The sequence below is a fragment of the Mycobacterium sp. smrl_JER01 genome (assembly GCF_048513595.2).
Classification (GTDB): domain Bacteria; phylum Actinomycetota; class Actinomycetes; order Mycobacteriales; family Mycobacteriaceae; genus Mycobacterium.
This window is the reverse complement of record NZ_JBLXXK020000001.1, coordinates 5,026,242-5,139,545: the sequence shown is the minus strand read 5'-3', so window position 1 is coordinate 5,139,545 and position 113,304 is coordinate 5,026,242. Positions and strand designations below refer to the sequence as shown.

Genomic DNA, 113,304 nt, shown 5'->3' with positions numbered 1-113,304 from the left:
CTGCTGTTCTACCAGGGGCAGTACACCGGCATCGAACCCGACAAGAACACACCCGCCGATTGGCGCAACGATCTTGAGGCGTTCCTGACCGCGACCACCGACGACACCTGGCTCTAGGTAGTTCGGTCGGCCGCGCCCTGCATCAGTGTCCGCACGATGTTCAGGTGGGCAGGCAACACACTCGCCCATACCCGTCGGGCGACGGGGTTGGCCAGTTGGACCAGCGTGGCGAACGTGACGTCGTGGTCACCGACCCGGGTGAGGAGTTCACCCGTCAGGCCGATCCGTGAGTCACTCTGCAGCCGAACGTAATCGACGCCGCTGTCGCTGACCGGCCAGCCGGCGATGGTGTCCACTGCGCCGCGGTGCGGCGCAATGGACACTGCGCCGCGGTGCGGCGCAATGGACACTGCGCCGCGGTGCAGCGTGATGCCCAACGCGGTCCATCCGAGGTGAAGTCGGACGCGCATCGCGGTCGACGGTCCCTCGAGGATCTCCCGCGCCCACTCCTGCGGGGTGTGCTGGAGTGCGTGCTCGGTACGGAGGCGATGGACGTCGACATGATCGATACGGGACAGGGTGCTGCCGGCCAACAGGGAGTCGTCTGCGTCGATGCGCTCGACGGTGTCAGGGGTCATGGCGTTCCTCACGATAGATGCAGAACAGTACTGTATCTATCGTAGGATGGTCCGCCAAGGCCCTTCGAGCGATCGGATTCAGATGCCACCACCGGTACGGACTCCGCGGCAGGCATGGATTGATGCCGGCCTGGAGCTGTTGGCCGCCCACGGACCGGATGCCGTCCGCGTGGAGGTGCTTGCGCAGCGGCTGGGCGTGACCCGAGGCGGGTTTTACCGCCAGTTCGCCGGTCGGCCCGAACTCGTCGCGGCGATGCTCGACAGCTGGGAACGGCGCAGCATCGACGACGTGCTTGAACGTGTCGATTCGGACGGTGGTGACGCGCGCAGCAAGGTACGCAGGGCGGGCATCCTGACGTTCTCGGCGGAGTTGCTCCCGATCGACCTCGCGGTCCGGGACTGGGCCAGGCGTGACCCGCAGGTGGCGGAGCGGCTGCGCCGCGTCGACAACCGACGCATGACCTATCTGCGGGAACTGATCGCCACCATTGCCGAGGGTCCGGCGGATGTCGAAGCCAGGGCACTGCTGGCTTTTTCCCTGGTGATCGGGTCGCACGTCATCGCCGCGGACCACCACGGCAGCACGCGCGCCCAGGTGGTGGGCGATGCGACCCGTCTGCTGTTGGGTTGAATCACACCGGTTGAATCACACCGATGTCATTCATCCCCACTGTGGACAACTCCTGTGGATATTCGCCTCCGTGATCGCCTGACGTGGCCTTATCCCCGACCCAGCAACGCGTCATCCTGGACCCGGCAACGCGTCATCCCCGACCCAGCAACGCGTCACCGTGCTGCACGACCCGGTCGGCGATCGCGTCGACGACCGCGGCCACCTCGGGGCGGCGCAGGGTCTCGGAGCGGGTGACCAGCCAATAGGTGAGCTTGATCGACACCTCGTCGGCGAGTATCCGGATCAGGTCGCGATGACGGTCCGCCATGAAACACGGCAGCAGACCGATGCCGGCCGACGCTCTCGTCGCCTCGACGTGGACGAACACATTGGTCGAGGTCACCGACTCCCGCATCGACGGCGCGAAGCTGGTGGCCAGGTCGAGATCGTCGACCTGCAGCATCGAGTCGATGAAATAGACGAGGGGGAACCGGCGCAGGTCGGCCACGTCAGCAGGACAGCCGTGTTCGGTCAGATAGTCGCGCGAACCGTAGAGGCCGAGGCAGTAGTCACCGAGCCTGAGCGCCTCGGCCCGGTGTACTTTCGGCTCACCGACCACCACTTCGATGTCGAGCCCGGACCGTTGCTGGCTGGCGCGCCGGGTGGCCGCGACGATCTCCACCGCGACCTGGGGGTGCTTGCGCTGGACCTCCGCAGCGGCCGGCGCGGCGATGTAGGCGGAGAATCCGTCGGTGGCAGAGATGCGCACGACGCCTTCCAGGGTGCGTTTCCCGTCCGCGTCGCTGGCAAGCGATCGGACCGCGGTCTCGACCGCTTCCGCGGCCGCCAGCGCCTCCCGTCCGAGGTCGGTGAGCTCCCAGCTCCCGGTACTCCGGGCCAGCACCCGGCCGCCCATGGCCCGTTCCAATGCGGCGATCCGCCGGCTGACCGTCGTGTGGTTGAGCCCTAGTTCGTCGGCGGCCATGGTGTATCTGCCGGTCCGTCCCACGGCGAGCAGAACCAGGAGGTCATCAGCGCTCGGGCGACGCGCAGAACCGGTCATTTGTGCAGTTTCGCAGATCGCTGGTGCGTTTTTGGCCATTGCCGCCCGGTTGGAGCTGCATGAATACTCACACCCATGTGGTGGGCATCACAAGGGAGGGGTAGGAGATGAGCACGCAACACGATGCGCGGCCGGACGGGCCGGGGTCGATCACGACCGGTCTCAAACGGGTGGTGGTCGCCTCAATGGCGGGGACCGTCGTCGAGTGGTACGAGTTCTTCCTGTACGCGACCGCGGCGACGCTGGTGTTCAACAAGGTGTTCTTCGCGGAGGGCACCAGTGAGGCGGCCGGCCTCATCGCGGCGTTGCTGACCTACGCGGTCGGTTTCGTCGCCCGGCCCCTCGGCGGCGTGGTGTTCGGCCATTTCGGCGACAAGTACGGACGTAAGAAGCTGCTGCAGTTCGCCATCCTGCTGGTCGGCGCGGTCACCTTCCTGATGGGCTGTCTGCCCACCTACGCCCAGATCGGCGTGTGGGCGCCTATCCTGCTCGTCTGCCTGCGCTTCCTCCAAGGTTTCGCGGTCGGCGGGGAGTGGGGTGGCGCCGTCCTACTCGTCGCCGAACACAGCCCGGACAAGCAGCGGGCCTTCTGGTCGAGTTGGCCGCAGGCGGCCGTCCCCGTCGGCAACATGCTCGCCACCGTCGTCCTTCTGATTCTGACCGGAGTCCTGCCCGAAGACGCCTTCATGTCCTGGGGTTGGCGCGTGGCCTTCTGGCTGTCGGCGGTCGTGGTGCTGATCGGGTACTACATCCGTACCAAGGTCACCGATGCGCCGATCTTCATCGCCGCACAGGAGGAGGTCGACCGGGTCAAGTCCGTCTCCTACGGTGTGGTCGAAGTGCTGAAGCGTTACCCGCGCGGCGTTTTCACCGCCATGGGACTGCGTTTCGCCGAGAACATCATGTACTACCTGGTCGTCACCTTCTCCATCGTCTACCTCAAGACCCACGTCGGCGCTGACACCAGCGACATCCTGTGGTGGCTGCTGGTCGCGCACGCCGTGCACTTCCTGGTCGTTCCGCAGGTCGGCCGCCTGGCTGACCGGTACGGACGCCGGCCGGTGTACATCGTCGGTGCGGTCCTGGCTGCCACGTGGGGCTTCTTCGCGTTCCCGATGATGAATTCCGGCGACTACCTGTTGATCCTCGGCGCGGTCATCCTGGGCCTGGTGATCCACGCCTTCATGTACGCACCGCAGCCGGCGATCATGGCCGAGATGTTCCCGACCCGTATGCGGTACTCCGGTGTCTCCCTTGGCTATCAGGTCACCTCCATCGTCGCCGGCTCGTTGGCCCCGGCGATAGCCACCTGGCTGCTCGACAGGTACGGCACCTGGATTCCGATCGCGGTCTACCTGGCCGGTGCCGCCGTGATCACCTTGGTCGCCGCCTGGTTCACCCGAGAGACCAACGGACTCGACCTGCACTCCCTCGATGAGGCCGACCGCGAACAGCTGGTCAAGGCGGGGCTGTTGTGAGCGGTCTGGCAGGTCGGACCGCCGTGGTGACCGGCGGCGCCGGTGGTATCGGAGCGGCGTGCGCTCGGGCTCTGGCCGAACAGGGCGCGACGGTCACCGTCGCCGACATCGACGAGCTCGCGGCGAAGACGGTGGCCCAGGAGATCGGCGGCACCGCGTGGACGCTGGACCTCCTCGACGTCGAGGCACTGGAGGGCCTGCAGCTGGAGGCCGACATCCTGGTCAACAACGCCGGTGTGCAGAACATCGCCGCGATCGCCGAGTTCCCGCCCGAGAAGTTCCGGACCATGCTGGCGCTGATGGTCGAGGCACCGTTTCTGTTGATCCGCGCCGCCCTGCCGCACATGTACCGCAACGAATTCGGCAGGATCATCAACATCTCGTCGATCCACGGACTGCGCGCGTCCCCGTACAAGGTCGCCTACGTCACCGCCAAGCACGCGCTGGAAGGTCTGTCCAAGGTGACGGCGCTGGAGGGCGGGCCGCACGGTGTGACGAGCAACTGCATCAACCCGGGCTACGTGCGGACCCCGCTGGTGACCAAGCAGATCGCCGACCAGGCCAGAACCCACAACGTGGACGAGGCGCAGGTGGTGTCTGACATCCTGCTCAAGGAGAGCGCGGTGAAGCGCCTCGTGGAGCCGGAGGAGGTGGGCGCGTTGGTGACGTGGTTGGCATCGCCGTTGGCGGGCATGGTGACCGGAGCCTCGTACACCATGGACGGCGGATGGAGCGCGCGGTGACGGTGACCTCAGAAGCGCAGTGGACGCCGACGCCCCAGGACATCGCCGACGCTCAGGTCACCGCCTTCGCCCGGTTCGTCGCAGAACGCACCGGGCGAACCTTCGACGACTATCACGCGCTGTGGCAGTGGTCGGTCGAGGACACCGAGGGCTTCTGGGGCGCGTTGTGGGACTACTTCGAGCTCGGTGAGCGCGCCGAGGTCCTGGCGGACGCGGAAATGCCCGGGGCCCGGTGGTTTCCGGGCGCCACGTTGAACTATGTCGATCAGGTCTTCCGCAACGCCCGTACCGACCGGCCGGCGATCATCGGCGTCGGTGAGGACGGTGCCGATCGTGAGGTCTCCTGGGCCGGGCTGCGGGAGCGCACCACGGCGTTCGTCGAACGGTTACGCGCTGCGGGGGTCGGACCCGGCGACCGGGTGGTCGGCTACCTGCCCAACATTCCCGAGGCGGTCATCGCGTTTCTCGCCACGGCCGCCATCGGTGCGGTATGGAGCGCGTGCGGGCAGGACTACTCGGCCAAAGCGGCGCTGGACCGTCTCGGTCAGTTGGAGCCCAAGGCGCTGGTCGCCGCCGAGGGTTACCTGTACGGCGGGACGTACCGTGACAAACGTGCCGACGTGCAGGCACTGGCCGACGGTCTGCCGACGCTCACGGCCACCTTCACCGTCGATGACCTCGCAGCACGCAGTCACGCTGCGCTCGAACCCGTGCAGGTTCCGTTCGAGCACCCGCTGTGGATACTGTTCTCCTCCGGAACCACCGGTCTGCCCAAGGGCATCGTGCACGGCCATGGTGGCGTGGTACTCGAGCACCTCAAAGCCGCGGCCCTACAGTCCGACATCGGGCGTGCCGACACCTTCTTCTGGTACACCAGTCCCAGTTGGATGATGTGGAACTTCCAGGTGGCCGGACTACTGGTTGGCGCGACCATCGCGTGTTACGACGGCAGCCCCAGTTCGCCGCGACCGGATGCGTTGTGGGAAATCGCCGCGCGGGTCGGTGCCACGGTGCTGGGGACCAGCCCGGGCTATGTCCTGGGATGCATCAAGGCCGATGCCGAACCCGGTCGTACACACGATCTTTCGGCGCTGAGAACGGTGGGGATCACCGGATCGTCACTGCCGCCGTCATCCTCATTGTGGCTGCGCGACCATGTCGGCGTCCAGGTGGCCTCGATCAGCGGCGGCACCGACGTGGTGTCGGCCTTCATCGGCGGGGTACGCACTGTTCCGGTGTGGCCCGGTGAGCTGTCGGCACCGTTCCTGGGCGTCGCGCTCGATGCGTGGGATGAATCGGGCGAACCGGTGCGCGGCAAGGTCGGTGAGCTCGTGGTCACCAAGCCGATGCCGTCGATGCCGGTGGCGTTTTGGAACGACGCCGATGGTGGCCGTTATCGGGCTGCCTATTTCGACATGTTCCCGGGGGTGTGGCGGCACGGTGACTGGATCACCATCACCGACCACGGCAGTGTCGTCGTGCACGGCCGCTCCGATTCGACCCTGAACCGGCACGGAATCCGGATGGGAAGTGCCGACATCTACCAGGCGGTGGAGAGCTTGCCTGAGGTGGCCGAGGCCTTGGTCATCGGCGCCGAGCAGCCCGACGGCGGCTACTGGATGCCGCTGTTCGTGGTACTCGCCGACGGTGGCGAACTGTCAGACGAGCTGCGCGACCGCATCAACGACACCATCCGCCGCGAAGTGTCGCCTCGCCATGTGCCCGACGAGATCATCGTCGCCCCGGCGATTCCGCACACCCGCACCGGAAAGAAGCTCGAGGTGCCGATCAAAAAGCTCTTCCAGGGCGGCGATCCGGCCAAGGTCGTCGAGCGCAGCGCTGTCGACGACCCCGCACTGCTCGACTGGTATGCCACGCAGCGTCGAAGCTGATCTCCGGCGGCACTGGTTCGAGCGGTACCGATGCGCTGCGTTCAGCGCAGGGTCAGATCCTGTGCCTCACGGTAACGATCGAGCACCTGCGGGGTGGGCTCGGACTGGTACACCGCCGCCTCGCCGGCCGACCATTGCGGTGCACTGTCTTGCGCGGACAGCACCCATGCCGCCTGCCGGGCCGCGCCCAACGCGACGTACTCGGCCGGCGTCGGCACCTGCACCGCCGTGCCGAGCACGGCGGGCGAGATCCTGCGGACCGCTTCGGACCGGGCGGCGCCGCCGACCAGGATGACTCGTTCGGTCTCGACGCCCTGCGTGCGAATCTTGTCCATGCAGTACGCCATCGAGCTGAGCAACCCCTCAACGGCGGCACGGGCGATGTTGGCAGGGTTGAGGTTTCGGGTGGTGACACCGTGCAGTGCACCGGCCGCCCGGGGCAGGTTCGGTGAGCGCTCACCGTCGAAGTACGGCACCACCACCAGGCCGTCGGCGCCGGTGGGGGCCGACAACGCGAGCCGGTCGAACTCGGCGAAGTCCACCCCCAGCATTTCGGCGACCGCCGCCAGCACCGGCGCGCCGTTGAGAGTGCACACCAGCGGTAGCTGACGTCCCGTCGCATCGGCGAACCCTGCGACGATACCCTCCGGGTCGTGCGGTGCGGCCTGTCCCACCGCACTCACCACCCCTGAGGTCCCCAACGACATCACGCAGTCCCCGGCCGCCGCGCCCAGCCCCAGCGCGGCGGCGGCGTTGTCGCCCGCGCCGGGGCCCAGCACGAAGCCCTGCGGCGTGGAACCGGCGCTCTCGCTCGGTCCGAGCACTCGCGGAACGGTGGGCCGCCGCCCTCGCATCGCCAGCTCAAGAAGATCATGCTGATAGTCCCCGGTCTCGGCTGAGAAGTAGCCGGTGCCGCTCGCGTCGCTCCGGTCGGTGTACAGGTCTGCGATGTCGGATGAACCCGTCAGCCGCCAGGTCAGCCAGTCGTGCGGAAGGCACACCGCCGCAGTCTTGTCCGCGTGGTGCGGCTCGTGATCAGCCAGCCATCGCAGCTTGGCTGCGGTGATCGAAGCCACCGGGACGACTCCGATACGATGTGCCCACGCGTCTGGCCCCCCCAGCTCCTCGACGAGTTGCAATGCCGCTTCGGCAGATCGAGTATCGTTCCACAGCAACGCATCTCGGACCACCTGTCCGGAAGAGTCGAGACAGATCATGCCATGCTGCTGTCCTCCGACCGCCACGGCGGAGACATCATCGAACCCTCCCGCCGCGGTGATGGTGTGCTGCAGCGCATCCCACCACAGCGCCGGGTCGACCTCGGTGCCGCCCGGGTGTGGGGAGGATGCCGAGCGCACCACGGTGCCGGTGTCAGCTTCGCAGATCACCACCTTGCATGACTGGGTCGACGAGTCCACTCCGGCTACCAGGGTCATTTCAGTATCTTCCGGGATCTGCGAGAACGGGTGCGAAGGCCAACTCGGCGGCGCCGATGACCAGGGTGTCGGAACCGAGGGTAGCGGGCACGACCCGCACCATGGCGCGGGGAGCCGCCATGGTGCGGCGGGCCAGTTCGCCGCGCAGCGTCGATGCGGCGAAAGCGGGGAAGACGCGCAGGAAACCCCCGAGGACGATCAATCCGGGGTTCAGCATGTTGACCGCGTTACCGAGCGCGATGGCCAGTGCGCGCGCCTGCCGGTTCAGCACATCGCGTTCGGCGCTGTTCTGCGAGGAATCTCCGTCGATTCGTCCATGGTCCAGTTCGTTCAGCAGCCCGGCCAGTGGCGCCTGGGTCACCTCGGTCTCAAGGCAGCCGACACTGCCGCAGTGGCACGGTTCGCTGCCACCGACGAAAGTGTGTCCGAGCTCGCCGGCGTAGCCCGCGACGCCTTCGAGCAGCCCGCCTGCCACCACGAAGCCGGCCCCGATACCGCTGGGGCCGCCGTTGACGTAGATGAGGTGCTCGGCGGCGTGGTGATTGCCGAAAAGGTGCTCGGCGATGGCTCCGACGTTGGCATCGTTGGCTGCATGCACCGGCAGATCCACTGCAGCGCTGAGCATCTGGCCGATCTCGACATCATGCCAGTCGAGGTTGGGTGCCAGCTGGACCGCCGACTCCCGGCCGTGGACGAGTCCGGGTACCGCTACGCCGACCGCGGTCACCTCCTGCTCGTCGCGAAGGTTTCGTCGGATCCGGCCGATGGCGTCGCCCGCGATGGCGACGGTGTCCGCCGGCGTCGGAACGCGGTCGGTGGCGCAACGCACGGTGTCACGGACCTCACCGCCCATCGACACCAGTCCGACCGTCACGGCATCGACTTCGGGGGTGACCGACACCGCCAGGATGCGGTCACCCGGCCGCACGATCGGGCTCGGTCGCCCGACCTGCGACACCGACGGCGCCGGTGATTCGGCCACCAGACCACGGGCTGCGAGCTCCTCGACGAGGTCCTTGGTCGTGGACCGGGACAGCCCGGTGTGGCGGGTCAACTCCGCGCGGCTGATGGCGCGGTGCCGGTGGACGAGGGTGAGAACGCTGGACAGATTGCGCCGGCGGACATCGTCGGTGCTGGTTCCGACGCGGCTTCCGCGATGGCTCTCCGTCGCCCTCACCGCACGCACCGCCCCTCACGCTTGGGCCTTGACAGTGTCACAGGCCACATTTTATGTTCGACACCAGAACAAAACCATATCTCATCGCCTCTTGGAGTATCCCGATGACTGTGCTGGCGTCCACCGCCCCTGCATCCGACGCGCTGACCCCCAGCCGTGAGGACAAATTCTCGTTCGGACTGTGGACGGTCGGATGGCCGGGCGCCGACCCGTTCGGTGTCGCCACCCGGCCCGCGCTCGATGTGGTGGAAGCCGTGGACCGGCTGGCCGAGCTGGGCGCCTACGGCCTCACGCTGCACGACGACGACCTGTTTGCCTTCGGGAGTACCGACGCCGAGCGGCGTCGGGCGATCGACCGCCTGGTCGCTGCGATGAATGCCTCGGGTCTGGTGGTGCCGATGGTGACCACCAACCTGTTCACCCAGCCGGTGTTCAAAGACGGCGGCTTCACCAGCAATGACCGCCAGGTGCGCCGATATGCGCTGCGCAAGGTCCTGCGCAATGTCGATCTGGCCGCTGAACTCGGCGCCGAGACCTTCGTGATGTGGGGCGGCCGTGAGGGCAGTGAGTACGACTCCGCCAAAGACGTCCGTGCTGCCCTGGAGCGGTACCGTGAAGCGCTGAACCTGTTGTGCCGGTACGTGATCGACCAGGGCACTGCACTCAGGTTCGCGATCGAGCCGAAACCCAACGAGCCGCGTGGGGACATCCTGCTGCCCACCGTCGGCCACGCGCTGGCATTCATCGAGACCCTGGACCACCCCGAGATGGTCGGGGTCAACCCGGAGACGGGCCACGAACAGATGGCCGGTCTGAACTTCATGCACGGTATCGCCCAGGCGCTCTACAGCGGCAAGTTGTTCCACATCGACCTCAACGGTCAGCGGGGCATCAAGTTCGACCAGGACCTGGTGTTCGGCCACGGCGACCTGGTCAACGCCTTCGCTCTGGTGGATCTCCTCGAGCACGGTGGACCCGACGGTGCGCCGGCCTACGACGGTCCCCGCCATTTCGACTACAAACCCAGCCGCACCGAAGACATCGACGGGGTCTGGGCCTCGGCGGCGGCGAACATGCGGATGTATCTGCTGCTGCGCCAGCGGGTGGCGGCGTTCCGGTCCGACCCGGACGTCCACGAGGCGATGGCGAGAGCCAGGGTTTCCGAGCTGCGCCGCCCGACGCTGGGCGATGGCGAGACCTACGCGGACCTGCTGGCCGACACCGCGGCGTTCGAGGAGTTCGACACCGACTCCTATTTCGGGGCGAAGGGCTGCGGCTTCGTGGCACTGCACCAGTTGGCCATCGAGCACCTGATGGGCGCCCGATGAGCACTGCATCGAAATGGACGTTCAGGCCGCGCCGGTGACCTGGATCACGTTATATGTATAAGCAGACAACAAATACTGAACCTGACCGTCCGGAGGGATCTTCGTGAAGCGAACCAGCACTTTGCTCGTCACCGCAGCCGTCGGTGTCGGCCTGACCATGACCGCGTGCGGATCCAACTCGGACTCGGGGTCTCCCGACGCCCAGGGCGCCGGCAAGGTCGGCGTCATCCTGCCGGACACCAAATCCTCGGTCCGGTGGGAGACCAAGGACCGTCCGGCGCTGGAGGCTGCATTCCAGAACGCCGGTGTCGACTACACCATCCAGAACGCCGAAGGGTCCGCCGACACGATGGCGACCATCGCCGACGGCATGATCGCCGACGGTGTCACCGTGCTCGCCATCGTCAATCTCGACTCCGACAGTGGGGCGTCGATCCAGGAGAAGGCCGCGACACAAGGCGTGAAGACCATCGATTACGACCGTCTGACGCTCGGCGGTTCGGCAGATGTCTACGTGTCGTTCGACAACACCAAGGTCGGCGAACTCCAGGGACAGGGCCTGGTCGACTGCCTCGGTGGCGAAGCCGCAAACGTGGTGTTCCTCAACGGTTCTCCGACCGACAACAATGCGACGCTGTTCAGCGACGGCGCGCACTCGGTGGTCGACGCCACTCCGTCGATCACGATCGTCGGCGAGCAGGCGGTGCCGGACTGGGACAACGACACTGCCGTGACGATCTTCGAACAGCTCTACACCGCGGCAAACGGGCGCGTGGATGGTGTGTACGCCGCCAACGACGGCCTCGCCGGATCCGTCATCTCCATTCTGGAGAAGAACGGTCGCGCCGGTCAGGTCCCGGTCACCGGACAGGATGCGACGGTGGAGGGGCTGCAGAACATTCTGGCCGGAACACAGTGCATGACGGTGTACAAATCGGCCACCGAGGAAGCCAACGCTCTCGCCGACGTCGCCATCGCGCTCGCCAAGGGTGAGCAGCCCGAGACGACCAGCAAGTCGCGGGACGATACCGGTGGCCGCGACGTACCCTCGGTGCTGCTGACGCCGAAATCGGTCACCAAGGACAACGTCGATGTCGTGTTCGGCGACGGTGGTCAGTCCAAGGACGAAGTCTGCGCCGGCCGATTCGCGCCGATGTGCTCCGCCGCGGGAGTGTGATGAGCGCCGAAACTCCCATCCTCGAATTGCGGGGTGTCAACAAGAGTTTCGGCGTGGTCCATGTTCTCCACGACGTCGACTTCTGTGTGTACCCCGGTCAGGTGACCGCGCTGGTCGGTGACAACGGCGCCGGTAAGTCGACGCTGGTCAAGGCGATCGCCGGCATCCACCCCATCGACAGCGGAGCCTATCTGTTCGAGGGCAAACCGGTCAGCGTGCGGAGCCCCAACGACGTCGCCGAGCTCGGCGTCGAGGTCGTGTATCAGGATCTGGCGCTGTGCGACAACCTCGACATCGTCGAGAACATGTTCCTGGGTAGGGAATTGAAGAGCAGAGGGATGCTCGATGAGGCCCGGATGGAGACCATGGCCCGGCAGGCTCTGACCTCGCTGTCGGTTCGTACGGTCAAATCGGTGCGGCAACCGGTGTCGAGTCTGTCCGGTGGTCAACGCCAGACTGTGGCGATCGCGAAGTCGGTGCTGTGGAACTCCAAGGTCGTGCTGCTCGACGAGCCCACCGCCGCGCTCGGAGTCGCTCAGACCCGGCAGGTGATCGAGTTGGTGCGCAGGCTCGCCCACCAAGGTCTGGGTGTCGTGCTGATCTCGCACAACATGGCCGACGTGTTCGAGGTCGCCGACCGGATCTGTGCGCTCTACCTGGGCAGGGTGGCGGCGGAGGTCAAGGCTTCGGAGGTTACCCACGGCCAGGTGGTGGAACTCATCACCGCCGGCCGCTCGGGCAGTCTCGGCCTGGCGCCCACGCAGGCCGCCGAGTCGATGTAGGTCCCGGTGTATCCCCGAGACACAGATGAGGACGTCGAAATGAGAACTGTCAGCTCTGATCCGGATGTCACGCTGGCTGACGCGGACTTCTCTGCCGACTCCCGCACCGTGGCGACTTTCGGCGACGCGGTCCGCGGCTACCTGCAACGCGTCCGGGGCGGCGACATGGGTTCGCTGCCGGCGGTGCTGGGCCTTGTGGTGTTGTTCGTGGTTTTCGGTCTTGCCAACGATCGGTTCCTGTCGGCATTGAATCTGGCCAACCTGATCACCCAGGCCGGGTCGATCTGCGTGCTGGCGATGGGGTTGGTCTTCGTGTTGCTGCTCGGCGACATCGACCTTTCGGCCGGAGTCGCCGGTGGTGTGTCGGCGTGTGCGATGGCGCTGATCGTGGTGAACCTGAGCTGGCCCTGGTGGGCTGCCCTGCTGGTCGGAGTCTCGTGCGGCGCACTGATCGGACTGTGCATAGGATTGTTGCGCGCCAAGCTCGGAATCCCGTCGTTCGTCGTGACATTGGCGTTCTTCCTCGGACTGCAGGGAGTGACGCTCAAGCTCATCGGCGAGGGTGGTTCGGTGCGGGTGGACGACCCGGTGGTCCGCGGTTTGACCATCAGCAACCTACCGGTGACCGTCGGCTGGACGATCGCGGCTGTGGTCGTGCTCGGATTCGCCGCGCTGGAGTTCCATCAACATCGCCGCAAGACCGTCCTGAATCTGTCGCACTCGCCACTCGGTGTGGTTGTCGCACGGGTGTTCACGGTGGCCGCGGTGGTGCTGGGCGTCACCTACGTCATGAGCGTCAACCGCAGCGTCAACGCCAATGTGGAGATCCGCGGGATCCCTTATGTGCTGCCGTTGATCCTGGTGTTGCTGATCGCGATGACCGTGGTGCTGCGGCGGACCTCCTACGGCAGGCACATCTACGCAGTGGGCGGCAACGCCGAGGCGGCACGCCGCGCCGGGATCTCGGTGGACCGCATCCGGGTGTCGGTGTTCATCGTCTGTTCGTCGCTTGCCGCGGTGAGTGGGATCATTGCGGCGTCCTACGCCGGTAAGGTGTCGGCGGCATCCGGCGCAGGGAACACACTGCTCTACGCGGTGGGCGCCGCCGTCATCGGTGGCACCAGCCTCTTCGGTGGGAAGGGGCGCGCCATCGACGCGGTGATCGGCGGCGTCGTCGTCGCCACGATCGCCAACGGCCTCGGCCTGTTGAATCAGTCCTCGTACATCAACTTCCTGGTGACCGGCGGCGTGCTGCTGCTGGCCGCCAGTGTGGACGCGATCTCCCGTCGCAGGCGCTCCACCACCGGGCTGAGTTAAAACCCAGCGGCATATCGCTTTTCAGCCATTCTTGCCTTTCATGCGTGCGCCGACGGTTGTCCCTGCCCACGCGATAACGTGCCCGCAGACCGGCGCATCAGGTCAGCCACGAACCGATGCGGTGCAATGCCTCGTCGAGGTCGCGGGACGGACCCGCGAAGGACAATCGGACGAACGCGCCGCCACGGACGGTGTCGAAGTCGACGCCGGGGGCGATCGCCACCCCGGTGTCATTGAGCAGCTTTGCGCAGAACGACAGCGAGTCGGTCGTGAGGTGAGACACGTCGGCGTAGACGTAGAACGCGCCGTCGGCCGGTGCCAGCCGGTCGATGCCGTGCGCGCGCAGCCCGTCGAGCAGCAGCGCCCGGTTCGTGGCGTATCCGTCGAGCAGTGATTCGGCCTCGGCGATGGACTCGGGGGTGAACGCCGCGATGGCGGCGGCCTGTGGCAACGCGGGCGGACAGATGGTGAAGTTCCCGGTCAAGCGATCCACCGCGCGTTTCAGCTCGTCAGGCACCAGCAACCAGCCCAGCCGCCATCCGGTCATCGCGAAGTACTTCGAAAAGCTGTTCACCACAACGGCTTCCCGCGATGTCTCCCATGCGCAACTGGTCGCCGGAGCACCCGGGTAGACCAGCCCGTGATAGACCTCGTCACTGATCAGCCGGACTCCGGATGATGCGCACCACGCCGCGATCGCGGCGAGCTCCTGCGGGTCGATCACCGTCCCGGTCGGGTTTGCGGGGCTGGCGACGATCACACCCGACACCGGCGGGTCCAAGTCGGTGAGCATCTGCAGCGTCGGTTGAAATCGGGTTTCGGGACCGCAGGGCAACTCGACTACTTCACAACCCAACGCTGACAGGATGTTGCGGTAACACGGATAGCCCGGGCTGGCGATCGCCACACGGTCGCCGACGTCGAAACAGGCCAGGAAAGCCAGCAGAAACCCGCCCGAGGAACCGGTGGTGACCACGACGTTGTCGGGATCGACCGCGATCTGGTGCCGCGCGGTGTAGGCGTTCGCGATCGCTTCGCGCAGCTGCGGGATCCCCAATGCGACGGTGTATCCGAGGTCGTTGCCGTGCAACGCTGCGATGGCCGCATCGCGCACGGCCGCCGGGGCGCCGGCACTGGGCTGCCCTGCGGAAAGGTTGACCAGGTCACCGTGGGTGCGTTGACGTTCCGCGGCGGCCAGCCACACGTCCATTACATAGAACGGCGGAACACCCGAGCGTTGTGAAACCGACACAGTCCTAGGCTAGAACACCTCGGCGTCGAGGCGGCGCAGCTGCTGCCGCGGTGGCCCGAACAGTTGGGCGCTGCCGTGCGCGCGCTTGAAATACAGCTGAATGTCGCTCTCCCAGGTGATCGCGATGCCGCCGTGCATCTGCACGGCTTCCGCGGCGACCTGCGAGAAGGCTTCAGTGGCAGCCAGCCGGGCCAGCGCGGCCCCTGCGGGCGACGGGGCGGCCGCCGCCTCGTCGACAACTGCCTTGGCCGACTGCACGGCAACGTACAGGTCGGCCATCCGGTGCTTGAGCGCCTGAAAGCTGCCGATCGGACGGCCGAACTGCACGCGGTCCTTGGTGTACTGGACGGTGAGATCGAGGCAGCGCGATGCGGCGCCGATCTGTTCGGCCGCCAGCAGGATCGCCGCGGTGTCGGCCAACCCGGGGTCGGGTCCGAGCTGCGCGGTCTCCGTCGCCGCCACCGCGGCCAGCGGCCGGGTGATGTCCATTGCCACCGCCGGGGTCGCGGTGAACGCCGTCCAGTGCGTCAGGGTGGCTCCGTCGGCGGCGATGACCACGTCGGCGATGGTGCCGTTCAGCACGTACGCGGGGTCGAACACGACCGTCCCGATGGCGGTGCCCTCGGCCAGACCGGCGAGCAGCTCGGCGTCGGGTGCATCGGTGGACAGCAGCGCCAGCTCGGCGAGTGTGGTGCCGAGCAGCGGCGTGGGCACCAGGCCCTTGCCCAGTTCCTGGAGAACTACTGCGGCGTCGGCGAGTTCACCGTCGGCACCGCCAAGATCCTCGGGGACGATCAGCGCGGCGGCACCCACCTGCTCGCACAGCATCTTCCACAACGATTCGTCATAACCACGCTCCGAGGCCGCCGCCTTGCGGACGGCTTCGGGCGAGGCGTGCTTGTCGACCAGAGCCGCGACGGTGGCGCGCAGCAGGTCCCGTTCTTCGCTCATTGTGTCAGTGCCTCCAACACTCGACGCCGGTGCCAGGTCGGGTCCCCCCACGCCGGCCGCAGCGCCTGCACGCGCAGCAGCAACAGGGACAGATCGTGCTCCTGGGTGAAGCCGATGGCGCCGTGCGTCTGCAGTGAGGATCGGGCCGACAGCAGTGCGGCATCGGCAGCGGCCACCTTGGCGGCGCTGACGTCGCGAGCGGTATCGCGCGAGTCCTCCGCCAGGGCCAGCGCCGCACCGTAGACCAGCGGACGGGCCAACTCGACCGCGATCATCACGTCGGCCAGCTTGTGCTTGATCGCCTGGTAGCTGCCGATGACGGTGCCGAACTGACTGCGCTGTTTGGCATACGAGACCGACGCGTCCAGCATCGCCTGCCCCGCCCCGATCAGCAGCGCGGCGGTGGCCAGCGCGCCGAATTCGAATGCGCGATCGGTGTCGGCGGGCTTGGGATCGGCGACGGGGCGGACCTCGAACAACCTCCGGCTGGGGTCCACCGACTCGTGCTCGGTTCCGCTGACCGCGTCGGCGACGGAGCCGTCGGCCGCGAGCAGGATGACACCCGCGGTGTCCGCGCTGACGGCACGCGGGACCATGGGAGGCGCGGCGACAGTGGCGACCAACTCGCCGGAAGCCAGCGCGGCGCTGCGCTCGCCCCAGTCCTGGTGACCGGCGAGCAGTGCGGGCGCCACGGCGATGGACTCGGCGACCGGACCCGGTACGTTCCATCGCCCCAGACGTTCCAGCGCCACGACCAGATCTACCGGATGGGCCTCGATACCGTCGAATTTCTCCGGCACCATCAGTGCGGTCACACCCAGGTCTGCCAGCTGTGCCCAGACTTTGCGGCCGGGTGCGGTGTCGCCTGCGCCCCACGCGCGCACGGCGGCGGGCACATCGGCGGCGCTGAGCGCGGCATCTATGCTGGCCGCGAAGTCGCGCTGCTGTTCGTCGATCTCAAAGTTCACGTTCGTCTACTTTCGGGGCAGGCCCAGCAGCCGCTCGGCGATGATGTTGCGCTGGATCTCGTTGGTGCCGGCGTAGATCGGCCCGCCCAGCGCGAACAGCAGACCTTCGGTGACCGCATCGACCAGCTCGCCGTCGGCGCCGCGCAGATCCAGCGAGGTCTGGTGCAGGGCGACGTCGAGATCGGACCAGAACACCTTGGTGATCGACGATTCCGCGCCCAGCTCACCGCCGCCGGCCACCCGGGTCACCGTCTCGAAAGTATGTAACCGGTAGGCCTGCGCCTTGATCCAGGCATCGGCCACCCGGTCGGTGAAGGCCGGGTCCGGATTCTGCTTCCACTGGGCGACGAGTCGTTCCGCCGGGGCCAGGAACCGGGCCGGGCTGCGCAGCGACATGCCGCGCTCGTTGCTCGAGGTGCTCATCGCGGCCCGCCAGCCGTCATGGACGCCGCCGATCACGTCGTGGTCGGGGACGAAGACGTCGTCGAGGAAGATTTCGCCGAATCCGGTGTCGCCACCGAGCTGGGCGATGGGGCGAACCGTCACACCGTCGGCTTTGAGGTCGAACATGAAGTAGGTCAAACCCTTGTGGCGCTGCGCCTGCGGGTCCGATCGGAACAATCCGAATGCCCGCTCGCCGAACACCGCGCGTGAGCTCCAGATCTTCTGACCGTTGAGCAGCCAGCCACCGTCGGTCCTGGTCGCCGTCGACCGCAGTGATGCGAGATCACTGCCGGACTCCGGCTCCGACCACGCCTGCGCCCAGATTTCCGCACCGCTGGCCATCTTCGGAAGGATCCGGTCCCGTTGCTCTTCGGTACCGTGCGCGAACAGCGTGGGTGCCAGCATCGACGTGCCGTTGGCGCTGGCTCGGCCCGGGGCGCCGGCGCGGAAATACTCCTCCTCGTAGACGATCCACTGCAGCAACGAGGCGTCGCGGCCGCCGTACTTCTCCGGCCAGGTGATCACCGACAGGCCGGCGTCGAAAAGCACCTTGTCCCAACGACGGTGCTGCTCGAAGCCTTCCTCGGTGTCGTAGGACCTCGTCGGGAACGCGTCCTTGTGGGCGGCGAGGAACTCGCGCACCTCGGCCTGGAACTCGGTGGTGGCGTCGTCGAAAATCAGGTCCAACTCAGGCCCTCTCACTGTGCCGGCGGAGAACTGGTTTGACCACCTTGCCGCCGGGATTGCGCGGAAGCGCGTCGAGGAACTCGACGGTCCGCGGGGTTTTGAAGTTCGCGAGATGCTCCCGCGTGTAGTCGATCACGGTCTTCTCGTCGAGATCGGCGCCCGGCAACCGGACCACGAATGCCTTACCCACCTCACCGAGCCGTTCGTCGGGCACGCCGATCACCGCGGCCTCGGCGACCCCGTCCAGCCGGGCCAGCACCTGCTCGATCTCGGCGGGATACACATTGAAGCCGCCACAGATGTACATGTCCTTGAGGCGATCGGTGATCTTGAGGTTGCCGGCCTCGTCGAGTTCGCCGACATCGCCGGTGTGCAACCAGCCCTCGGTGTCGATCGCCGCGGCGGTGGCCTCAGGGTCGTCGAGGTAACCGAGCATGACGTTGGGTCCACGCAGCAGGACTTCACCATGGTCCCCGATGCGCAGCTCGAAGTCCGCGATCGTTCGACCGGACGTGGTGGCAACGGTCACTGCGTCGTCCTCGGCGCGGCACATCGTGCCGAAGCCCGCGGCCTCGGTCAGACCATAGGCGGTCAGCACGATGTCGATGTCGAGCTCATTCTGCATCCGTTCGATCAGCACGACCGGGATGGTGGCCGCGCCGGTGACCGCGAAACGCAGTGAGCTCAAGTTGTATTCGGCACGCTTGGGGTGGTCCAGCAGAGTCTGATAGATGGTGGGCGGGCCGGGGAGCACTGTGATGCCGTGCTCCTGCACGGCCTGCATGGTCTGCTCCGGATCGAACGTCAGCTCGGGAAACAGGGTGGCCCCGGTTTGCAGGCAGGCCAGGATCCCGGCCTTGTAGCCGAAGTTGTGGAAGAACGGGTTGATGCACAGGTATCGGTCCGCGCTGGTGATCTGGCCGCACGCCGCCCAGGCGGCCGATGCGTCGAGAGACTGTCGGTGGGCGCAGCGCACGCCTTTGCTGCGGCCGGTGGTGCCCGAGGTGAACAGGATGTCGGAGACGTCCTCGGCGGTGACCGCCGCGGCACGTTCGTCGACGGCATCCAGGTCGGTCCCCTGGAGCATCAACTCGTCCCAGGTTCCGTCGTCCTTCTCGATCGGGATGCGGACGATGTGGCGCAGTGCGGGCAGGCGGTCGCGGTTGATGCCGGCGGCTTTGTCCGTGCCGAGGAATTCGCCTGAGGCGAACAGCAGCGGGGCCGCGGTGCGCGTCAGGATGTCCTCGGCCTCGCCGGCGGTGTAACGGGTGTTGAGCGGTACCACAACCCCGCCGGCGTGGTGGATGGCCAGGCTCGCCACCACCCAGTGCCAGGTGTTCGGTGACCAGATCGCCACCCGGTCGCCCGGTGCGATGCCGAGTTCGATCAACGCCGCGGCGAGCCTGCGGACTTCGGTACGCAGCTCGGCGAAGGTCAGCGTCCTGGCCTGCGGTCCGCCGGTCACCACGGCCTGGTGGTCGGGGAGTTCGCGCGCGATCCGGTCGAGAACCGCGGGGGTGGTCCGCATCGATGCTCCTCCAGGGATCGGCTACCCAAGCAAGTGCTTGGTAGGCTACCCTACAGGGGTGATAGAGGTCCAGGAGTTCAGGGCTGAGGTCCGCGACTGGCTCGCCGAGAACCTGGTCGGCGACTATGCCGCACTGAAGGGTCTGGGTGGACCCGGCCGCGAGCATGAGGCGTTCGAAGAGCGGCTGGCGTGGAATCGTCATCTGGCGGCTGCCGGGCTCACCTGTCTGGGGTGGCCGGAAGAACACGGCGGCCGCGGTCTGTCGGTCGCCCACCGGGTGGCGTTCTACGAGGAATACGCCAAGGCCGACGCTCCCGACAAGGTCAACCACCTCGGCGAGGAGTTGCTCGGCCCCACGCTGATCGCCTACGGCACACCCGAACAACAGCAACGCTTCCTGCCCAAGATCCTCGATGTCACCGAACTGTGGTCGCAGGGCTACTCCGAACCGGGAGCCGGCAGCGACCTGGCCAACGTGTCCACGACCGCGACCCTGGACGACGAGGGGCGGCAGTGGATCATCAATGGGCAGAAGGTCTGGACGTCGCTGGCGCACTGGGCGCAGTGGTGCTTCGTGGTGGCCCGCACCGAAAAGGGCTCCAAACGCCACGCCGGACTGTCCTACCTTCTGGTGCCTCTGGACCAGCCGGGAGTCGAGATCCGCCCGATCATCCAGCTGACCGGCGACTCGGAGTTCAACGAGGTGTTCTTCACCGATGCCCGCACTGACGCCGATCTGGTGGTCGGGGAGCCCGGTGACGGGTGGCGGGTGGCGATGGGAACGCTGACCTTCGAACGTGGGGTGTCCACGCTGGGGCAACAGATCCGTTACGCACGTGAGCATTCCAACCTCGTCGAGCTGGCCAAGCGCACCGGCGCCGCCGACGATCCGCTGATCCGGGAGCGGCTCACGCGGTCCTGGGCAGGTCTCAAGGCGATGCGGTCATACGCGTTGGCCACCATGGATGTCGAACAACCGGGCCAGGATTCGGTCTCCAAGCTGCTCTGGGCCAACTGGCATCGTGAGCTCGGTGAGATCGCGATGGATGTCCAGGGTGTCGCTGCCCTCACCCTTGCCGATGGCGAGTTCGACGAGTGGCAGCGGCTGTACCTGTTCTCCCGGTCGGACACCATCTATGGCGGCTCCAACGAGATTCAGCGCAATATCATCGCCGAGCGGGTGCTCGGCCTACCCAGAGAGGCTCGCCCCTGATGAGTACTTGCGCGAACAGGAGACCATGATGACCGATCTTTCGGTTGCACCTCCGGAGATCGACGGCCACGGACTGCTCAAGGGCAAGGTGGTGCTGGTGACCGCTGCGGCCGGCACCGGTATCGGTTCCACCACCGCGCGCCGCGCGCTGCTGGAGGGCGCCGACGTCGTGGTCTCCGACTATCACGAGCGCCGGCTGGGGGAGACCCGGGACGAGCTCGCCGCGCTCGGGCTCGGCAAGGTGGACTCGGTGGTGTGCGATGTCACCTCCACCGAGGCCGTCGACTCGCTGATCACCCAGACGGTCGAAAAGGCAGGCAGGATCGACGTTCTGGTCAACAATGCCGGCCTCGGCGGGCAGACGCCGGTGATCGACATGACCGACGAGGAATGGGACCGCGTGCTCAACGTCACGCTGACGTCGGTGATGCGCGCGACCCGTGCCGCGCTACGGTATTTCCGCGACGCTCCGCACGGCGGGGTCATCGTCAACAACGCCAGCGTGCTGGGCTGGCGTGCCCAGCACTCCCAGTCGCACTACGCCGCGGCCAAGGCCGGGGTCATGGCCCTTACCCGTTGCAGCGCAATCGAAGCCGTCGATTACGGGGTGCGGATCAACGCGGTGTCGCCGAGCATCGCCCGGCACAAGTTCCTGGAGAAGACCAGCAGCTCGGAGTTGCTGGACCGGCTCGCCGAAGGTGAGGCGTTCGGCCGCGCGGCCGAGCCGTGGGAGGTGGCGGCCACCATCGCGTTCCTGGCCAGCGACTACTCCAGTTACCTCACCGGTGAGGTGATCTCGGTGTCGAGCCAGCGCGCATGACCGAATCCCGCCCGGCCCAGGCGGGCAACACCAGACGTGATGAGCTGCTGGCGCTCGCGGCCACCATGTTCGCCGAACGCGGGTTGCGTGCCACCACCGTGCGCGACATCGCCGACTCGGCGGGGATCCTGTCGGGCAGTCTGTACCACCACTTCTCATCCAAAGAGGAGATGGTCGACGAGGTGCTGCGTGGGTTCCTCGACTGGCTGTTCACCCGCTACCAGGAGATCGTCGCGACCGAGCCGAACCCGTTGGAGCGGCTCAAGGGCCTGTTCATGGCGTCGTTCGAGGCGATCGAGACCCGGCACGCCGAAGTGGTGATCTACCAGGACGAGGCGAAGCGGTTGTCCGCACAGGAACGCTTCGGCTATGTCGAGGAGCGCAACAAAGAGCAGCGCAAAATGTGGGTGGACGTCCTCACGCAGGGCATCGAGGAGGGCTACTTCAGACCCGATGCCGACGTCGACCTGGTGTACCGCTTCATCCGTGACACCACCTGGGTTTCGGTCCGCTGGTATCAGCCCGGTGGTCCACTGACCGCCCGCCAGGTCGGTCAGCAGTATCTTTCGATCGTCCTCGGCGGGATAACCGCCGAGCCAACAGGCAAGGAGAGCAGCAATGGCTGAGGCATATGTCATCGACGCTGTACGCACCGCCATCGGCAAGCGCAACGGATCACTGGCCGGGGTACACCCGGTCGATCTGGGAGCGGCAGGGTGGCGCGGGTTGCTGGAGCGCAACGACGTCGACCCCGGCGCCGTCGACGATGTCATCGCCGGCTGCGTCGACGCCATCGGCCCGCAGGCGGGCAACATCGCCAGATTGTCGTGGCTGGCCGCAGGCTACCCGGAAGAGGTTCCCGGGGTCACCGTCGACCGGCAGTGCGGCTCCAGCCAGCAGGCTGTCTCGTTCGGGGCGCAGGCGATCCTGTCCGGCACCGCGGATCTGATCGTCGCCGGCGGCATGCAGAACATGAGTCAGATCCCGATCAGCTCGGCGATGATCGTCGGTGAACAGTTCGGTTTCACCTCGCCGACAAACGAATCCAAGAGCTGGCTGCATCGTTATGGTGACCAGGAGATCTCGCAGTTCCGTGGCGCCGAGCTGATCGCCGAGAAGTGGGACATCTCACGCGAGGAGATGGAGCAGTTCGCGCTCACCAGCCACCAGCGTGCGCAGGCCGCGATCCGGGCCGGTCACTTCGAGAACGAGATCATCCCGGTCGATGTGGACGGTGGCGCGTTCGCCATCGACGAGGGCCCACGCGACACCTCGCTGGAGAAGATGGCCGGGCTCAAGACCTTGGTGGAAGGCGGCAGGTTGACAGCTGCGATGGCCAGCCAGATCTCCGACGGTGCCAGCGCCGTGCTGCTGGCCTCTGAGAAAGCGGTGCAGACGCACAATCTCAAGCCCCGCGCCCGCATCCATCACATCAGTGCCCGCGGTGCAGACCCGGTGTTCATGCTCACCGGTCCCATCCCGGCCACCCGCTACGCGCTGGACAAGACCGGGCTGTCGATCGAGGACATCGACACCGTCGAGATCAATGAGGCGTTCGCACCGGTGGTGCAGGCCTGGCTCAAGGAGACCAAGGCCGATCCGGAGAAGGTCAATCCCAACGGCGGCGCGATCGCGCTCGGACACCCGCTGGGCGCCTCCGGCGCAAAACTGTTCGCCACGATGCTCAACACGCTGGAGCGCACGGGCGGTCGCTATGGGCTGCAGACGATGTGTGAGGGCGGCGGTACCGCCAACGTCACCATCATCGAGCGCCTCGGGTAACCGCACGCCAGACCCGGGCCGGGGTCATCGGTAGCTGATACAGGCGGGCGCCGCAGGCCCGCGCGATCGCATTGGCCAGTGCCGGGGCCACCGGGTTGTAGGGAGACTCGCTCATCGACTTGGCGCCCAGCGGCCCGAGCTCGTCGTAGGTATCGGCGAAGTAGATCTCGGTGACCGGAACATCGGCAAGTTGGGGTATGTGATAGTCACGCAGCGTCCGAGTGGTGACGACGCCGCCTGCGTCGATCTGGATCTCCTCGTAGAGCGCCGATCCGATCGCCTGGGCGACACCGCCTTCCACCTGTCCGCGGCATTGTTGGGGATTCAGTACGACACCGGCGTCCGCGGCATGCACGGACTGCAGCACCCGTACCTCCCCGGTCTCAGGGTTCACCGCGACCCGGAAGGCATGCACATTGAATGCCACCGAACGCGGTGTACCGTCACCCTGTGCGCGCGCCGTCATCGGTGTCGGCAGTGAGCTGAAGTCGACGAGTTGTTGGCCGCACTGCACTCCGTTGCGGTTCAGAGAGCATTTCGACACCGGCGTCCCGGTCATCTCCGCCGCCGATGCGAGCAGCGCTCGGCGTAGCTGCCTGCTGGCCAGCTGGGTCGCTCGGCCGGCGACGACCGTACCGGCCGACCCGAATGCTCCGGTGTCGTAACCGGATGTCGCGGTGTCGGATTGGCGAATGACGATGCGGTCGGTGCCGGTGCCCAGTTCGTGAGCTGCCAGTTGTACGTGAACGGTGGTGGTGCCGTTTCCGAACTCGGCGGTGCCGACATCCAGGGTGTAGCTGCCGTCTGCGTCGACCGAGACCGACGCATCGGCGAAGTGCCCACGCGGTGGGATCGTCGCGATCATCGCCACCGCCATCCCCTCGCCGACCTGCCAACCGTGCGGCGCAACAAGGCCGTTGTCCTGGTGCAGCGCGGACTCGGCGAGGTCGATACATTGGTCCAAGCCGTAGCTGCCGAACGTCAGATCGTCATCGAGGACATGAGAGTCGACGAACGGATCACCCGGCACGACGACATTACGGCGCCGGAACTCGAACGGGTCGATCCCGAGTCTGGCCGCGAGATCGTCCATCGCCGACTCCACGGCAAATGCGATCTGGCCGAGGCCGTAACCGCGAAATGCGCCGGAGGGCAGGTTGTTCGTGTACACCGCCTCAGCGTCGACCCGCTTGTTGGGGACGCGGTACACCGCGATCGACTCTCCGCAACCGTGGAACATCACCCCCGGGCTGTGGTTGCCGTAGGCGCCTGCGTCGACGAGGACATCGACGGCGAGCGCGGTGAGAATGCCGTCTGAGTCGGCAGCGGCTGCGACATCGATCCGAAAGGGGTGCCTACACGGCGCGGTGGTGAATTCGTCGCTGCGACTGAATTCGTACCGCACCGGGGCCCCCAACCGAAGAACGGCCAGTGCCACCAGGTCCTCGGCAAGCATCTCCTGTTTACCGCCGAAGCCGCCGCCGACCCGTTTGGTGAAGACCCGCACATCCTCGGTGCTCAGCCCGAAGATGTGGCACAGCTCCTTGTGGACCAGGAACGGCACTTGAGAACTCGTCCGAATGACCAACCGACCGGTGTCGTCCCGCCACCCTGTGGCGCCGTGTGTCTCGAGATGAACATGCGCCACCCGATGGGTGTGCCAGCGTCCCCGCACCACGGCTCCACCCATGGCCTCTGCGGCCTCGAGTGCGACGGCGACATCGCCGACCTCGCCGTGCAGTTCGGCGACCAGATTACGGGTCGGGTCGGCGATGCGCGATTGCCGATCCTTGTCGGCGTGCAGCAGCGGCGCTCCGGGACGTCGTGCCGCCTCCGGGTCGAAGACGGCGGGTAGTTCCTCGAACTCGACGACAATTGCCCGGCAGGCCATTTCGGCCACCGCCAGGGTTTCGGCAACGACCGCGGCCACTCGCTGCCCGACGAAACGGACAGTGGTGTCGAGTATCAGCGTGTCATCGGGGTCGTCGTCACGGGATTCGTGGCGGGCGGTGGAGAACCGTACCGGAGGGCTGTCGCGATGGGTGAGTATCAATCGGACGCCGGGGATCGACTCGGCGCGCGAGGTGTCGATGAACACGACCCTAGCGTGCGGAACCGGGCTGGTAAGGACAGCCATGTGCAGCAATCCGGCCGGCGCATCGTCCATGGTGTACTGCTCGGTGCCGGTCACGATTCGGGGGCCTGCGGGTGCGCCGATCGATCGGCCCGCATCGCTGCCGGTGGACTTGTCGGTGTTCACGGTGCCCGCGATCGCATCGGTGATCGCGCGGTAACCGGTGCACCGGCACAGGTTCCCCTTCAACTGTACGGGCAGATCCTGCACCTGCGGGTCGGTCAGCGTCGCTGCGGTGGTGACCATTCCGGCGGTGCAGAATCCGCACTGGAATCCCGCCGCGTCGACGAAGCGGCGCTGCACGGGATGCAGGTCCTCCGGCGTTCCCAGTCCGCAGACCGTCGTCACCGATCGGTTCTGTGCCCGAAACGCCGGGAAGATGCACGAGTGCACTGCTTCGCCGTCGACGAGCACCGTGCAGGCACCGCAATCGCCTGCGTCGCAGCCCTTCTTGACCTCGAAGTGCCCGTGGTCACGCAGGTAGGTACGCAGACACTGACCCGGACGTGGATCGTCGTGGTATGCGGTTCCGTTGATCGAGAACGTCACCGCAGTTCTTGCCTCACCTGTTCGGCCAACACCAGTGCCACCGCGCGGCGCCAATCCGGATCGCCATGGGCGTCGGAGGTCCACACCGACATGGGCAACTCGGCGATCTGTTCCAGCAGTTCTTCTTTCGGCGGTATCCGGGAGAATCGGAATACGAAGGGCCGTACCGTCGCGGCGGTGACCGAGACGGCGAACTCGCTGTCGCTGCGACGTCCGATCACGACTACCGAGGAACGGCCGAGTACCGACGGTGCGAGCTTGCGGTAGGCGGTTCGCGACCGCAGGGCGGCGGCGGGAAAGTGCACCGCGCGCAGCAGGTCCCCGGGAGCGAGGCGGTTGGTGGCCGGGCCGGTCACGAATTCGGGTACCGGCACACGGTATTCGGAGCCGTCGGCGCGCCAGATGGTGAGGGCGGCGTCAAGTGCCGAACCCAGCGAGATCATCGCTCCAGCGGGAAATGACAGGCAGATATTGCCGCCCACGGTGGCGGAGCGCCGAATCTTGAACGAGGCCAGCAGTGCGTCGCAGCACTGACCGAACAGCGGTGCGGCCGACCAGTTCGGCTGGTTGGCCGGTAACGCCTCGGACAGCGCCGCAATCTCATCGAGTGTGCAGGTGGCCGCCACCTCGACACCCTCTTCGGTGAAAGTGACGGACGGCCAGCCCAGTCCGGTGATGTCGATGAGCCGGGAGACGGTCGGTTGTGGCTCGGAGAACAACCAGGTACCCCCGGCCAGGATGGCGTCGCCAGGTCTCAGCGGCCACACTTCGTCGCGGCACGTGGGAAAGTGCACCGCTTCGACGGTGTTGAGATCCATCTGCCAAATCTAGTCGGCGCGGATGCTGCGCGCAGGCCGAGCTGCCGGACTGCGCACGAAGGGGAACACTGTGACAATCGGCAGATGCGCGTGTACCGCGGACACCTCATCCACATCGGTGGTACGCCGGCCCTCGACGGTGCTCGTCACCATCTGGTGAATATCCCCGACGGCGCTCTGGTCGTCGGGGAGGGCGGGACCATCGTTTTCAGTGGTGCCTATGCGGCGCTGCCTTTCGAGGCGGCCGACGCCGACGTGCAGGATTTCCGTCCGAGCTACCTGCTGCCCGGATTCATCGACACCCACCTCCACTTCCCGCAAACCTATTGCCTCGACTCCTTCGGCGGCGGTCAGTTGTTGGACTGGTTGCAACGCTGCATCTTTCCTGCCGAAGTTCGGCTTTCCGACCCCGAACACGCCCTTGCAGCGGCACGTGACTTCTGTGATCGACGCATCGCGGTAGGAACGACCACGGCACTGGTGTTCGGATCGGCGTTTCCGCCGGCGCAGGATGCCCTGTACGAGTCGTCGCAACAGTCCGGGCTGCGGACGATCTCCGGCCGCGGTATCCAGACTGTCGGACCTGCAGCTGCCCAACCGCTGCTGACCGACGATGCTACAGCGATTGAGTTGACCCGCAGGGAAATCGAACGCTGGCACGGCACACAGGATGGTCTCATCCAGGTCGCCGTGATCCCGCGTTTCGCGTTGTCGGTCACCGAGCGTTCGCTGCTCGCGATCGGCGAGTTCTACGAATCCGTCAGGGCCGACGGTGTTTACTTCCATACCCACCTATCGGAGAATGTCAGCGAAATCCAAGCAGTTAAAGCCTCGTTCAATGTCGATCACTATCTGGATACCTACGATGGGCGGTGCGCCGGCGGCGGACGGTCCCTGTTGGGGCGGCGTAGTGTGCTCGCGCACGCGGTGCACTGTAGTGATCGAGAACTGTCCCGGTTGGCCGAAACCGGCAGCTCGATTGCGCACTGTCCGACATCGCAACTGTTTCTCGGTTCGGGCACCATGCCGTGGCGGCGGACCACCTCGAGCGGGGTGAATGTGGCCTTGGGCACCGATGTGGCCGCGGGCGACGAATGGTTGATTCCTCGGGTGCTCAACGACTGCTTCAAGGTGCACATCAGCGAGCCGGGATCACAGGGGTTGTCCATACCGCCCGCCCAACTACTGTTCACTGCCACACTGGCGGGTGCCCGCGCCCTGGACATCGAAGACCGCGTGGGCAATCTCGACACCGGCAAAGAGGCCGACTTCGTCGTCATCACCTCTCAGCGGCAGCCGCTGCTGTCCGAATTGCTGGCCGAAATCGATCCGCAGGACGGTGAGCGGGTGTTGTTCACGCTGTTGATGGGAATGCGGGAAGTCGCCGTGGAGCAGACCTACGTCCGGGGTCGTCGACTGGTCACTCGAACGCGGGAGGGGTGAGCGGACCGCCCATGATGTTGCTGACGATTCCTCGGATGACGTTGGTCCCGTCTTCGTTTCGTAGTTCCTCATACCACTGCGCGGTGACCTGCGGGTCTTTGGCGTGGGTGACATCGCAGCGCCTACGGGCGCGCAGCACCAGCTCGGCGGCGCGCTGGCTACGAGCAGCCTGGTAGGCGTTCAGCGCCGCCGGCACGTCACCAGGATGGTCTCGGATCGCCCACTGCAAGGCGATCGCGTCTTCCATGGCTGAGCATCCTCCTTGCCCGATGTCGGGGGTGGTGTTGTGCGCGGCGTCGCCCAGCAGTGCAACGCGTCCCCGCACCCAGGTGTGGAACGGGTCGAGGTCGAGGATCTCCACCCGATTGGTGGTGTGTGGATCCAGTATGTCGATCAGTGTCTGTACCCCGGCTGCCCAACCAGTGAAGTGCTTGCGGAGCACCTCACGGGCGCTGCCCTTCTGGAACGGAGTACCCTCGGGCTCGACCACGTCGAAGAAGAAGTAGAACCGGTCGTCGGCAACTGGCATTACCGAAACTCGTTTCCCTTCACCGACATAGGTGGTCCACTCGGTTGCGGGTCCGATCGCGTCGTTGGTCGGTACCAGGCCGTTGAAGTTGACGTAGCCGGCGTACCGCCGGGTCACCGACCTGCCCAGGACATACTCGCGGGTGATCGAACCTGCCCCGTCGGCGCCGATGATCACGTCGGCGGTCACCGCGGTCCCATCGGCGAAGGTGGCGGTGGCGGCATCGGCACCGCCGGACACCGACACCATCTTCATGCCGAAGTTGATGTGGTCGACCCCGTAGGCCTGCATCAGCATCAGCTGTAGGTCGGCCCGGGCGATCGGATACGGACGCTGCCCCACCTGATCGATCAACGGCTGCAACGAGAAGCGGCACATCGTCTCCCCGCTGCGGGCATCCCGGTAGCTCATGGTGTCGACGATTCCGCCCAGGCGTGCGGTCTGGTCCTGCAAGCCGAGGTAGTTCAGGCATTTGACGCCGTTGGACCACACCGAGATCGCGGCACCCACCGGCCTGTTCTCGGTGACCCGTTCGTACACGGCTGTCTCGACGCCGATCTGCCGCAGCGCGATCGCGGCACTCAACCCACCCATTCCCGCGCCGATGATGGCTACCCGCATGTGTCAGCTCCCCTTGTAGGTGGAATACGCATACGGCGACAGCAGCAGCGGGACGTGGTGGTGAGCCGACGCGTCGGTGATCTCGAAGGTGATCGTCACCTCGGGATAGAACCCTCGGATGCCCCGGTCCGCGAAGTAGCCACCGGTGTCGAAGTGCAGCCGGTAGATGCCGGCGGTCAGCTCACCGCCCAGTGTTCCGACACGGCCGTCGGCGTCGGTGGTGTCAGCGGCCAGTTCGTTGCTGTCTAGGGTCAACCGGACAGTCACACCCGATGCCGGCCGGCCGGTGGTCGCGTCGAGAACGTGGGTGGAAAGACTCATGAGGCCACTGTCTCATCGGTGAGCAGACGCTCGAGCCGGAGCCGGTTGATCTTGGCCAACTCGTTTCGCATGACCCGACGTTCGGTCTCGGGATCGTTATCCAGCCGGTCGGTGAGGATGGCCAGCAGCTCCTCTGCTGTCCTGCCGCTCGCGCAGACCAGATAGACATAGCCGAACCTGTTCTCGTACTCCAGGTTGCGGGCCGCCAATTGCGACCTGATGGACTCGTCGGCATCGGCGACCCGGGCCTGCTCGCGGGCCGACGACGGATTGTCGGCCCGCGCGCCGATGCGTGGGTGACCATCGAGGGCCGCGTCGATTTCAGCGTCGGGCAACTCGGCGAGCACCCGGTCGGCACGGTCGTAGAGCGCTTCGGCATCCCGGAACGGAGCGCCGGCGAGCACCCTCCGCGCCCAGATCGGCGATGAGCACACCTCGTAGAGCAGGTGCATCCGCTGGCGATCGGAGAGAGCGTTGAATTCTGTGAGTCCGATGGCTTTCACGAAAGTTCGTTGAGCCTGCCGAACCGGGCCGCCGCAATGGGATTGGCGTCGGCGACCAGGTCACTGAACCGGTAGTTGGCGATCTTCGCCGCTTCGATGAGGGCGTATGCCCGCTCGGTGGCCGGGGGGTTGTCCATTCGTGACCAGCCGTTGCGTAGCACCCGGTCGAAGCGCTCGGTCTCCCGCGCGCAGATGATCAGCGGGAAACCGAAGTGCTCGCGATAGGCTGCCGCCAGATTGACCACGTCCTCGTGGTCCTGTTGGTCGAGGTTGCTCAACGCGATGTGGTCGACCGCCAGCGCCTGACCCGTCTCGTCCTCGGAACCCAGATCAGGGAAGGCGGCCAACAGTTGGTCCTGTTGCTCTGAGGTGCCGGTCAGCAATGCGTCCTGAAAGGCCGCCCGCAGAGCTGCGGTATCGGCGAACGGGCGCTGTTCGAAGGCGCGGTCGGCGGCCCAGGTGACGCCTTGCACGACGTGCCCGAACACCTCCGTGAACCTTTCCTGCGTCATCGCGTTCACCTCGTCGAGGGTGATCGACCCGCCGCCGGCAACACGGGGACCCCTCCGGCCGACATGGAAGAACAGCAGGTTCAGGCCGATCGCGGTGATCGCTCCGGTACTGATTCCGCTACCGAACAGGATGTCCAGACCGGCGGGCAGCGTCGTGGAAATCTGTGGGTAGCCGGTCACCAGCAGAGCGAGTGCCAGGCTGGACGTGACGATGATGACGTTGCGGTGGTCGGTGAAGTCGACCTTCCCCAGGGTCTGAATACCGACCACGGCCACCGTCGCGAACAGGGTCAGTGCCGCACCTCCGAGCACCGGGCTCGGAATAGACGCGACCACAGCGGCCACCTTCGGCAGGAAACCCAGCAGAATCATGATGACTCCGGCTGCGGCGACCACCCACCGACTCTTCACCCCGGTGAGGCGGACCAGGCCGACATTCTCCGAGAAGGCGGTGTAGGGGAACGAATTGAAGACGCCACCGGTCACGGTGGCGACTCCGTCGGCCCGCAGCACATTCCCGATATCGGACGGGCGGACCCGTTTCCCGACGATCTCACCGGTGGCGATGGTGCTGCCGGTGGACTCGACCGCGATGATCATCATCACGATGATCATGGAGATGATCGCGATGATGTCGAATTTGGGCATGCCGAACACGAACGGCGGGGTGAAGCCGAACATCGACGCCTGACCGACCTGCTCGAAATCCATGTCACCCAGGGCGTAGGCGACCGCACATCCGATTATCAGGCCCAGCAGCACCGCAACGGTCGACATGAAGCCGCGGAAGAATCGTTGGATCGCGACGATCACCGCGATGGTGCCCAGTGCGTAGAGCACCCAGCGCAGGTTCGTCGGATCGGGTTCGTGAGTCTCGGGATTCGTCACCGCGTCCAGTGCGCCGATCGGGATGAGACACAGACCGATGATGGTGATCAATGTTCCGGTGACCACCGGAGGAAAGAACTTGAGAAGCCGGACGAATATGGGCGCGATCAGGAAGGTGAAGATACCGGCGACGATCACCGCGCCGTAGACGTACAACAGACTTGCCGACCCGCCGCCATGGGCCAGACCGATCGCGATGATCGGTGCGACCCCGGCGAAAGTGACGCCCTGCAGCAGTGGAAGGCGGACTCCGACGTTCTTGAATCCGACCGCCTGGATGATCGACGCGATGCCGCAGGTGAACAGGTCTGCGGTGATCAGCAGGACGAGTTCTTCACCGCTGAGACCGAGCGCGCCGGCGATCAAGATCGGCACCAGCACCGCGCCCGCGTAGAACGCGACGACGTGCTGGAAGCCGTAGGTGGCAAGCTTGGGCAGGGGAAGCACCTCGTCAACCGGGTGCACGCGTTTGCGCTGGTTCTTGGTGGGTGCCGACATGCGCTCAGGATCGGTCAGGCTGTGTGTCAGTTCATGTCGTGCGCGTTGCGGTCGTGTTGCCAGTGAGACGGAGGCAGTGAGACGGCAGTGGGACGGCACTGAGACGGCTCCCTGTGAATCGCCTCGGCAGGTGAGCAGAATCACTCTGTCGCCACGGTTTGGTAACAGAACGGTAACAACCTGAAAAGTTGCTGTGTGGTGCTGCGTAGCGCCGAGTGTGCAGCTGAGGGCGGTTTGGGGGCTGTGCTCGGCGGTGTGGTGACCCGTACCGCGCCTTGCATTGCGCGGGTTTGCCCGAATACGGTCGCGTTACCGATGACGTAACTGATGACGCACGAAAATTCTGTTCGGTGGTGATCTTGAAATGGACGATGGTGATGCGCGGGTTGCCGATCTCATGCCGCGGGCGTGGACGAGCGCGAGCAAAAGCGCTGTCCAGCAAGCTAATTCATGGCTACGATTTCTCCGTCAGCCTGATCGGGGCGACGCCGTAGCCATGCGTCGTCTCGTGGTTGATACCGAAGTGCTCGACATCAACTCGACGTACACCTATCTGTTGATGGCCACTGACTTTGCCGGGACGACCATTGTCGCGGATCGCGACGGTGACCTGTGCGGTCTGATCACCGGTTATCACCCCCCGGGCCGGCCCGAGGTCCTGTTCGTCTGGCAGGTGGCGGTTGCGCAATCCGCGCGGGGGACCGGACTTGCCGCGACCATGCTCGACGCTCTGGTGGACCGCGTCCGGCGGGACCGACACGGTCACCCGGTGACTGTCGAAGCAACCGTCGCACCCGACAACGCACCGTCGCGGGCGCTGTTCGGAGCTTTCGCCCGCCGGCACGGAGTACCGCTGCTCGAGCAGGAGCACTTCACCGCCGCCCAGCTCGACGCCGATCGCAACCACGAGGACGAACCGCTGCTGCGGATCGGCCCCATCGCCACCCCCATGGTCGACTGACCACCCACCGAAAGGACCCATGACAACCCCTGCGACGATCACCCGGCCCGACGAACCCGAACTCCCCGCGGTGTACAGCTCCGTCGAGTCGGAGGTACGCAGCTACTGCCGTGCCTGGCCCACCACCATGGCCTCAGCGCGTGGATCCTGGGTGACCGACACCTCGGGTCGCCGCTACCTCGACTTCTTCGCCGGAGCCGGTGCGCTCAACTACGGGCACAACAATCCGATCCTCAAGCAGCCCCTGCTGGACTATCTGTCGAGCGACATGATCGTGCACTCACTGGACATGGCGACCGAGGCCAAGACCACCTTCCTGGAGACGTTCGAGCGGTTGATCTTGCGACCTCGCGGACTCGACTACAAGGTGCAGTTCCCCGGCCCGACCGGCGCCAACTCGGTGGAGGCCGCGCTGAAACTGGCCCGCAAGGTCACCGGTCGCGAGTCGATCATCAACTTCACCAACGCTTTTCACGGTATGACACTCGGTGCGCTGTCGGTGACCGGCAACTCGATGAAGCGCGCCGGGGCGGGGATTCCACTCGTCCACGCCACGCCGATGCCGTATGACAATTACTTCGGCGGGGTGACCGAGGATTTCCAGTGGTTTGAGCGGGTGCTCGACGACTCCGGCAGCGGCCTGAACCGGCCGGCGGCCGTGATCGTGGAAACCGTGCAGGGCGAGGGCGGTCTGAATGTGGCGCGGGTGGAATGGCTGCGCGGGCTCGCCGAGCTGTGTCAGCGACGTGAGATCCTGCTGATCGTCGACGACGTCCAGATGGGGTGCGGGCGGACGGGTCCGTTCTTCAGCTTCGAAGCGGCCGGCATCGTCCCCGACATCGTCACACTGTCGAAATCGATCAGCGGCTTCGGTCTCCCGATGGCATTGACGTTGTTCCGTCGCGAACTCGACGTCTGGGCCCCCGGTGAACACAACGGAACCTTCCGTGGCCACAACCCGGCCTTCGTCACCGCTGCAAAGGCGCTCGAAACCTATTGGGAAACCGAGACTTTCGTCGAGGACACGCTTGCCAAGGGGCGTCAGATCAGGGAGCGGCTCGATGCCATCGCCGCCGCGCACCCCGGTGTCAGCGCTCGTGGGCGCGGGATGGCCCAGGGTCTCAAGTTCGAGGACGCGGCACTGGCGGCCACCGCCTGCACCGCCGCGTTCGAACGCGGCGTGCTGATGGAGACGAGCGGTCCGTCCGACGAGGTGATCAAGCTGTTGCCGCCGCTGACCACCTCGGAGGAAGAGCTTGACGCCGGTATCGACATCCTGGCCGAAGCCATTGCGGCCACTGTCGCCTGACCCGCGATACCGCACCGAAAGCGATACTGCACAGATGAGACAGACAAGGAGGTGCCGACCGTGATAGTCCGCACCACGGACGAGATCACCGGAACGGATCGTGATGTGGCCGCCAAGGATTGGCGATCCAAACGGATCATCCTGGCCGACGACGGCGTCGGATTCTCGTTCCACGAGACGACCATCAACGCGAACTCGGTGAGCGAGTTCCACTACCAGCACCACGTGGAGGCCGTCTGGGTGGTCGAGGGCACCGGAACCCTCACCGACCACGAGACCGGTACGCAGTACCCGCTGGCTCCCGGCACCATGTACCTGCTCAACGGTCACGAGCGGCACCGGGTCAGCTGTGAGACCAGGATGCGCATGCTGTGCGTGTTCAACCCGCCGGTCACCGGTCGGGAGGTCCACGACGAGAGCGGCGCCTACCCTGCGGCGGTGCAAGCCAATTGAGTTCTGAACAGCAGTCGCGCACCACCGACCGTTACCCGACCCGGCTCACCGAACAGATCGCGCCCATCGCGCGCACCGAACCCACCGTGTGGGGGTCACCGTCGAGCGGCCCGCTCACAGAGGCCGAGCTGCAGACCATGTCGGACAGCGGCTATCTGGTCCGATCCGGCGCCGTCGACGAGGCGTGGTTACCGACTCTGAGTGCAGAGCTCGGACGCATCGCGACGACGGCGGACACCGATGATCCGCGCATCATCCGGGAGCCGGGCGGCAACATCCGCTCGGTGTTCGAACCGCACCTGTTCAGTGACGTGGTGTCCGAGGTCGTCACGCTGGACACCGTGCTGCCCGTTGCCCGCCAACTGTTGGGCAGCGACGTGTACCTGCATCAGGCGCGTATCAACATGATGCCGGGTTTCACCGGAAGCGGATTCTATTGGCATTCCGACTTCGAGACCTGGCACGCCGAGGACGGTATGCCCGACATGCGTGCCGTATCGTGCTCGATCGCGCTGACCGAGAACTTCCCCTACAACGGGTCGCTGATGGTGATGCCCGGCTCACATCGGGTCTTCTATCCGTGCGTGGGCGCGACCCCGCGGGACAACCATTCGTCGTCCCTGGTCAAGCAGGAGATCGGGGTCCCGAGCCGGGACATCTTGACCGAGGCCGCCGACCAGCACGGTATCGACCAGATCACCGGTCCGGCCGGCACCGCGCTGTGGTTCGACTGCAACATCATGCACGGGTCGGGTTCCAACATCACGCCGTATCCGCGCTCGAACATCTTCTTGGTGTTCAATTCGGTCCAGAACCGTCTGACAGCGCCCTACCGCGCGCAGACGCCACGCCCGGAGTACCTGGCGGCCAGGACATCTCAGCCGTTCAGCACCCCGGTCCCCGCTTAGCAGCCGGCGTGGCCGCGCTCAGTGGTCGTGCAGGATGACGCCGCGGATGTTGCGGCCGTCGCGCATGTCCTGATAGCCCTCGTTGACCTCGGCCAGCTTGTACTCGTGGGTGACGGTCTCGTCGAGTAGCAGCTTGCCCTCACGGTAGAGCGAGAGCAGTCGAGGGATGTCCGCACGCGGGTTGGCCTCGCCGTAGAGGCTGCCCAGAAGCCGCTTCTGGAACAGCGTGAACATCATCATGCCCAAGGTCGGGGAGCTGTCGGCCATCGCGGACAGCGCAGTCATCACCACAGCGCCGCCCTTGCGGATGATGTTGGCGGCGTCTTCGAGCATGGAGCCCTCCAGCAGCCCGACCGTCAGGATGGCCGAGTCGGCCATCACCCCGCGGGTGAGGTCGGCGACCAGCGCGGTGGCCTCGGCCAGCGAGGTCACGAAATGTGTGGCCCCGAAACGGAATGCCAGCTCGCGCTTTGCTTCAACCGGTTCGACGACGATGATCTTCTCGGCCCCGGCCAGCCGGGCGCCCTGAACCGCGCCGCTGCCGATGCCTCCCAGTCCGATGACGACGACAGTGTCTCCGGGAGAGACGTCGGCGGTGTTGACCGCAGAGCCCCACCCCGTGGTGACGCCGCATCCCAGCAGGCAGGCGCGCGACAACGGAATGTCCTCGTCGATCTTGACGATGGACGCCTCGGGCACGGAACCGTACTGCGAGAAGGTCCCGACGAATGCCATCGCGCCGACGTTCTGACCGCGTGCCCGACGCCGGTAGGTGCCGTCGACCTGGGTGCCCGCCATGATCAGTGCGCCCAGATCGCACAGGTTCTGATGGCCGGTCGAACAGAACCGGCACCGACCGCACGCCGGCAGGAACGATGCGACCACGTGGTCGCCGGGGGCCAGGCCCACGACGCCCGCTCCGACCTCACGCACGATGCCGGCACCTTCGTGACCACCGATCAGCGGCAGCGGCGCGGGAAGGTCACCGGTGCGGATGTGCTCGTCGGAATGGCACAGCCCGGTGGCTTCCCAGGACACCAGCACCTCACCGTCACCCGGGGGGTCGAGGTCGATCTCTTCGATGGTCCAGTCGGACCCGTACTCCCACAGGATGGCGGCGTTGGTCTTCATGCGGCCGAGTGTAGGAAGGCACGCCGGTCCGCATGGCGGAATTGATTAGACGCGCGTCAAGAATGCGTTCAGCGGATGAACGACGTCGCCTTCTGCAGGTGCTCGACGGCTTCGGCGACGATCGCGGGCACCAGTTCGGCGCAGGACGGGAGGTCCTCGATGATGCCGGCCACCTGCCCGGAGGCCAGGACGCCCGCGTCGGTGTTGCCCTCGACCAGACCGGCCTTGAGCAGCATCGGGGTGTTGGCCGCCATCACCACCTGGGACCACGTCAGGTCTTTGCCGTGCCGCATGGCCAGTCCGTCGGTGATCATCGACTTCCAGGTCATGCCGGACATCTTCTTGAACTTCTGCGCATTGAGCACCGCCGCGGACAGGCCACGAATCGGCGAGCCGCTCTCCAGCTTCTCGACCAGCCCGGTGCGCAGCACACGGTGCGGCATACCGTCGACCTTGGTCGAGACCACCGTCCCGTCCAGCGCCGCCTGCAGATAGCGCTGTTTGACCGCATCGGGGACGGTCGAGTCCTTGGTCAGCAGGAACCGGGTTCCCATGGCGACACCCGCGGCCCCGTACGACAGGGCCGCGGCCAGACCGCGGCCGTCGAAGAACCCACCGGCGGCCACCACCGGCATCCCGGTGTCGGCGACGGCGTCGAGTACCGACGGCAGCAGCAGTGTGGTGGCGATCGGGCCGGTGTGACCGCCGCCTTCGCCGCCCTGCACGATGACCGCGTCGGCGCCCCAGCCTGCGACTTTCTTTGCGTGCTTGGCCAGTCCGACCGACGGAATGACCACCACGCCGGCCTCTTTTAGCTTGGCGATCAGGTCGGGCTTGGGCGCCAGGGCGAAGGAGGCGACTTTGACTCCTTCGCGGATCAGGAGGTCGACGCGGTCGTTCGCGTCACCGGCGTCGGCGCGGATGTTGATGCCGAACGGTTTGTCGGTCGCGGCTTTGACCTTCCCCACCGCGGTGGTCAGTTCGGCGAGCGTCATCGTCGCCGACGCCAGGATGCCGAGACCCCCGGCGTTCGAGGTCGCGGCGACCAGGCGGGCGCCGGCGACCCAACCCATGCCGGTCTGCACCACGGGGTGTTCGATGCCGACCAGTTCGGTCAGCGGGGTCTGTAGTGCGGCCATCACCTAGACCTTTACTTCCTTGTCCCGCAGCGACTTCGGGTCGATCACCTCGCGCAGCAGGCGCTGCTCCTCAGCCGAAGGCAGGCGAGTGGTCTCGGCTTCGCCGAGGCCGTGCACCTCGAAGGAGGTGTTCTCGGCAACCTGATCGGCCTCGACGCCGGGATGCAGCGACACCGCGCGCATCTGATGGTCGGGTCCGGTGAAGTCGAAGACGCCCAGGTTGGTCACCACCCGGTAGACATTGACGAACCGGAACGCCGGATTGTCCGGATCGACCTTGTCCCAGCCGATCCCGGAGACGATATCGACTTCCGTGCCGAACACCCGTTTGGAGTGGTTGCCCACCCAGTAGCTGGTGGCGTGGTTGATGGTATTGCCCGGCGCGCCGCGTACCCCGAACATCTGGCGGGTCGGATGCTGCAGTGGCCCGAACGCCGAAAGGTTCTGGTTGCCGTAGCGGTCGATCTGGTTGGCTCCCATCACCACATGTCGGCGGCCCCAGGCCAGTGTTTCGAAGACCCTGCCGAACGGCATCCAGCCTTCGATGGCGGCTGTGGCCCCGATGGCAGGCGTGTCGGCGATCAGACGTGCCTCGCCGTCGGACAGCACGATGTCGGGCGAAAAGGTCAGGCGCGCCAGCCTCGCGCCGACCGACACTATCGTCGTCATCGGGCTGACCATGATTTCGCCTGCGTCGCGGAACAATTCGGCGCACGCGACGGCGCAGATCTCGGCGCGGGTGGTGGAGATCACTTGGAGTCCTCCAGGTTCTTCTTCACATGCTCTTCGCGCAAGCGCTCATCGGTCACATGCTCTTCGCGCAAGCGCTCATCGGTCACATGCTCTTCGCGCAAGCGCTCATCGGTGAACTCACGAACGGCAGCCTGGTAATCCGCCTCGCTGCCCGACAGGTAGGTCTGGACGAACCGGGCCCACGTCTTGTCGGAGGCCGCAGCCTCGGCATAGTGCCGCTGGAACTTCTCGTCGCGACGGTAGTCGGGCTCGGCGGTGGTGAAATGCGCGCCGCCGGGCGCCTCGACCACGGTGTCGACCATCATCCGGTTGATCAGCAGGGCTTGCGGAGGAACGGATTTCACCAGCTCCTCGGTGGACACCACCTTCTCCACCGACAGGAACCGCTTGTCGGCCGCCATCAGAAAGAGATCGTCGAAGTACGGGTCGATCCCGGTGTAGGCCGCATTCCCGCGGGCATCGCCCAGATTCAGGTGTACGAACGCGGCATCGAGGTTCAGCGCGGGCATCGCGATGAGTTCTTCGTAACCGGCTTGTGAACCCGAGCCGGTCGGGTACGGCGAGGTCACCGTCTTGAGTTCGTCACCCCAGAACGCGCGGACGTCGCTGCCGAGGCCGGCGCGGATGGGCAGGAACGGCAGCCGCTGGGCGGCGGCCTGTAAGCCGCACCGCAGCATGCCTTCGTCCATCTCGCGGGACTCGATCGAGCCCGACGTGCGGGCCTTGGCGAACCACGGGTCGTAGAAGGGTGGCGAATCCAGCGACACGAAACCGTAGTAGACGCGTTTGACCTTGCCCGCCGAGCACAGCAGCCCGAGATCGGGCCCGCCATAGGTGACCACGGTCAGGTCGGTGACATCGGTGCGCAGCAGTGCGCGCACGAATGCCATCGGCTTGCGCCGGGAACCCCAGCCGCCGAGGCCGATCGTCATGCCGCTACGGATCGACGAGACGGCGTCGTCGAGAGTTGTTCTCTTATCGGACATTGGATCCCTTCTCAGTGCCGGCGAAAGCGTCCCGGTGCTCATCGGACACTCCGGCGAGATTGAGCTCGAAGGTGAAGCCTTGCTCCATGCGGTAACGCGCGTTGACCGGCTGAACGTCGATGAAGTTGAGCGCTTCCTTGGCTGCGCGGATCACCCGGGTGTCCTTTGACGCGATGTCACGCGCCACCCGCAGCGCGGATTCGTCGAGTTCGGCGCGCGGCACCACCTCGTGCACCGAACCGAAGTGATGCAGCGTGTCGGCGGTGACGGTGGCCGCGGTGAAGAACAACCGTCGCATCAGATGTTGAGGCACCAGTCGGGACAGGTGGGTGGCCGCGCCGAGTGCGCCCCGTTCCACCTCGGGGAGGCCGAACTTCGCATCGTCGGAGGCGACGATGACATCGGAGTTGCCGACCAGTCCGATACCGCCGCCGACGCAGAAACCGTTCACTGCGGTCACGACCGGCACGGCGCATTCGTAGACCGCGCGGAACGCCTCGTAGCAGCCGCGATTGGCATCGATGAGCGCCGTGAAGCCCTCGGTGTTCTGCATCTCCTTGATGTCGACGCCGGCGTTGAAGCCGCGCCCCTCGGCCCGCAGGATCACCACGTGGGTGCTCTGATCGCGGCCTGCCGCGGTGATGGCGTCGGCCAGTTCGAACCAGCCGCGCGAAGGAATCGCGTTGACCGGCGGGTAGTCGACGGTGACCGAGACGATGCCCGGCTCCACTGTCTTGGTGATGATCGGCATGCAAACTCCTGGGTCGCTACCTAAGCAAGCACTTGCTTGGTACGCTAGCACAGTGACTGACCCCGTCGACAGTGCCCGCAGCGGCATCGCCCTCGGTCTGGCCGGCCGCGTCGTACTCGTCACCGGTGGTGTGCGTGGTGTAGGTGCGGGCATCAGCAGGGTTTTCGCCGACCAGGGCGCCTCCGTTGTGACGTGCGCCCGCCGGCCGGTCCCGGAATCGCCCTATGAGTTCAGGGTCTGCGACATCCGCGACGACGATGCGGTCCAGGCGCTGGTGGCCGGGATCGTCTCAGACCACGGCCGACTGGATGTGGTGGTGAACAACGCCGGGGGTTCGCCGTATGTGCGCGCCTCCGACGCCTCCGCCAACTTCAGCGCGAAGATCGTCCAGCTGAATCTGCTTGGGGCGCTGTCGGTCTCGACGCAGGCCAACGCGGTGATGCAGCAGCAGCCCACGGGTGGGTCGATCGTCAACATCTCCAGCGTCAGCGGGCACCGTCCCACCCCCGGCACCGCGGCCTACGGGGCCGCGAAGGCCGGTATCGACAACCTGACCGCCACGCTGGCGGTGGAATGGGCGCCCAAGGTCAGGGTGAACTCGGTCGTGGTGGGCATGGTCGAGACCGAACAGTCCGAGCTGTTCTACGGTGACTCCGACTCGATTGCCGCGATCTCGCGGAACGTGCCGTTGGGCCGGCTTGCCAAGCCGGAGGACATCGGCTGGGCCACCGCTTTCCTGGCGTCCGGCGCGGCGTCCTACATCAGCGGTGCGTCGCTGGCGGTGCATGGCGGCGGGGAGCCGCCACACTACCTGTCGACCACCACTGCCGATATCAAAACCTAAGGGAGAGAACAAGCATGGGATTGCTCGATGGCCGCGTGGTGATCGTGACGGGTGCTGGTGGCGGAATCGGGCGTGCGCACGCGCTCGCCTTCGCCGCCGAGGGTGCCCGCGTCGTGGTCAACGACATCGGTGTCGGACTGGACGGTTCACCGGCCGGCGGCGGGAGTGCGGCGCAGAACGTCGTCGACGAGATCGTGGCGGCCGGTGGTGAAGCCGTCACCAGCGGTGCCAATGTCGCGGACTGGTCGCAGGCAGAAGGTTTGATCCAGACCGCCGTGGACAGCTTCGGCGGCCTCGACGTGCTGGTCAACAACGCCGGCATCGTGCGGGACCGAATGCTCGCCAACACCAGCGAAGAGGAGTTCGACGCCGTCACGGCGGTGCACCTCAAAGGGCACTTCGCGACGATGAAGCATGCCGCCGCGTACTGGCGCGCCAAGTCCAAGGCCGGTGATGCCGTGGACGCGCGCATCATCAACACCAGTTCTGGTGCGGGGCTTCAGGGCAGCGTCGGGCAGGCCAACTACAGCGCGGCCAAGGCGGGCATCGCGGCGCTCACTCTGGTAGCCGCCGCCGAGATGGGCCGCTACGGCGTCAGCGTGAACGCGATCGCGCCGTCGGCGCGGACCCGGATGACCGAGACCGTCTTCGCCGACATGATGTCCACCCAGGACAACGACTTCGATTCGATGGCGCCAGAAAACGTCTCACCATTGGTGGTCTGGTTGGGCAGCGTGGAGTCCCGGGACGTGACCGGCAAGGTTTTCGAGGTCGAGGGTGGCAAGATCCGCGTCGCCGAAGGCTGGGCGCACGGACCCGAGATCGACAAGGGTGCCCGCTGGGACCCGGCCGAGCTCGGTCCCGTCGTCACCGATCTGCTCGCCAAGGCGCGCACCGCGGTTCCGGTCTACGGGGCGTGACGACGCCTCAGACCGGGTCGCAGATCAGGATCGGGATCTTGCGGTCGGTATAGGACCGGTAGTTCGCGAAGTCCGGGTAGATCGCGTCGAGTCTGGGCCAGTACTCGTCGCGCTCGGCGTCGGTGGCCTCGCGCGCGACCAGTCTGAGCTTCTCGTTCTTGATCTGGAAGGTGACCTGCGGGTCGGCCTTGAGGTTCAGGTACCACATCGGATTGGCGGCACGGCCGCCCTGTGAGGCCACCAGCACGATACGGTCGCCTTCCCGCAGGAACAGCAGCGGGCTTTCCCTGGGCTGTCCGGACTTACGGCCGATCGTGGTCAGGATCCCGATCGGCGGCGGCGCCGAGAACCTGTTGGAGCCGAGCCGCCAGTTGTAACCGACACGCCCACCCGTGGCCTTGTACACCCAGGTGTTGATCTTCGACATCCACTTGATGCCGACGCCGACGGCGGGCGAGTTGAGGCCGTCGACCTGCTTGGCGCTCAACGGACGAGGGGGTTTGGCCATGTGTGCACCTATCTGGTGATGAACGGGCGAATCGAAGCCTCGATGCGGTGGATCTGCGCCTGCCCCGATGGGTCGTCGGACGGGATGAGAAACGTCTCGTCGATGTGCGCCCCGACCCGTCGTCCGGCCAGTGAAGGCTTGGTCGAAAGGTCGAAACGGGCCCGGACGGTATCGCCGTCGACGGTGAACTCCGGTGCCGTCACCCCCCGGATCACCCGGTACTGCAGACCGCGGTTGAGGCTGCGGCGCAGGTGATTTCCGGAGAACCCGGTCTTGAGACCGACCTCGACCCGGGTGCAGCCCGGCGCGAAGGGCACGGCGTCGGCCTGGTGGCTGGCCAACGCACTGATGTAGGCCTGGGCCGCGGCGATCCGCTCAGCGGTACTGATCTGGGAGGGGGCCACCTCAGATCAGCTCGATGATGGTTCCGGTCGACAGCGCGCCGCCGGCGCACATGGTGATCAGTGCGGTGCCTTGGCCGGTGCGCTCCAGCTCGTGCAGCGCGGTGGTGATCAGCCGGGCGCCGGTGGATCCCACCGGATGGCCGAGCGCGATCGCTCCGCCGTTGACGTTGACCTTGTCCATGTCGGCGCCGTGCACCTGGGCCCAGGACAACACGACCGACGCGAACGCCTCGTTGATCTCGACCAGGTCGATATCGCCGATCTTCATCCCGGCCTTCTCCAGCACCCGGGCTGTCGATTGCACGGGTCCGTCGAGGTGGTAATAGGTTTCGGCGCCGACGTTGGCCTGCGCCACGATCCGGGCGCGCGGCTTGAGACCCAGCGCCTTGGCCTTGTCCTCGTCCATCCACAGGACCGCGGCGGCGCCGTCGGAGATCTGTGACGACGTACCGGCGGTGTGTACGCCGCCTTCGATCACCGGCTTGAGCCCGGCCAGTCCCTCGGCGGTGGTGTCGCGCAGTCCCTGATCCCGGGTGACGGGTGCCCATTCGTCGGTCGGGCGCTTGTTCTCGTCCAGCACAGGAGCCGAGATCGGGGAGATCTCCCGGTCGAAGCGCCCCTCGGCCCAGGCCTGCTTGGCCTTGGCCTGGGACGCCAGCCCGAGCGCGTCCACGTCGGCGCGGGTGATGCCGCGCCGCTTGGCGATCCGCTCGGCGGCCTCGAACTGGTTCGGCATGTCGATGTCCCACGACGACGCGCGGATGATGCTGCGGTCGGGTCCGGCGTTGGCGCCCAGCCCGACCCGACTCATCGCCTCGATCCCGCACGCGATGCCGATCTCGATGGCACCGGTGGCGATCAGGCCGGCGATCAGGTGGTTGGCCTGCTGGGCACTCCCGCATTGACAGTCAATCGTGGTGGCGCCGACGTGTTCGGGCAGTCCGGCGGTCAGCCAACCCACCCGGGTGATGTTGTTGGACTGCTCCCCGAACTGGGTGACGCAGCCGCCGATGAGTTGCTCGACCTGTCCCGCCTCGATACCGGCCTTCTCCACGAGTGCCTTCTGGGTGGCGCCCAGCAACTCGGTGGCGTGCAGGCCGGACAGCCAGCCGTTGCGCTTTCCGATGGGGCTGCGGGTGGCTTCGACAATGACAGGGGTACCCATATCGTCAGGCTAGAACACGTTTCATTAGTCTGACAAGCAGCGATGCCGCCGTGCCTTTCATCTGCGGTGGAGGCATGTTTTACTGGCACTAGAACACGTTGCAATTGAGGAGTGCTTTTCTATGCCTGGCCCCAATTCATGTCCGATCAGCCCCGAGTTCGACTTCCTCGACGCGACCCTGAACCTTGAGCGTCTGCCCGTCGAGGAACTGGCCGAGCTGCGCAAGTCCGAGCCTATCCACTGGGTCGACGTTCCCGGCGGGACGGGCGGCTTCGGTGACAAAGGGTATTGGTTGGTCACCAAGCACGCCGACGTCAAGGAGGTGTCCAAGCGCAACGACATCTTCGGCAGCTCGCCCGACGGTGCCATCCCGGTGTGGCCCCAGGGCATGACGCGGGACGCCATCGACCTGCAGAAAGCTGTGCTGCTGAACATGGACGCACCGCAGCACACCAGGTTGCGCAAGATCATCTCGCGCGGATTCACCCCGCGGGCCGTCGGCCGGTTGGAGGACGAGCTGCGCACCCGTGCGCACAAGATCGCCGAGACCGCCGCGGCAGAGGGCTCCGGTGATTTCGTCGAGCAGGTGTCGTGCGAATTGCCGCTGCAGGCCATCGCGGGGCTGCTCGGTGTGCCCCAGGAAGATCGCGACAAGCTCTTCCGTTGGTCCAACGAGATGACCGCCGGCGAGGATCCGGAGTACGCGGACATCGATCCGGCGATGTCGTCGTTCGAACTCATCACCTACGCGATGAAGATGGCCGAGGAGCGGGCCAAGAACCCGACCGATGACATCGTCACCACCCTGATCCAGGCCGACATCGATGGTGAGAAGCTCTCCGACGACGAGTTCGGCTTCTTCGTGGTGATGCTGGCGGTGGCGGGTAACGAAACCACCCGGAACTCCATCACCCACGGCATGATCGCGTTTTCGCAGAACCCCGAGCAGTGGGAGCTGTACAAGAAGGAACGGCCCGAGACCGCAGCCGACGAGATCGTGCGCTGGGCCACGCCGGTGTCGGCGTTCCAGCGCACCGCACTGGAGGACACCGAACTGTCCGGAGTGCAGATCAAGAAGGGCGAGCGGGTCGTGATGTCCTACCGTTCGGCCAACTTCGACGAAGACGTGTTCGACGACCCGCACCGCTTCGACATCACCCGCAACCCCAACCCGCACGTGGGTTTCGGTGGGACCGGTGCGCACTACTGCATCGGCGCCAACCTGGCGAAGATGACCATCAACCTGATCTTCAACGCGGTCGCCGACGCGATGCCCGATCTCAAGCCGATCGGTGAGCCCGAGCGGTTGAAGTCGGGATGGCTCAACGGGATCAAGCACTGGCAGGTGGACTACACCGGCAAATGCCCGGTGGCTCACTAAGACACCGACGGAACTGTTGTTGGATCGGGTCAAGGAGGATTCGGTGGATTTCAGTCCGGATGAGGGTCAGCAGGCGGTCGCCGATGTGGTGACCTCGGTGCTGGACCGCGACAACAGCTGGGACGCGTTGGTCGCCGGTGGGGTGCCGGCGCTCGCGGTGCCGGAGCGGCTCGGCGGCGACGGTGTGGGACTCGCCGAGATCGCCACAGCGCTCACCGAGATCGGCAGGCACGGCACCATCAGCCCGGCGCTGGGCACTCTCGGTGTGACTGCGGTGCTGCTCGATGTTGCCGACGAAGCCCAGCAGGATCGGTTCCTCGCCGGTGTGCCGAAGGGGGCAGTGCTGACATGGGCGCTCAACGAAGCAGGCGCGCACTTGCCTGACCGGCCGGCCGTGCACCTCGACGGAGGTGTGCTCAACGGCACCAAACTGGCTGTCGGCTATGCCGCACAAGCGGAGTGGATCCTGGTCAGCACCGACTCCGGTGTCGTGGTGGTCTCCGGCACCGCCGACGGACTGGAAGCGACCAAGACGCCGTCGTCGAACGGGTCGGACGAATATGTGCTGACCTTCTCCGACGTCGCGGTCACCGAGGGCGACGTGCTCGCCGGCGCGGCACCGCACCGGGTGAACCAACTGGTGCTGGCGACCATCGGCGCCTTCGCCGCGGGCCTGGTCGCCGGTGCACTGCGCCTGACCGCCGACTACGTCGCGACCAGAGAACAATTCGGAAGGCCGCTGTCGACGTTCCAGACGGTGGCGGCCCAGCTCTCGGAGGTCTATATCGCCTCGCGAACCATCTCGCTGCTGTCGACGTCGGCGGCGTGGTTGCTGGCAGAAGGGCTGGACGCGGATGACGATCTCGAGGTTCTCGGGTATTGGCTGGCTTCCCAGGCGGGGCCCGCGATGCGGCTCTGCCACCACCTGCACGGCGGTATGGGTATGGATATCACCTACCCGATGAACCGCTACTACTCGTCGATCAAGGATTTGACCCGGCTGTTGGGCGGTCCGTCGCTCCGGCTCGACCTGGTGGGAGTGTAGATGTACATCGAACTGACCCCCGAGCAGCGGGCGCTGCAAGCCGAACTGCGCCAGTACTTCTCCACACTCATCACGCCCGACGAGGCGGCCGCGATGGAGACCGATCGGCACAACGAGGCCTACCGTACGGTGATCAAGCGGATGGGATCGGACGGCAAGCTCGGCGTGGGCTGGCCCAAGGAGTACGGCGGTCTGGGTTTCGGTCCGGTCGAACAGCAGATCTTCGTCAACGAGGCCAATCGAGCCGATGTACCGCTTCCGCTGGTGACGCTGCAGACGGTGGGCCCGACGCTGCAGGTGTACGGCACCGAAGAGCAGAAGAAGAAGTTCCTGCCCGGGATCCTTTCGGGTGACATTCATTTCGCGATCGGCTACTCGGAACCCGATGCCGGTACCGACCTGGCATCGCTTCGGACCACGGCGGTTCGGCACGGCGACGAGTTCATCGTCAACGGACAGAAGATGTGGACAACCGGCGCCCATGACGCGGATTACATCTGGCTGGCCTGTCGCACCGACCCGGATGCCGCCAAGCACAAAGGCATCTCGATCCTGATTGTCGACACCAAGGATCCGGGCTACTCGTGGACTCCGATCATCCTGTCCGACGGAGCCCACCACACCAACGCCTCGTACTACAACGATGTGCGCGTTCCCGCCGACATGCTCGTCGGTGAGGAGAACGGCGGGTGGAAGTTGATCACCACCCAGCTCAACCACGAGCGTGTCGGTCTCGGGCCGGCCGGGCGGGTCGCCGGCATCTACGACCGGGTGCACGCGTGGGCCTCGAAGCCGGGTTCCGACGGTGTGACGCCCGTCGAGCACGCCGACGTCAAGCGGCTCCTCGCCCAGATCAAGGCGATCTGGCGGGTGAACGAGCTGCTGAACTGGCAGGTGGCCGCCTCAGGCGAGACCATCGCGGTCGCCGACGCCGCTGCCACCAAGGTCTTCTCCACCGAACGGATCCAGGACGTGGGCCGGCTCGCCGAGGAGATCGTGGGCAGGTACGGCAACCCCGCCGACCCGCCGACCGGTGAGCTGTTGGATTGGCTGGACAAGATGACCAAGCGCAACCTGGTGATCACGTTCGGCGGCGGAGTGAACGAGGTGATGCGGGAGATGATCGCGGCGTCGGGCCTGAAGGTTCCGCGGGTTTCGCGGTGATGACGACACAGGTGAGCGCAGACTTGCAGGCCGGCCTCGACGAACTCAAGGCGGCGGCGCACAGCGAACCGCGTGACGGTCGGGATCCGGTGAATCAGCCGATGATTCATCACTGGGTCGACGCCATCGGGGACAAGAACCCGATTTACGTCGACGAGGAGGCCGCCAAGGCCGCCGGGCATCCCGGTATCGTGGCACCGCCGGCCATGATCCAGGTGTGGACCATGGGCGGGCTCGGTCAGGGCCGCGCCGAGGACGACCCGCTGTCGCGGGCGATGCAGCTTTTCGACTACGCCGGCTATGTCGGGGTCGTCGCGACCAATTGCGAGCAGACCTACCATCGGTATCTGCGGCCAGGTGAGCAACTCACCGTGCACGCCGAGATCACCGATGTGGTGGGGCCCAAGCAGACCGCGCTCGGCGAGGGCTACTTCATCAACCAACTCATCACGTGGACGGTCGCCGGGGGCGAGACCGTTGCCGAGATGAACTGGCGCATCATGAAGTTCCGGCCGCGGGAGAAGGACGCAGCCGAGCAGCCGTCGGCCATCCCGGAGGATCTGGATCCGGACAAGCTCATGCGCCCCGCCTCCTCACGGGACACCCGGTTCTTCTGGGAGGGCGTCGACGCGCACGAGTTGCGCATCCAGCGCCGCCCCGACGGCAGCCTGCAGCACCCGCCGGTGCCGCCGCTGTGGAAGGACCACCGGGACGAGATCTCCGCGTCGGACTATGTCGTGGCCTCCGGTAAGGGGACGGTTTTCAGTTACGTCGTGCACCATGCGCCGAAGGTGCCCGGGCGCAGTCTGCCGTTCGTGATCGCTCTCGTCGAACTGGACGAGGGTGTGCGGATGCTCGGTGAACTGCGCAACGTCGACCCGGGCGCCGTGGAGATCGGAATGCCCGTGCGCGTGACCTTTATCGACTTCCCGGACAGCGACATCAGCCCCGCGTGGACGCTGTACGCCTGGGAGCCGGCCCGATGAGCGCTCCAGCCCTGGCCGTCGGCACCACCTTGCCGGAACTCAAGATCTACGGCGACCCGACCTTCATCGTGTCCACTGCCATCGCCACCCGCGACTATCAGGACGTGCATCACGACCGGGACAAGGCGCAGGCCAAGGGTTCCAAGGACATCTTCGTCAACATCCTCACCGATACCGGTCTGGTGCAGCGCTATCTGACCGATTGGGCCGGACCGACCGCGCGGATCAAGTCGATCGGACTCCGCCTGGGTGTGCCGTGGTACGCCTATGACACCGTCACGTTCTCCGGTGAGGTCACCGCGGTCGACGACGGTGTGGCCACCGTCAAGGTGGTGGGTAACAACAGTCTCGGTGCCCACGTCATCGCCACTGCGACACTATCTTTGGGGGACGACTGATGATCTCCGGCAAGGCTGCGATCGCCGGAATCGGCGCCACCGATTTCTCCAAGAACTCCGGGCGTAGTGAGTTGCGACTGGCCGCCGAGGCGGTGCTCGATGCGCTCGACGACGCCGGGTTGACGCCGTCGGATGTCGACGGGCTGGTGACGTTCACCATGGATTCCAACCTGGAGACCGCGGTGGCGCGGTCGACCGGGATCGGTGAACTCACCTTCTTCAGTCAGATCGGGTACGGCGGTGGCGCCGCCGCCGCGACGGTGCAGCAGGCGGCGCTGGCCGTCGCGACCGGGGTGGCCGAGGTCGTCGTTGCCTACCGGGCTTTCAATGAGCGCTCAGAGCACCGGTTCGGCCAGGTGATGACGGGCCTGACCGTCAACGCCGACTCCCGCGGCGTCGAGTACAGCTGGTCTTATCCGCACGGGCTGAGCACCCCGGCAGCATCGGTGGCGATGATCGCGCGCCGGTACATGCACGAGTACGGAGCGACGAGCGCGGATTTCGGTGCGGTGTCGGTGGCGGACCGCAAGCACGCGGCGAACAATCCGAAGGCGCACTTCTACGGCAAGCCGATCACCATCGAGGACCACCAGAATTCGCGGTGGATCGCCGAGCCGTTGCGACTGCTCGACTGCTGTCAGGAAACCGACGGCGGTGTGGCGATCGTGGTGACCACCCCGGAGCGCGCCAGAGATCTCAAGCACCGGCCCGCGGTCATCGAAGCCGCCGCACAGGGCGCAGGCACCGACCAGTTCACGATGTACTCCTACTACCGCGAAGAACTCGGTTTGCCTGAGATGGGCCTGGTCGGACGGCAACTGTGGGAGCAGAGCGGATTGGCGCCCACCGACATCCAAACCGCGATTCTCTATGACCACTTCACCCCGTACACCCTGATCCAACTCGAAGAATTGGGGTTCTGCGGTCCCGGTGAGGCCAAGGATTTCATCGCCGGTGGTGCGATCGAGATCGGCGGCAGGCTCCCGATCAACACCCACGGCGGCCAGCTCGGGGAGGCCTACATCCACGGGATGAACGGCATCGCCGAAGGGGTTCGTCAGCTGCGCGGAACCTCGGTGAATCAGGTGCCCGATGTGGAACATGTGTTGGTGACCGCCGGCACCGGAGTCCCGACATCGGGCCTGATCCTGGGCTGACGCGGCTGCGCTGTCCGGGTGTGCCTCGCACCATCGGGCGGGGCCGCCCACTACCCTGAACCCAATGAGCTCCCACGAGCCCGAACCCGACGACGAGGACACCGGGCCACTGCCCGTCGGCAGGTCGAGCGTTCCTTCGGCAGACCCGCAGGGCACTCGGTACGACGCGCCGCTGTCGGTCAATCCCCGTCCCGTGCACCGTGATCGCCGCCCCGTGGTGTTGATCGGCGTCGCGACGGCGGCCGTGGTCGGGCTGGGGGCCCTCGCGTACGCGTTCTGGCCGTCCTCCGACCCGTCGGACACCACGCCGGCTTCGCCGACCACCACACCGGCCGAGAACCGGCAGGAAGCCGAGACACGTCTGATGGAGCTGCTGCCGGCCGGCTACGCACAGGACGCATGTGAGCCGGTGGTGCCCGCCAAAGGTGCTCTCGCACAGATCAGTTGCACGCGCAACGACGACCCGGGCGGCCCGCTGACGGCGACCTACACGCTGGTGAAGGACAGCACCGCGCTCAAGGAGCGGTTCGACGGTGTGGTCAGCGGCTCGGCAGTGGTCAACTGTCCGGGCAACATTCAGTCACCGGGGCCCTGGCGCCGTAATGCCACACCGGATCAGGGCGCGGGCACTCTGGTGTGCGGCTTTCAGCAGAGCCGGCCGACGGTGGCGTGGACCACCGACGCGGACCTCATGGTCAGCGAGATCCAGTCGGGACCACAGGGTCCGAACCTGGTCCAGCTCTACACCTGGTGGAGCTCACACTCCTGAGGGGAACGCCGGTGTCACGCCGGCGGGGCCGGGACCATCACCGTCGTGGTGGGTGCACCGGGAGCGGGTACCGACTGTACGCCCTCGAGCGGTGCGCTCGACGCGCCCTCGGGCAGCGGGGTTCCCGAGCTGCCTGCCGGCAGTGGGGTTCCCGAGCTGCCGTGCGGTGCGGGTGCAACAGCAGCGGCGGTGGGCGCGGGGCCCGTCTCAGCGGTCGCGGCGTCGGTCGGCAGCGGGGTTCCCGTGCTGCCCTCCGGTAGTGGAGTTCCCGAGCTGCCCTCCGGAAGCGGCGTACCGGAGCTGCCGGCAGGCGTGGCCTCCGGTGCGGGCGTGGCGGTGCCCTCGGCGGGGGTGGCGACGGTGTCGGGAGGTGCCGTCTCGGCGGTGCCGGACACCGCGGGAGACGCCTGGCCGCCGTACGACGAGCCGGAGCTGGCGCCCGATCCGGTCGCCGGGGCGGGCGGCGCTTCGAGCCACAGCAGGGCATCGGGACCGCCGTCGCTGTAGAACACGCTGTCCGGCTCCTCACCGGTCACGTCGAAGTAGATCTTGCCGGTGGTCTTCTCGCCCTGGGCCAGAGTGGACGGATTGACACCCTGTTCGGTCGCGACCCCGAACAGGACGCGGTAGGTGTCGCCGTTCGCTGCGCGCGCGTTCAAGTTGGACACCACGGGCGTGACGTAGCCCGCGATGGCCTCGTCGGTCGCCGTGGCCTCCCAAAGGGTTCCGGCCGGCTGGTACGGGATCACATCGGAGCTGGGCTTCAGATCGGTGACGGTCCAGTGCTGGACGATGTCGCCGTTGACGAGTTCGCCGGGCTGTCCGAGGTACTGGACCTCGGCATCGGCGGAGGCCGCGGCCGCCGTTGCGAGCGTAGCGGCGGCTGCTGCCGCAGCGGCGACAGCGACCAGAGCGGGCTTGAGACTCACGTGAATTCCTCCTGTGTTCGTTGGAGCGAGCAGCGAGGTGGTTCCCCCACGAGCAAAGTAGCAGGTCGCGGAGTCGCTTCGACCGGCCCTCGACGGGGGACAGTCGACGACGAGTTCGCCACAAATGTCGCGGCACCGGCGCCGCCGTGGTCCCACACCCTCGCGATCTGCGCATTTCAGCGCAGCTCGTTGGTTGCGCGGGCAAGTAGCTGATTTGCAGGCATGCGTGACGCTGAGCTAATTACCTTGTCAACACTTCGCATGGCGGCTCACGGTGTGGACTTCCGGTCTGGCCCGTCGCCGGTTGCCGAATGTCATTTGGCTTGATGTAAAGACAAGGTAGTGCCGTCGGCCGGTTGTATTCATCGGTTTGCGCTCATCAGCGCTGAAATTGGCCTGCTCTCGAAACCCGAGGGTGGACGAATCCGCGGCGCCGGTGGGCCGTCTCGGCCCACGCCCCGGCAGCTCCCGCTGGCGCCGAAGATGCGCAGAGGCGGCAACAAGGTGAACGCTCGCATTACCTCCAGCAAAACTCAGTTTTCCCACGCGCGCTCTGGTATGACTGTCTGGGCGTTGCCAACGCGGGGGTTGGCGGCCCTCCGACGCGACTAGACAGGGGGTATCCCATGGCGAGGCATGCCAAGAAGAGCGAGCGCTCGACGGCGATCCGCACGTACCTGACGGCCGGTATCACCGCTGGCGTCACCGGCGCCGCACTTGCCGGTGTCGGCACGCTGCTGCTGGCGGACGCCGATATGCCGGCTCCGGCCCAGATCGAGGTGCAGCTGGTTTCGAGCGAGGAAGAGATCCTCTGGCTCTCGCTCAACGGCGGCAGTGACCGACGCAGCACCACCCCGTCGTCGGCGTTGCCACAGAGCAGCGCGAATCCGGCCTGGCGGCCGATGATCGGCGACGGCGGCTGGTTGATCGGAAACGGCCTGGATGCGGCCGACGATTGCCAGGGGGCGGCGTGCAACGGCGGTAACGGCGGCATTCTGTGGGGCAACGGCGGCAATGGCGCGCACGGCGGCACCGGCGGCAACGGCGGCTTCTGGATGGGTAACGGCGGCAACGGTGGTGACGGCGACGCCGTGATCGGCGAGGACGGCACCATCATCCGGGCCGCTTCGGCCGGCGGCGCCGGCGGTAAGGGCGGCTGGGTCATGGGTAACGGCGGCGCCGGCGGTAAGGGCGGCGACGCGGTGTACGAAGGCAACACGAAGAAGAACGGCGCATTCGCCGGTGGCCGCGGCGGTGACAGCGGATATCTGTTCGGAAACGGCGGCAGTGGCGGCGCCGGCGGTTCCGACAACAACAATCTCAACGTCGTCAATGATCCGGCGACCCAACCCGACGAGTCGGCGCAGAACAACGCGGCCGGCGGCGCCGGTGGCGCCGGCGGAGTCGGCGGCGTGCTCAACGGTCACGGCGGTCACGGCGGCGACGGTGGTTCGGCCAGCTCGGCCAACGGCAATGCCACCGGTGGCAGCGGTGGCCGCGGTGGTCTGGCGCATTCGAACCTCGGCGGCACCGGCGGCGACGGCGGCAACGGCGGTGACGCCGAGGCCGAGGCCGCGGGCAAGACCGGCCGGGGCGGAAACGGTGGCGCCGGCGGTACCAGCGGCACCGGCCAGGGCGGGTCGGGAGGCAGCGGCGGTGCCGCGGTCGGTGGCGGCGCGAACGCGATCGGCGGCAACGGGGGCGCGGGCGGCGGGGTCCGCCTCGGCACCGGCGGTGACGGCGGTGACGGCGGAGACGCAGTGAGCGAGGACGGAAACGCGACCGGCGGTAAGGGTGGCGACGGTGGTTCGGTCGACCTGACCGGCAGCGGCGGTGGCGCCGGCGGCAAGGGCGGAAACGCCGACGGCGACGAGAAGGCCACCGGCGGCAACGGTGGTTCGGGCGGCAGCGGTGGCTTCGGAGGCGACGGCGGGGCCGGCGGTGACGGTGGTGACGCCGCATCGGACGCTGCCGGTGGTGCGACCGGTGGTACCGGTGGCCAGGGCGGCTTCGGTGGTCGTGACGGCAGCGACGGATCCGCCAGCTCCGGCAGTTCCGGCGGTTCCAGCAGCGACTAGTGCTCCACGTCTGCGGGCGTCGACCCTTCCGGGTCGGCGCCCGCAGCCGTGTCGTCAAAGTCATTGCTGAAGAATGGCTTTGGTCGGGAGCTATGATCGCCCAATGCCGGATTTCGGAAACACGTCCAATCGGATGAATCAGCTGGTCATCGCCGCCCTGGTGGTGGCCGTCGCGGCTTTGGGGGTCGCGATCTGGGCGTTGGTGAGCTCGCCGTCCGGTGAGACATCCTCAGCCACTGCCGATCAGTCCACCGATCCCAAGACCCGGGTATGCAGTGCGTTCCAGCTGGTACGAGGCGCGGTGTCGTTGCAGACGAATGCCAACCTCGGTGACGATCCGGTGGCTGTGCAGGCGGTGGCGGCCAATGCGCGGTTGGCCACTCTGGGCGGTGGGCAGTTCCTGTTGTCCCGGCTGGACGGCGATGTGCCCTCCGAGCTGGCCGACACGGTGCGGACCTTCGCCAACAACCTGGAATACATCGGGATGAGTCAGCTCGCCGGGACTTCTGGCGATGATCCGACTCAGACGAACCGGATGAACGAGGCGCAGGCGGCGTCCACGAAGATCACCGAGCTCTGCGAGTAATCGGACACCGAGCTCTGCGAGTAATCGGACACCGAGCTCTGCGAGTAATCGGACACCGAGCTCTGCGAGTAATCGGACACCGAGCTCTGCGAGTAATCAGGCACCGAGCTCTGCGAGTGATCAGGTCAGGCGGGGACGAACTCCACGCCGGCCAGCGCGACGGCGTTGTCGCGTTCGGGCGCGGTGACGACTGCGGTGTAGGCGCCGGCGCTGTCGTCCTTCCACACGTTGAGCTGCAGCGTCTCTCCGGGGAAGACCACGCCTGCCATCCGGGCTCCGTAGGACTTCAGAACGGAGACGTCGCCGTCGAGCAGGTTGTCGACCAAGGCTTTGCACGTCATGCCGTAGGTACACAGACCGTGCAGGATGGGTCGTGGAAAGCCTGCGGCAGCAGCGAATTCGGGATCGGAGTGCAGCGGATTGCGGTCTCCGCACATCCGGTAGAGCAGAGCCTGCTGCGGTGACGTCGGTACGGTCAGCTCGAAGTCGGGTGCCCGTTCCGGCGCGCCACCCGTTGTGGACGGGCCGCGCTCGCCGCCGAAACCGCCCTCACCGCGGGCAAAGATGGACCGCTTCTGTGTCCACAGCAGCGTGCCGTCGGGGGCTTTGACCGTGGTCTCGGACCAGATGACTGCGGCCTTGCCCTTGTCCCAAATGTCGGTGAACCGGGTGACCGCGACACCGGTGCCCGACGCAGGAATGGGCCCGGGAACCGTCACAGCCTCGCTGGCGTGCAGCACCTTGCTGAGCTCGATGTCAATACCCGGGAACTTCACCGCGGGCGGCTCGGTCATGTGGAAGCTCTGCGCCACGTTGCCGAATGTCGGCAGCACCTGCGGATTCCCGTCGGCGAGATAGCGCAGTTCCGTCGCGTCCATCGGATCCATACCTGCTCCGAGACCCAGGTGGTAGAGCTGGACGTCGCTGCTGGTCCAGGAGAATTCGACCGGATCCAGTTCGGCGCCGATGGCCTCGTCGAGATTGATGGGCACGTCTGAAGTCCTTCCGCTACTTCTCTGTCGTCGTCGCGGCAGACCCGGCGATGTCCAGCGCCGCCAGGTAACCGAACGTCATCGCCGGTCCGATGGTGCCGCCGGGGCCGGGGTAGGTGTGACCCATTACCGGGGCGCTGACGTTGCCCGCAGCATAGAGCCCATCGATGATCGAACCGTCGTCGCGTAGCGCGCGGCCGCGGATGTCGGTGACGATGCCGCCCTTGGTGCCGAGGTCACCCGGCACCATCTTGGCCGCGTAGAACGGGCCGTGGTTGATCTCGCCGAGGTTCGGGTTCGGCTTGTTGGTCGGGTCGCCGTAGTAACGGTCATAGGCACTCTCACCGCGCTTGAAGTCCTGGTCGACGCCGGAGCGGGCGAAGCCGTTGAAGCGCTCGACCGTGGCCTTGAACGCGTCGACCGGCAGGCCCGTCGTGGCGGCCAGTTCGTCGAGGGTGTCGGCCTTGACGATCACACCCGACTCCAGCCACTTTCGCGGAATACGTTGTCCGGGCTGCAAGCCGGCGAAGATGTAGCGGTCACGGTAGCGCTGGTCGAACACCAGCCAGGCCGGGATGTTCTCACCGGGACCCGGCCCCTGCCCGTACTGTCCGCCGTACATGTGATGGCAGGCTTCCACGTAGGGCATGGACTCGTTCATGAAGCGCTTACCGGCCATGTTCACGATGATCGAGCCGGGGGAGTTGCGCTCCGAGAGTGCGAACCACGGGGAATCCACCAGCGGCACGGTCGGTCCCCACCAGGCGTCCTCCATGACATCGAGCGCGGCACCGAGCTTCTCCGCGGCCAGAATCCCGTCGCCGGTGTTGGCTTTTGCCCCGACCGTCCACTCCGTGGTGATGGGTGCGCGCTGGTACTTCACCCGCATCTGTTCGTTGTGCTCGAATCCGCCGCTGCCCAGGATCACTCCGCGCCGCGCCCGGATCAACTGCGGCTCAGCGCTTTCCGGGCCCGAAGTGTCTCGGACGTAGATGCCGCGGACGGCGCCGTCCTCGACGCAGAGGTCGGTCATCGCGGTGTTGAGCCGCACCGGGACACCGGCGTCGCGCAGACCGATGCGCAGCGGGGCGATCAGCGCCCGGCCCATACCGACCAGGTTCTTGCCCGTGGTGTTGGCCCACACGGACCGGATTCCGACCTTCAGGCTGCGTAAGACCCCGCGGGGATGCCGCTTGAGCTGGTTGAGTCGCACGTAGTCCTGCTGCATGACGACCATGTTCATCGGCACCTTGCCGTACGGCGGTTCCAGCCCGGCCAGGTCCGAGCCCAGCTTCTTGGCGTCGAACGGCTTCGGTTCCACCGAGCGGCCGGTGGCCTTGCCCCCGGGGCTTTCGGGGTAGTAGTCGGAATAGTTCGGCACCCAACACAGCTTCAGCGGCGAATGCTTGAGCACGAACGACAGCATCTCCGGGCCGCGCTGCAGATACGTGTCGATCTTCTCGGCCGGCACCACATCACCGATGATCGCGTGCAGGTAGGTCCGGGCCGCGTCGGAAGTGTCCTTGACCCCGTCGCGCTTGAGGACCTCGTTGTTCGGGATCCACACCCCACCACCTGACCGCGCAGTGGAACCACCATAGTGCGGGGCCTTCTCAACGACTATCGTCGAGAGGCCCTGGTGGGCCGCGGTGAGGGCGGCGACCATACCGGCCGCTCCGCTGCCGACCACGACGACGTCATACTCCTGCTCCGTCATGTAGAACACGTTATAGAATTGCCCGGCCGACTAACAACTGTGCCGGTCGAAGAAACGAGGGGACTTCACTTCATGTTGTCCGTTGAGGTGCGCGAGAAGCTCGCCGCAGACCTGGCCGAAGCCGAGCGCAGTCGGGTGCCGATCTCGCCGTTGACCGATGCCCAGCCCGGGATCGACGTGGTGGATGCCTACGAGATCCAGCTGATCAACATCCGTCAGCGGGTGGCCGAGGGGGCCCGGGTGATCGGGCACAAGGTCGGCCTGTCGTCGGAGGCGATGCAGAAGATGATGAACGTCGACGAACCCGACTACGGGCATCTGCTCGACGAGATGCAGGTTTTCGAAGACGTGCCGGTCAAGTCGGCGAACTACCTGTATCCGCGGGTGGAGGTCGAGGTGGGCTTCATCCTGTCCGACGACCTGCCGGGCGCCGGCTGCACCGAGGACGACGTGCTGGCCGCGACGGCGGCGTTCGCGCCTGCCATCGAGCTGATCGACACCCGGATCACCAACTGGCAGATCAAGTTGTGCGACACCATCGCCGACAATGCCAGCTCGGCCGGCTGGGTGCTCGGGGAGGCGCGGGTGTCGCCCAAGGACATCGATATCAAGAACATTGACGCGGTGCTGACCAATAACGGAGAGGTCGTCGCCGAGGGGCGCAGTGATGCGGTGTTGGGCAATCCGGTGACGGCGGTGGCGTGGCTGGCGCGCAAGGTGGAGAGTTTCGGTGTCCGGCTCAAGGCCGGCGACATCGTGTTGCCGGGATCGTGCACACGTGCGATAGATGCACCCGCGGGCAGCTGTTTTGTCGCCGACTTCACCGGTTTAGGTTCAGTGGAACTGAGTTTCGAGTAATTAGGAGTTCTCATGCCTGACAAGGCATCTGTGGCGATTGTGGGGTCGGGCAACATCAGCACCGATCTGCTGTACAAGTTGTTGGGTTCGGAGTGGCTGGAGCCGCGCTGGATGATCGGCATCGATCCCGAGAGTGAGGGGTTGGCGCGGGCCCGCAAGCTGGGACTGGAAACCTCGCACGAGGGCGTGGACTGGCTGCTGGCCCGCAGCGAGAAGCCGGACATGGTGTTCGAGGCCACCAGCGCCTATGTGCACAAGGCCGCCGCGCCGCGGTACGCCGAGGCCGGTATCCGGGCGATCGACCTCACCCCGGCCGCGGTCGGGCCGGGCGTGATCCCGCCGGCGAACCTGCGCGCGCACCTGGACGCGCCGAATGTCAACATGGTCACCTGCGGTGGCCAGGCCACCATCCCCATGGTGTACGCGGTGGAGCGGGCTTGTCGCGGACAAGGGGGAGTGCCCTACGCGGAGATCGTCGCGTCGGTGTCGTCGGCGTCGGCGGGTCCGGGGACGCGCGCCAACATCGACGAGTTCACCAAGACCACCAGCGCCGGGGTGCAGAACATCGGTGGCGCGGCGCGGGGCAAGGCGATCATCATCTTGAACCCGGCGGAGCCGCCGATGATCATGCGCGACACCATTTTCTGCGCGATCCCCGAGGACGCCGACCACGCGGCGATCACGGCGTCGATCAAGGATGTGGTGGCCGAGGTGCAGACCTATGTGCCGGGGTATCGGCTGCTCAACGAGCCGCAGTTCGATGAGCCGTCGGTGGTCAACGGCGGCAACCATGTCGTGACGGTGTTCGTCGAAGTGGAGGGTGCGGGTGACTACCTCCCGCCGTACGCGGGAAATCTGGACATCATGACCGCGGCAGCGACGAAGGTCGGCGAAGAGATCGCGAAGGAATCTCTGGCCGCTACCGCTGGAGGAGCACAGGCATGAGCACCGAAGACATCTACTTCAACCCCATATGGGACGTCCGGATGACGGACACGTCGCTGCGTGACGGGTCGCACCACAAGCGTCACCAGTTCACCAAGGACGAGGTGGCCGCCATCGTCGCCGCGCTGGACGCGGCCGGGGTGCCGGTCATCGAGGTCACCCACGGTGACGGGCTGGGCGGGTCGAGCTTCAACTACGGGTTCTCCAAGACTCCGGAGCAGGAGTTGATCAAGCTGGCCGCCGAGACGGCCACCGAGTCCAAGATCGCGTTCCTGATGCTGCCCGGGGTGGGCACCAAGGACGACATCAAGGAGGCGCAGAACAACGGTGGGTCGATCTGCCGGATCGCCACCCATTGCACGGAGGCCGACGTGTCCATCCAACACTTCGGCCTGGCCCGTGAACTCGGCCTGGAGACCGTGGGCTTCCTGATGATGAGCCACACCATCCCGCCGGAGAAGCTGGCCGCCCAGGCCCGCATCATGGCCGACGCCGGCTGTCAATGCGTGTATGTGGTGGATTCGGCGGGTGCGCTGGTCCTGGAGGGCGTGGCCGACCGGGTCAGTGCGTTGGTCGCCGAGCTCGGCGATGACGCGCAGGTCGGTTTTCACGGCCACGAGAACCTGGGGTTGGGGGTGGCCAACAGCATCGAGGCGGTGCGGGCCGGGGCCAAGCAGATCGACGGGTCGTGCCGCCGGTTCGGCGCGGGTGCGGGTAACGCGCCGGTGGAAGCGTTGATCGGGGTGTTCGACAAGATCGGTGTCAAGACCGGTATCGATTTCTTCGACATCGCCGATGCCGCCGAAGAGGTCGTCGCCCCGGCGATGCCCGCCGAGTGCCTGCTCGACCGCAACGCGCTGATCATGGGCTACTCCGGGGTGTACTCCAGCTTCCTCAAACACGCCATCCGCCAATCCGAACGCTACGGAGTGCCCGCCCACCAACTGCTCCACCGCGCCGGACAACGCAAACTCATCGGCGGCCAGGAAGACCAACTCATCGACATCGCCCTGGAAATCAAACGGGAACAGGAAGCCGCCTCCGCGTCATAGCGTGTCGGCGGCCCCGGGCACGATGGGGACATGACCGCGACCCGGGCCGACGCACAGGCGATCCTCGAACAACTGGCGGGGTCGGGCGCAGTCCTGCGCGACGACCAGTGGACCGCGATCGAAGCACTGGTTGTGCACCGGCGGCGCGCGCTCGTCGTGCAACGCACCGGCTGGGGGAAGTCGGCGGTCTACTTCATCTCCGCCAAGCTGTTGCGTGCCGCCGGGCACGGTCCGACCGTCATCGTGTCTCCGCTGCTGGCGCTGATGCGCAACCAGGTGGCCGCCGCCGACCGGGCCGGCGTACACGCCGCGACCATCAATTCCAGCAACGTCACGGACTGGTCGGACGTCCACGACCGGGTGCGCCGCGGAGACCTCGACGTGTTGCTGGTGAGTCCGGAGCGGTTGAACAATCCCGACTTTCGTGACGAGGTACTACCGGCACTCGCCCGCGACGCCGGTCTGGTCGTCGTCGACGAGGCGCACTGTGTGTCGGACTGGGGTCACGACTTCCGGCCCGATTACCGACGCATCCGCACCCTACTCGCCGACCTCGGTGCCGATGTCCCCGTACTGGCCACCACTGCCACCGCCAACGACAGAGTCGTCGCCGACGTGGCAGCGCAGTTGGGGGTGGGGGGAGGTGACACCCTGGTGCTCAGAGGCGGGCTGGACCGCGAATCGCTGCGTCTGTCGGTGGTGCAGGCCGGAAATCCGGCGCAGCGCGCCGCATGGCTTGTCTCACAGCTGGATTCACTGCCGGGATCCGGAATCGTCTACACGCTGACCGTGGCGCAGGCCAACGATGTGGCGGCACTGCTCGCCGAACACGGGCACCGAGTGGCGTCGTATACGGGTGCGACCGAAGCTGCCGAGCGCGAACAGTTGGAGGCCGACCTGCTCGCCAACCGGGTAAAAGCCCTCATCGCGACCTCGGCGCTGGGGATGGGTTTCGACAAACCCGACCTCGGCTTCGTGGTCCACCTCGGTGCGCCGTCGTCGCCGATCGCCTACTACCAACAGGTGGGTCGTGCCGGGCGCTCGACGCCCAGCGCCGAGGTGGTCCTGCTCCCCGGGCGTGAGGACCAGGATGTCTGGAGGTACTTCTCGTCCGTCGCATTCCCGTCGGAATCGATGGTGCGCAACGTGATTGATGCTCTGGAGCGCGACCGGCCGCAGAGCACCGCGGCGCTGGAACCCCTGGTCGATCTCGGACGGTCTCGACTGGAGATGGTGCTCAAGGTTCTCGACGTCGACGGCGCGGTACGGCGGGTCAAGGGCGGCTGGATCGCCACCGGCGAAGCGTGGGAATACGACGAGCCGCGGTACCGCACCCTTGACGAGGCACGCAGGCGCGAGCAGCAGGCCATGCTGGACTATCAGACCACCGGTGATTGCCGGATGGCTTTCCTGCGTCGTCAACTCGACGATCCCGAACTCGCCGACGACGCGCGCTGCGACCGGTGCGACAACTGCGCTGGAGTCCGTCACACCGCCGAGGTCGATGCGGCGGTCGTCGCGGATTCCCGTGACCGGCTCATGCGCCCGGGAGTGATGCTCGCGCCGCGCAAGCAGTGGCCGACCGGGCTGGGCAAGCTCGGTATTGAGCTCAGCGGCAAGATCTCCGGCGGGCCCGAGCCCGGACGGGTCATCGGACGGCTTACCGATCTCGGGTGGGGCGCACGCCTGCGGGAGCTGCTCGACGCCGACGACACCGAAGTCCCCGAGGCAGTGGTGCAGGCCGCGGTGAAGGTTCTGGCGTCGTGGGAGTGGCAGACCAGACCCACGGCAGTGATGGCGCTCGACTCGGCCCGGCATCCGATGCTGATCTCCTCGCTGGCCCGCCGGCTGGCCGAACTGGGACGGCTCACCGATCTCGGTGTGCTGCGCTACGCGCCCGACCGGCGGTCGGCCACCGCCGCGAACTCCGCGTACCGAGTGGCCGCCTTGCACGGAGCCTGGGTGCGGCCCGTGCTGCCACAGGTGACGGGTCCGGTGCTACTGGTCGACGACCTGTCCGACACCGGGTGGACGATGACCATGGCGGCACGCGAACTGCGGGCGGCGGGCGCGCCCGAGGTGCTGCCCCTGGCGATCGCTGCGACGAGCTGACTGGCCCCTCAGGCCTGACAGGTGGCCGCCGACGACCGGCCCTGCCGCCTCGGTAATGAGTCTTGACCTGCGGTGACGGCCGCCTCGGCCGGTACATCCGGCACCGTCGATGTTTGGTTGCCGCGCGGACCGGCTAGAGATTGAGGGACCGTAGACCGCAGACTCGAAGGAGTGATCCTCAATGACCGCGTCCGTGACGAACGTGCGCCGCGGCCTTTTCGGAGTATTCGCCGGTGGCCTGCTGGCCTTTGGATCGGCGGCGATCGTCGTCCCGGTGGCGAATTCCCAGCCGTCCCAGCCTGGAGCCCCTGACTGCTCGGCGAGCAATGTCGCCGGCACGGTGAGTTCAGCCGCTGCTGCCGAGGGGACCTACCTGGCGGCCAACCCTGAGACCAATGAGGCGCTGACGAGTATCTCGGCCCAGTCGCAGCCCGAGACCCAGGGAGCGTACGCGTCGTTCTTCGCGCAGAACCCGCAGGTCCAGGACCAGTTGGCGGCGATCCATGAGCCGGTCAGTGCGCTGCGTAGCCAGTGCGGTGTCGAGTTGATTCCGACGCCGGTCGCGCACGCCGTGTGGAGCGCCACCGAGCCCGGGGAAAACCCTTCGGCCGCTGAGGTTCCTGAGGTGATCGCACCTCCGGGCCCTGCGGGCGAGCCTGGCTCGATGCCGATGAGCTGACCCACAGTCGAGAAAGCGCTGACCCACAGTCGAGAAAGCCCTGCCCTGCCGCGCATCAGCGCGGCAGGGCAGGGTTGTCTGTAGATGTATGCGACCGGGCGCCGCCGAGCTGAGCCGTGACCGCATCGGCGGTGGCCACCACAGCGCGGGCGCGCTCGTTGATCTCCCGGTCGGTCAATGCCTTCCCGATGTGCATCGAGGTGACCATCACCTGCCGACGGTAGTGGTCGAACACCGGTGCGGAGATCACACTGATCTCGTGTCGGCCCTGTCCCGAACTTTCCTCGCGGAGGTACACCCGCTCCCCGATGTCGGATACCAGTTCTCCGAGGAGCGCGCGCAATTCGTCGGGGAGCTCGGTCGGCATGCCCGCCATCAACGAATACAGCCTCCGGCCACCCGCAGTCTGGCGTTCCACCAGGTACCCGTCAGCCCGGCACGCTGCCACCACCCGCTTGAGCCGCTCGGTGTCGGTGCGCAACGGAATCGTGGGTTGCCGCCGCAGCCAATCCTTTTCGGCCTCATCATCCCAGAGCACGAACATCAAGCCGACCGGTGGTGCGAACGGGTAGCTCTGACCGACCTGCACGCCGGGGTTGGCGCCGGCGGGCGCCACCAGATCGAGCAGCGTGATGCGATCGCCGATGACCGCCGACAGCGCGGCGGTGGCATCGAACCGAGTGCACAACCGGCGTAGCTGCTCACGTGCGGCCGGGCTCACCCGCATCGACTCCTGTGCCCGGTGGCCGAGGGTGATCAACGACGGGCCCAGGCGGTACGTCTTGTCTGCGGCGTCGCGGACCAGGTAGCCGGCATCGCTCAGCGCGGCCAGGATTCCCAGACAGGTCGGCTTGGTCAAACCGACCCGGCGGGCCAGCTCGGACACGCCGAAGCGCTCCTGCGGCCGGTCCGCCAGAAAATCGAGCACGCGCACCACCCGATCGGTCGGTGGAGATCCGCGCCCCGGCGAGGCTGAAGACATGGCGGCACCTTACCCCCTTATGGTCCAAATATGGAACGACACGGTAGATATATTGACTCTCGGTAGAACAGGTTCTAGTTTGGGGCTGTGTTCGCGCAGCCGCTGACCGAAGCCATCGCCGAAGCCGAGGCGCTCGTCGCCTCCGCGCCGTTCATCGAATCCGAGGCCGATCTCCTGGAAGGTCTGCAATACCTGGCGGGGTGCATCGCAGCCTGCACCCATGTCGCTTTCGACTACGACCGCGACCATCCGTTTCTGCACAGCGGCACCGGCCCGTTCACCAAGATGGGTCTCGACAATCCGGACACCATGTATTTCGGCACCCGAGTGCAACCCGGGCACGAGTACGTGGTCACGGGCAGGCGCGGCACCACCACCGATGTCAGCTTCCAGTTGCTCGGCGGGGAGTACACCGACAAGGTCGTGCCGGACAGCGAGACGGCGTTCGACGACCGCAAACTACAGATCGATGCCGACGGAACGTTCGAGTGGCGCTTCACCCCGGAGGTGCCGTCCCAGCTCGTGATCCGCGAGGTCTACAACGACTGGTCCGCGCAGCGCGGCTCATTCGCGATCGCGCGCACCGACACGGCCGGGACCGCGCCCCCTGCGCTGACTCGTGAACTCATCGAGAAGCGCTACGCGATGGCGGGAAAGCAGCTGGTGCAGCGGGTGAAAACCTGGCTGCAGTTTCCGCAGTGGTTCTACAACGACAGCGAGCCGAACACCATGGTGGCCCCCCGGCTGACCCCGGGTGGACTCGCCACCCAGTATTCGTCGGCCGGTCAGTTCGACCTCGCCGAGGACCAGGCGCTGATCATCACGCTGCCGGTCACCGATGCGCCGTACCTCGGCTTTCAGCTCGGCAGCCTCTGGTACATCTCCCTGGACTACATCAACCACCAGACCTCGCTCAACGGAACTCAGGCCCAGGCGGATCCGGACGGCACGATTCGCATCGTGGTCTGCGACCAGAATCCCGGCGTGACCAACTGGGTGGAGACGCTGGGGCATCGGAAAGGCTATCTGCAGTTCCGCTGGCAGCGGGTGTCTCGTGAGCTGACGCCGGCCGACGGACCGACGGTGGAGCTGGTAAGCGTCGACAAGGTCGCCACGACGCTGCCGTACTACGAAGCGAACAAAATCTCAGAGGAAGACTGGCGTGCGCGGATCGCGCTGCGTCAGAAGCAGATCGGCGAGAGAATGGTGGGTTGAGTCGTGGCCGAATCCCAAGGACTTCTGCAGGACAAGGTCGTCGTGATCAGCGGCGTCGGTCCGGCGTTGGGGACGACGCTGGCGCGGCGCTGCGCGGAGGCGGGCGCTGATCTGGTGCTGGCGGCGCGCACCGTCGAGCGGCTCGACGACGTGGCCAAGCAGGTCACCGATCTGGGCCGGCGTGCGATCTCGGTCGGCACCGACATCACCGACGATGCGCAGGTGAACAACCTTGTCAGCGAAACGCTCGAGGCGTACGGCAAGGTGGACGTCCTGATCAACAACGCGTTCCGGGTTCCCTCGATGAAGCCGTTCGCCAACACCACGTTCGAACATATGCGGGACGCGATCGAGTTGACCGTATTCGGTGCGCTACGCATGGTTCAGGCGTTCACCCCGGCACTGGCGGAGGTGAACGGGTCGGTGGTCAACGTGAACTCGATGGTGGTCCGGCATTCTCAGGCCAAGTACGGTGCGTACAAGATGGCCAAGTCGGCGCTGCTGGCGATGTCACAGACCTTGGCAACTGAGCTGGGGGAGCAGGGAATCCGGGTGAATTCCGTTCTGCCCGGATACATCTGGGGCGGAACGCTGAAGAGCTATTTCGAGCATCAGGCCGGCAAATACGGAACCAGCGTCGACGACATCTACAACGCGGCTGCCGCCGGTTCGGACCTCAAGCGGCTGCCGACTGAAGACGAAGTGGCCTCGGCCATTCTGTTCATGGCCAGCGACCTGTCCAGCGGGATCACCGGCCAGTCTCTCGACGTCAACTGCGGGGAGTTCAAGGCCTGATATGAGCGGACGTACCAATGTGGGCACGGTCGACGATCTGCATGCCTCGGCCGTCAAGGCCTGCGGCCTCACTGATTTCGGCTCCGACGACGACAACTATCGCGAGGCGCTGGGTGTCCTACTGGAGTCGTTCCAGCGCGACGCCGATCTGACCGAGCTCGGCAGCAAGATGCACCGGTTCTTCGTCAGGAATGCCCTGGTCGCGCGGCTGGTGTCGGAAGCGGCCTTCAAGCAGTACCCCGAACATGTGGATGTGCCCATCGAGCGGCCGATCTTCGTGACCGGGTTGCCGCGCACCGGCACCACGGTCGTGCACCGTCTGCTGGCCGCCGACCCACGACATCAGGGGTTGGAGTTGTGGCTGGCCGAGTTCCCACAACCCCGTCCGCCGCGCGACACCTGGGCGCAGAACCCGGTGTTTCAGCAACTCGACGCGCAGTTCACCAAGGCGCACGAGGAGAACCCCGATTACACCGGGCTGCACTTCATGACCGCCGACGAGGTCGAGGAATGCTGGCAGCTGCTGCGCCAGTCGCTGCATTCGGTGTCCTACGAGACCCTGGCCCACCTACCGACGTATTCGCGGTGGCTGGCCGGCCAGGATTGGACCAAATCCTACCTACGGCACCGCCGCAACCTGCAGCTGATCGGTCTCAACGACACTGAGAAGCGTTGGGTGCTCAAGAATCCCAGTCACCTGTTCGCACTCGATGCGTTGTTCGCCACCTACCCGGACGCCCTGGTGGTGCAGTGTCACCGCCCGGCCGAGACGATCATGGCGTCGATGTGCTCGCTGGCTCAGCACACCACCGAGGGGTGGTCCAACACGTTTGTCGGCGACGTGATCGGAGCGGATTCGATGGAGACCTGGTCGCGGGGGCTGGAGCTGTTCAATGCCGAACGCGCCAAACATGACCCGGCACAGTTCTACGATCTCGACTACTTCACGCTGATCAAGGATCCGGTCGATGCCGTCGCCGACATCTATCAGGCCTTCGGTATCGACTTCACCGACGCCGCGAGGGAATCGGTGTCGAGTACGCACGAGGAGAGCAAGAAGGGGCCTCGCGCGCCGAAGCACACCTACTCGTTGGCCGACTACGGGCTTACCGACGAGCAGGTCAAGGAGCGCTTCAAGGACCTCTGACGGCTCGGCGCCGCCATCCACGGGCTCGTTCGGTCGACACGCCGGAGAGTGGACGAATCAGCCGTCGCCAGGAGATGGCGCGCTGGAGTATTCCTCCAGGCAGCCCTCGGCTACGGCGTGCCTGATGCTGTCGGCAAGCCGCGGGCACGACCGGGACCGCGCGGGATCGCCGCCTGCGGTGCGGATTTCGGAGAAGTGGGCGCATCGCTGCGTGGCCTCGGCATTCCACTGCACCGACGTGTGGGTTGGCCCGAGCTTCTTCACCTGAACCGACACGTGGCAGAACCGGCAGTCCACCGACACCAGCCCCGAGGTCAGGTACCGCTCGCGGTCGCGCTGCGTACTTTCCCGCACCGCCGCCGCACGGTCCGGGTCGGATGCGAAGTCCGGTGCCTTGCGCCAGGATCCATGCCCCTCGACGGGCCCGGCCGGGTGTGGGTGTGCGTGTTCCTCGTCGTCGTGCCCGTGCAGCAGCAGCATCGACCGGGCGAGGCGGTCCACATCCGGTTGCTGAGTCATGAGCGTCGGGCTCCGATTTCCGCGGGGCTCACGTCGACTGCTTTTCGGCTTCCCTGGCTTTCAGGTTCTCCTGCACTTCGACGGTCCACTTCTCGTTGGCGATTGTGGTGTCGACCTCCATCTCGAAGCGGTCGGTCATCTCGGGCGTCACATCGGCGACGTCGACGTAGAACTGCTGATACCAGCGTCGCATCTGGTACACCGCACCGTCCTCTTCCACGAGCAACGGATTGTCGATGCGGGTCTTGTGCTTCCAGATCTCGACGTCTTGCAGGAAGCCCTTGCTGACACCGTCGGTGAACGCGTCGGCCAATTTCTCGGTGGTCTTGTCGTCAAGCCCCTTGGGTTTCTCGACGATGACACCCCACTGCAAGACGAACGAGTCCTGCGTCACCGGGTAGTGGCAGTTGATCAGGATCGACTCGGCCTTGAAGTCACCGTAGGTGTTGTGCAGCCAGTTGATCATGAACGACGGGCCGAAGTAGCTAGCCTCCGAATCCAGGGACGCGTCACCGTAGGCGGTGCCCATGTCGTTGACGTCCGGCCGGCCCACGTTGTGCAGGTACTGGCTGGCGATGTGCCCCTCGAAGACGTTCTTGAAGTACGTCGGCAACCCGAAATGTATGTAGAAGAAGTGGGCCATGTCGGTGACGTTGTCGATGATCTCGCGGCAGTTGGAACCCTCGATGAGCATGGTGTTCCACTTCCAGTCGGTCCATTCGCCGCTGGACCATTCGGGGATCTCCGGAATCCGGACTTCCGGTTGCGGGGGGTTGCCCTCGTGGTCGTGCCATACGAACAGCAGTCCGCCCCGAACGTCGGTGTGCCAGGCGCGCGTGCGAGCCAGGCGGGGGGTGCGCTTGGCGTAGGGGACCAGCTTGCATTTGCCGTCGCCGCCCCACCGCCAATCGTGGAACGGGCAGGCGACCTCGTCACCTTTCACGGTGCCCTGGGCCAGATTGCCTCCCATGTGCCGGCAGTAGCCGTCCAGGATGTTCAGTTCGCCCTTGGAGTCGGCGAAGACGACCAGCATGGTGCCGAAGATCTCGATCCCGTGCGGTCGGCCGTCCTGAAAATCCTTGACCGGCCCCAGGCAGTGCCAGCCCCGGGCAAACCGGTCGGGCAGTGTGCCGGTGTCGATCTCGCGAATTGTCGCGGCTCCCGCAGTTGACTCGGTGCTCACCTCGGGCCTCCCGTTGTTGGCTTCTAACTAGAACACGTTACAGTTTTTGGCCGCGCAGACGCAATCCGACGGCCACTCACCTGCGCAGAAAGTGACCAAAGACCTTTCCCGCTCGGAGTACCCACCGGGCCCCCGGCGATACCTGCGTCCGGCGCCAGCCTTCCATCGCCCAGCCTTCTATATAGTGAACAGCGTGTTCACTAATGTTGGAATCCGGACCCGGCCCTCGGCCGGAGTCGGCGGCGCGCGCCCGGCCAGGCCGTGGCAGGCGGTCGCCGCGGCCATCTTCGCCATCGCCTGGGGCGGCAACGAGTTCACCCCGCTGCTGGTCATGTACCGGGCCGACGGTGGCTTCTCCGCACTGACGGTCGACCTGCTGCTGTTCGCCTATGTGCTGGGCATCGTTCCCGCCCTGCTCGTCGGCGGTGCGCTGTCGGACCGCTTCGGGCGCCGCCCGCTGATGGTGCCCGCGCCCGTACTGGCCGCCATCGGGTCGTTGATTCTGGCTTTCGGCGCCCAGTCCGCGCTGGTCCTCGGGCTGGGCAGGGTCTTCAGCGGTCTGGCCCTGGGCCTCGCGATGGCGGTCGGGGGGAGCTGGATCAAGGAGTTGTCCAGCCCGCCGTGGGACGATGGCACGGCCGGCGCCCGCCGCGCCGCGATGAGCCTGACGGCCGGCTTCGGCCTCGGAGCCGCGGCCGCAGGGGTGCTGGCTCAGTGGGCGCCCGCACCCGCGGTGTTGCCCTATGCGATCAACATCGCAATGGCGCTGGCAGCGGGCGCCCTGCTCGGCAGCGCGCCCGAGACCCGTGCGCGCACTGATACAGGGCGGCCCTGGTGGACCGATCTCAGCGTGCCGGCTGCAGCCCGGCGTCGGTTCCTCCGCGTCGTGCTTCCCGTCGCCCCGTGGGTGTTCGGCGCCGGGGCGACGGCGTACGCGGTGTTGCCCGCGCTGATGGCGCAGCATGTCGCCACGGCGCCCATTGCGTACTCGGCATTGCTGTGTCTGGTCGCGCTCGGCGTCGGTTTCGGCGTGCAACATGCCGGCAGGCGGTTGGTCGGCGACGGTATCGGTGGCATCGTGGCGGCATTGGTCCTCCTGATCGCTGGCATGGCGATGGCCGCATGGGCGGCCGCCGTCCTGACGGTGTGGGCCTCGGTGGTGGCGGCGGCGGTGCTTGGCGGGGGGTACGGTCTCGCGCTCCTGGCCGGGCTGCAGCAGGTGCAGCGCCTCGCCGGGCCCGACGACCTGGCCGGGCTGACGGCGGTGTTCTACAGCCTCTGCTATCTCGGCTTCGGGGTGCCGGCGGCGATGGCGTTTGTGGCAGGGGCGGCCGGGCTGTCCTATCCGACCATGTTCGTGGTCGGCGCGTGCGCCGCGGTCGTCTGCCTGGTCGCGGTGGCGGTCGGGAACAGGCGAACCGCGGCCATAAGCTGACGGCATGGTCAACCGCCGCGGTCGTCCCCGCAGCGCGGCCGTGCGCGAGAAAGTGGTGCGGGCCGCTGCCGAGCTCGCCCTCGACGGGGGCTCGGGAGCGGCAACGGTCGACGCCATCGCCAAACGCGCCGAGGTGAGCCGCACGACGATCTACAAGTGGTGGCCCTCTGCGTCCGCGATCGTGCTCGAGGGGCTGTTGGACGCGGTGCGGGACTCGATAGTGCGCCCGCCGGGCAGTTCGACGGTGCAGGCGCTGGTTCATCACGTCAGGGCGCTGTTCGACATCCTCGCCGACCCGGCCGTCGGGCCACTGCTGCGCAATGTGATCGCCGCCTCGGCGTCCGATCCGGCGATCGAGCGCGCGTTGCTCGATCAGTGGATTGCGCCACGCCGCGCGGCGGTCGCCGTCACGCTGCGCGAAGCGGTCACCGCCGGCGATCTACCCCCCGACACCGACGTCGAGGTCGCGGTGGACGCATTGGTGTCTCCGCCGTACTACCGGCTGATGCTCGGGATGGCGCCGCTGGATGACGACGCGGTCAACCGGCTCGTCCGGACGGTGTGGCGAGGTTGCCGAACACCATCTGCTCGCTGAGTTCCCACAGGCGCCGTGCGGAACGCGGATCCACGGCATGCGGCGCGACCTCGGCGGGAATGTCGAGATCCGGGCTGTTGGTCATGGGCCTGGGTTCGGGATCCAGCGGCGAGACGTCGCTGTCCTTGAGGTAGACACCCCCGACCCCGGCAAGGTGCGGACTGGTCGCGGCGAAGACGATCGTGGCGGCGCCCTGCTGGGGAGTCTTGCGCCCATGTTCCGGCACGATGATCGGCCGGCCGTCGTCGTCGACCAGACCCATCTCGCGCAACTGTTCTTCGCCCACCGCACTGTTCAGATTCGTGCCGACCACGACGCCGGGGTGCACGGCATACCCGCGGATGCCGTCGGCGGACCACCGGCGGTCCAGCTCCACGGCGAACAGCACGTTGGCCGTCTTGGACTGCGCATAAGCCAGCCCGGGGTCATAACCGGTGGTGAAATGCAGATCGTGCCAACGGATGTCAGAGAGCCGGTGGGCACCCGAGGAAACGTTGACCACCCGGGCACCACGCGCAGCCCGCAGGGCCGGCAACAGGCCGAGCGTCAGCTGGAAATGGCCTAGGTGATTGGTGGCGAACTGGGCCTCGAAACCCCTCGCATCAACGGTCCGTTCGGCAGGGGCGGGCAAGCCCGCGCAGTTGATCAGCATGTGCACCGCGCGATCGGATGCCAGCCAGCGTTGCGTGAAGCTCTCGATGGACTGCGGATCCATCAGGTCGAGCTGCTCGACCGCCACGCCGTCGATGTCGGCCACCGCGGCTGCCGCGCGCTGAGGTGATCGTGCCGCGACGACGACGCTCGCCCCGGCCGCGGCGAGAACCTTGGTCGTCTCGCGACCCAAGCCCGAATGTCCGCCCGTGACAACCGCGTTCGTGCCATGCAGATCAACACCCCGGATGACGTCGTCGGCGGTGGACGCCGCGGTGAAGCCGGTTCCGATCGGGTGCTGTTCGTGGTGCGGTTCCATGGTCCCTCCAGGGCGTAACATCGTGAAACGGAGCGGTGCTCCGGTAACGATATGGAACAACGTTCCGTTTAGTCAAGAGGGGTCATCGTGCGCGCTGACGCGCAACGCAACATCGGCGCAGTCGTCGAGGCTGCCGCCGCGGTGTTCGCCGAGTCCGGGGTCGACGCCCCGGTCCGGGAGATCGCCGCACGGGCTGGGGTGGGCGTCGGCACGCTCTACCGGCACTTTCCCCGGCGCAGCGACCTCGTCATCGCGGTGTTCCAGCACGAGATCGACGAGTGCGCCGACGCCGCCGTCGAACTCGCGACGCGCCACGATCCGCTGGAAGCGTTGATCAGGTGGCTGCACAGGTACACCGAGCTCATCGCGACCAAGCGCGGCCTCGCGGCTGCCCTGCACTCCGGAGACCCTGCGTTCGACACCTTGCCCGCCTACTTCGACCAGCGGTTGGAACCCGCGTTGCGGTCGCTCCTGCTCGGCGCATCCGGTGCGAATGCCGTGCGGGCCGATATCGCGCCGAACGATCTACTGCGTGCGGTAGCGAACCTGTGCCTGCCCGGAGATGCCGACCAGTCGGGCCACGCCCGGCGCATGGTCGATCTGCTGATCGATGGATTGCGTCACGGCACGGGCGATTAGTTGCCCTGCCAGCCCGAGTGGATGTAGGTGTCGGCGAAGCGCTTGAGCGAGTCCTTCTTCTGCTCGATCGGCGCGTCGAAGCCGAGGCCGTCAAACACCCAGGGGATCACGATGTTGTCGGTGACCCCGGCCTCGGCGAGCTCGCGGTGTCCGTCGACGCCGAACTTGTCGATGCACACCGCCTGGAACTCGAACGGCTCATCCGCGCGGCCGTACTCGGCGCGCAGCGTGTTGAGCTTTCCGATGGTCTCGGCGAGCTGGTCGCCGGTCATCATCGCGCTCGTCCAGCCGTCACCCACCCGGGCTGCGCGTTTCAGCGCCACCTCGGTGTGCCCGCCGACGTAGAACGGCACCGGCCGGCTCGGGGCGGGGCTCATCTGCAACCGGTCGAAATCGTAGAACTCGCCGTGGAATTCGACCATGCCGCCGGCCAACACCAGCTTGATCACCTCGATCATCTCGTCGACGCGCTTGCCGCGCTTGGCGTAGGGCACCCCACACCACTCGAATTCCTCGGGTGCCCAGCCGATCCCGACGCCGAAGCCGAAACGGTTGCCGGTCAAGTTCGCGACCGACCCCACCTGGCGGGCCAGCAGCAGCGGGTTACGGGAACCGAGCTTCATCACGTTGGTGTAGAAGCGCAACGTGGACGTCACCGCCCCCATCGCGCCGGCCGCGATCAGCGGGTCCACCCACGGGGTGTCCTCGTTCCACATCCGCGACCCGTCGGGTGTGTACGGGTAATCGGCCGCTTGCTTTTCCATGTAGAACAGCGAATCCGGCAGCGCGATCGAGTCGAAGCCGACTTCCTCAGCGGTGCGGGCGATCTCGACGAGCTGGTCGATTGGTCCCATCGCCACGCTGCAGGTGTACTGCATCCGCGTCAGGTGCCCGGCTTGTCGCTGGAGACAACCCACATCGAGTAGTACTGCGCGCCGCCGCCGTAGGCGTGTCCGAGTGCCTTGCGGGCGCCCCGGACCTGATGCTCGCCGCCCTTGCCCATGACCTGGATCGCCGACTCGGCGAAGCGGATCATGCCCGAGGCGCCGATCGGGTTCGACGACAGCACGCCACCGGACGGGTTGAACGGGATCCGGCCGGTCATCTCGGTCTCGCCGGCCTCGGTGAGCTTCCAACCCTCGCCCTCCGGAGCGAAACCAAGACTCTCCAGCCACATCGGCTCATACCAGGAGAACGGCACATAGACCTCGGCGACGTCGATCTCGTCAATCGGGCTGGTGATACCGGCGGCCTTCCACAGCGCCGCGGCCGCATCGCGGCTCGCCTGTGGATTGACCTGATCACGCCCGGCGTAGGCCAGCGGCTCGGTGCGTAGTGCGGTCGCGTGAACCCACGCCACCGGATGGCCTTCTGCGACGCGTGCGTCGGCACTGGCCTCGTCACCGATCACCATGGCCGCGGCCCCATCGGATGACGGGCACGTCTCGTCGTAGCGGATCGGGTCCCACAGCATCGGCGACTCCATCACCTTCTCCAGCGTGATGTCGGGCTGATGCAGATGTGCCAACGGGTTCTTGACCGCGTTGAGGCGGTCCTTGACCGCCACCATCGCGCCGATGTGCGTCGGGGCGCCGGACCGGCGGATGTAGGCGCGGATGTGCGGCGCAAAATAGCCGCCCGCGCCGGCGCCGACCGGCTTGGTGAACGGCACCGGGATGCTCAACGCCCACATGGCATTCGATTCGGACTGCTTCTCCCAAGCCATCGTCAGCACTCGGCGGTACTTGCCCGATTGCACCAGGCTGGCCGCTACGACGGCCGTGGAACCGCCGACCGACCCGGCGGTGTGGACGCGGATGAGGGGTTTACCCGTCGCGCCCGTCGCATCGGCCATGAACAGCTCGGGCATCATGACACCCTCGAAGAAATCCGGCGCCTTGCCGACGACCACGGCGTCGATGTCGGCGAAGGTGACACCGGCGTCCTCGAGCGCGCGGTCGATGGCCTCACGGACCAGCCCGTTCATCGAGACGTCCTTGCGCTTGGCGACGTACTTCGTCTGCCCGGTACCCAGGACGGCAGCGAGTTTCTTGGCCATGGCTAGATCTTCTCCTCTTCGCGCCAGCGGCTCATCGCGGGTCACCTTCCAAAACTGCGACCAGATTCTGTTGCAGCGCAGGGCCGCTCGTCGCATGCGCAAGCACACGGGAAGCGCTGCCGTCGAAGATGTGCCGGGCCGCCAGGCCGATCCGCTCCAGGCCGGCCGAGAACATCGGGTTCGCTGCGAGCGCCCCGCCGGACGGGTTGATCTCGGTGCTGTCCGGAAGTCCGATGGCCTCTTTGAGAATCAGCTGTTGATGGCTGAACGGCGCACAGAGTTCGGCGATCTCGATCGACGACGCATCGCCACCGGTTGCGGCCTGCGCCGATACCGCAGTCGACGGCGACGTGGTCAGATCACGCGCACCGAGCACAGGTGTCTCGATGCGATGCTCGATACCGGTGATCCAGGCCGGATGCTCCCGCAGCTCGCGGGCGCGGTCTCCGGCGGCGAGCACGATCGCCGATGCACCGTCGGTGATGGGGGCGATGTCGTGGCGACGCAGGGGTTCTGCGAAGTAGGGCTGCTCCAGAAGCTCCTCGACGGTGCTGCCGGACTCCAGGCGGTCCACCCGCGGTGACGCCGCCTGTGCGTCCAGCGCGACCTGCGCCATCTGCTCGGCGGTCCACTTACCCGAGTCCAGTCCGAATCGGGCCTGCAGGCCGGCCATACTCACCGAGTCGGGCCACAGCGGCGCCACGGTGTACGGGTCGGTCTGCAATGCCAACACCCGCCGCAGCGTGCCCGCCGACGACTTGCCGAACCCATAGACCAGCGCGGTCTGCACCTCACCGGTCAGGATCTTGATGTAGGCCTCATACAGCGCCCACGCGGCGTCCATCTCGACGTGCGACTCGTTGATCGGCGGCACCGCGCCGATGGAGTCGATCGCCGAAATGAACGAGAATGCGCGGCCGGCAAGGTAGTCCGACGAACCCGAGCACCAGAAGCCGATGTCGCTCTGGGTGATTCCGAGCTCGCTGTAGAGCTGGCGGAAACACGGCATGAGCATCTCCACGCCGTTGGTGGTGCCGTTGGTCCGGCGGACGTGGGGTGCGTGCGCGAACCCGACGACTGCAACTTCACTCATGCGCGATCCCACTCCGCTTCTGGCTGGAAAGTCATTGATCTATTCCTCAGAGGTGATGCTTATAGGTGTCGTAGTCGGCGTCGGGTTCGCCTGTCGGCCGGAAGTAGTCGATGTTGTCGATGCCAAGACCCCACTCCTCCTTGGGTTTCCACACCGCCTGAACCCGCATTCCCATCCGCACCTCGGCCGGATCGATCTCGGTGACCAGGTGCAGGAAGGGAATGTCGGCGCCGTCGAGCAGGACGTAGGCCGCGACGTAGGGGGGTTTGATGCGCTGCCCGGCGAACGGGATATTGATGATCGCGAACGTCGTCACCGTCCCCTTGTCGGGCAGTTCGACATAGTTGTCGAGCTCCAGACCGGTGGCCGGGTTGGCTTCCTTCGGCGGAAAGTAGACCTTGCCGTCGTCGCCGGTACGGGCGCCGAGCAGCTTGCCCTGTTCCAGTGCCCGCAGAAAGGTGCTCTCCGGAAGCGACGCGGTGTGCTGGATCTCGATCGAGGTCGGCACCACGATCATCGTCACCGGGTCCAGGCCCTCCGGCGCGGGTGGGACGTCCTCGGGCTGATCACCGGGGACGAAGTAGGCGATGTCGGTGATCGAACCGACCGGCTCCTCGACCCAATGTGCTCTCACGCGTGCACCGGTGCTGATCGCATCGGCAGACCCCGCGTCGACCGCGTGCAGCAGCGGGGTGTCGGCGCCGTCGAGCGTGATCAACGCCCAGGCGAACGGCCGGTCCAGCGGCTGGCCCTCCAACGGCTCGGGCTGCCACGTCCACGAAACGACCGTGCCTACGCTGGCCACCGGTACGATCTCGGTCAATTGCTGCCAGGTGACGGGGTCGTATTCGGCGGGCGGGACAAGCACCTTGCCGTCCGAACCGCGGACTCCGACGATGCGCCGCTCGCGCAGGGCAGTGAAGAACTGACCGAGAAGCGGTCCTACCGAACGGGTGTAGTCGAATGCGAGCTTCAGCGGAGCGGAAAGCGGCGGCTCATGCGGATCGATCTGCACCGGGCTGCTTTGGCTGGTGGTCACGGCATCGAGTAGAACAGGTTCTAAGAATGGTTTCAAGGACGGGTCTGGAGGCGACCGGATGAAGTTGGGTTTGCAGCTCGGGTACTGGGGCGCACAGCCGCCCGACAACCACGCGGAACTGGTCGCGACAGCCGAAGAGGTCGGCTTCGACACCGTCTTCACCGCAGAGGCGTGGGGGTCGGACGCCTACACACCGCTGGCGTGGTGGGGACGTGAGACGACGCGGATGCGGCTCGGCACGTCGGTCATCCAGCTTTCGGCACGCACGCCGACAGCGTGCGCGATGGCTGCTCTGACCCTCGACCATCTCTCCGGCGGTCGCCACATCCTGGGACTGGGTGTCTCGGGACCGCAGGTCGTCGAGGGCTGGTATGGCGCGAAGTTCCCCAAACCCCTGGCTCGCACCCGCGAATACGTCGACATTCTGCGCCAGGTCTGGGCGCGGGAGGCTCCGGTGCGCAGCGACGGCCCGCACTACCCGCTGCCGTTGACCGGGGAGGGAACCACCGGCCTGGGCAAGAACCTCAAACCGATCACCCATCCGCTGCGTGCTGACATTCCGGTGATGCTGGGCGCCGAGGGGCCCAAGAACGTCGCGTTGGCCGCCGAGATCTGTGACGGCTGGCTGCCGATCTTCTACTCGCCCCGCATCGCGGGCATGTACAACGAATGGCTCGACGAAGGTTTCGCGCGGCCCGGTGCCCGACGTACCCGTGAGACGTTCGAGATCTGTGCGACCGCGCAGGTCGTCGTCACCGACGACCGTCCGGCGATCATGGAGTTGATGAAGCCGCACCTGGCGCTCTACATGGGCGGGATGGGCGCCGAAGACACCAACTTCCACGCCGACGTGTACCGCCGGATGGGCTACGCCGAGGTGGTCGACGACGTCACCAGACTCTTCCGCAGTGACCGTAAGGACGAGGCGGCCAAGGTCATCCCGGACGAGTTGGTCGACGATTCCGCCATCGTCGGAGACCTGGGCTACGTGCAGGAGCAGATCAAGGCGTGGGAAGCGTCCGGAGTGACGATGATGGTCGTCGGCGCCCGCTCGCCCGAGCAGATCCGCGATCTGGCCGCGCTGGTCTGAACGGCACGACAATACACTTTCTTGCCGAGTGTCTAGTGCACGCTCTAGATTGACGGTGTGACCGACGTTACGTCTCGACACACCATCCAAGGAACCGTCCTGACCATGCCGGTGCGGGTGCGCACCGCCCATCAGCACACCGCGATGTTCGTGGTGGACGCCGACGCCGCTCAGCGCATGATCGACTACAGCGGCCTGCGAGTGTGCCGCTTCGGTCGAGGTGACCGGCGGGCGCTGGTGGTCCTGATGCTGATGCGCTACGAGGACACCGATCTGGGCCAGTATTACGAGTACGGCACCAATGTCATGGTGAACCCGCCCGGGTCGCGGGCGAGCGGTCTGCGGGCACTGCAGTCCGCCGGCGCCTTCGTCCACCACCTGCCGGTGGATCAGACGTTCACCCTGGAGGCCGGCCGGACCATCTGGGGGTATCCGAAGGTGTTGGCTGATTTCACCGTTCGCGGAGCGAACAATGGGGCCACCGTTCGCGGAGCGAACAAGGGTGCTGGAGTTCGCGGAGCGAACGAGGGTGCTGGAGTTCGCACCAGCCGCCAGTTCGGCTTCGACGTCAGCATCGACGGTCAACTGGTCGTCAGTATGGAGTTTGCGCCCGGCCTGCCGATTTCCGCATTGGTCAGCGGACGCAGGCAGGTGCATTCGACGTATTCGCATCTCGACGGCGTGACCCGCGAGACGGCGGGGGAGATGGTGCTCTCCGGTGTGCGTTATCGGCCCGGCGGAGTTCGGCTCCGGCTCGGCGAACATCCCTACGCCACAGAGCTTTCCGCCCTGGGCTTGCCAAAGCGCGCGCTCGTGTCGAGTTCGGCGGCCAACGTCGACATGACCTTCGCCGACTCCACGATCATCACCTAGGAGCCTCATGACCTCGACACTTTCCGGGCTGGACGTCGACCTGGCCGACGGCAACTTCTACGCCGACGGCATGGCTGCGCGGGAGGCCTACCGATGGATGCGCGCCAATCAGCCTGTCTTCCGCGACCGGAACGGACTCGCCGCCGCCACCACTTATCAGGCGGTGCTCGATGCCGAGCGCAATCCCGAGTTGTTCTCCAACACCGGGGGTATCCGGCCGGATCAGCCGGGCATGCCCTACATGATCGACATGGACGACCCCGCGCACGTACTGCGGCGCAAGCTGGTCAACTCCGGCTTTACCCGCAAGCGGGTGATGGACAAAGTTCCCTCGATCGAAAAGCTCTGCGACACACTGATCGACGCCGTCTGTGAACGCGGTGAGTGCGACTTCGTCCGCGACATCGCCGCCCCGCTGCCGATGGCGGTGATCGGCGACATGCTCGGCGTTCTGCCCGAGGAACGCGACAAGCTGTTGACGTGGTCAGACGACTTGGTGTGCGGACTGTCGTCGACCGTCGATGAGGCGGTCATCCAGAAACTGATGGAGACGTTCGCCGCGTACACCGCCTTCACGATGGAGGTGATCGCCGACCGGCGGGCCGCTCCCCGCGACGATCTGTTCTCGATCCTGGTCAATGCCGAGGTCGAGGGACAGCGGATGTCTGACGACGAAATCGTGTTCGAAACACTGCTGATCCTGATCGGCGGGGACGAGACGACGCGGCACACCCTGTCCGGCGGCACCGAACAGCTGCTGCGACACCAAGATCAGTGGCAACGGCTGGTAGCGGATGCGCAGCTGCTGCCCGGCGCCATCGAGGAGATGTTGCGCTGGACCTCACCGGTGAAGAACATGTGCCGCACCCTCACCTCGGACACCGAATTCCACGGCACTGCCTTGAAATCCGGCGAAAAGATGATGTTGATGTTCGAATCGGCCAACTTCGATGAAGCCGTGTTCGGTGACCCCGAAAATTTCAGGATCGACCGCAATCCGAACAGCCATGTCGCCTTCGGCTTCGGCACGCACTTCTGCCTGGGCAATCAGCTGGCCCGCCTCGAACTGAGGCTGATGCTGACCAAGGTGCTGCAACGCCTCCCTGACCTGCGGCTCGCCGACGACACGGCGCTCCCGCTGCGGCCGGCGAACTTCGTCAGCGGGTTGGAGTCGATGCCGGTGGTGTTCACCCCGTCGAAGCCGGTTTTCGGGTAGCTCGCGCGGGCGTTCTGCCCGGCCGGTTCTGACGGCCTCAGGCGTCCGTGCCGTCGGCGGCGCAACTCGGCACCACCGGAAATTCGGGCCCTCCCGCGGTCACGGTGGCTGCTCGCTGCAGAAGTGCGTGCAAAGCTGACAGTTCGTCGGGTTCCAGGGCGGCGAACATCCGGTGCTCCAAGGCGGCGAGCGCCGTCTCGGCCTGTGCCAACCGATCGACACCGGGTCCGGTCACCACCACGGTGTGCCTGCGCCGGTCCTGAGGCGAACGCCGACGCTCGACCAGGCCGGCGGACTCCAGGTCGTTGAGCAGCGCGACGACGTTCGTGGGGTCGATGCCCAGGGATTCCGCGAGACCTGCCTGGCTCTGCTCACCGAAGTCGCGCAGCAACGTCAGGGCGATGATGTGCCGCGTCCGCAGCCCGACCTTGGCGATCTCTATCTCGGCCGCTCCGCGCAGCCGGCGCAGCACCAGATCCAACAACGGTCCGAGTAACAGCTCCGACTGCGCACCCGCACTCATCTGCGTAAGGGTACGGGAATGGTTTCAGGGTCGATGGTGTATAGATAGTTTGTACACCATAAACGATATGTAAGGGATAGCTGATGCCACACCTGCTGCACATCGATTCGTCGATCCAGGGCGAGCAGTCCGTCAGTCGGAGTCTCACCGCGCGCGCGGTCACCCGGTGGCGCGCTGCCCATCCGGACGGCACCGTCACCTACCGCGACCTGGCCGCCGACCCGCTGCCCCACCTGGATCCGCGATCCTCGGCAGAACTCAGCGCCGTCCTGATCGCCGAGGTCCAGGCCGCCGACACCGTCGTACTCGGCCTTCCGCTCTACAACTTCGGGCCACCGAGCACGATCAAGGCGTGGGTCGATCACATCGTCGCTGCCGGATTGTCGTTCGACGCGGCGACCGGAGCGGGCTTGTTGGGGGACACCGAACTGCTGGCGATCGAGACCCGCGGAGGCGGCTACGGACCAGGGACCCCGCGCGAAGGCTGGGACCACGCGCAGACCTGGCTGACCCACGGGGTCTCGTTGACCGGCCTGCGCCCACGCTTCATCGTCGTCGAGCTCACGATGGCCGAGGCCAACCCGGCGATGGCCGAGCTGAAACCGCTGGCCGCGCAGAGCCTGGCCGCCGGCCAGGCCGAGATCGACCGGCTGTGGGATGCCGGCGAATCCGCCGCCTGAGTGGGGGCCTCAGTGTAGATAGGGGTCACTGCCGCCCAGTGCGAGCAGACGATGTCGCACCCGTCCGGCCGCGGCGATGATGTAGTCGTCGCGCGCCGGGTTCGCCAGCATCCCGGGGGAGTCCGGGGCGTGACGGGCCTTCTTCTCGGTAAGGCGCTGCGCGAGCGTGACGAATGTGCCTTGCTGGGTAGCGGTGTTGTCCGCAGTCGTCAACGCGTCTGACGAGGGCGTCTCTGCGAATTCGAACTCGCTGAGCGCGTCGAGCAGTCCCAAGATCGGTGCGACGAATCGGCTTCCCGAGTGATGCGCGACGAGCGCACAGACTGCCTGCGGCCAACCCTCGTCGCGCAGATACAGAGCACCGTCCAGCGGGTGAAAGCCGGTTACGGCCAAGTCGGGGCAATAGCCGATATCGTGCAACCAGCCGGCCGCCACCAGTGCGTCGACGTCGGTGTCGGCAACCACGGCCGAAAGCGCGTCGGACCGCGCAGCGACCGCGGCGAGGTGCTTGAACCTGGTGGGTTGATCGGCCATCAGCTCGGCGGCCAATGCGCGGGCAGCGTGAGTGAGGGCACCGGACACGCCCGCGGAGGCTACCGCAGCGTGGTGAACGACCTACTTCATCTGGAAGTTCGGAGCGCGCTTTTCCTTGAACGCTCGCGGGCCTTCCTTGGCGTCCTCGGACAGGAACACGGGAATCCCGTTGGCGGTATCGGGCTTGAACGCCTCCTCTTCGTGCATGCCCTCCGTCTCGCGGATGGTCTTGAGAATCGCCTGGACCGCGAGTGGTCCATTGCTGTTGATCACCTCGGCGATCTCGAGTGCCTTGTCCAGGGCGGTTCCGTCCGGAACCACATAGCCGATCAATCCGTACTGCTTGGCCTCGGCCGCGGTGATGTGGCGTCCGGTCAGCAGCAGGTCGCACGCGATCGTGTAGGGGATCTGTCGCACCAGGCGCACCGCGGAACCGCCCATCGGATACAGGCTCCACTTCGCCTCGGAGATACCGAATTTCGCGCTCTCACCGGCGATGCGGATGTCGGTGCCCTGCAGGATCTCGGTGCCGCCCGCGATGGCGGGCCCTTCGACCGCGGCGATCAGCGGTTTGGTCAGGCGACGGCCCTTCAAGAGTCCCTCGATCTTGGACGGGTCGTAGCTGCCGTCGGCGAACGAGTCACCCGGTGGCTTCTTCGACGCCGCTTTGAGGTCCATGCCCGCGCAGAAGTAGCCGCCCGCGCCGGTCAGGATGCAGGTCCGGATCTCGGGATCCTCGTCGACGCGGTTCCACGCGTCGACCATGATCGAGAGCATCTCACCCGAGAGCGCGTTGCGCGCCTGCGGCCGGTTCATCGTGACGATCAGGGTGTGTCCGCGCTGCTCAACGAGACAGTCGGGCTGCTTCTCAGGTTCGCTCACGGGGGTCCGCCTTCCAGCTTCGTTGCCACAGACTTGTCTCGAAATGTAACACGTTCTAGTTTAGAGCCGTGGCCCTCAACATCGCCGATCTCGCCGAGCACGCCATCGACGCCGTGCCTGACCGTGTCGCCCTCATCTCGGGCGACGAGAAGCTGACCTACGCCGAGCTGGAGGAGAAATCCAACCGGCTGGCGCACTACCTCATCGACCAGGGCGTCCAGAAGGACGACAAGGTCGGTTTGTACTGCCGGAATCGCATCGAGATCGTCATCGCGATGCTCGGCATCGTCAAGGCCGGCGCCATCCTGGTCAACGTCAACTTCCGCTATGTCGAGGGCGAGTTGAAATACCTCTTCGACAACTCCGACATGGTCGCGCTCGTGCACGAGCGCCGCTACGCCGACCGGGTCGCCAACGTGCTGCCCGAAACGCCGAACGTCACAACCATCCTGGTCGTGGAGGACGGAACCGACGAGGACTACCAGCGGTACGGCGGCGTGGAGTTCTACGCCGCGCTGGCGCAGGGCTCCCCGGAGCGTGACTTCGGCCCGCGCAGCGAGGACGACATCTACCTGCTCTACACCGGCGGCACCACCGGTTTCCCCAAGGGGGTGATGTGGCGCCACGAGGACATCTACCGAGTTCTCTTCGGCGGCACCGACTTCGCCACCGGTGAGCCGATCGCCGATGAGTACGGTCTGGCCAAGCAGGCGGCCGAGAGCGGACCGATGGTCCGCTACCCGATCCCGCCGATGATCCACGGTGCGACGCAGTCGGCCACCTGGATGGCGTTGTTCTCGGGCCAAACCACGGTGCTGGTGCCGGAATTCGACGCCGATTCGGTGTGGCGCACCATTCACGAACACAAGGTGAACCTGCTGTTCTTCACCGGCGACGCAATGGCGCGCCCACTGCTGGACGCGCTGCTCGCGCACCAGGACGCAGGCAACGAATACGACCTGAGCTCACTGTTCCTGCTCGCCAGCACCGCGGCGCTGTTCTCCACCAGCATCAAGGAGAAGTTCCTCGAGCTACTGCCCAACCGCATCATCACCGACTCCATCGGTTCCTCGGAGACCGGCTTCGGCGGAACCAGCATCGTGGCCAAAGGGGAGTCGCACACCGGTGGGCCGCGGGTGACGATCGACAAGAACACCGTCGTGCTCGACGAAGACGGCAACGAGGTCGAGCCGGGCTCGGGCAAGCGCGGCATCATCGCCAAGCGAGGCCACATTCCGGTCGGCTACTTCAAGGACGAGAAGAAGACCGCCGAGACGTTCAAGACGATCAACGGCGTGCGGTACGCCATTCCCGGTGATTACGCCGAGGTCGAGGCCGACGGCACCGTGACCATGCTGGGCCGCGGGTCGGTCTCGATCAACAGCGGCGGCGAGAAGATCTATCCCGAAGAGGTCGAAGCCGCGCTCAAGGGCCACCCCGATGTGTTCGACGCGCTGGTGGTCGGCGTGCCCGACCCCCGGTTCGGCCAGCACGTCGCGGCCGTGGTTCATCCGCGCGAAGGCACCCGGCCCACACTGGCCGACCTCGATGCGTTCGTGCGCCGCGAGATCGCGGGATACAAGGTGCCACGCAGCCTCTGGCTCGTCGACGAGGTGAAACGGTCACCGGCGGGCAAACCCGACTACCGGTGGGCCAAGGACGTCACCGAAGAGCGTCCCGCCGACGAAGTCCACGAAAAGCACGCGGCGACAAGCTCCTAGACAGGGATGACCATGAGAACCGACCTCTGCGATCGCTTCGGCATCGAGTATCCGATCTTCGTCTTCACCCCGTCGGAGAAGGTGGCCGCCGCGGTCACCAAGGCCGGCGGCCTCGGCGTGCTGGGATGTGTGCGCTTCAACGACGCCGACGACCTGGAGAACGTCCTGCAGTGGATGGACGCCAACACCGACGGCAAGCCGTACGGCGTGGACATCGTGATGCCCGCCAAGGTCCCGACCGAGGGCACCTCCGTGGACATCAACAAGCTGATTCCGGCCGAGCATCGTGAGTTCGTCGACAAGACACTCGCCGACCTCGGTGTGCCCCCGTTGGCCGAGGATGAGGAGCGCTCGGAAGGCGTTCTGGGATGGTTGCATTCGGTCGCGCGCAGCCACGTCGAGGTAGCGCTCAAACACCCGATCAAGCTGATCGCCAACGCGCTCGGCTCGCCGCCCAAGGACGTCATCGACCAGGTCCACGAGGCCGGTGTTCCGGTTGCCGCGTTGGCTGGTTCACCCAAACACGCGCTGCGGCACGTGGAGAACGGCGTGGACATCGTCGTCGCCCAGGGGCACGAGGCCGGTGGTCATACCGGTGAGATCGGATCGATGGTGCTGTGGCCCGAGATCGTCGACGCGCTGGATGGCCGGGCGCCGGTGTTGGCTGCCGGGGGGATCGGCACCGGACGTCAGGTTGCCGCGGCGCTGGCCCTTGGCGCCCAAGGAGTTTGGATGGGATCGGCGTTCCTGACCTCGGCCGAATACGACCTCGGTGTCAAGCTGGAGTCCGGCCGCTCGGTGATCCAGGAAGCCATGCTCAACGCCACCTCCGCAGACACCGTGCGGCGGCGGATCTACACCGGAAAGCCGGCCCGCCTGCTCAAGAGCCGCTGGACCGACGCCTGGGATGCCGACGGCGCTCCCGAGCCGCTCCCGATGCCGCTGCAGAACATCCTCGTCAGCGAGGCCCACCAGCGGATGAGCGAGTCCAGCGATCCGACCGCGGTCGCGATGCCGGTCGGACAGATCGTCGGCCGGATGAACGAGATCCGTCCCGTCGCCGAGATCATCGCCGAGTTGGTCAGCGGGTTCGACGAAGCCTCGAAGCGATTGGACGCTATCCGCGGCGGCTGAGCGGGCGTATAACAGCAGTGTGAACGGTGCCCAATCCCTGCTGACCACGCTCGTCGGTCACGGCGTCGACGTATGTTTCGCCAACCCGGGTACATCGGAGATGCACTTCGTGGCGGCTCTGGATGCGGTGCCGCAGATGCGGGGTGTGCTGGCCCTGTTCGAGGGTGTGGCGACCGGCGCGGCCGACGGGTACGCACGGATGGCCGGCAGGCCGGCGGCGGTGCTGCTGCACCTGGGCCCCGGGCTGGGAAACGGTCTGGCGAATCTGCACAACGCGCGCCGGGCCCACGTGCCGATGGTCGTGGTCGTCGGTGATCACGCGACGTACCACAAGAAGTACGACGCCCCACTGGAATCCGATATCGACGCCCTCGCGCACAGCGTGTCGGGGTGGGTGCGCCGCACCCTGGACACCGCAGATGTCGCGGTCGACGCCGTCGATGCGGTGACCGCGAGCCGCAGCGGTGTGGTGGCGACGATGATCCTTCCCGCCGACGTGTCGTGGAGCGAAGGTGAGTTTCTCGACCCGTTCCCGGTCCGGCAACCCACGGTGAGCGTCGACGACGACGCGGTGCGCATCGCGGCGGACATCCTGAACTCCGGATCGCCGACGGTATTGCTGATCGGTGGTGACGCGACCCGCGGTGCCGGGCTGGCGGCCGCGGTCCGGATTGCCGAACGAACCGGGGCGAAAGTGCTGTGTGAGACGTTCCCGGCGCGGCTGCAGCGGGGTGCGGGAGTGCCCTCGGTCGAACGCCTGGCGTACTTCGCCGAAGCCGCCGAAGCTCAGCTTGCCGGAGCTGAACACCTCATCCTGGCAGGTGCGTCATCGCCGGTGTCGTTCTTCGCCTACCCGGGGCGGCCCAGCGATCTGGTGCCCACAGGCTGTGATGTACAGACTCTGGCAACATGTTCCGGTGCCGCGGCGGCGCTGGAGCACCTGGCCGACGAACTTGCGCCCGGAACAATGGCGTCGGGGGCGCCGCTGCTGCGGCCGGACCTTCCCTCCGGGGCCCTCACCGCGTTCTCGGCCGCTGCGGTGATCGGTGCGCTGGTACCCGAGGGTGCCGTGCTCGTCGACGAATCCAACACCGCCGGGGTCGGCGTGGCCGCCGCCTCCGCGGGCGCCCCGGCTCACGACGTGCTGACACTGACCGGGGGTGCGATCGGCTACGGCATTCCGGCGGCGGTCGGCGCCGCGATCGCCGCGCCCGGACGCCCGGTGCTGTCGCTGCAGGCCGACGGCTCGGCGATGTACACGATCTCGGCGCTGTGGACCCAGGCCCGAGAGAAGCTCGACGTCACGACCGTGATCTTCGGCAACGGAGCCTACGACATCCTTCGCATCGAACTTGAGCGCGTCGGCGCGGCACATGCGGCAACGCCGGGCCCCCGTGCTCAGCAACTGCTCGATCTCGGATGTCCGGCAATTGATTTCGTGAAAATCGCGGAAGGTATGGGTGTCCCGGCCCGACGCGTCACGACCGCCCAGGATCTGGCGGCCGCACTGATCGATGCGTTCGCCGAACCCGGACCGCATCTGATCGAGGCCGTGGTGCCCTCACTCGTGTCCGATTCGTTCAAGACCGCGCCGGGCGACGGACCGTAACGTCGGCGGTATGAACATCCGCCCCACCTCCGCCGCCATCGAAATCGTTGCCGCCGACCTGACACGCTCGTTGGACTTCTACCGCCTCCTCGGTCTCGAGATCCCGCAGACCGACGCCCCACACGTCGAAGTCGAACTGCCCGGCGGCAACCGGCTGCTGTTCGACACCGAGGACACCATCGCCGGGATGCATCCGGGATGGACCCCGCCCGCCACGGCGGGACGCGTGGTGCTCGCCTTCGGCCTCGGTTCGCCGTCCGACGTCGATGCGGTGTTCGCGCGGCTGACGGACGCCGGCCACAAGGGTGCGCTGGAGCCGTTCGACGCTCCGTGGCGGCAGCGCTATGCGACCGTGCTCGACCCGGACGGGACCTCGGTCGACCTGTTCGCGCCGCTGGCCAGCTGACTGGCGGTGATCCCGGCAAGCGCGCTCACCTGTCGTGACAGGTGTGCCTGGTCTGCGTAGCCGACCGCATGCGCGGTGTCGGCGACCGGCCGGCCCGCACGCAACAGGTCAACTGCCCGCCGGAACCGCAGTATCCGACGCAACGTGGCGGGGCCATACCCGTAGACGGCCCCACACTGGCGCTGCAAACTCCTTGCCGAACAACCGATCTCATCGGCGACCGAGCGCACCGAAGCGCCGGCGGCGAAACGCGACGTGACGTGGGCGAGTTGACTCACCGGCCACGGCGCGGCCTCGGTGCCGGCTTCCCCGCCCAACATCGTTTTCGTCGCCGCCATCAGCGACCGGCCCGCCGTCTCGGGCCGCACGGCATCCAGTGCGATGCGGGCCCCGTGGAAATGGCTGGCTGGGACGCCGAGCAGCCGCGGCAGCGCGCCCGGGCGGAACCGGATACCCGTGGCCGCCCCCCAGGTTGGCTCGCTGAGGTACGCGACGGTGTCCGGTCCTGCGATCACCACCGTGCCATTCATCGCGATGAGGTCCATGCATCCGTCCGGAAGAATGCGGCCGGAGTCTGCCGCGTCAGTGACCCACACACATTCTGCGAGGTCGCGCAGCGACCCCGGGGCCGGCAGCTCGCGGTAGCTCACCACCCCGACCGTACCCCCGACGGCTACTGCGGCGTGATGACCGTCTCGTCGTCGATGGCGATGGTGGCCGGACCCAGGATGTCGATCTGCTCTTCCAGGCCGTCGGCGTTGAGCTGCAGCACATACCAGGATCCGTCGCTGCCGGGGATGACCACTGTCTTCTGCGCAGCGACCTTGGTCACGCCGTCCTGGACCCAGGTCCCGCCGAGCTGATAAGCCGGGAAGTCTCCGAGTGTGGTGACCTTGCCGTCGCTCATCGGGGTCCAGCCGGGCAGGTTTGTCGCTTCACCGGCTGCGGCGTCGAGCACTGCCTGCGGGTCGACGTCACCGACCAGCTTGGACACCAGCGCCACGACGCTCGGCGAGTACTCGGCGGCTTCCGGCCCGGTGTAGATGATGGCGCCGTAGGCCCATTCGGGGGTGTCGGCGCCGGCGTCCTGCCACCCCTCGGGGGTCGGCAGGTCGATGATCGGTGCACCCGGGTCACCTCGTTTGACCTGGGTCTCCTGAATGCCGTTCTCGGCGATGTAATCGGCGATGGTGCGTGCGGGCCCCTCGGGGGCCGCCTGGCGCGGAGCGACCCGACTGGTCTCCGGTGCCCCGGCCTGCGCCGACGTGGTCGCCTCGGCGGACGCGGTGACGGATTCCGCGGAAGCGGTCTCGCCGCTACCGCTGGTCGACTGCGTGCATCCCGTCGCGATGACGGCCACCGCCGCGGCGATCGCGACGGCGTGGGTGACTGCCGTGAGCTGCATGGCTGAACTCCTGACGGTGCGAGTGTCGTTGTTCAGCGAAGCGTAGATCAAGATCGAGGTTCGGCTCGGTGAGTAGAGCTACCCGGCGGTCATTTCCTGGCCGCCAGGTTCGCCGCGACCTCTTGCTGCCACAGATCGTAGGCATGAGTGGTGTCGACCTCCTGCTCATAGCGGTCGGTCATGTCCGGTGCCACATCGGCGCGGTCGACGTAGAACTGCTGATACCAGCGGCGGTGCTGGTACACCGGCCCGTCCTCCTCCGTCAGCAGCGGGTTCTCGATCGGGGACTTGTTCTTCCAGATCTCGACGTCTTCGAGGAAGCCTTCGCCGAAGGACTTGTTCATCGCCGCTGCCAGCTTGGCCGCCTTGTCGGCGGGCAGGCTCGGCATCTCCTGAACCGCCACGCCCCACTGCAACATGAACGAGTTGTGGGTGACGGGGTAGTGGCAGTTGATCAACGCCACTTCCACGGTGAAGCCGGGGGCCAGATCGTTGTGCAGCCAATTGATCATGTACGCCGGGCCGAAGTACGTCGCCTCGGAGCGCAGATATGTTCCTTCCCAGAGCTTCTCGGGGTTCGCGGTGAAATCCGGCCTCGGCTTGGATTCCATGAACTGGCTGGCGGTGTGACCCTCGATGACGTTCTTGAAGTAGGTCGGGTAGGCGTGGTGGATGTAGAAGAAATGCGCCATGTCGACGTTGTTGTCGACGATCTCGCGGCAATGCGCGCCCTCGATCAGGATTGAACTCCACTGCCACGGCGACCAGCGGCCCGCGTCATAGCCCTCGATGGTCGGGGGGATGAGCTCCGTCGCCGGTGCGGAACCCTCGGGGTCGTGCCAGACCAGCAACTGACCGTTCACCTCGGTGGTGTGCCAGGCGCGGGTGCGGGCCAGCCGTGGGGTGCGTTTGGCGTACGGCACCAGGGTGCATCTGCCATCCCCGCGCCAGCGCCAGTCATGGAACGGGCAGGCCACCTCGTCACCCTTGACCGTGCCCTGAGCGAGGTTGCCGCCCATGTGCCGGCAGTAGCCGTCGAGGACCTGGAGTTCGCCCCGCGAGTCGGCGAAGACGACCAACATGGTCCCGAACGCGTCGATGCCGTGCGGCTGCCCGTCGCGGAAGGACTCCGCGAGCCCGAGACAGTGCCAACCACGGGCGAACCGGGTCATCGCCTGCCCGGTGTCGATGTCGCGGACGGTCTCGCCGCCGGGATTGCTCATGACTTCGATCCTCTCGCCATGTCCAGCACCGCCAGGTGGCTGAAAACCATGCTGGTGCCGATCGGGTTACCGCCACCGGGATAGGTGGTGCCGCTGGGAGCGGCCATCGTGTTGCCTGCCGCATACAGTCCGCGAATCACAGTGTCCGCTCGATCGAGCACCCGCGCCACCGGATCGGTGCGCAAACCCCCCTTGGTCCCCAGATCGGAGACACCGAACGCGGCCGCGTGAAACGGGCCCTTCTCTATTGCGTACAACGGGGGCGCACCGCCGGAGAACGCACGATCGTACGGTTCGTCGCCACGACCGAAATCCGGGTCCACCCCGTCACGCACGAACTGGTTGTACCGCGCCACGGTCTGCACCAGATTCTGTGGCACAACGTCGATCGCCACCGCCAGCTCCTCCAGCGTGTCGGCGGACCGCCACAGCCCGGCCGACACGTACTGCTCGGGTTCGGCCATCGACACATTGGTGGCCTTCACCGGCGGGACCAGTCCTTCGCTGTCGTCGTAGATCATCCAGAACGGCAGCGTGACGGTGCCCGCCGACATCGCGGCAAGGACGGCGCGCCCCAGACGGTCATAGGCCGCGGATTCGTTGACGAAGCGCTTGCCGAGATCATCGACGAAGATGCCCCCGGTGAACCACAACGCGAACGCCGAGGTGCCGTCGGGGTGAGTCAACCCGGGAGACCACCACGCCTGGTCCATCAGATCGGTATCAGCGCCCGCGGCGATGCCCGCCAGGTGGGCCAGTCCCCGGTTGCCCCAGGGCCCCATGGAGTCCCGGGATGCGCCGGGCACACCATAGCGGCTCCGCATGGCGTCGTTGTGCTCGAAACCCCCTGCGGCCAGGAGCACCCCGCGGCGGGTGCGGATCGCGGTGCGCCGCCCACGATGTTCGACGATCGCGCCGGTGACGACGCCGTCCTCGACGACCAACTCGGTCAGCGTGGTGTTCAGCCGCGCCGCCGCGTGCCGATAGCGGGCGGTGGCGGCGAGGAATCGGGCGATCAGGGCACGGCCGCCGACGAAGTAGTCCCCGGGCTGCGGATGGCCGAGCCGGTCGGCGTCCAGCGGCCCACGGACGAGTTCGCGCAGCTGTGGCGCGGCAGCGACCTTGAGCGGCTTGGCAGCGATGTGACGCATCCCGTCGGCGCGGGCCTTGGGTGCGCTGCCGAAGTAGTCAGGCCACGGCAGCAGCGAGAACCTGAGCAATTCATCGGATTCCAGGTACTCGATCAGCGGCGCACCGCCGCGCACATAGGCCTCCTGCAGGGCCCGCGGGGTGCGGTCCCCGACCACCGCGGCGTAGTACTGCAACGCGTCATCGACGGTGTCGTCGGCTCCGGCCCGCATCAGGACGGGGTTGCAGGGGAACCACATCCCGCCGCCGCCGGAATAGGCGGTGGTGCCGCCGAATTTGTCGGTAGCCTCCACCATGATCACCGCGAGACCTTCCCGTGCCGCGGTGTAGGCGCCGGTGACCCCGCCGGCGCCCGAACCTGCCACCAGCACATCGGTCGTCTCGTCCCAGTGGGTGACATGGTCTTCGCGCAAGCGCTCATCCGGTACATGGTCTTCGCGCAAGCGCTCATCCGGCGACGACATCGGGATTCCTTCCGTACCCACCGAACTCCGCGTCCAGGGCCTCGCGGTCGGCGGCCGTCATCAGTCGATACTGCGGGCGCCCTCGACCCGCCCACCGGTACACCGACTCGTCCGTGTGCCAGCGTTGCGCCTGCAGGTCACGCTTGAGAACCTTGTTCGAACCCGTGGCCGGCAACTTCGCCGAGATGCGCAAGAGTCGCGGAAACCCCTTGGCGCCCAGATCATCTTCCTCCGAAAGAAATGACGTGAAAGCGTCCACATCAAAAGACTCGGGGTCGGCGACCTCGATGGCGGCCATCACCTGGTCACCGGATCTCGGATCCGGCACGCCGTATACGGCCGCGGCGATCACCCCGCGGTGGCGACGCAGCACCCGCTCGATGGTCAGCGCCGAGGTGTTCTCGCCGTCGACGCGCAGCCAGTCCCCGCGGCGCCCGGCGAAATACAGGTATCCGGCACTGTCGAGGTAACCCAGATCACCGGTCCAGTACCAGCCGTTGCGGACCCGCTCGGCGTCGGCGGCGTCATTGTTGTAATAGCCCTCGAAGTCGCGGGCCCCGCGACGGTCGACGATCTCACCGATCGCCGCGTCGGGGTTGGTCACCTTGCCCCCGTCGTCGAGAACTGCGGTCGCACAGACACGCAACGTGTCGGGGTGCACGACGACGACATCGGGGTGGGCTGGCCGACCCAATGCCGACGGGGGTGCGGAAGGATCAGGAGTGGCGACAGCACCGCCCTCGCTGGAGCCGTAGCCTTCGAACAACTCGGCCCCGAAACGGCGACGGAACTCCGTCTGGTCCTCCGGCGACGCCTCGGTGCCGAACCCGCGCCGCAGCGGATTGGCTGCGTCGTCCACCCGCTCCGGGGTCGCCATCAGGTACCCGAGGGCTTTGCCGACGTAGGTGAAGAACGTCGCCCCGAAAAACCGTACATCGCAGAGAAACCGGGACGCCGAGAATGTCGGCGTGAGGCACACCGTCGCACCGTTGGCCAGTGCCGGCGCCCACAGCGCCATGATCGCGTTGCCGTGGAACAACGGCATGCAGCAGTAGTCGACGTCACCGCGGTGGTGGCCGAACTTGTCGGTGGCGGCGTAGGCAATGCGTGCCAGACGCCCCTGACTGCACTTGACCGCTTTCGACGTCCCCGTCGTACCGGAGGTGAAAAGCAAGAGCAGCAACGAGGTTTCGTCAACCCCGGGCGTGGCGGACGGCTCACGTCGGTGGGTTGTGAGTAGGTGCTGGTAGCCCGGGTCGTCGACGCGCAGCACCCGATCGGAGGGCACCCCGTGGTCGAGGTGTCGCAGCCGGTCGGCGCCCGCGGAGTCGGTGACGAGCAGTGAGCAGTCCGCATGCCGGATGTCGGCGGTCAGATCCGCCGATCCGCGGGTCGGGTTCAGGCCGACGACGGTGGCGCCGCCCAGAGCGGCCGCCCCGAGCCAGAACACAAAATCGGGGACGTTCTCCAGCAGCACACCGATATGCAGCCGCCCCGGCTTCCCGTCGCGCAGTGCGGCCCCCAACGATGCCCGCGCCGCGGATTCGCGCACCACCTGGTCCCAGGTCCAATCCTGCTCTCGGGTGCGCAACCCCAGGTGCTGATCGCCGACTCGGTCGAGCAGCATGGTCGCGACATCGGAGCGCCGATCGGTCATGGCCCGCTGATCTTGTGAACGGGGTCGGCGCATTCGGTGGCCTCGGCGGAGAGTTGACGCTTGAGAATCTTGAACGTCTCGGTGCGGGGCAGCGACGTGGCAGTGCGCACGTACCTGGGCCACTGCTTCGGTCCCAGGTCGTGTTGTTCGGACAGGAACCTGCTGAAAGCCTCGGGGTCGAATTCAGTGCCCGTGGGAAGTACCAGTGCGGCCATCACCTGATCGCCGACCGCGGGATCAGGGATCGGGTACACGGCGGCCTCGGTGACATCGGGATATCGCATCAGGATCCGCTCGATCGGGGCGGTGCCGAGGTTCTCCCCGTCGACCCGCATCCAGTCGCCGAGGCGCCCGGCGAAGTATGCGAAACCGTGGTCGTCCCGGTAAGCCAGGTCCCCGCTGTGGTAAACGCCTCCACGCATACGCTCGGCTTCGGCGTCGGGGTCCCGGTAGTAGCCGCGGAACTGGCCGGGCCCGTCGGCGTTGACCAGTTCTCCGACCACTCCCGGCGGGCATTCGGCACCGGTGTCGACGTCGACGATCGTCACGCCGCCGACCAGTGGGCCCAGCGCCCCGTCCGGAGTGTCGGGGGTGCGGGCGATGGACACACCGCCCTCGCTGGAGCCGAACCCGTCGACCACCGTCACGCCGAAGCGTTCGGCGAACCGGGTCAGGTCCCGCGGTGCGCCTTCGTTGCCGTAGGCGATCCGCAGCGGATTGTCGGCATCGTCGGGCTGCTCGGGCGTGGCCAGGATGTAGGACAACGGCTTGCCTACGTAGTTGGCGTACGTCGCACCGAACCGGCGGACGTCGTCGAAGAACTGCGACGCGGAGAACTTGCGACGCAACGCGATCGACGCACCCGCGGCCACCGCGGGAGCCCAGCCGGCCATGATCGCGTTGGAGTGGAACAGCGGCATCGACAGATAGCAGGTGTCCGCCGGTCCGAGCTCGAAGCGCTGGGCGATCATGAGCCCCGGGAACGCCACCTTCTCGTGGGTGCACCGCACCGCCTTCGGGTCGCCGCTGGTTCCCGAGGTGAAGATCAGCATGAACAGATCGTCGGGATCGGCAGGCCGGAATCCGACGGCGGCGCCGGCATGGGCGGCCAGTTCATCGGTGAACGAGCGAGATTCGACGTTCACCGATGCGATGCCGGCCTGGTCGCCGGCCCGGTCGGAAAGCACCAGTTGGCAGTCGGCATGGTCGATATCGCGTTGCAGGGCGGCGCCGCGGCGAGTCGGGTTCAGCCCGACCGGCACGATGCCCGACAGCGCCGCCGCGACCAGTACCGTGCCGAAGAACGGCGTGTTGCCCAGCAGCACCCCGACATGCGGCGGAAGGTCCGGATCGAAGCGGGCCCGCAACGCGGCGGCCAGCGCGGCGCCGTCACGGATGTGGTCGCGCCAGCTGGTGAACGACACCAGCCCGGTCTCGGGATCGACCGCGTACACCCCGCGGTCGTCGACCTCGGCGAGGTCCGCCAGCATCGACGAGACAGTGGCCACCGCGCGTGCAGTTCAGGCCGGGGTGTCGGCCAGCTCGCGGCCGATTCGCAGCAACTGGCCGGTGGCGCCCCCGACTGCGAACTCGGTCTGCTTGGCAGCCAGGAAGTACCGATGCACGGGATGGTCGGTGTCGATGCCGACGCCCCCGTGCACATGCACCGCGGTGTGGGCCACCCGGTGACCGGCCTCGGCCGCCCAGAATGCCGCGCTGGCGACATCGATGTCGGCGGGCAAGTCCTCGGAGAGTCGCCACGCTGCCTGGGTCACCGTCAGCCGCAACCCCTTGACGTCGATGTAACCGTCGGCCAGGCGTGACGACACCGCCTGGAAGCTGCCGATCGGACGGTCGAACTGCTCACGTTCGCGGGCGTAGCCGGCCGTGAGCTCCAGTGCCCGCTCCAGCACTCCGAGCTGAAAGGCGCTGCGGCCGAGGGCATGGCGGGTGACGAGCCAATCGAGCACCTCGGAGCCCCCCACCCGGCGGTCCGGCCCCACGGTGACTCCCGCCAGGGCCAGCGCGGCCACACTTCCGTGCCCGGTGGTGTCCAGGGCAGTGACAGTCAATCCCTCGTCGCCGGCGCGGACGAGGAAAACCGCGGTGCCGGCGTCGGTTTCGGCCGGCACCAGGAATGCGTTGGCATTCGTGCCGAAGGCGACCTGGGTTCTGGTCCCGGTCAAGCTGACATCGTCACCCGACGCCTGAGCCAGCACCGGCCCCTCACCCATCTCCCCGTCGAGTGCCACGGCAAGTACCTTCTCGCCCGTGATCGCCGGTTTCGCCCAGTCCTGCTGTAGACCGTCGGGACCGAATCGTGCGAGTGCGCCCGCCGCGAGCACCACCGACTCCAGATAGGGGACCGCCGAGAGTTGGCGTCCGAGTGCGACCAGTACCGCGACTTCCTCGAGCGGGCCGAAACCTCCGCCGCCCAAGGACTCCGGGGAGGTGGTGGACAGGATGTCGGCATCGATCAGCTTGCGCCACAGGTCCCGGTCGAAGCGCCCCCCGGCGTCCGGCCCCAGAGCGTCGAGCTCACGCTGATGCTCGGGCGTGCACACCGACTCGGTGATGGTACGGACCAGGCCGCCGAGGTCGTCACTGGCTTCCGTCGTCGTGAAATCCATGTCTCTGGGATCCTCTACCGGTTCACTCGGGGCAGGCCGAGCGCGACCATGCCGATGATGTCACGTTGAATCTCATTGGTGCCGCCGCCGAAGGTCAGGATCAGGCACGATCGGTGCATCCTTTCGATACGCCCGCGCAGCAGCGCGCCAGGCGAATCGGTCCGCAGCGTCGCGGCGGTGCCGAGCACCTCCATCAGCAGCCGGTAGGCCTCGGTGGCGAGCTCGGTGCCGTACACCTTGGCCGCCGAGGCGTCGGCCGGCGACGGGGCGCTGTCCGTCGCCGAGGCGAGTTCCCAGTTGATCAGCTTGAGCACCTCGGCCTTGGCGTGCACCCTGGCCAGGTTCAGCTGCACCCACTCGGAGTCGATCAGCCGTTTTCCGCGCACGTCCTTGGTGTTCTGCGCCCACTCCCGGACGCCGTTGAGTGCCACGTAGATCGGCTGAGCCGAAACCAACGCGACCCGTTCGTGGTTGAGCTGGTTGGTGACCAGCTTCCATCCACCGTTCTCCTCGCCGACCAGGGCCGACTTCGGTACCCGTACGTCCTGGTAGTAGGTGGCGCTGGTGTCGACACCGGACATCGTGTGCACCGGCGTCCACGAGAATCCCTCGGCGGTGGTCGGCACGATCAGCATCGAGATGCCGCGGTGCTTCTTGGCTTCGGGGTTGGTGCGCACGGCCAGCCACACGTAATCGGCATAGGCGATGAGGCTGGTCCACATCTTCTGGCCGTTGATCACGTAGTCGTCGCCGTCGTGGACCGCGCTGGTCCGCAGCGCCGCCAGGTCGGTGCCCGCGCCCGGCTCGGAGTATCCGATCGAGAAATGCAGCTCGCCGGCGGCGATCTTGGGCAGGAAGAACTTCTTCTGCTCCTCGGTGCCGAAGTGCATGATCGTGGGCGCCACGCTGTTGATCGTCAGGAACGGCACCGGCACGTTGGCGATCGCGGCCTCGTCGTTGAAGATCAGCCCGTCCATCGGGGGACGGGCCTGACCGCCGAACTCGGTCGGCCACGACAGCGTCAGCCAGCCGTCCTTGCCCATCTGGGCCACGGTCTCGCGGTACACGTTGCCGCGGCCCATCTCGCCGTCGTTGGACGCGAGCGCCTCGGCGCGCTCGGGTGTCATGAGCTTGGCGAAGTACGCCCGCAATTCGCGACGTAGCTCCTCCTGTTCAGGGGTGTAGCCGATCCGCATCGCGTCGTCCTCACTTGTCTGCGAGCCTTGGTTCGAGGTGCCGTCCTGGAAGCCGTGGCATACCTCGGGTGTTCCCCGGTTGTAACACGTTCTAGTCTTGGGGTCCAGGGCGGTGTCACACTGTGTGCCCGACAGAATCGGACCAACAGCCCGGACCGATAGGAGGATCTGATGCGAGTGGAAGTGGACCGCGACCGTTGCGAAGGCAACGCGGTGTGTGTGGGAATAGCCCCGGACCTGTTCGACCTCGACGACGAGGACTATGCGGTCGTCAAGGCCGACCCGGTCCCCGCGGCCGAGGAGGCGGTGGCCGAACAGGCGATCGCCGAGTGCCCCCGCGCAGCCCTGATCCGACACGACTAGAGGTATTAATAAGTTGACCGAAACCGATCTGTCCGGCCGCGTCGCCGTCGTCACCGGGGCCGCCGCCGGCCTCGGCCGCGCCGAAGCCATCGGACTCGCCAAGGCGGGCGCCACTGTTGTCGTCAACGACATCGCAGCGGCGCTGGACAAATCCGACGTCCTCGACGAGATCGCGTCGGCGGGTGTCAAGGGTGTCGCCGTCGCGGGCGACATCAGCCAGCGCTCCACCGCCGACGAACTGGTCGAAACCGCCGACGGTCTGGGCGGTCTGGGGATCGTGGTCAACAACGCGGGCATCACCCGGGACCGCATCCTGTTCAACATGACCGACGAGGAGTGGGATGCGGTCATCGCGGTGCACCTGCGCGGGCATTTCCTGCTGACCCGGAATGCGGCCACGTACTGGCGCGCGAAGGCCAAGGCCGGCGGTGAGGGCGGAGCCGGCCAGGTCTACGGCCGGATCATCAACACGTCGTCAGAGGCGGGCCTGTCCGGCCCGGTGGGACAGCCCAACTACGGTGCCGCCAAAGCCGGCATCACGGCGCTGACACTGTCGGCCGCCCGCGCGCTGGGCCGCTTCGGGGTGCGCGCCAACGCGATCGCGCCCAGGGCGCGCACCGCGATGACGGCCGGCGTGTTCGGAGACGCGCCCGAGCTGCCGGACGGTGTCGTGGACCCGTTGTCGCCGGACCACGTGGTCAACCTGGTGCGGTTCCTGGCCTCTCCGGCATCCGAAGCGGTCAACGGACAGCTCTTCATCGTCTATGGTCCGACCGTAACCCTGATCGCGGCGCCGACGGCTGAGCGGCAGTTCAGCGCCGACGGTGACGAATGGGATCCGGCAGCGCTGTCCGACACATTGCAGAACTACTTTGCTGACCGCGATCCGGAACGGAGTTTCTCGGCCGTGATGGGGCTGGGAGACCCAGACTGACAGTCTCGGTTGTCAACGGCGTCAGTTAATTAGAACACGTTCTAGAATGATCTGCATCACAGTGGCTTTGACCAGCGTAAATAAAGTAAATAGATCGGTTTTGCCCGATCTTTGACACTGCGAACACGTTCTAGTTAATATGATCCGGCCACCTAAGAGCAGCGCGTGTCCACGGGGTGGGATCACGACGGCGGCAGCCGGCATCAAGTTCCTCGCCATTGTTCGCCACCGGTCGTTTCTCCCGAGCCCCCCGTCCCGAGAACGGAGCCGAGGTTGATCGAACAGCTTGCGGCGCCGGCGCGGGCCGTGGGCGGGTTCGTCGAGATGTCCTTGGACACGTTCGTCAAGACTTTCCGTCGACCCTTCCAGTTCCGGGAATTTCTCGAGCAGACCTGGATGATCGCGCGGGTGTCGCTGGTGCCGACCCTGCTGGTCGCCATCCCCTTCACGGTGTTGGTGGCGTTCACGCTCAACATCCTGCTGCGTGAGATCGGCGCCGCGGATCTCTCCGGCGCGGGGACCGCGTTCGGCACCATCACCCAGCTCGGCCCGGTCGTGACGGTGCTCGTCGTCGCGGGCGCGGGTGCGACGGCGATCTGCGCGGATCTCGGCGCCCGCACCATCCGCGAGGAGATCGACGCGATGCGGGTGCTCGGCATCGACCCGATCCAACGCCTGGTGGTCCCGCGGGTGCTGGCCTCCACCTTCGTCGCGCTACTGCTCAACGGACTGGTCTGCCTGATCGGTCTGGCCGGCGGCTACGTGTTCTCGGTATTTCTGCAGGGGGTGAACCCGGGCGCGTTCATCAACGGGCTCACCGTGCTGACCGGTCTCGGTGAGCTGGTGCTCGCCGAGATCAAGGCCCTGTTGTTCGGCGTCGTCGCAGGCCTGGTGGGCTGCTACCGGGGCCTGACCGTCAAGGGCGGCCCGAAAGGTGTCGGGAACGCGGTCAACGAGACCGTGGTCTACGCGTTCATCTGTCTGTTCGTGATCAACGTGATCATGACGGCGGTCGGGGTCAGGGTGCTGTCATGAGCTACGACGCCACCGTCCGGTTCCGCAGACTGTTCCGGTTCTTCCCGCGCATCGTCGACACCGTGGGCGAGCAGGCGCTCTTCTACGGTGAGACGTTCCGCTACGTCCCCAACGCGTTGACCCGCTACCGCAAGGAGACAATCCGGCTCATCGCCGAGATGTCCATGGGTACCGGTGCACTCGTCATGATCGGTGGCACCGTCGGGGTGGCGGCGTTCATGACGCTGGCATCGGGCGGTGTCATCGCGGTACAGGGTTACTCATCGCTGGGCAACATCGGCATCGAGGCGCTCACCGGCTTCCTGTCGGCGTTCCTCAACGTCCGCATCGTGGCGCCGGTGATCGCCGGTATCGCACTGGCGGCCACGATCGGTGCCGGCGCCACCGCGCAGCTGGGCGCCATGCGCGTCGCCGAGGAGATCGACGCGGTGGAATCGATGGCGGTGCACGCGGTCTCGTACCTGGTGTCGACCCGGCTGATCGCGGGTCTGATCGCCATCGTGCCGCTGTATGCGTTGTCGGTGCTGGCGGCATTCTTCGCCGCCAGGTTCACCACGGTCTACATCAACGGGCAGTCCGCCGGTCTGTACGACCACTACTTCAACACCTTCCTGATACCCAGTGACCTGCTGTGGTCATTCCTGCAGGCGATCGTGATGGCCATCGCGGTGATGCTCGTGCACACCTACTACGGCTACAACGCCTCGGGTGGTCCGGTCGGGGTGGGCATCGCAGTGGGACAAGCGGTTCGGACCTCCCTGATCGTCGTGGTGACGATCGTGTTGTTCATCTCCCTCGCCGTGTACGGCGCGTCAGGCAACTTCAACCTCTCGGGATAGGCAGGACAAGACGATGGTCGACGGTGGCGCGAAGCGCAGCCATGTGAGGATCGCCGCGGCGATCCTGGCTGCGCTGTTGCTCGCTGCCGTCACATTCACCTACTTGTCCTACACGGCGGCGTTCACCCCGACGGACAGGGTCACCGTGCTGTCGCCGCGTGCCGGCCTGGTCATGGACATCGACGCCAAAGTCAAATATCGCGGCATCCAGGTCGGCAAGGTCGAGTCCATCGATTACGCGGGCAACGCCGCCAAACTCACGCTGGCCATCAACCGCGGCGACATGCGTTACATCCCGGCCGACGCGCCCGTGCGCATCGGTGGCACCACGATCTTCGGGGCCAAATCGGTCGAATTCCTGCCGCCGGAGTATCCCGAGGGTCAGGCGCTCCGGCCGGGAGCTGAGGTCAGGGCCGAGAATGTCCAGCTCGAGGTCAACACACTGTTCCAGACGCTGACCGACCTACTGGACAAGATCGACCCGATCAACCTCAACGCGACCCTGTCGGCGCTCGGTGAAGGCTTGCGTGGCAACGGTGACGACTTCGGGGCGCTGCTGTCGGGTCTGAATTCCTACGTGGCACAGCTGAACCCGAAGCTGCCCGCGCTGCAGGAGGATCTTCGTCGTACCGCGGTGGTGGCCGACATCTACGGTGACGCCGGCCCGGACCTGGCCCGCATCCTGGAGAACGCGCCGGCGATCAGCCAGACCATCGTCGACGAGCAGGACAATCTGAACACCGCGCTGCTGGCCGCCACCGGGCTGGCCAACAACGGCACGGCGACCCTGGAGCCGGCCGCCGACGATTACATCGCCGCAATCCAGCGTCTGCGTGCCCCGCTCAAGGTGGCCGGTGAGTACTCCCCGGTGATCGGCTGCACCCTGAAGGGCACCGCCAACGCCGTCGACCGGTTCGCCCCCATCATCGGCGGTATCCGGCCCGGCCTGTTCGTGTCGTCGAACTTCCTTCCCGGCTCACCCGCCTACACCTACCCGGAGAGCCTCCCCATCGTGAACGCCTCCGGTGGCCCGAACTGCCGCGGCCTGCCGGAGGTTCCGAGCAAGCAGTACGGCGGGTCGTGGTATCGCACGCCGTTCCTGGTCACCGACAACGCCTATGTTCCGTACCAGCCGAACACCGAGTTGCAGTTCGACGCACCATCGACGCTGCAGTTTTTGTTCAACGGCGCCTACGCGGAAAGGGACGACTTCTAGTGCGGGGGGACAAAACGCTGATCAGTGTCAGTGTCTTCACCGTGGCGATGCTGCTGGTCGCCGCGATGCTGGTGGTGGTCTTCGGTGAGTTCAGATTCGCCTCCGAGGACAAGTACCACGCGACCTTCGAGGACGCGTCCCGGCTCAAGGCCGGACAGGACGTGCGGATCGCGGGGGTTCCGGTCGGGACAGTCTCGGGCCTGAAGCTCAATCCGGACAACACCGTGGATGTGGCGTTCACCGTCAACGAGCGTTATCAGCTCTACACCTCCACCAAGGCCGTGGTCCGCTACGAAAACCTGGTCGGTGACCGCTACCTGGAGATCACCTCTGGCCCGGGCGACCTCGTCAAGCTGCCGTCCGGTGGCACCATCACCAACACCGAGCCCGCGCTGGACCTCGACGCACTGCTCGGTGGTCTCAAGCCGGTACTGAAGGGGCTCGACGGCGCCAAGATCAACGAGATCAGCAGCGCGGTCATCGAGTTGCTTCAGGGGGAAGGGGGTGCGCTGTCGGCGATGCTGGCGAACACCAGCGCGTTCACCCAGAACCTGGCCGCGCGCGACCAGCTCATCGGCGATGTGATCACCAACCTCAACACCGTGCTGGGCACCGTCGACGAGAAGGGCGCCGAATTCGATGCCAGCGTCGACCAGCTGCAGAAACTGATCACCGGACTGGCCGAGGGCCGCGATCCGATCGCCGGAGCAATCGGCCCGCTGGCGACCGCGGAGAACGATCTGACCGCCATGCTGGAGGCGTCCCGCCGACCGGTGCAGGGCGTCATCGAGAACGTGCGGCCGTTCGCACAGCGCATGGACGAGCGCAAGGCCGACGTCAACAAGGTCATCGAACCGCTCGCCGAGAACTACCTGCGGCTCAACGCGCTCGGCGCCTACGGCTCGTTCTTCAACATCTTCTACTGCTCGACCCGTCTCAAGATCAACGGTCCCGCGGGAAGCGACATCTTGGTGCCGTTCGGCGGTCCGCCGGACCCGAGCAAGGGGAGGTGCGCAGAGAATGCCTAGGCCAGAAGACTCGAACCCGTTGCGCACCGGGATCTTCGGGATCGTGCTCGTCAGCTGCCTGGTGCTGGTCTCCTTCGGTTACACCAGCCTGCCGTTCTGGCCGCAGGGCAAACCGTACGAGGGGTACTTCGCCGATGCCGGCGGCATCACCCCCGGCAACGACGTCAACGTCTCCGGTATCACGGTGGGCAAGGTGACCGGGGTCGAGCTGGCCGGTGACGCAGCGAAGATCACGTTCACCGTCGATCGCGGGGTCAAGGTCGGAGACCAGTCGCTGGTCGCGGTCAAGACCGACACCGTGCTCGGGGAGAAGTCGCTGGCCATCACGCCCAAGGGCGCAGGGGACTCGTCGGTCATCCCGTTGGGCCGGACCACCACGTCCTACACCCTGAACACGGCGCTGCAGGACCTCGGCCAGAACGTCAGTGCACTGGACAAGCCCAGATTCGAGATGGCCCTGCAGACGCTGACCGATTCGCTGCAGGCGGCCACGCCGCAGTTGCGCAGCGCGCTCGACGGTGTCGCCAACCTGTCCCGCAGTCTCAACGCCCGCGACGAGGCGCTCGAACAGCTTCTCGCGCATGCCAAGACTGTCTCGGACACACTGGCGCAGCGGTCCGGCCAGGTCAACCAGCTCATCACCGACGGCAACCTGCTCTTCGCCGCGCTCGACGAGCGGCGGCAGGCGCTGAGCAATCTGATCGCCGGCATCGATGACGTCGCCACCCAGATCTCGGGTTTCGTCGCCGACAACCGGCGGGAGTTCAAACCCGCACTGGAGAAGCTGAATCTGGTGCTGGACAATCTGCTCGAACGCCGGGAGCACATCAGCGAGGCGCTCAAGCGGTTGCCGTCGTATGCGACCGCGCTGGGAGAGGTGGTCGGATCCGGCCCCGGTTTCCAGATCAACCTCTACGGTCTGCCGCCGGCGCCCATCGCCGAAGTGCTGCTCGACACCTACTTCCAGCCGGGCAAGCTGCCCGACAGTCTGTCCGACATGCTCCGTGGCTATATTTCGGAGCGCATGATCATCAGGCCGAAGTCGCCATGACCCAGGAGAATTCGGTGATGCGGAGCCGGTGGATGCGGACGGGGCTGGCCTGCGTGTTGGTCGCCACGTTGGCCGTCGGCGCCTACCTGGTGTGGCCCAGCCGAGCCGGACAGAAGGTGACCGCGTACTTCACCACGGCGGTCGGGCTGTACCCGGGTGATGACGTCCGGGTGGTCGGGGTGCCCGTCGGCACGATCGACACCATTGAACCGCGTGCCGGCGATGTGAAGGTCACCATGACCATCGACGGTGACGTCACACTGCCCGCCGACGCCAAGGCGCTGATGATCGCGCCGAATCTGGTGTCGGCGAGGTTCATTCAGCTCGCACCCGCCTACACCGGTGGCGCCGTGATGGCCGACGGTGCGGAGATCGGACTGGACCGCACCGCGGTGCCGGTCGAATGGGACGAGGTCAAAGAGCAATTGACCCAGCTGAGCACCCAGCTGGGTCCACACGAGGGATCGGTGCAGGGGCCGCTGGCCGACGTCGTCAACCAGGCCGCCGACACCTTCGACGGCAATGGCGACACATTCCGGCGCGCCATTCGCGAGCTGTCGCAAACCGCGGGGCGGCTCGGGGATTCGCGCGCCGACCTGTTCGGCACGATCCGCAATCTACAGGTGCTGGTCGACGCGTTGTCGAACAGCAACGAGCAGATCGTGCAGTTCTCCAACCATGTGGCCTCGGTGTCACAGGTGCTCGCCGACGCTTCGGTCGACCTCGATGTCACGCTGGGCACTCTCAACCAGGCTCTGGGTGATGTACGGGGATTCCTCGGGGACAGCAACGACGCGTTGATCGGACAGGTCAACCGCCTCACCGATTTCACCGACCTGCTGACCGAGCACAGCGACGACATCGAACAGATCCTGCACATCACGCCGAACGGCTTGAGCAACTTCTACAACATCTACAACCCCGCGCAGGGCACCGTCGGCGGCCTGCTCACGCTGCCGAACTTCGGCAACCCCGTGCAGTTCATCTGCGGCGGCACTTTCGACGCGGCGGCCACACCCGACAACTACAAACGGGCCGAGATCTGCCGCCAGCGGATGGGCCCGGTGTTCAAGCGCATCACCATGAACTATCCACCGTTGCTGTTCCATCCGATCAACAGCATCACGGCCTACAAGGGTCAGGTCATCTACGACACTCCGGAAACGGAGGCCAAGGCCGAGACGCCGGTTCCCTACCTGCAGTGGCAGAACGCCCCCGGAGTCACTCCACCCCAGGTGGCGCCGGACGCCGACCTGGCATCGCTGCTGGTACCCGGCGATGCGCCCGAGGCCACGACATCGCATGCGGGTGGCCCGGAGTCCGGTCCCGCACCGTCGGGTCCGACCGGTCAGATCGCGCCCGGGGAGGCCGGCCGATGATCCGGCGCGTGCTCGGTCTCACGTCGATTCCGTTGCTGCTGGCCGGATGTCAGTTCGGCGGCCTGAACTCGTTGAACATGCCCGGTACCGCCGGACACGGACCGGGTTCGTACACCATCTCCGTGCAGCTGCCCGATGTCTCGACACTGCCGCAGAATTCGCCGGTGATGGTCAACGATGTGACGGTCGGCAGTGTGTCGGGTGTGGAGGCGGTGCAGCGCCCCGACGGGACGTTCTTCGCGCAGCTTCAACTGTCCCTGGACGGCGACGTGAGGCTGCCGGCGGATGCGACGGCCAAGGTCGCCCAGACCTCGCTGCTGGGGTCGCAGCACATCGAGCTCGCCGCGCCCTCGGATGGATCGGGGACGGGTTTCCTGACCGAGGGCGGGCAGATCCCGATCGAACGTACCGGCAACTACCCGACCACCGAACAGGTGCTGTCCTCACTCGGCATGGTCGTCAACAAGGGCAATCTCGGTGCGCTGCAGGACATCACCGATGAGACGTACAACGCCGTCGTCGGCCGTTCGGGTACCTTCGCCGATCTGATTCCCCGACTGGCCGAGTTGACCGCATCGTTGGATCGCCAGACCGATGACATCATCGCCGCGGCCGAGGGGCTGAATCGCTTTGCGGCAATCCTGGCCCAAAGCAAGGACAACCTGGGCCGCACCCTCGACACGCTGCCCGAAGCGCTCAAGGTGCTCAACGACAACCGCGCCCAGATCGTCGATACGTTCGCCGCGCTGCGCAGTTTCGCCACGGTCGCGTCGCGGGTGCTGCAGGAGACCAAGGACGACTTCGCCGCGGACTTCAAGGACCTGTACCCGGTCATCAAGGCGCTCAACGACCACGCCGACTACTTCATCAAGGACCTGGAGTTCCTGCCGACGTTCCCGTTCCACTACGAGTACCTGCGCAACGCGGTGCGGGGCGACTACCTCAACGTCTACGTCACGTTCGATCTGACCCTGCGCCGGGTGGGTGAGTCCGTGTTCACCACGTCGCTGGGCCTGGATCCGAACATGAAGCGGATGAACGAGATCGTGAACCCGCCGGACTTCCTCACCGGCGCGATGGCCAACCTGTCCGGTCAGGCGGCGGATCCGTTCAAGATCCCGCCCGGCACCGCGACCCAACACGAGGGGGCGCCGTAATGCTTGATCGCTTGACGCGCCTTCAGCTGATGATCTTCGCGGTCGTGACCGTGTTGGCCGTCGGTGCGGTGTCGCTGTTCTATCTGCGCGTGCCGGCGGCGGTGGGAATCGGCGTCTACAACGTCACCGCCAACTTCCACGCCGGCGGTGGTCTGTATCAGAACGCCAACGTGACCTACCGCGGTGTCACGATCGGTCATGTGAAGTCGGTGGGCCTGTCCGACGACGGGGTTGTCGCCCACATGCAGCTCAACAGCGGCACCCCGGTACCGGAGAACGTGACCGCGACGGTCAAGAGCGTGTCGGCGATCGGTGAGCAGTACATCGACCTGGTTCCGCCTGAGGCCGCCTCCGACACCATGCTGCGCAACGGCTCGGACATCGGCGTCGACCGCACCGCGATCGGGCAGGACATCGCCGGACTGCTGGCCGAGGCCGACACCCTGGTCCGCAGCGTCAGCGACAGCCGGTTGCAGGATCTGCTGCGGGAGTCCTTTGTTGCGTTCAACGGGTCCGGGCCCGAACTGGCCCGGTTGATCCAGTCGTCGCGGCTGCTCATCGACGAGGCCAACGCGAACTACCCGCAGGTCTCCCAGCTGATCGACCAGGCCGGTCCGTTCCTGGATGCCCAGATTCGCAGCGGCGACGACATTCGGTCGCTCTCGGAGTCGTTGGGACGGCTGACCGCCGAGGTGGCCAACGCCGACCCCCAGCTTCGGGCGACATTGCAGACCGTGCCGGGCGCGGCCGAGGTGGCCAACGAGACCTTCGACGGGATCCGGCCGTCCTTCCCCATGCTGGCGGCGAATCTGGCGAACTTCGGTCGCATCGGTGTGATCTACAACAAGTCCCTCGAACACGCGCTCGTGGTGTTCCCGGCCTTGCTCGCCGCGCTGAACACCGTGGCCGGCGGTGTGCCCGCCGACGAGGGCGGCAAGCTGGACTTCAAGATCCATCTGCAGGATCCACCGCCGTGTTCGACCGGGTTCGTCCCGCCGACCCAGATCCGGTCACCAGCGGACACCACGTTGCGCGAACTGCCCACCGATCTCTATTGCAAAGTCCCGCACAACGATCCCAGTGTGGTGCGCGGCGCCCGCAATTACCCGTGCCAGGAGTTCCCGGGCAAGCGCGCGCCCACCGTGCAGCTCTGCCGGGACCCCCGTGGCTATGTGCCGATCGGCAACAATCCCTGGCGCGGCCCGCCGGTCCCGGACGGCACTCCCATCCAGGACGGCCGTAACATCTTGCCGCCCAACAAGTTCCCGATGATTCCGCCGCAGGTGGATCCGGATCCGGGCCCGCCCTCGGTGCAATTGCCGCCGGGAGTGACACCCGGTCCCGGGCCTGCACCGCACGCCCCGTTCCCGCTGCCGGTTCCGCCGAACGAGCAGGGACCCCAACCGGCTCCGTGGCCGTACTTCGCGCCGCCGGACCAGGTGGTCCCGCCCTATGGGCGCCCGCCGCTGGCGCCTCCGGCCCCACCCGCACCCGCGCCCGTTCCCGCCCCGCCGGCGGGCGGCGCTCCGCTGCCGGCCGAGGCGCCCCTGGCCAGCTCGACGTCCGTGGCGACCTACGATCGGAACGGCAAGTTCGTCGACCCGGCAGGCGGTGTCGGCGTGTACGCGCCCGGTTCCGACAAGCTGGCGCCTGCGGAAAACTGGGTGGACCTGATGTTGGCGCCGAAGCAGGTGTGATGGAGCAGGAATCAGTCACCGCGGGCCGGCGGGTGCGCCGCCGCGCGTCCCGTGCCGCTGGTCCGGCCGCTGGGACGGGCACTCCACCGGCGACCGGGATCAACGTCGAGACGGCCAAACCGGTCCGGTCGCCACGACCGGTCGGTCCCCCGCCCCGGCGACGACCGCACCGGCGGATGGTGGCGATCGTGTCGATCGCGATCACGTTCGTCGCGGTCGCTGCGCTGGTCGCCGGGCTGGGGGTGATGCTGAACCAGCAGCGCGCCATCGAAGCCGAGCAGGCGCGCGAGCGCCGCTTCGTCGACACTGCCGCCCAGTCGGTGGTCAACATGTTCAGTTACACCCAGAACACCATCGACGAGAGTGTGGACCGGTTCGTCAACGGGACCAGTGGGCCGCTGCGCGCCATGATGACGCAGGAGGGCAACGTCGAGAACCTCAAGCTGTTGTTCCGGGACACCAACGCCACCTCGGAGGCGGTCGTCAACGGTGCGGCACTGGAGCGGGTCGACGAGATCGCCCGCAATGCGGCGGTCCTGGTCTCGGTACGGGTGACGGTGACCGACCTCGACGGCAACAACGCCCCGTCGGAGCCCTACCGCATGCGGGTCATCGTCCACGAAGACGACAACGGCCACATGACGGCCTATGACCTCAAGTACCCCGACGGGGGCAACTGATGCGTGACTGGCCCGCCAAGCTGACCGCAGCGGTCGGCGTCCTGCTGGCGATCGGCTTCGTCGGGCTGTCCGCAGCCGGCGGATGGCTGTATTGGAATGGTGTGGAACTCGACGGCGAGGAGCAGGCCCGCACCGAACTTCCGCCGCTGGCCGCCGAACAGATTCCGCGGGTGTTCGGCTTCGACTATCAGACCGTCGAGCGGTCCTTCGCCGAGGTCTATCCGCTGCTGACGCCGGAGTACCGCAGAGAATTCGAAGACCGCGTCACCAACGAGATCATCCCTCAGGCGCGGGATCGCCAGCTCGTCAGCCAGGCGCACACGGTGGGGACGGGAGTTCTTGACGCCCAACGCACGTCGGCTTCGGTCATGGTCTACATGAACCGCACCGTCACCGACAAGGCCAAGGAGTCCGTCTATGACGGTAGTCGACTGCGCGTCGACTACCAGAAGGTCGACGGCAAGTGGCTGATCGCCTACATCACGCCGATCTGAGCGGACCCGCCACTCCCATGCTTTCGATGCCACCGGTATCGTAACCTGCCGGCGCCGCGGCATGCGGTGCGGGCAGGGAGGTCATCATCGACATCGCGGTTACCGGCGGAATCGGTTACCTCGGCGCGCATACGGTGCGGGCATTGTTGACAGCCGGACATTCGGTTCGTCTCCTGGTGCTGCCGCAGGACCGGCACGCCCCGGTCATCGACCGGCTGCGGGCCCTGGGTGAGTTGTCGGTGGTTGTCGGCGACGTACGCGCGGACTCGTCGGTCGCCGAACTGCTCACCGGTGTGGAGGCTGTGGTGCACGCCGCCGGCGTGGTCGGAACCGACGAGCGCCGCGCGCAGCTGATGTGGGACATCAACGCCCATGCCACCGAACGGATCCTCACGCGTGCCGTCGAGATCGGACTCGACCCGGTGGTGTCGGTGAGTAGCTACAGCGCGTTGTTCCCGCCCTCGAACGGTGTCATCTCGGCCGACTCGCCCACCGCGTGTGGCCGCAGCGCCTACGCCAGGACCAAGGGCTACGCCGACCGCGTCGCGCGCCGCCTTCAGGCGGCCGGTGCCCCCGTCGTGGTGACCTATCCGTCCAGCGTGGTGGGTGCCGCGTTCGGCACTGCGGCCGGTGTCACCGAACGCGGATGGGCACCGATCGTGCGGTGGCGGACCGCCCCGCGGGTTCGGGCCGGCATGCAGATGATCGATGTGCGAGACGTCGCCGATGTGCACACCCGCGTGATGCGGCCGGGACGCGGGCCGCGCCGCTACGTCTGCGGCGGCGTGATGCTGACCTTCGACGAGATGATCGACGCGCTGGAGACGGGCGTGGGACGGCGGGTGCGCCGTATCCCGCTGCGGCCCAAGGCGCTGCTGGCCATCGGACGGGTCTTCGACACGGTCGGCAGAGTCGTGCCGGTGGGGGATGGGCTCGGGTACGAGGCCGCCCTGCTGCTCACCTCGGCCACGCCGACCGACGATCGGGTGACGACCGAGGAACTCGGCCTGCAGTGGCGCTCGCCCCGGCAGGCGATCATCGAATCCTTCGCGGGCGGGGCGGTCGGCTGAGGTGATGTGGTCAGCGTATGGCGTTGCCGAGTAGTTGGGCGATCCGCCGTCGCAGCGCCTCGGTGTCGTCGTCGGTGGCGACCGCGGTCAAGAACAGCGCCGCTCCGGCGGCCAGCACGAGCGTGGCGCGGGCGTCGAGCTCCGCGCGCTGACGCCGCGCGGCGGTATCGGTGTCGACGTGCTCGGCGTACAGCGCGACGGCCGGCCCGCTGAAACTCGACCACAGCGTGCTGCGCAGATCGGCGTCCTGGGTCAGTGCCAGCAGCAGACCCGGTACGGCGGCCCGCACATCGTCCCTGCTGAACAGTTCGTGGCTACCGCGCACCACCCATTGGATCCAGCCGTTCAGATCCGTCCCGGAAAACGGTGAGAGATCCGGAGTCTCACCGAGAATCGCGTGCAGCACGAGTTCGGCCTTGGACCCCCAGCGGCGATTCACACTCGATCGCCCGACCCCGGCGCGTGCGGCGACCAGGCGCACGCTCAGATCGTCCCAACCGACTTCGAGCAGCAGCTCACGGGTCGCCGCGAACACCCGCTCGTCGATCGAAGTGTCACGCGGGCGCCCGGTGGACCTGGTCTCGCCGCTGTTGTCGGTCATCGGCGATCAGCTTCGGCCACGGTAACGCCGGAGGTACGGCACGATCCGGCGCATCGGAACCGGGCGCGGCCAGTCCTCGGACCGGAACAGCGCGTCCGTGCCGCCGTCGACGACCACCACACTGCCGCACAGGAAGTCCGAAGCGTCGGAAAGCATGAAGCGCATCCATTCGGCGAGTTGTTCGGGCCGCCCGTAGCTCCCGATGGGCACCGGGAATCGCTCGACGAATCTGGCCTGACGTTTGTCGGCCAGCTGCTCCTGCAACAACGGTGTCATGACCGCGCCGGGGGCGAGCACGTTGAGTCGGATCCCGGCGCCGGCCCACTCCGGCCGGACCGCGTGACGCCGCGCCCAGCGGGTCACGGCGATCTTGGAGGCCGCGTAGATCATCGCGGGCCGCCCGGGACCGAAGACACCGCACGCGCGCAGCGCCCGGTCGATATCCCCGGCGAGCAGTGCCCGCACCGCACGGTGGGGCACGGCGGGCACGGTGGTGGTCGAGTTGCTGCCGATCACCACGACTTTCGAATTGCCGGCAGCGGCGAGAGCGGGTCGCCAGCGCTGCAGCAGGTCGACGACACCGAGGTAGTTGACCGTGGCGATCTGACGAAACCGTGCCGCTCCGGGGCCGGGGCCCAGACCGGCCGCCAGCACCGCGCCGTCGAGTCGGTCTCCGGACGCGGTGAGCACCTGCTGCGCGGCGTGTCTGCGGCCGTCCGGGGTGGCCAGGTCGGCGACGATGTCAGCCTGTTTGACGTCCACGGTGATGATGGTGTGCCCGTCGGCCCGCAGCAGATCCACCGCGGCGGCGCCCATGCCCGAGGCGGAGCCGGTGATCGCGTAGGTCCCCATCGATGCTCCTCCCGCCGGGTATCCAGTTTCGACTCCACTGGTACCGAAAGCATCGACATGGTAGCGGAGGTGGCGGCCGCGTCCACCCGGGTCACTCCGGGTCGATCGGCTCCTTGGAGGCCAGCGCCTCCAGGAAGGACCGGGCCCAGCGGTCGACATCGTGGGTCAGGACCTGCCTGCGCAGTGCCCGCATCCGGCGCCTGCCCTCCTCCGGAGACTGGGTCAGCGCGGCCTCGATGGCGTCCTTGACCCCTTCGAGGTGGTGTGGATTGGTCAGATAGGCCTGGCGCAGTTCGGCCGCCGCTCCGGTGAACTCACTGAGCACCAGCGCACCGCCCAGATCATGTCGGCAGGCGACGTACTCCTTGGCGACCAGGTTCATACCGTCGCGCAGCGGTGTCACCAGCATGACGTCGGCGGCGACGAAGAACGCCACGAGGTCTTCACGGGGGATCGGTCGGTGCAGGTAATGCACCACCGGGTGCCCGACCTCGCCGAACTCACCGTTGACGTGGCCGACCTGGCGCTCGATGTCCTCGCGCATCGCGATGTAGCTCTCCACCCGCTCGCGGCTCGGGGTGGCGAGCTGGACGAGAACGGTGTCCTCGGGATCGACCCTGCCCTCTTCGAGCAGCTCGGAGAACGCGCGCAGGCGCACGTCGATGCCCTTGGTGTAGTCCAGCCGGTCGACGCCGAGCAGGATCTTGCGTGGGTTGCCGAGCTCGGCGCGGATCTCGCGGGCACGCTGCCGGATGGCCCGGCTGCGCGCCTGCTGATCGAGATCGGCGGAGTCGATCGAGATGGGGAACGCACCCACCTTGACGGTGCGAAATCCGAACTGCACCTCGCCGAAGCGTGACCGCACGCCCACCGAGCCGCGCGAGGTGGTCGCGCCGACCAGCCTGCGCGCCAGGATCAGGAAGTTCTGGGCGCCACCGGGCAGGTGGAAGCCGACCAGATCGGCGCCGAGCAGACCCTCGATGATCTCGGTCCGCCAGGGCATCTGCATGAAGAGCTCGACCGGAGGAAACGGGATGTGCAGAAAGAAACCGATGGTCAGATCGGGGCGCAACATGCGCAGCATCTTGGGCACCAGCTGCAGCTGGTAATCCTGGACCCACACCGTGGCGTTCTGCGAGGCGGCCTTGGCCGTCGCCTCGGCGAAGCGCCGATTGACCTCGACATAGCGGTCCCACCATTGGCGGTGGTAGATCGGCTTGACGATGACGTCGTGGTAGAGCGGCCACAGCGTGGCGTTGGAGAAGCCCTCGTAGTATTCGGCGACGTCCTGGGCGCTCAGGCGCACCGGGACCAGCGTCATACCGTCCTGCTCGATCGGCTCGGTGGCCGCATTCGGGTCGTCGGCGTCCTCCGGCATTCCCGGCCAGCCGATCCAGGCGCCGTGGCGGCGCCGAAGCAGCGGTTCCAGGGCGGTGACGAGGCCGCCGGGGCTGCGCTTGAACTCGGTGGTGCCGTCGGGCAGCCGAACCATGTCGATCGGCAGGCGGTTGGCAACCACCACGAAGTCCGCACTTCCGGAGCGAGCCTCGGGGCCGCTCTCGGGTGGCATCAGGCGTCGAGCTTCGCCGGTCCGATGCCGAGCATCGACAGGAACACCCGGCACTCGTCAGCATCGGTGGCGTACGCGGCGACGACACGA

General features: G+C 66.6%; 109 protein-coding genes and 1 pseudogene (2 of these 110 running past the window's edge). 61 read left to right on the top strand and 49 right to left on the bottom strand.

Going from position 1 to position 113,304, the window contains the following annotated elements; genetic code table 11:
• Positions 1-117, top strand: partial view of a 3-hydroxy-9,10-secoandrosta-1,3,5(10)-triene-9,17-dione monooxygenase reductase subunit gene (gene hsaB / locus ACNUDN_RS24135; RefSeq protein ID WP_419125288.1) — the end only. It extends 450 nt beyond the left edge of the window; the window shows 117 of its 567 coding nt (coding positions 451-567); its start codon lies beyond the left edge, outside the window; it ends in the stop codon at positions 115-117.
• Here hsaB and ACNUDN_RS24130 read toward each other — a convergent pair.
• The gene (locus ACNUDN_RS24130; RefSeq protein ID WP_431960771.1) at positions 114-638 is read right to left on the bottom strand and encodes a hypothetical protein; all 525 of its coding nucleotides are present in this window, start codon (positions 636-638) and stop codon (positions 114-116) included. The genes hsaB and ACNUDN_RS24130 overlap by 4 nt on opposite strands.
• An 82-nt stretch (positions 639-720) precedes the next feature.
• On the opposite strand from ACNUDN_RS24130, the gene ACNUDN_RS24125 reads away from it, so the two are divergent.
• On the top strand, positions 721-1,269 hold the full coding sequence (locus ACNUDN_RS24125) for a TetR/AcrR family transcriptional regulator (RefSeq protein WP_419124246.1): 549 nt from the start codon (positions 721-723) through the stop codon (positions 1,267-1,269).
• A gap of 133 nt (positions 1,270-1,402) precedes the next feature.
• On the opposite strand, the gene ACNUDN_RS24120 is transcribed toward ACNUDN_RS24125, so the two are convergent.
• Positions 1,403-2,353 (bottom strand): LysR family transcriptional regulator, encoded by a 951-nt coding sequence (locus ACNUDN_RS24120; protein WP_419124245.1) that lies wholly within the window; start codon positions 2,351-2,353, stop codon positions 1,403-1,405.
• 68 nt (positions 2,354-2,421) lie between these two features.
• On the opposite strand from ACNUDN_RS24120, the gene ACNUDN_RS24115 reads away from it, so the two are divergent.
• The 3 genes from ACNUDN_RS24115 to ACNUDN_RS24105 are packed head-to-tail and all read left to right on the top strand — an operon-like array spanning position 2,422 to position 6,427.
• A complete protein-coding gene (locus ACNUDN_RS24115; RefSeq protein ID WP_419124244.1) occupies positions 2,422-3,792 on the top strand; it encodes an MFS transporter in 1,371 nt (456 codons plus the stop codon).
• On the top strand, positions 3,789-4,535 hold the full coding sequence (locus ACNUDN_RS24110; RefSeq protein ID WP_419124243.1) for a 3-hydroxybutyrate dehydrogenase: 747 nt from the start codon (positions 3,789-3,791) through the stop codon (positions 4,533-4,535). The genes ACNUDN_RS24115 and ACNUDN_RS24110 overlap by 4 nt, the downstream gene beginning before the upstream one ends.
• Positions 4,520-6,427, top strand: coding sequence for an acetoacetate--CoA ligase (locus ACNUDN_RS24105; protein ID WP_419124242.1), 1,908 nt, complete (start codon positions 4,520-4,522; stop codon positions 6,425-6,427). Before ACNUDN_RS24110 ends, ACNUDN_RS24105 begins: the two co-directional genes overlap by 16 nt.
• Positions 6,428-6,468: 41 nt before the next feature.
• Here the strand turns inward: ACNUDN_RS24105 and xylB are convergent, their stop codons facing one another.
• Positions 6,469-7,863 (bottom strand): xylulokinase, encoded by a 1,395-nt coding sequence (gene xylB, locus ACNUDN_RS24100; protein WP_419124241.1) that lies wholly within the window; start codon positions 7,861-7,863, stop codon positions 6,469-6,471.
• Position 7,864: 1 nt separating this feature from the next.
• Positions 7,865-9,040, bottom strand: coding sequence for an ROK family transcriptional regulator (locus tag ACNUDN_RS24095; protein ID WP_419124240.1), 1,176 nt, complete (start codon positions 9,038-9,040; stop codon positions 7,865-7,867).
• A gap of 104 nt (positions 9,041-9,144) precedes the next feature.
• Between ACNUDN_RS24095 and xylA the strand changes: the two genes are divergently transcribed.
• From xylA to ACNUDN_RS24075, 4 genes are all read left to right on the top strand, one after another.
• Positions 9,145-10,368, top strand: coding sequence for a xylose isomerase (gene xylA / locus ACNUDN_RS24090; protein ID WP_419124239.1), 1,224 nt, complete (start codon positions 9,145-9,147; stop codon positions 10,366-10,368).
• 103 nt (positions 10,369-10,471) lie between these two features.
• On the top strand, positions 10,472-11,545 hold the full coding sequence (locus ACNUDN_RS24085) for a sugar ABC transporter substrate-binding protein (protein WP_419124238.1): 1,074 nt from the start codon (positions 10,472-10,474) through the stop codon (positions 11,543-11,545).
• The gene (locus tag ACNUDN_RS24080) at positions 11,545-12,327 is read left to right on the top strand and encodes an ATP-binding cassette domain-containing protein (RefSeq protein ID WP_419124237.1); all 783 of its coding nucleotides are present in this window, start codon (positions 11,545-11,547) and stop codon (positions 12,325-12,327) included. The genes ACNUDN_RS24085 and ACNUDN_RS24080 overlap by 1 nt, the downstream gene beginning before the upstream one ends.
• 39 nt (positions 12,328-12,366) lie before the next feature.
• Positions 12,367-13,644: a sugar ABC transporter permease gene (locus tag ACNUDN_RS24075; protein WP_419124236.1), complete on the top strand. Its 1,278-nt coding sequence runs from the start codon at positions 12,367-12,369 to the stop codon at positions 13,642-13,644.
• A 97-nt stretch (positions 13,645-13,741) separates the two neighbouring features.
• Here the strand turns inward: ACNUDN_RS24075 and ACNUDN_RS24070 are convergent, their stop codons facing one another.
• From ACNUDN_RS24070 to fadD3, 5 genes are read right to left on the bottom strand one after another with little or no spacing between them, the layout of a single operon-like run.
• Positions 13,742-14,854: a pyridoxal phosphate-dependent aminotransferase gene (locus ACNUDN_RS24070; protein WP_419125287.1), complete on the bottom strand. Its 1,113-nt coding sequence runs from the start codon at positions 14,852-14,854 to the stop codon at positions 13,742-13,744.
• Between the two features lie 51 nt (positions 14,855-14,905).
• Positions 14,906-15,847 (bottom strand): acyl-CoA dehydrogenase IpdE2, encoded by a 942-nt coding sequence (gene ipdE2 / locus ACNUDN_RS24065; RefSeq protein ID WP_419124235.1) that lies wholly within the window; start codon positions 15,845-15,847, stop codon positions 14,906-14,908.
• Entirely contained in the window at positions 15,844-16,815 is a 972-nt protein-coding gene (locus ACNUDN_RS24060; protein ID WP_419124234.1) for an acyl-CoA dehydrogenase family protein, read from the bottom strand. Before ACNUDN_RS24060 ends, ipdE2 begins: the two co-directional genes overlap by 4 nt.
• A 6-nt stretch (positions 16,816-16,821) precedes the next feature.
• On the bottom strand, positions 16,822-17,946 hold the full coding sequence (locus ACNUDN_RS24055) for an acyl-CoA dehydrogenase family protein (protein ID WP_419124233.1): 1,125 nt from the start codon (positions 17,944-17,946) through the stop codon (positions 16,822-16,824).
• Position 17,947: 1 nt separating this feature from the next.
• Entirely contained in the window at positions 17,948-19,474 is a 1,527-nt protein-coding gene (gene fadD3, locus ACNUDN_RS24050; RefSeq protein ID WP_419124232.1) for a 3-((3aS,4S,7aS)-7a-methyl-1,5-dioxo-octahydro-1H-inden-4-yl)propanoate--CoA ligase FadD3, read from the bottom strand.
• A gap of 58 nt (positions 19,475-19,532) precedes the next feature.
• Between fadD3 and ipdE1 the strand changes: the two genes are divergently transcribed.
• Genes ipdE1 through fadA6 form a run of 4 tightly spaced genes read left to right on the top strand, consistent with a single transcriptional unit; the run spans position 19,533 to position 23,289 of the window.
• Positions 19,533-20,687 carry an acyl-CoA dehydrogenase IpdE1 gene (gene ipdE1, locus ACNUDN_RS24045; RefSeq protein WP_419124231.1) on the top strand — a complete coding sequence of 385 codons (1,155 nt, stop codon included), beginning with the start codon at positions 19,533-19,535 and terminating at the stop codon, positions 20,685-20,687.
• Positions 20,688-20,715: 28 nt separating this feature from the next.
• Positions 20,716-21,507, top strand: coding sequence for a (5R,7aS)-5-hydroxy-7a-methyl-1-oxo-2,3,5,6,7,7a-hexahydro-1H-indene-carboxyl-CoA reductase (ipdF, locus tag ACNUDN_RS24040; RefSeq protein ID WP_419124230.1), 792 nt, complete (start codon positions 20,716-20,718; stop codon positions 21,505-21,507).
• Complete coding sequence (gene kstR2 / locus ACNUDN_RS24035; protein ID WP_419124229.1) at positions 21,504-22,133, top strand: TetR family transcriptional regulator KstR2; 630 nt, start codon at positions 21,504-21,506, stop codon at positions 22,131-22,133. Before ipdF ends, kstR2 begins: the two co-directional genes overlap by 4 nt.
• A complete protein-coding gene (fadA6, locus tag ACNUDN_RS24030; RefSeq protein WP_419124228.1) occupies positions 22,126-23,289 on the top strand; it encodes a steroid 3-ketoacyl-CoA thiolase FadA6 in 1,164 nt (387 codons plus the stop codon). Before kstR2 ends, fadA6 begins: the two co-directional genes overlap by 8 nt.
• Here the strand turns inward: fadA6 and ACNUDN_RS24025 are convergent.
• Together ACNUDN_RS24025 and ACNUDN_RS24020 are read right to left on the bottom strand one after the other, a co-directional pair.
• Entirely contained in the window at positions 23,270-25,972 is a 2,703-nt protein-coding gene (locus tag ACNUDN_RS24025) for a molybdopterin-dependent oxidoreductase (protein WP_431960762.1), read from the bottom strand. The two genes, fadA6 and ACNUDN_RS24025, sit on opposite strands and share 20 nt — an antisense overlap.
• The gene (locus tag ACNUDN_RS24020; protein WP_419124226.1) at positions 25,969-26,790 is read right to left on the bottom strand and encodes an FAD binding domain-containing protein; all 822 of its coding nucleotides are present in this window, start codon (positions 26,788-26,790) and stop codon (positions 25,969-25,971) included. The genes ACNUDN_RS24025 and ACNUDN_RS24020 overlap by 4 nt, the downstream gene beginning before the upstream one ends.
• Before the next feature lie 84 nt (positions 26,791-26,874).
• Here ACNUDN_RS24020 and ACNUDN_RS24015 point away from each other — a divergent pair, with 84 nt between their 5' ends.
• Positions 26,875-28,233 carry a guanine deaminase gene (locus tag ACNUDN_RS24015; protein WP_419124225.1) on the top strand — a complete coding sequence of 453 codons (1,359 nt, stop codon included), beginning with the start codon at positions 26,875-26,877 and terminating at the stop codon, positions 28,231-28,233.
• Here ACNUDN_RS24015 and hpxO read toward each other — a convergent pair.
• The 4 genes from hpxO to ACNUDN_RS23995 are packed head-to-tail and all read right to left on the bottom strand — an operon-like array spanning position 28,211 to position 32,105.
• On the bottom strand, positions 28,211-29,383 hold the full coding sequence (gene hpxO / locus ACNUDN_RS24010) for an FAD-dependent urate hydroxylase HpxO (RefSeq protein ID WP_419124224.1): 1,173 nt from the start codon (positions 29,381-29,383) through the stop codon (positions 28,211-28,213). The two genes, ACNUDN_RS24015 and hpxO, sit on opposite strands and share 23 nt — an antisense overlap.
• Positions 29,384-29,386: 3 nt before the next feature.
• A complete protein-coding gene (uraH, locus tag ACNUDN_RS24005) occupies positions 29,387-29,704 on the bottom strand; it encodes a hydroxyisourate hydrolase (RefSeq protein ID WP_419124223.1) in 318 nt (105 codons plus the stop codon).
• The gene (uraD, locus tag ACNUDN_RS24000; RefSeq protein ID WP_419124222.1) at positions 29,701-30,207 is read right to left on the bottom strand and encodes a 2-oxo-4-hydroxy-4-carboxy-5-ureidoimidazoline decarboxylase; all 507 of its coding nucleotides are present in this window, start codon (positions 30,205-30,207) and stop codon (positions 29,701-29,703) included. Before uraD ends, uraH begins: the two co-directional genes overlap by 4 nt.
• Positions 30,204-32,105 (bottom strand): solute carrier family 23 protein, encoded by a 1,902-nt coding sequence (locus tag ACNUDN_RS23995; RefSeq protein WP_419124221.1) that lies wholly within the window; start codon positions 32,103-32,105, stop codon positions 30,204-30,206. The genes uraD and ACNUDN_RS23995 overlap by 4 nt, the downstream gene beginning before the upstream one ends.
• A 397-nt stretch (positions 32,106-32,502) precedes the next feature.
• Between ACNUDN_RS23995 and ectA the strand changes: the two genes are divergently transcribed.
• Genes ectA through thpD form a run of 4 tightly spaced genes read left to right on the top strand, consistent with a single transcriptional unit; the run spans position 32,503 to position 35,736 of the window.
• Positions 32,503-33,066 carry a diaminobutyrate acetyltransferase gene (gene ectA / locus ACNUDN_RS23990; protein ID WP_419125285.1) on the top strand — a complete coding sequence of 188 codons (564 nt, stop codon included), beginning with the start codon at positions 32,503-32,505 and terminating at the stop codon, positions 33,064-33,066.
• Positions 33,067-33,085: 19 nt separating this feature from the next.
• Complete coding sequence (gene ectB, locus ACNUDN_RS23985) at positions 33,086-34,375, top strand: diaminobutyrate--2-oxoglutarate transaminase (protein WP_419124220.1); 1,290 nt, start codon at positions 33,086-33,088, stop codon at positions 34,373-34,375.
• 60 nt (positions 34,376-34,435) lie between these two features.
• A complete protein-coding gene (locus ACNUDN_RS23980) occupies positions 34,436-34,828 on the top strand; it encodes an ectoine synthase (RefSeq protein ID WP_419125284.1) in 393 nt (130 codons plus the stop codon).
• Positions 34,825-35,736 (top strand): ectoine hydroxylase, encoded by a 912-nt coding sequence (gene thpD / locus ACNUDN_RS23975; RefSeq protein WP_419124219.1) that lies wholly within the window; start codon positions 34,825-34,827, stop codon positions 35,734-35,736. Before ACNUDN_RS23980 ends, thpD begins: the two co-directional genes overlap by 4 nt.
• Before the next feature lie 18 nt (positions 35,737-35,754).
• Here the strand turns inward: thpD and ACNUDN_RS23970 are convergent, their stop codons facing one another.
• From ACNUDN_RS23970 to echA20, 5 genes and pseudogenes are all read right to left on the bottom strand, one after another.
• Complete coding sequence (locus ACNUDN_RS23970; protein ID WP_419124218.1) at positions 35,755-36,867, bottom strand: NDMA-dependent alcohol dehydrogenase; 1,113 nt, start codon at positions 36,865-36,867, stop codon at positions 35,755-35,757.
• A 68-nt stretch (positions 36,868-36,935) separates the two neighbouring features.
• On the bottom strand, positions 36,936-38,006 hold the full coding sequence (gene ipdC, locus ACNUDN_RS23965) for a (3aS,4S,5R,7aS)-5-hydroxy-7a-methyl-1-oxo-octahydro-1H-indene-4-carboxyl-CoA dehydrogenase (protein WP_419124217.1): 1,071 nt from the start codon (positions 38,004-38,006) through the stop codon (positions 36,936-36,938).
• A 3-nt stretch (positions 38,007-38,009) separates the two neighbouring features.
• Entirely contained in the window at positions 38,010-38,759 is a 750-nt protein-coding gene (ipdB, locus tag ACNUDN_RS23960) for a cholesterol ring-cleaving hydrolase subunit IpdB (RefSeq protein WP_419124216.1), read from the bottom strand.
• A gap of 101 nt (positions 38,760-38,860) precedes the next feature.
• Positions 38,861-39,745, bottom strand: a pseudogene (locus ACNUDN_RS23955) (CoA transferase subunit A); the annotation flags it as partial.
• Positions 39,735-40,496: a (7aS)-7a-methyl-1,5-dioxo-2,3,5,6,7,7a-hexahydro-1H-indene-carboxyl-CoA hydrolase gene (gene echA20 / locus ACNUDN_RS23950; RefSeq protein ID WP_419124215.1), complete on the bottom strand. Its 762-nt coding sequence runs from the start codon at positions 40,494-40,496 to the stop codon at positions 39,735-39,737. The gene echA20 and the pseudogene ACNUDN_RS23955, both read right to left, overlap by 11 nt.
• A gap of 52 nt (positions 40,497-40,548) precedes the next feature.
• On the opposite strand from echA20, the gene ACNUDN_RS23945 reads away from it, so the two are divergent.
• A complete protein-coding gene (locus ACNUDN_RS23945; RefSeq protein WP_419124214.1) occupies positions 40,549-41,340 on the top strand; it encodes an SDR family oxidoreductase in 792 nt (263 codons plus the stop codon).
• A 14-nt stretch (positions 41,341-41,354) separates the two neighbouring features.
• Positions 41,355-42,260, top strand: coding sequence for an SDR family oxidoreductase (locus tag ACNUDN_RS23940; protein ID WP_419124213.1), 906 nt, complete (start codon positions 41,355-41,357; stop codon positions 42,258-42,260).
• A 7-nt stretch (positions 42,261-42,267) separates the two neighbouring features.
• Here ACNUDN_RS23940 and ACNUDN_RS23935 read toward each other — a convergent pair whose 3' ends face one another.
• From ACNUDN_RS23935 to ACNUDN_RS23925, 3 genes are read right to left on the bottom strand one after another with little or no spacing between them, the layout of a single operon-like run.
• Positions 42,268-42,768: a nitroreductase family deazaflavin-dependent oxidoreductase gene (locus ACNUDN_RS23935; RefSeq protein ID WP_419124212.1), complete on the bottom strand. Its 501-nt coding sequence runs from the start codon at positions 42,766-42,768 to the stop codon at positions 42,268-42,270.
• An 8-nt stretch (positions 42,769-42,776) separates the two neighbouring features.
• Complete coding sequence (locus tag ACNUDN_RS23930) at positions 42,777-43,172, bottom strand: DUF8021 domain-containing protein (protein ID WP_419124211.1); 396 nt, start codon at positions 43,170-43,172, stop codon at positions 42,777-42,779.
• A gap of 1 nt (position 43,173) precedes the next feature.
• Positions 43,174-44,337, bottom strand: a complete 1,164-nt coding sequence (locus ACNUDN_RS23925; RefSeq protein WP_419124210.1) for a steroid 3-ketoacyl-CoA thiolase — start codon at positions 44,335-44,337, stop codon at positions 43,174-43,176.
• Between the two features lie 121 nt (positions 44,338-44,458).
• On the opposite strand from ACNUDN_RS23925, the gene ACNUDN_RS23920 reads away from it, so the two are divergent.
• The 7 genes from ACNUDN_RS23920 to ACNUDN_RS23890 all read left to right on the top strand — a co-directional run bounded on the left by ACNUDN_RS23920 (position 44,459) and on the right by ACNUDN_RS23890 (position 51,237).
• Positions 44,459-45,718, top strand: a complete 1,260-nt coding sequence (locus tag ACNUDN_RS23920) for a cytochrome P450 (protein ID WP_419124209.1) — start codon at positions 44,459-44,461, stop codon at positions 45,716-45,718.
• Positions 45,719-45,761: 43 nt separating this feature from the next.
• Positions 45,762-46,763 carry an acyl-CoA dehydrogenase family protein gene (locus ACNUDN_RS23915; protein WP_419124208.1) on the top strand — a complete coding sequence of 334 codons (1,002 nt, stop codon included), beginning with the start codon at positions 45,762-45,764 and terminating at the stop codon, positions 46,761-46,763.
• Positions 46,764-47,927, top strand: a complete 1,164-nt coding sequence (gene fadE29 / locus ACNUDN_RS23910) for an acyl-CoA dehydrogenase FadE29 (protein WP_419124207.1) — start codon at positions 46,764-46,766, stop codon at positions 47,925-47,927. It begins immediately after the preceding gene.
• Positions 47,927-48,913, top strand: coding sequence for a bifunctional MaoC family dehydratase N-terminal/OB-fold nucleic acid binding domain-containing protein (locus ACNUDN_RS23905; protein ID WP_419124206.1), 987 nt, complete (start codon positions 47,927-47,929; stop codon positions 48,911-48,913). The genes fadE29 and ACNUDN_RS23905 overlap by 1 nt, the downstream gene beginning before the upstream one ends.
• The gene (locus ACNUDN_RS23900; protein ID WP_419124205.1) at positions 48,910-49,311 is read left to right on the top strand and encodes a MaoC family dehydratase; all 402 of its coding nucleotides are present in this window, start codon (positions 48,910-48,912) and stop codon (positions 49,309-49,311) included. Before ACNUDN_RS23905 ends, ACNUDN_RS23900 begins: the two co-directional genes overlap by 4 nt.
• Positions 49,311-50,468: a 17-hydroxy-3-oxo-4-pregnene-20-carboxyl-CoA lyase gene (gene ltp2 / locus ACNUDN_RS23895; protein ID WP_419124204.1), complete on the top strand. Its 1,158-nt coding sequence runs from the start codon at positions 49,311-49,313 to the stop codon at positions 50,466-50,468. Before ACNUDN_RS23900 ends, ltp2 begins: the two co-directional genes overlap by 1 nt.
• A gap of 64 nt (positions 50,469-50,532) precedes the next feature.
• Positions 50,533-51,237, top strand: a complete 705-nt coding sequence (locus ACNUDN_RS23890; protein ID WP_419124203.1) for a hypothetical protein — start codon at positions 50,533-50,535, stop codon at positions 51,235-51,237.
• Positions 51,238-51,251: 14 nt separating this feature from the next.
• On the opposite strand, the gene ACNUDN_RS23885 is transcribed toward ACNUDN_RS23890, so the two are convergent.
• The gene (locus ACNUDN_RS23885) at positions 51,252-52,166 is read right to left on the bottom strand and encodes an MPT63 family protein (protein ID WP_419124202.1); all 915 of its coding nucleotides are present in this window, start codon (positions 52,164-52,166) and stop codon (positions 51,252-51,254) included.
• A gap of 626 nt (positions 52,167-52,792) precedes the next feature.
• On the opposite strand from ACNUDN_RS23885, the gene ACNUDN_RS23880 reads away from it, so the two are divergent.
• Entirely contained in the window at positions 52,793-54,244 is a 1,452-nt protein-coding gene (locus tag ACNUDN_RS23880) for a hypothetical protein (protein WP_419124201.1), read from the top strand.
• Between the two features lie 103 nt (positions 54,245-54,347).
• Positions 54,348-54,830: a hypothetical protein gene (locus ACNUDN_RS23875; RefSeq protein ID WP_419124200.1), complete on the top strand. Its 483-nt coding sequence runs from the start codon at positions 54,348-54,350 to the stop codon at positions 54,828-54,830.
• 125 nt (positions 54,831-54,955) lie between these two features.
• Here the strand turns inward: ACNUDN_RS23875 and chsH3 are convergent, their stop codons facing one another.
• Together chsH3 and kstD are read right to left on the bottom strand one after the other, a co-directional pair.
• Positions 54,956-55,822 (bottom strand): enoyl-CoA hydratase ChsH3, encoded by an 867-nt coding sequence (chsH3, locus tag ACNUDN_RS23870; protein ID WP_419124199.1) that lies wholly within the window; start codon positions 55,820-55,822, stop codon positions 54,956-54,958.
• Between the two features lie 16 nt (positions 55,823-55,838).
• Complete coding sequence (gene kstD, locus ACNUDN_RS23865; protein WP_419124198.1) at positions 55,839-57,539, bottom strand: 3-oxosteroid 1-dehydrogenase; 1,701 nt, start codon at positions 57,537-57,539, stop codon at positions 55,839-55,841.
• 72 nt (positions 57,540-57,611) lie between these two features.
• Between kstD and ACNUDN_RS23860 the strand changes: the two genes are divergently transcribed.
• From ACNUDN_RS23860 to ACNUDN_RS23840, 5 genes are all read left to right on the top strand, one after another.
• On the top strand, positions 57,612-58,397 hold the full coding sequence (locus ACNUDN_RS23860) for a 2-keto-4-pentenoate hydratase (protein WP_419124197.1): 786 nt from the start codon (positions 57,612-57,614) through the stop codon (positions 58,395-58,397).
• 12 nt (positions 58,398-58,409) lie between these two features.
• Entirely contained in the window at positions 58,410-59,342 is a 933-nt protein-coding gene (locus ACNUDN_RS23855; RefSeq protein WP_419124196.1) for an acetaldehyde dehydrogenase (acetylating), read from the top strand.
• Entirely contained in the window at positions 59,339-60,394 is a 1,056-nt protein-coding gene (gene dmpG, locus ACNUDN_RS23850; RefSeq protein ID WP_419124195.1) for a 4-hydroxy-2-oxovalerate aldolase, read from the top strand. The genes ACNUDN_RS23855 and dmpG overlap by 4 nt, the downstream gene beginning before the upstream one ends.
• Before the next feature lie 30 nt (positions 60,395-60,424).
• Positions 60,425-62,506, top strand: coding sequence for a RecQ family ATP-dependent DNA helicase (locus ACNUDN_RS23845; protein ID WP_419124194.1), 2,082 nt, complete (start codon positions 60,425-60,427; stop codon positions 62,504-62,506).
• Positions 62,507-62,687: 181 nt separating this feature from the next.
• Positions 62,688-63,185: a hemophore-related protein gene (locus ACNUDN_RS23840; protein WP_419124193.1), complete on the top strand. Its 498-nt coding sequence runs from the start codon at positions 62,688-62,690 to the stop codon at positions 63,183-63,185.
• A 55-nt stretch (positions 63,186-63,240) separates the two neighbouring features.
• On the opposite strand, the gene ACNUDN_RS23835 is transcribed toward ACNUDN_RS23840, so the two are convergent.
• Complete coding sequence (locus tag ACNUDN_RS23835; protein ID WP_419124192.1) at positions 63,241-64,167, bottom strand: IclR family transcriptional regulator; 927 nt, start codon at positions 64,165-64,167, stop codon at positions 63,241-63,243.
• A gap of 87 nt (positions 64,168-64,254) precedes the next feature.
• Here ACNUDN_RS23835 and ACNUDN_RS23830 point away from each other — a divergent pair, with 87 nt between their 5' ends.
• The 3 genes from ACNUDN_RS23830 to ACNUDN_RS23820 are packed head-to-tail and all read left to right on the top strand — an operon-like array spanning position 64,255 to position 67,324.
• Entirely contained in the window at positions 64,255-65,382 is a 1,128-nt protein-coding gene (locus tag ACNUDN_RS23830) for a hypothetical protein (RefSeq protein ID WP_419124191.1), read from the top strand.
• 3 nt (positions 65,383-65,385) lie between these two features.
• Entirely contained in the window at positions 65,386-66,177 is a 792-nt protein-coding gene (locus tag ACNUDN_RS23825) for an SDR family oxidoreductase (RefSeq protein WP_431960749.1), read from the top strand.
• Between the two features lies 1 nt (position 66,178).
• Positions 66,179-67,324: a sulfotransferase family protein gene (locus tag ACNUDN_RS23820; protein WP_419124190.1), complete on the top strand. Its 1,146-nt coding sequence runs from the start codon at positions 66,179-66,181 to the stop codon at positions 67,322-67,324.
• A gap of 57 nt (positions 67,325-67,381) precedes the next feature.
• On the opposite strand, the gene ACNUDN_RS23815 is transcribed toward ACNUDN_RS23820, so the two are convergent.
• On the bottom strand, positions 67,382-67,843 hold the full coding sequence (locus ACNUDN_RS23815; protein WP_419124189.1) for a hypothetical protein: 462 nt from the start codon (positions 67,841-67,843) through the stop codon (positions 67,382-67,384).
• 28 nt (positions 67,844-67,871) lie between these two features.
• Positions 67,872-68,993 carry a 3-ketosteroid-9-alpha-monooxygenase, oxygenase component gene (locus ACNUDN_RS23810; protein ID WP_419125283.1) on the bottom strand — a complete coding sequence of 374 codons (1,122 nt, stop codon included), beginning with the start codon at positions 68,991-68,993 and terminating at the stop codon, positions 67,872-67,874.
• 244 nt (positions 68,994-69,237) lie between these two features.
• Between ACNUDN_RS23810 and ACNUDN_RS23805 the strand changes: the two genes are divergently transcribed.
• Together ACNUDN_RS23805 and ACNUDN_RS23800 are read left to right on the top strand one after the other, a co-directional pair.
• Positions 69,238-70,461, top strand: a complete 1,224-nt coding sequence (locus ACNUDN_RS23805; protein WP_419125282.1) for an MFS transporter — start codon at positions 69,238-69,240, stop codon at positions 70,459-70,461.
• Positions 70,462-70,465: 4 nt separating this feature from the next.
• On the top strand, positions 70,466-71,056 hold the full coding sequence (locus ACNUDN_RS23800; RefSeq protein WP_419124188.1) for a TetR/AcrR family transcriptional regulator: 591 nt from the start codon (positions 70,466-70,468) through the stop codon (positions 71,054-71,056).
• Here the strand turns inward: ACNUDN_RS23800 and ACNUDN_RS23795 are convergent.
• The gene (locus ACNUDN_RS23795; RefSeq protein ID WP_419124187.1) at positions 71,001-72,026 is read right to left on the bottom strand and encodes an SDR family NAD(P)-dependent oxidoreductase; all 1,026 of its coding nucleotides are present in this window, start codon (positions 72,024-72,026) and stop codon (positions 71,001-71,003) included. The genes ACNUDN_RS23800 and ACNUDN_RS23795 overlap by 56 nt on opposite strands.
• Before the next feature lie 87 nt (positions 72,027-72,113).
• Here ACNUDN_RS23795 and ACNUDN_RS23790 point away from each other — a divergent pair, with 87 nt between their 5' ends.
• Positions 72,114-72,665 carry a TetR/AcrR family transcriptional regulator gene (locus ACNUDN_RS23790; RefSeq protein ID WP_419124186.1) on the top strand — a complete coding sequence of 184 codons (552 nt, stop codon included), beginning with the start codon at positions 72,114-72,116 and terminating at the stop codon, positions 72,663-72,665.
• Here ACNUDN_RS23790 and ACNUDN_RS23785 read toward each other — a convergent pair.
• From ACNUDN_RS23785 to ACNUDN_RS23770, 4 genes are read right to left on the bottom strand one after another with little or no spacing between them, the layout of a single operon-like run.
• Positions 72,662-73,543 carry a TIGR03619 family F420-dependent LLM class oxidoreductase gene (locus ACNUDN_RS23785; RefSeq protein ID WP_419124185.1) on the bottom strand — a complete coding sequence of 294 codons (882 nt, stop codon included), beginning with the start codon at positions 73,541-73,543 and terminating at the stop codon, positions 72,662-72,664. The genes ACNUDN_RS23790 and ACNUDN_RS23785 overlap by 4 nt on opposite strands.
• Before the next feature lie 5 nt (positions 73,544-73,548).
• Positions 73,549-74,724: a thiolase family protein gene (locus ACNUDN_RS23780; protein ID WP_419124184.1), complete on the bottom strand. Its 1,176-nt coding sequence runs from the start codon at positions 74,722-74,724 to the stop codon at positions 73,549-73,551.
• A gap of 31 nt (positions 74,725-74,755) precedes the next feature.
• Positions 74,756-75,817: a thiolase family protein gene (locus ACNUDN_RS23775; protein WP_419124183.1), complete on the bottom strand. Its 1,062-nt coding sequence runs from the start codon at positions 75,815-75,817 to the stop codon at positions 74,756-74,758.
• 46 nt (positions 75,818-75,863) lie between these two features.
• Positions 75,864-76,856, bottom strand: coding sequence for a Zn-ribbon domain-containing OB-fold protein (locus ACNUDN_RS23770; RefSeq protein ID WP_419124182.1), 993 nt, complete (start codon positions 76,854-76,856; stop codon positions 75,864-75,866).
• 58 nt (positions 76,857-76,914) lie between these two features.
• Between ACNUDN_RS23770 and ACNUDN_RS23765 the strand changes: the two genes are divergently transcribed.
• The 3 genes from ACNUDN_RS23765 to ACNUDN_RS23755 all read left to right on the top strand — a co-directional run bounded on the left by ACNUDN_RS23765 (position 76,915) and on the right by ACNUDN_RS23755 (position 80,035).
• Positions 76,915-77,946: an LLM class F420-dependent oxidoreductase gene (locus ACNUDN_RS23765; protein WP_419124181.1), complete on the top strand. Its 1,032-nt coding sequence runs from the start codon at positions 76,915-76,917 to the stop codon at positions 77,944-77,946.
• Positions 77,947-78,051: 105 nt separating this feature from the next.
• Positions 78,052-78,819 carry an acetoacetate decarboxylase family protein gene (locus ACNUDN_RS23760; RefSeq protein WP_419125281.1) on the top strand — a complete coding sequence of 256 codons (768 nt, stop codon included), beginning with the start codon at positions 78,052-78,054 and terminating at the stop codon, positions 78,817-78,819.
• Positions 78,820-78,826: 7 nt separating this feature from the next.
• A complete protein-coding gene (locus tag ACNUDN_RS23755; protein WP_419124180.1) occupies positions 78,827-80,035 on the top strand; it encodes a cytochrome P450 in 1,209 nt (402 codons plus the stop codon).
• Positions 80,036-80,072: 37 nt separating this feature from the next.
• Here the strand turns inward: ACNUDN_RS23755 and ACNUDN_RS23750 are convergent, their stop codons facing one another.
• Positions 80,073-80,558, bottom strand: coding sequence for a MarR family winged helix-turn-helix transcriptional regulator (locus ACNUDN_RS23750; RefSeq protein WP_419124179.1), 486 nt, complete (start codon positions 80,556-80,558; stop codon positions 80,073-80,075).
• Positions 80,559-80,641: 83 nt separating this feature from the next.
• Between ACNUDN_RS23750 and ACNUDN_RS23745 the strand changes: the two genes are divergently transcribed.
• On the top strand, positions 80,642-81,238 hold the full coding sequence (locus ACNUDN_RS23745; RefSeq protein ID WP_419124178.1) for an FMN-dependent NADH-azoreductase: 597 nt from the start codon (positions 80,642-80,644) through the stop codon (positions 81,236-81,238).
• A 9-nt stretch (positions 81,239-81,247) separates the two neighbouring features.
• On the opposite strand, the gene ACNUDN_RS23740 is transcribed toward ACNUDN_RS23745, so the two are convergent.
• Together ACNUDN_RS23740 and ACNUDN_RS23735 are read right to left on the bottom strand one after the other, a co-directional pair.
• The gene (locus ACNUDN_RS23740; protein WP_419124177.1) at positions 81,248-81,820 is read right to left on the bottom strand and encodes an HD domain-containing protein; all 573 of its coding nucleotides are present in this window, start codon (positions 81,818-81,820) and stop codon (positions 81,248-81,250) included.
• A 33-nt stretch (positions 81,821-81,853) separates the two neighbouring features.
• On the bottom strand, positions 81,854-82,654 hold the full coding sequence (locus tag ACNUDN_RS23735; protein ID WP_419124176.1) for a crotonase/enoyl-CoA hydratase family protein: 801 nt from the start codon (positions 82,652-82,654) through the stop codon (positions 81,854-81,856).
• 68 nt (positions 82,655-82,722) lie between these two features.
• Between ACNUDN_RS23735 and ACNUDN_RS23730 the strand changes: the two genes are divergently transcribed.
• From ACNUDN_RS23730 to ACNUDN_RS23715, 4 genes are read left to right on the top strand one after another with little or no spacing between them, the layout of a single operon-like run.
• Entirely contained in the window at positions 82,723-84,375 is a 1,653-nt protein-coding gene (locus tag ACNUDN_RS23730; protein WP_419124175.1) for an acyl-CoA synthetase, read from the top strand.
• Between the two features lie 12 nt (positions 84,376-84,387).
• Positions 84,388-85,509 (top strand): NAD(P)H-dependent flavin oxidoreductase, encoded by a 1,122-nt coding sequence (locus tag ACNUDN_RS23725; protein ID WP_419124174.1) that lies wholly within the window; start codon positions 84,388-84,390, stop codon positions 85,507-85,509.
• Between the two features lie 19 nt (positions 85,510-85,528).
• Positions 85,529-87,118: an acetolactate synthase large subunit gene (locus tag ACNUDN_RS23720; protein ID WP_419124173.1), complete on the top strand. Its 1,590-nt coding sequence runs from the start codon at positions 85,529-85,531 to the stop codon at positions 87,116-87,118.
• A gap of 10 nt (positions 87,119-87,128) precedes the next feature.
• Positions 87,129-87,524: a VOC family protein gene (locus ACNUDN_RS23715; RefSeq protein WP_419124172.1), complete on the top strand. Its 396-nt coding sequence runs from the start codon at positions 87,129-87,131 to the stop codon at positions 87,522-87,524.
• Here ACNUDN_RS23715 and ACNUDN_RS23710 read toward each other — a convergent pair.
• The 8 genes from ACNUDN_RS23710 to ACNUDN_RS23675 all read right to left on the bottom strand — a co-directional run bounded on the left by ACNUDN_RS23710 (position 87,461) and on the right by ACNUDN_RS23675 (position 97,248).
• Positions 87,461-88,174: a helix-turn-helix domain-containing protein gene (locus ACNUDN_RS23710; RefSeq protein WP_419124171.1), complete on the bottom strand. Its 714-nt coding sequence runs from the start codon at positions 88,172-88,174 to the stop codon at positions 87,461-87,463. The genes ACNUDN_RS23715 and ACNUDN_RS23710 overlap by 64 nt on opposite strands.
• A 23-nt stretch (positions 88,175-88,197) precedes the next feature.
• Positions 88,198-88,929 carry an envelope biogenesis lipoprotein LpqN gene (gene lpqN, locus ACNUDN_RS23705; RefSeq protein WP_419124170.1) on the bottom strand — a complete coding sequence of 244 codons (732 nt, stop codon included), beginning with the start codon at positions 88,927-88,929 and terminating at the stop codon, positions 88,198-88,200.
• Between the two features lie 89 nt (positions 88,930-89,018).
• A complete protein-coding gene (locus tag ACNUDN_RS23700; RefSeq protein WP_419124169.1) occupies positions 89,019-90,152 on the bottom strand; it encodes a 3-ketosteroid-9-alpha-monooxygenase, oxygenase component in 1,134 nt (377 codons plus the stop codon).
• A complete protein-coding gene (locus tag ACNUDN_RS23695) occupies positions 90,149-91,765 on the bottom strand; it encodes an FAD-binding protein (protein WP_419124168.1) in 1,617 nt (538 codons plus the stop codon). Before ACNUDN_RS23695 ends, ACNUDN_RS23700 begins: the two co-directional genes overlap by 4 nt.
• The gene (gene casI, locus ACNUDN_RS23690) at positions 91,749-93,422 is read right to left on the bottom strand and encodes a steroid-22-oyl-CoA synthetase (protein ID WP_419124167.1); all 1,674 of its coding nucleotides are present in this window, start codon (positions 93,420-93,422) and stop codon (positions 91,749-91,751) included. Before casI ends, ACNUDN_RS23695 begins: the two co-directional genes overlap by 17 nt.
• On the bottom strand, positions 93,419-94,912 hold the full coding sequence (fadD17, locus tag ACNUDN_RS23685; RefSeq protein WP_419124166.1) for a long-chain-fatty-acid--CoA ligase FadD17: 1,494 nt from the start codon (positions 94,910-94,912) through the stop codon (positions 93,419-93,421). Before fadD17 ends, casI begins: the two co-directional genes overlap by 4 nt.
• A 30-nt stretch (positions 94,913-94,942) precedes the next feature.
• Positions 94,943-96,052 (bottom strand): acyl-CoA dehydrogenase family protein, encoded by a 1,110-nt coding sequence (locus ACNUDN_RS23680; protein WP_419124165.1) that lies wholly within the window; start codon positions 96,050-96,052, stop codon positions 94,943-94,945.
• A gap of 14 nt (positions 96,053-96,066) precedes the next feature.
• On the bottom strand, positions 96,067-97,248 hold the full coding sequence (locus ACNUDN_RS23675; protein ID WP_419124164.1) for an acyl-CoA dehydrogenase family protein: 1,182 nt from the start codon (positions 97,246-97,248) through the stop codon (positions 96,067-96,069).
• A gap of 171 nt (positions 97,249-97,419) precedes the next feature.
• Here ACNUDN_RS23675 and ACNUDN_RS23670 point away from each other — a divergent pair, with 171 nt between their 5' ends.
• The 13 genes from ACNUDN_RS23670 to ACNUDN_RS23610 all read left to right on the top strand — a co-directional run bounded on the left by ACNUDN_RS23670 (position 97,420) and on the right by ACNUDN_RS23610 (position 110,191).
• Positions 97,420-97,611: a ferredoxin gene (locus ACNUDN_RS23670; RefSeq protein WP_419124163.1), complete on the top strand. Its 192-nt coding sequence runs from the start codon at positions 97,420-97,422 to the stop codon at positions 97,609-97,611.
• Positions 97,612-97,624: 13 nt separating this feature from the next.
• A complete protein-coding gene (locus ACNUDN_RS23665; RefSeq protein ID WP_419124162.1) occupies positions 97,625-98,545 on the top strand; it encodes a 3-oxoacyl-ACP reductase in 921 nt (306 codons plus the stop codon).
• A 273-nt stretch (positions 98,546-98,818) separates the two neighbouring features.
• Positions 98,819-99,580, top strand: coding sequence for an MlaE family ABC transporter permease (locus tag ACNUDN_RS23660; RefSeq protein WP_419124161.1), 762 nt, complete (start codon positions 98,819-98,821; stop codon positions 99,578-99,580).
• The gene (locus ACNUDN_RS23655) at positions 99,577-100,419 is read left to right on the top strand and encodes an MlaE family ABC transporter permease (RefSeq protein WP_419124160.1); all 843 of its coding nucleotides are present in this window, start codon (positions 99,577-99,579) and stop codon (positions 100,417-100,419) included. The genes ACNUDN_RS23660 and ACNUDN_RS23655 overlap by 4 nt, the downstream gene beginning before the upstream one ends.
• 13 nt (positions 100,420-100,432) lie before the next feature.
• Positions 100,433-101,635, top strand: coding sequence for an MCE family protein (locus tag ACNUDN_RS23650; RefSeq protein ID WP_419124159.1), 1,203 nt, complete (start codon positions 100,433-100,435; stop codon positions 101,633-101,635).
• A complete protein-coding gene (locus ACNUDN_RS23645; protein ID WP_419124158.1) occupies positions 101,635-102,663 on the top strand; it encodes an MCE family protein in 1,029 nt (342 codons plus the stop codon). The genes ACNUDN_RS23650 and ACNUDN_RS23645 overlap by 1 nt, the downstream gene beginning before the upstream one ends.
• The gene (locus ACNUDN_RS23640; RefSeq protein WP_419124157.1) at positions 102,656-103,714 is read left to right on the top strand and encodes a virulence factor Mce family protein; all 1,059 of its coding nucleotides are present in this window, start codon (positions 102,656-102,658) and stop codon (positions 103,712-103,714) included. The genes ACNUDN_RS23645 and ACNUDN_RS23640 overlap by 8 nt, the downstream gene beginning before the upstream one ends.
• On the top strand, positions 103,711-105,093 hold the full coding sequence (locus ACNUDN_RS23635; RefSeq protein ID WP_419124156.1) for an MCE family protein: 1,383 nt from the start codon (positions 103,711-103,713) through the stop codon (positions 105,091-105,093). The genes ACNUDN_RS23640 and ACNUDN_RS23635 overlap by 4 nt, the downstream gene beginning before the upstream one ends.
• On the top strand, positions 105,090-106,250 hold the full coding sequence (locus tag ACNUDN_RS23630; RefSeq protein ID WP_419124155.1) for an MCE family protein: 1,161 nt from the start codon (positions 105,090-105,092) through the stop codon (positions 106,248-106,250). The genes ACNUDN_RS23635 and ACNUDN_RS23630 overlap by 4 nt, the downstream gene beginning before the upstream one ends.
• On the top strand, positions 106,250-107,947 hold the full coding sequence (locus ACNUDN_RS23625; RefSeq protein ID WP_419124154.1) for an MCE family protein: 1,698 nt from the start codon (positions 106,250-106,252) through the stop codon (positions 107,945-107,947). The genes ACNUDN_RS23630 and ACNUDN_RS23625 overlap by 1 nt, the downstream gene beginning before the upstream one ends.
• A complete protein-coding gene (locus tag ACNUDN_RS23620; RefSeq protein ID WP_419124153.1) occupies positions 107,947-108,627 on the top strand; it encodes an Rv1363c family protein in 681 nt (226 codons plus the stop codon). Before ACNUDN_RS23625 ends, ACNUDN_RS23620 begins: the two co-directional genes overlap by 1 nt.
• Positions 108,627-109,121 carry a mammalian cell entry protein gene (locus tag ACNUDN_RS23615; RefSeq protein WP_419124152.1) on the top strand — a complete coding sequence of 165 codons (495 nt, stop codon included), beginning with the start codon at positions 108,627-108,629 and terminating at the stop codon, positions 109,119-109,121. Before ACNUDN_RS23620 ends, ACNUDN_RS23615 begins: the two co-directional genes overlap by 1 nt.
• An 86-nt stretch (positions 109,122-109,207) precedes the next feature.
• Positions 109,208-110,191: an NAD-dependent epimerase/dehydratase family protein gene (locus ACNUDN_RS23610; protein ID WP_419125280.1), complete on the top strand. Its 984-nt coding sequence runs from the start codon at positions 109,208-109,210 to the stop codon at positions 110,189-110,191.
• Positions 110,192-110,201: 10 nt separating this feature from the next.
• On the opposite strand, the gene ACNUDN_RS23605 is transcribed toward ACNUDN_RS23610, so the two are convergent.
• From ACNUDN_RS23605 to ACNUDN_RS23590, 4 genes are all read right to left on the bottom strand, one after another.
• Positions 110,202-110,792 (bottom strand): TetR/AcrR family transcriptional regulator, encoded by a 591-nt coding sequence (locus ACNUDN_RS23605; RefSeq protein WP_419124151.1) that lies wholly within the window; start codon positions 110,790-110,792, stop codon positions 110,202-110,204.
• 6 nt (positions 110,793-110,798) lie between these two features.
• A complete protein-coding gene (locus tag ACNUDN_RS23600) occupies positions 110,799-111,644 on the bottom strand; it encodes an SDR family oxidoreductase (protein WP_419124150.1) in 846 nt (281 codons plus the stop codon).
• 91 nt (positions 111,645-111,735) lie between these two features.
• Positions 111,736-113,214, bottom strand: a complete 1,479-nt coding sequence (locus tag ACNUDN_RS23595) for an alpha,alpha-trehalose-phosphate synthase (UDP-forming) (RefSeq protein ID WP_419124149.1) — start codon at positions 113,212-113,214, stop codon at positions 111,736-111,738.
• A protein-coding gene (locus ACNUDN_RS23590) for a hypothetical protein (protein ID WP_014817721.1) crosses the window boundary here: on the bottom strand, positions 113,214-113,304 show its 3' portion. 74 nt of this gene lie beyond the right edge of the window; the window shows 91 of its 165 coding nt (coding positions 75-165); the start codon falls outside the window, past its right edge; its stop codon occupies positions 113,214-113,216. Before ACNUDN_RS23590 ends, ACNUDN_RS23595 begins: the two co-directional genes overlap by 1 nt.

Coding starts and splice junctions, on each gene's coding strand:
- ACNUDN_RS23780 (WP_419124184.1), bottom strand. CDS start 74,724: ATGGCCAAGAAACTCGCTGCCGTCCTGGGTACCGGGCAGACGAAGTAC.
- ACNUDN_RS23675 (WP_419124164.1), bottom strand. CDS start 97,248: ATGCGGATCGGCTACACCCCTGAACAGGAGGAGCTACGTCGCGAATTG.
- ACNUDN_RS24080 (WP_419124237.1), top strand. CDS start 11,545: ATGAGCGCCGAAACTCCCATCCTCGAATTGCGGGGTGTCAACAAGAGT.
- ACNUDN_RS23745 (WP_419124178.1), top strand. CDS start 80,642: ATGCCACACCTGCTGCACATCGATTCGTCGATCCAGGGCGAGCAGTCC.
- ACNUDN_RS23755 (WP_419124180.1), top strand. CDS start 78,827: ATGACCTCGACACTTTCCGGGCTGGACGTCGACCTGGCCGACGGCAAC.
- fadD17 (WP_419124166.1), bottom strand. CDS start 94,912: ATGCTGGCGGACCTCGCCGAGGTCGACGACCGCGGGGTGTACGCGGTC.
- ACNUDN_RS23900 (WP_419124205.1), top strand. CDS start 48,910: ATGAGCGCTCCAGCCCTGGCCGTCGGCACCACCTTGCCGGAACTCAAG.
- ACNUDN_RS23695 (WP_419124168.1), bottom strand. CDS start 91,765: ATGTCGTCGCCGGATGAGCGCTTGCGCGAAGACCATGTACCGGATGAG.
- ACNUDN_RS23815 (WP_419124189.1), bottom strand. CDS start 67,843: ATGACTCAGCAACCGGATGTGGACCGCCTCGCCCGGTCGATGCTGCTG.
- hpxO (WP_419124224.1), bottom strand. CDS start 29,383: ATGCGGGTAGCCATCATCGGCGCGGGAATGGGTGGGTTGAGTGCCGCG.
- ACNUDN_RS24125 (WP_419124246.1), top strand. CDS start 721: ATGCCACCACCGGTACGGACTCCGCGGCAGGCATGGATTGATGCCGGC.
- ACNUDN_RS23630 (WP_419124155.1), top strand. CDS start 105,090: ATGATCCGGCGCGTGCTCGGTCTCACGTCGATTCCGTTGCTGCTGGCC.
- ACNUDN_RS23620 (WP_419124153.1), top strand. CDS start 107,947: ATGGAGCAGGAATCAGTCACCGCGGGCCGGCGGGTGCGCCGCCGCGCG.
- ACNUDN_RS23840 (WP_419124193.1), top strand. CDS start 62,688: ATGACCGCGTCCGTGACGAACGTGCGCCGCGGCCTTTTCGGAGTATTC.
- echA20 (WP_419124215.1), bottom strand. CDS start 40,496: ATGCCGATCATCACCAAGACAGTGGAGCCGGGCATCGTCTCGGTCACC.
- ACNUDN_RS23700 (WP_419124169.1), bottom strand. CDS start 90,152: ATGAGCAATCCCGGCGGCGAGACCGTCCGCGACATCGACACCGGGCAG.
- casI (WP_419124167.1), bottom strand. CDS start 93,422: ATGACCGATCGGCGCTCCGATGTCGCGACCATGCTGCTCGACCGAGTC.
- fadD3 (WP_419124232.1), bottom strand. CDS start 19,474: ATGCGGACCACCCCCGCGGTTCTCGACCGGATCGCGCGCGAACTCCCC.
- ACNUDN_RS23785 (WP_419124185.1), bottom strand. CDS start 73,543: ATGCAGTACACCTGCAGCGTGGCGATGGGACCAATCGACCAGCTCGTC.
- ACNUDN_RS23970 (WP_419124218.1), bottom strand. CDS start 36,867: ATGAAGACCAACGCCGCCATCCTGTGGGAGTACGGGTCCGACTGGACC.
- ACNUDN_RS23855 (WP_419124196.1), top strand. CDS start 58,410: ATGCCTGACAAGGCATCTGTGGCGATTGTGGGGTCGGGCAACATCAGC.
- kstR2 (WP_419124229.1), top strand. CDS start 21,504: ATGACCGAATCCCGCCCGGCCCAGGCGGGCAACACCAGACGTGATGAG.
- ACNUDN_RS23605 (WP_419124151.1), bottom strand. CDS start 110,792: ATGACCGACAACAGCGGCGAGACCAGGTCCACCGGGCGCCCGCGTGAC.
- ACNUDN_RS23765 (WP_419124181.1), top strand. CDS start 76,915: ATGAAGTTGGGTTTGCAGCTCGGGTACTGGGGCGCACAGCCGCCCGAC.
- ipdF (WP_419124230.1), top strand. CDS start 20,716: ATGACCGATCTTTCGGTTGCACCTCCGGAGATCGACGGCCACGGACTG.
- ACNUDN_RS23775 (WP_419124183.1), bottom strand. CDS start 75,817: ATGAGTGAAGTTGCAGTCGTCGGGTTCGCGCACGCACCCCACGTCCGC.
- ACNUDN_RS24130 (WP_431960771.1), bottom strand. CDS start 638: ATGACCCCTGACACCGTCGAGCGCATCGACGCAGACGACTCCCTGTTG.
- ACNUDN_RS23760 (WP_419125281.1), top strand. CDS start 78,052: ATGCCGGTGCGGGTGCGCACCGCCCATCAGCACACCGCGATGTTCGTG.
- ACNUDN_RS23860 (WP_419124197.1), top strand. CDS start 57,612: ATGTTGTCCGTTGAGGTGCGCGAGAAGCTCGCCGCAGACCTGGCCGAA.
- ACNUDN_RS23625 (WP_419124154.1), top strand. CDS start 106,250: ATGCTTGATCGCTTGACGCGCCTTCAGCTGATGATCTTCGCGGTCGTG.
- ACNUDN_RS23935 (WP_419124212.1), bottom strand. CDS start 42,768: ATGGCCAAACCCCCTCGTCCGTTGAGCGCCAAGCAGGTCGACGGCCTC.
- kstD (WP_419124198.1), bottom strand. CDS start 57,539: ATGACGGAGCAGGAGTATGACGTCGTCGTGGTCGGCAGCGGAGCGGCC.
- ACNUDN_RS23750 (WP_419124179.1), bottom strand. CDS start 80,558: ATGAGTGCGGGTGCGCAGTCGGAGCTGTTACTCGGACCGTTGTTGGAT.
- ACNUDN_RS24015 (WP_419124225.1), top strand. CDS start 26,875: ATGCGCGTGTACCGCGGACACCTCATCCACATCGGTGGTACGCCGGCC.
- ACNUDN_RS23680 (WP_419124165.1), bottom strand. CDS start 96,052: ATGGATTTCACGACGACGGAAGCCAGTGACGACCTCGGCGGCCTGGTC.
- ACNUDN_RS23845 (WP_419124194.1), top strand. CDS start 60,425: ATGACCGCGACCCGGGCCGACGCACAGGCGATCCTCGAACAACTGGCG.
- xylA (WP_419124239.1), top strand. CDS start 9,145: ATGACTGTGCTGGCGTCCACCGCCCCTGCATCCGACGCGCTGACCCCC.
- uraH (WP_419124223.1), bottom strand. CDS start 29,704: ATGAGTCTTTCCACCCACGTTCTCGACGCGACCACCGGCCGGCCGGCA.
- ACNUDN_RS23920 (WP_419124209.1), top strand. CDS start 44,459: ATGCCTGGCCCCAATTCATGTCCGATCAGCCCCGAGTTCGACTTCCTC.
- ltp2 (WP_419124204.1), top strand. CDS start 49,311: ATGATCTCCGGCAAGGCTGCGATCGCCGGAATCGGCGCCACCGATTTC.
- ACNUDN_RS23595 (WP_419124149.1), bottom strand. CDS start 113,214: ATGCCACCCGAGAGCGGCCCCGAGGCTCGCTCCGGAAGTGCGGACTTC.
- ACNUDN_RS23800 (WP_419124188.1), top strand. CDS start 70,466: ATGGTCAACCGCCGCGGTCGTCCCCGCAGCGCGGCCGTGCGCGAGAAA.
- ACNUDN_RS24020 (WP_419124226.1), bottom strand. CDS start 26,790: ATGGATCTCAACACCGTCGAAGCGGTGCACTTTCCCACGTGCCGCGAC.
- ACNUDN_RS23600 (WP_419124150.1), bottom strand. CDS start 111,644: ATGGGGACCTACGCGATCACCGGCTCCGCCTCGGGCATGGGCGCCGCC.
- lpqN (WP_419124170.1), bottom strand. CDS start 88,929: ATGCAGCTCACGGCAGTCACCCACGCCGTCGCGATCGCCGCGGCGGTG.
- ACNUDN_RS24070 (WP_419125287.1), bottom strand. CDS start 14,854: ATGGACGTGTGGCTGGCCGCCGCGGAACGTCAACGCACCCACGGTGAC.
- ACNUDN_RS23940 (WP_419124213.1), top strand. CDS start 41,355: ATGGGATTGCTCGATGGCCGCGTGGTGATCGTGACGGGTGCTGGTGGC.
- ACNUDN_RS23655 (WP_419124160.1), top strand. CDS start 99,577: ATGAGCTACGACGCCACCGTCCGGTTCCGCAGACTGTTCCGGTTCTTC.
- xylB (WP_419124241.1), bottom strand. CDS start 7,863: ATGACCCTGGTAGCCGGAGTGGACTCGTCGACCCAGTCATGCAAGGTG.
- ectB (WP_419124220.1), top strand. CDS start 33,086: ATGACAACCCCTGCGACGATCACCCGGCCCGACGAACCCGAACTCCCC.
- ACNUDN_RS23640 (WP_419124157.1), top strand. CDS start 102,656: ATGCCTAGGCCAGAAGACTCGAACCCGTTGCGCACCGGGATCTTCGGG.
- ACNUDN_RS23670 (WP_419124163.1), top strand. CDS start 97,420: ATGCGAGTGGAAGTGGACCGCGACCGTTGCGAAGGCAACGCGGTGTGT.
- ACNUDN_RS24075 (WP_419124236.1), top strand. CDS start 12,367: ATGAGAACTGTCAGCTCTGATCCGGATGTCACGCTGGCTGACGCGGAC.
- ACNUDN_RS23650 (WP_419124159.1), top strand. CDS start 100,433: ATGGTCGACGGTGGCGCGAAGCGCAGCCATGTGAGGATCGCCGCGGCG.
- fadA6 (WP_419124228.1), top strand. CDS start 22,126: ATGGCTGAGGCATATGTCATCGACGCTGTACGCACCGCCATCGGCAAG.
- ectA (WP_419125285.1), top strand. CDS start 32,503: ATGCCGCGGGCGTGGACGAGCGCGAGCAAAAGCGCTGTCCAGCAAGCT.
- ACNUDN_RS23880 (WP_419124201.1), top strand. CDS start 52,793: ATGGCGAGGCATGCCAAGAAGAGCGAGCGCTCGACGGCGATCCGCACG.
- ACNUDN_RS24115 (WP_419124244.1), top strand. CDS start 2,422: ATGAGCACGCAACACGATGCGCGGCCGGACGGGCCGGGGTCGATCACG.
- ACNUDN_RS23835 (WP_419124192.1), bottom strand. CDS start 64,167: ATGTCTTCAGCCTCGCCGGGGCGCGGATCTCCACCGACCGATCGGGTG.
- ACNUDN_RS23890 (WP_419124203.1), top strand. CDS start 50,533: ATGAGCTCCCACGAGCCCGAACCCGACGACGAGGACACCGGGCCACTG.
- ACNUDN_RS23875 (WP_419124200.1), top strand. CDS start 54,348: ATGCCGGATTTCGGAAACACGTCCAATCGGATGAATCAGCTGGTCATC.
- ACNUDN_RS23615 (WP_419124152.1), top strand. CDS start 108,627: ATGCGTGACTGGCCCGCCAAGCTGACCGCAGCGGTCGGCGTCCTGCTG.
- ACNUDN_RS23725 (WP_419124174.1), top strand. CDS start 84,388: ATGAGAACCGACCTCTGCGATCGCTTCGGCATCGAGTATCCGATCTTC.
- ACNUDN_RS24105 (WP_419124242.1), top strand. CDS start 4,520: ATGGAGCGCGCGGTGACGGTGACCTCAGAAGCGCAGTGGACGCCGACG.
- fadE29 (WP_419124207.1), top strand. CDS start 46,764: ATGTACATCGAACTGACCCCCGAGCAGCGGGCGCTGCAAGCCGAACTG.
- ipdE2 (WP_419124235.1), bottom strand. CDS start 15,847: ATGAGCGAAGAACGGGACCTGCTGCGCGCCACCGTCGCGGCTCTGGTC.
- ipdC (WP_419124217.1), bottom strand. CDS start 38,006: ATGGCCGCACTACAGACCCCGCTGACCGAACTGGTCGGCATCGAACAC.
- ACNUDN_RS24120 (WP_419124245.1), bottom strand. CDS start 2,353: ATGGCCAAAAACGCACCAGCGATCTGCGAAACTGCACAAATGACCGGT.
- ACNUDN_RS23925 (WP_419124210.1), bottom strand. CDS start 44,337: ATGGGTACCCCTGTCATTGTCGAAGCCACCCGCAGCCCCATCGGAAAG.
- ACNUDN_RS23995 (WP_419124221.1), bottom strand. CDS start 32,105: ATGTCGGCACCCACCAAGAACCAGCGCAAACGCGTGCACCCGGTTGAC.
- ACNUDN_RS23905 (WP_419124206.1), top strand. CDS start 47,927: ATGACGACACAGGTGAGCGCAGACTTGCAGGCCGGCCTCGACGAACTC.
- ACNUDN_RS23635 (WP_419124156.1), top strand. CDS start 103,711: ATGACCCAGGAGAATTCGGTGATGCGGAGCCGGTGGATGCGGACGGGG.
- dmpG (WP_419124195.1), top strand. CDS start 59,339: ATGAGCACCGAAGACATCTACTTCAACCCCATATGGGACGTCCGGATG.
- ACNUDN_RS23795 (WP_419124187.1), bottom strand. CDS start 72,026: ATGGAACCGCACCACGAACAGCACCCGATCGGAACCGGCTTCACCGCG.
- ACNUDN_RS23715 (WP_419124172.1), top strand. CDS start 87,129: ATGAACATCCGCCCCACCTCCGCCGCCATCGAAATCGTTGCCGCCGAC.
- ACNUDN_RS23820 (WP_419124190.1), top strand. CDS start 66,179: ATGAGCGGACGTACCAATGTGGGCACGGTCGACGATCTGCATGCCTCG.